Below are 115,343 nucleotides of genomic sequence, written 5' to 3'. Positions count from 1 at the left end.
GGCTCGCCGGCGTGTCGTGGACGACCGCACGGTTCCCGGCGCCCCTGGGGGGCGCTCTGGTCGGCCTCGGCTCAAGGGTGCCGCCTCAGCGCGCACAGGGCGTCGACCCGGTTGGTGGTGATGGAGTCGACGCCCAGGTCGATCAGGCGGCGCATGGAGCGGCGGGTGTCCGGGGTCCATGCGGAGAGGAGGTAGCCGTCGCGGTGGACGCGGTCGGCCAGGGCGTGGGTGATCAGACCGAAGCGGTAGTTGAGCCAGCGGGGGCGCACGGCTTCCAGGAGGGCGGGCCGGGGTGGCGCCGAGGTCTTCCAGGTGAGGGCGATCTCTGCGGTGGGGGCGGCGGCCCGGACGACCAACAGGGTGGCTGGGTCGGCGCTGTAGTAGACGCGCTCCTCGGCCTCGCACTCCCGTACGACGCCCAGCACCTGTCGCACCGCGCGTGGGTCGGCCGCGCCCGGCAGGTCGACCATCACCCGGCTGTCCTCGGTGGTGAGCAGCGCGTCGGCCAGCGTCGGCACCCCGTCGGCCGTGAGCCCGCGCAGCTCCGCGGCGGAGAGCGCGGACAGCGGCCGGTCCTGCTCCCAGAGCCGGTTCAGCGTCGAGTCGTGGAGCAGGACGGGCACGCCGTCACGGGTGGTCCGTACGTCGAACTCGACGGCGTCCGCGCCTAGTTGGAGCCCGGCCCGCAGGGAGTCGAGCGTGTTCTCACGATGGCGGTAGGGGGCGCCGCGATGGGCGACGGCTGTCACGGTGCGCATGGGTGAGGGTGGTCCCGATCGGGTCAGGGGGTCAGCCAGGCCGATGTGTAGGTGTCGATCTCGGCGCAGACGCTGGCCTTGCCGGGCTCGTCGAGGAAGGACGCGTCCACGGCGTTCTTCGCGAGGTCGGCGAGGCCCCGCTCGTCGAGATCGAGGAGGCGGGCGGCGACCGCGTACTCGGTGTTGAGGTCGGTGCCGAACATCGGCGGGTCGTCGGAGTTGATGGTCACGAGGACCCCGGCCCGCACGAACTCCTTGACGGGGTGCTCGTCGAGGGTGCGGACCGCGCGCGTCGCGATGTTCGAGGTCGGGCAGACCTCCAGGGCGATCCGCCGCTCGGCGAGATGAGCGAGGAGCTCGGGGTCGCGGGCCGCGCTGGTGCCGTGCCCGATGCGCTCGGCGCGCAGATCGTTCAGCGCGTCCCAGATCGTCTCGGGGCCGGTGGTCTCGCCGGCGTGCGGCACGGAGTGCAGCCCGGCCGCGATCGCCCGGTCGAAGTACGGCTTGAACTGCGGCCTCGGTACGCCGACCTCGGGCCCGCCGAGCCCGAACGACACCAGCCCCTCCGGCCGCAGCCGGTCGTCGGTGGCGAGCCGGACGGTCTCCTCGGCCGAGACCAGGCCTGCCTCGCCGGGGATGTCGAAGCACCACCGCAGAACCGTCCCGAACTCGGCCTCCGCCGCCTTCCGCGCGTCCTCGATCGCCTCCATGAAGGCCGACTCGTCGATACCGCGCCGGGTGGAGGAGTACGGCGTGATGGTCAGCTCGGCGTACCGCACCTGCTGCCGGGCGAGATCACGTGCCACCTCGAACGTCAGCAGCCGGACGTCCTCCGGCGTACGGATCAGATCGACGACGGACAGGTACACCTGGATGAAGTGGGCGAAGTCCGTGAACGTGAAGTAGTCCACCAGGGCCTCCGGGTCCCTGGGCACCTTGGAGTCGGGGTGGCGGGCGGCGAGCTCCGAGACGATACGGGGAGATGCGGAGCCGACGTGGTGCACATGCAGCTCGGCCTTGGGCAGGCCGGCGATGAAGGCGTGGAGACCGCGGGTGCCGGAGGCGTCGGGAGCGGGGGACGGGCCGGGTACGGCGGGGGTGACGGGCACGCCGTGCGTGGTGCGGTTGTCGGTCAAGGTTCCTCCCCGGAACGGCGTCCCTCCCGGACCGTGGTCTGCGTCGGGGGACGCGGGTGATCGGCTGATCGATGACTCGGGGATCATCGTAGGCGGCTGCCCGCTCGCCGAACCCCGGGCCTTAGCATGACGGAACGTACGTCTCGATCACGTGCGGCGGAAAACCGTCACAGAACGGCATGGAACGTCACAGGGGGACCCGCGCATGTCATCCGACGAGGCACCGACCCCGGAGCCACCGGCTCCGGAGTCACCGGCCAACTCTTCGCAGGCGGACCCGTGGACTGTCACGGAGCCGGGGGTGGGCGACGGTGCCGCCCCGTCGAGGGGCGCCGATGGTGTCGTGCGGCCCACCGTGGCAGACGGTGTCGCTCTCCCGGCTGCGGCGGACGGCGGCCCGCAGCCCGAGGACGCGGTTCCGGTCCCGAAGGTCACGCTGGACAAGAGGGGTGCTTCGGTGGGGGCGGGTGTCGGGTTCGCCGAGTCCGCATCCTCTGTCGGCCCTGCCTCGGACTCCGCCGCCCCGGACTCCGCCGCCTCGGCTTCCGCTGCCCTCCCGGCCCCGCGTGTTCCGTGGGCCGCCCCCGCTCCGGGTGATCCTTGCGCCGCCCCGGCCGGTACTCCGGCGCAGCCTCCCACCCCGCCCTCCGTGCACGACCAGGGGACGGTCGCGGCCATGCCGGGTGCGGAGGCGCGTGGCCCGATGCCGGTGGACGCGGGTGCGCCCACACCTCCCCGGGCCCCCGTGAGCCCGCAGCCCTGGGCAGGCCCCGGCGGCTTCCCGCCCCCGGGCGGCACCACGCTGTCGCCCACCCCGGCGGCCAACCCGTTCGCCCCGCCCGCGCCCGACGCCTCCTTCCCGCCGCCCGCGGCCGGCGTCCCTCTCACGGCCCCCGGGGCCGCTGTCCCGCCGCCGCCCATCAGTCCCGAGGGCCCCGGCCAAGTGCCCTACGGCTACCCGCAGTACCCCCAATACCCGCAGTACCCGCAGTACCCCCAATGCCCGGGGTATCCGGGCGCCCACGCCCAAGCCCACCCCGACGTCGGCCATCCCGTCGCGGGCCCCGGCTACGCCTGGCCCTTGATGGCGCCGCCGCCCAGCAACGGGATGGGGATCGCGGCGATGGTGCTCGGCATCTGCGCCGCCTCGCTGTTCTGTCTGTGGCCGCTCGCGATCCTGCTCGGCGTCATGGCCGTGATCTTCGGGTGCCTCGGCCGGGCCAATGCGCACCGGGGCGAGGCGACGAACCCGGGGCAGGCGCTGGCCGGGATCATCTGCGGAGTGGCCGGCATTCTGCTGGGCATCGGCTTCGTCGTCCTCTTCATCGTGGCGCCGGCCAGCGACATCCCCGACTCGGACCCCGATTCCTTCGACGACAGCTACTCCACGTCGCTGTCCCTGGTCCTGCCCAGCGGGGCCGGTGCCACAGGACCGACCGCCGCCGCGCCGGCGCCCGGCACCGGGGCCCTGGCCGTCGACCCGCGGTAGTCCGAGCGCGGCGATCTGACCCGAACCGCCGCGCCGCCCCGGGAGGGCGCGGGAAACGGCGCGACCGGCCACGACGAACCCGCGGTCGCCACGCCTACGCATCCACTCCGCTCAGCAGCCGCTCCCGCGCCGCCATCAGCGCGAAACCCAGCAGGTTGGGGCCCCGCCACCGAGCGGGGTCCATGGCGCGTTCGTCGTCCGCCGCCAGGCCGATGCCCCAGACGCGGTCCACGGGGCTGGCCTCGACGAGAACGCGGCCGGCCGTGCCCAGCAGGAACGCCCGCAGGTCGTCGTGGGCGGCGAACTTGTGGACGCTGCCCTCGACGACGATCGCGAAGCGCTCCCGCTGCCACACGGCGTCGTCGAAGCCGCGGACGAGCCGTCCGATCTTCTTGGCCTGGGCGGGGCTCGACGCCGCGACGGCCTTGCGCTCCGCCTCCGTGTCCCCGAAGAGCCGGGCCTTCGAGGCCATCATCCAGTGCTCGGCCGTCGCGTACTCCACGCCGTCCACCGTGAACGGCGACGGCCACCACTGGCTCAGACAGCTCGCGCCGGTCTGACCGTCGGGCCGTGGCCGGTGCCCCCAGAAGTGCAGGTACTTGACCCTCGCCCCCGAGCGGACCGCCTCCGTCAGCGTGTCCCAAGAATCGATCCTCGTCATGCCCAGGAGTCTGCCAGCCACCACTGACAGTCCGTCCTCGATTTTCCGTCACGACTGAACCCCTGGTCGACAGATTCCGTCGCGTAACCAAAAGGCAACAACGGAATCACTTGTTGATGACCAGCGCCTCTGTCAGGATCGGCACTCAAATCGAGCTGGAGCTACGCCACCGCCCCGGGGACGAGGGGCACCGGCGGAGGAGAGCGACATGCAGAACCCGGGCACGGCCACCCCGGAACGATTCCCCGCACAGGACCGCTTCGCGGGCGGCGCGCAGTACATCGCCGGCCGCCCGGCGAAGGGCACGTCGGGGCGCGCCCACGCGGTCGTCGACCCCGCGACCGGCGAGGAGGTGCTCAGGTACGAGCCGGCCGGAGCGGACGACGTGGACGCGGCCGTCGTCGCCGCCCGTGCGGCGTTCCCCGGATGGGCGGCCACCACCCCCGGCGAGCGTTCCGACGCCCTGCACCGCCTCGCCGCCGTGCTGGCCGAGCGGGCGGAGGAGTTCGCACGGGCCGAGTCCCTGCAGTGCGGAAAGCCGCTCAAGCTGACGCGCGAGTTCGACGTGCCGGGCACCATCGACAACACCGCGTTCTTCGCGGGCGCCGCCCGGCACCTCCACGGCCGGTCGGCGGGCGAGTACTCCGGCGACCACACCTCGTACGTACGCCGTGAGCCCATCGGGGTCGTCGGATCCATCGCGCCCTGGAACTACCCGCTCCAGATGGCCGCCTGGAAGATCCTCCCGGCGATCGCCGCGGGCAACACGATCGTCCTGAAGCCCGCCGAGCAGACCCCCCTCACCTCGCTGCTCTTCGCGCAGGCCGCCACCGACGCCGGAATCCCGGACGGGGTGATCAACATCGTCACCGGCACCGGCAAGGAGGCCGGTGAGCATCTCGTCGGGCATCCCAACGTGGCCATGACGTCCTTCACCGGCTCCACGGCCGTCGGCAGGCGCGTCGCCGAGATCGCCACCGCCACCGTCAAGCGCCTCCATCTGGAGCTGGGCGGCAAGGCCCCCTTCGTCGTCTTCGACGACGCCGACCTGGAAGCCGCCGTCCACGGCGCGGTCGCGGGCGCCCTCATCAACACCGGCCAGGACTGCACGGCCGCCACGCGCGCGTATGTGCAGCGGCCCCTCTACGAGGAGTTCGTCGCGCGGACGGCCGCCCTCATGGAGACCGTCCGGCTGGGGGACCCCTTCGCCCCGGGCACCGACCTCGGGCCGCTCATCTCGCACGTCCAGCGCGACCGGGTCGCCGCCTTCGTCGAGCGGGCACGCGCGTACGCGCGCGTGGTCACCGGCGGCGAGGCGCCCCAGGGGGAGCTGAGGAACGGCGCGTACTACCGGCCCACGCTCGTCGTGGACGCGGCCCAGGACAGCGAGATCGTCCAGTCCGAGATCTTCGGGCCGGTGCTCGTGGTCCTGCCCTTCGACGGCGACGACGAAGGCATCCGGCTCGCGAACGACACCCCCTACGGCCTCGCCGCCTCCGCCTGGAGCCGGGACGTGTACAGGGCGGGCCGCGCCACCCGGGAGATCAGGGCCGGGTGTGTGTGGGTCAACGACCACATCCCGATCACCAGCGAGATGCCGCACGGCGGCTACAAGGCATCCGGCTTCGGCAAGGACATGTCCATGTACTCGTTCGAGGAGTACACCCAGATCAAGCACGTCATGTTCGACAATACGGCGATCGCCAGGAAGGACTGGCACCGCACGATCTTCGGGGACCGCTAGCCAGACCCGGGGACCGGCCGCCCGACCCCCGGCCGGTCCCCGCACACCCTCCCGAAAGGGCACCCTCCGAAAGGGCATCACGCGCATGGAGCAGTACGAGCCCGACCGCCTGTCCCCGGCCCAGGTGGCCGCCGTGCGGCGCAGCCTCACCAACGGCAGGGCCGCCCTCCCCCGCCGTTCGCTGCTGCGCGCCGGAACGGGCGGCGCACTCGCCTTCGGCGGGCTCGGGGCGCTGAGCGCCTGCGGCATCCCCGCGGCGAAGAACACCTCGAGCGTCTCCTCCGAGGACCACTCGGCCAAGGAGAAGGAGATCAGCTTCTCCAACTGGACCGAGTACATGGACGTCGACGACAGCGGCAGGCGCCACCCCAGCCTGGAGGCGTTCATCAGCCGCACCGGCATCAAGGTCAAGTACACCGAGGACATCAACGACAACGTCGGGTTCTTCGGCAAGATCAAGCCACAGCTCGCCGCCGGTCAGGACACCGGGCGCGACCTGATCTGTGTCACCGACTGGCTCGCGGCCCGACTGATCCGCTTCGGATGGGTCCAGAAACTGGACGCGTCCAACCTGCCGCACGCCTTCACGAACCTCTCCCAGCAGTTCCGCGGCCCCGACTGGGACCCCGGGCGCGCGTACTCGTACCCGTGGACCGGCATCTCCACCGTCATCGCATACAACAGGAAGGCCCTCGACGGCGAGGAGGTCAGGTCCGTCTCCGACATGCTCGACAACCCGAAGCTGAAGGGCCGGATCGGCTTCCTGTCCGAGATGCGCGACAGCGTCGGAATGACCCTGCTGGACATGGGCAAGGACCCCGCGAGGTTCACCGACGACGACTACGACGCGGCGATCGCCCGCCTGCAGAAGGCCGTCGACAAGGGGCAGATCCGCCGCTTCACCGGCAACGAGTACACCTCGGACCTCAGCAAGGGCGACTTCGCGGCCTGTATCGCCTGGGCCGGCGACGTCGTCCAGCTCAAGGCCGACAGCCCGGACATCGACTTCGTCATCCCCGACAGCGGCTACATGACCTCGACCGACAACCTGCTGGTCCCCAACAAGGCCCGGCACAAGACCAACGCCGAACGGCTCATCGACTACTACTACGAGCCGGGGCCGGCCGCCGAACTCGCCGCGTACATCAACTACGTGTGCCCCGTCGACGGCGTGAAGGCGGAGCTGGCCAGGATCGACGCGGACGCGGCGAACAACCCGCTGATCATTCCGGACGCGGCCATGGCGGCCAAGTCCCGCGCCTTCCGCTCCCTCAGCAGTGAGGAAGAGACGGCGTACGAAGAGAAGTTCGCGAAGCTGACAGGGGCGTGACGAGGACGATGACCAGCAAGAAGACCACGGAGAGCGGCAGCGGGGACGTCCGCCTCTCCGGCATCGGCAAGACCTACGGCTCCTTCACCGCCGTGCACCCGCTCGACCTGACCGTGCCGGAAGGTTCCTTCTTCGCCCTCCTCGGCGCCTCCGGCTGCGGCAAGACCACCACCCTGCGCATGATCGCCGGCCTGGAGGAACCTTCCTGCGGAAGCGTCTCCCTCGGCGACCACGATGTGACGCACCTGCCCCCGTACAAGCGGCCGGTGAACACCGTCTTCCAGTCGTACGCTCTCTTCCCGCACCTCGACATCTTCGAGAACGTCGCCTTCGGACTGCGCCGGCGCGGCATCAAGAGCGTGAAGAAGCAGGTCGAGGAGATGCTGGAACTGGTCCAGCTCGGCGAGCAGGCGCGCAAGAAGCCGCACCAGCTCTCCGGCGGCCAGCAGCAGCGCGTCGCCGTCGCCCGCGCCCTCATCAACCACCCGAAGGTCCTCCTCCTCGACGAGCCCCTCGGCGCCCTCGACCTCAAGCTGCGCCGCCAGATGCAACTGGAGCTCAAGCGCATCCAGACCGAGGTCGGCATCACCTTCATCCATGTCACGCACGACCAGGAGGAGGCCATGACCATGGCCGACACGGTCGCCGTGATGAACGGCGGGCGTGTCGAGCAACTCGGCTCCCCGGCCGACCTGTACGAGAACCCGCGGACCACCTTCGTCGCCAACTTCCTCGGCACCTCCAACCTCATCGAGGCCGAGGTCGACTCCACCGGCGGCGACGAGATCGTGCTGACGGCGGGCGACGGCAAGCTTCTGCTCCCCGAGGCGCGATGTTCCGCGCCCACCCGCAACGGCGGCAAGGTCCTCGTCGGCGTACGCCCCGAGAAGATCACCCTCACTCACGCGGACGACGCCGGGGAGATCCCGGTCGGCCGCAACCGGATCACCGGGAAGATAGCCGCGACCAGCTTCATCGGTGTCTCCACGCAGTACGTCATCGACAGCTCCGTCTGCCCCGAGTTCGAGGTGTACGCGCAGAACATCGACCGCGACGTCCGGCTCGTGCCCGGCGCCGACGTCGTCCTGCACTGGAGCCCCGCGCACACGTTCGGCCTGGACGCCGCGCAGGACATCGACGCGGGTGTCGACGCGGGTGTCGACGAGGAGGCGGCCGCCTGATGCCGACCCTCACCGAAGCCGAGGCACCACCGCCCATCGCCCCCACCCCGGCCACGGCGGGGCCGCCCCGCCGACGGGGCCGCTGGACGCCGTACCTGCTGCTCGCACCCGGCCTGATCTGGCTGTTCGTCTTCTTCGCGCTGCCGATGGTCTACCAGGCCTCCACATCCGTGCAGACGGGCTCCCTGGAGGAGGGCTACCGGGTCACCTGGCACTTCGCGGCCTACTGGGACGCGTTGAGCGAGTACTACCCGCAGTTCCTGCGCTCGGTGCTCTACGCGGGCACGGCGACGATCCTGTGTCTGCTCCTCGGCTACCCGCTGGCGTACCTGATCGCCTTCCGGGCCGGCCGTTGGCGCAATCTGATCCTGATCCTGGTGATCGCCCCCTTCTTCACCAGCTTCCTGATCCGCACCCTCGCCTGGAAGACGATCCTGTCGGACGGCGGCCCGGTCGTCGGCGCCCTCGACGCGCTGCACGTCCTGGACGTCACCGGTTGGCTCGGCCTCACGGCCGGGGACCGGGTGCTGGCCACCCCGCTCGCGGTGGTCTGCGGCCTCACGTACAACTTCCTGCCGTTCATGATCCTGCCGCTCTACACCTCGCTGGAGCGCATCGACGGACGGCTCCACGAGGCGGCCGGCGACCTGTACGCCAAGCCGTTCACCACGTTCCGCAAGGTCACCTTCCCGCTCTCCACGCCGGGCGTCGTCTCCGGCACCCTGCTGACGTTCATACCGGCGAGCGGTGACTACGTGAACGCCGAACTCCTCGGCTCCACCAACACCCAGATGATCGGCAACGTCATCCAGAGCCAATTCCTGCGGATCCTCGACTATCCGACGGCGGCGGCCCTTTCGTTCATCCTCATGGCCGCGATCCTCCTCATGGTCACGGTCTACATCCGCAGATCCGGGACGGAGGACCTGGTCTAGATGGCCTTCGTGAACTGGCTCAAGCGTCGTCTCGTCGTCATCGCGGGACTGCTGACGCTCGGATATCTGCTCCTGCCGAACATCGTCGTCACGGTCTTCTCCTTCAATCAGCCGAAGGGCCGTTTCAACTACGAGTGGCAGGAATTCTCCACGGCGGCCTGGACCGATCCGTGCGGTGTCGCCGATCTGTGCGGCTCGCTCTCGCTCAGCCTCCAACTGGCCGCCTGGGCGACCCTCGGCGCGACCGCCCTCGGCACGCTGATCGCCTTCGCGCTGGTGCGGTACCGCTTCCGCGCGCGGGGCGCCGTCAACTCGCTGATCTTCCTTCCCATGGCCATGCCCGAGGTCGTGATGGCGGCCTCGCTGTTGACCCTCTTCCTCAATCTGGGTGCGCAGTTGGGATTCTGGACGATCCTCATCGCCCACATCATGTTCTGCCTCAGCTTCGTCGTGGTCGCCGTCAAGGCACGCGTGATGTCGATGGACCCCAGACTGGAGGAGGCCGCGCGTGATCTGTACGCCGGTCCCGTGCAGACCTTCGTCCGGGTCACCCTGCCCATCGCCGCCCCCGGTATCGCGGCGGGCGCGCTGCTCGCCTTCGCGCTCTCCTTCGACGATTTCATCATCACCAATTTCAACGCGGGCTCGACGGTCACCTTCCCCATGTTCGTCTGGGGCTCGGCACAGCGCGGTACGCCCGTCCAGATCAATGTCATCGGTACGGCCATGTTCCTGGTCGCCGTACTGATCGTGGTGGCCGGAATGGTCATCGCAAACCGCAGGAAGAAGCAGAAGGCATGAGCCGGGCATGAGCTGAAGGCGTGTCTGAGCCGATCCGACTCTGTAGGGAGTTGAAATCATGGCCCCAAGCGCCATGAACCGTTGGACAAAGTCACTCTCCGACGCACAGCCGGTCCCGTACTGGCTCGAAGACCCGGGCAAGCCCCATCCCGAGCCCGCGCTCACCGGCGCCGAGAGCTGCGACCTGCTGGTCGTCGGCGGCGGCTACAGCGGACTGTGGACCGCGCTGATCGCCAAGGAGCGCGACCCCGGCCGGGATGTCGTCCTGCTGGAAGGCCGTGAGGTGGGCTGGGCCGCCTCCGGTCGCAACGGCGGCTTCTGTGCCGCTTCCCTGACCCACGGCCTGGCCAACGGCCTCGCCCGCTGGCCGGGCGAGATCCACAAGCTGCAGGAGCTCGGCACGCGCAACCTCGACGAGATCGAGGCGGCGGTCGCCCGCCACAACCTCGACTGCGACTTCGAACGCACCGGCGAGATCGATGTCGCCACCGAGACGTACCAGGCGTGGGAACTGCGCGACTGGTACGACGAGATCGAGCGCAAGGGCCTCGCCGACGGCATCGAGCTCCTCGACGCCGACGCCGTCCGCGACCAGGTCGCCTCACCCACCTTCGAGGCCGGCCTGCACGACCGCAGGGGCGTCGCCATGCTCCACCCCGCCAAACTCGCCTGGGGCCTCAAGCGCGCCTGCCTGAACCTCGGCGTCCGTGTCCACGAGCACACCCCCGCGCTGAACCTGAAGCCGTACGGCGTCGGCATGGCCGTCCGCACCCCGTACGGCCAGGTCCGTACCCGCCAGGTGGCGCTCGGCACGAACATCTTCCCCAGCCTGGTCAGACGCGTCCGCGCGTACACCGTCCCCGTCTACGACTACGCCCTGATGACCGAGCCGCTGACCGCAGGGCAACTGGCGTCGATCGGCTGGAAGAACCGGCAGGGGCTCGGGGACTCGGCCAACCAGTTCCACTACTTCCGGCTCAGCGCCGACAACCGGATCCTGTGGGGCGGCTACGACGCGGTCTACCCGTACGGCGGCCGGGTGCGCGCCGAGTACGACGACCGCCCGGAGACGTACGCCAAGCTCGCCGGGCACTTCTTCACCTGCTTCCCGCAGCTGGAGGGTGTCCGCTTCACCCACGCCTGGGGCGGCGCCATCGACACCTGCTCCCGCTTCTCGGCGTTCTTCGGCACCGCCCACCAGGGCAAGGTGGCGTACGCCGCCGGCTACACGGGGCTCGGGGTGGGCGCGACCCGCTTCGGCGCGGACGTCATGCTCGACCTGCTCGCGGGGGAGCGTACGGAGCGCACCGAGCTGGAGATGGTCCGCAAGAAGCCGCTGCCGTTCCCGCCGGAGCCGTTCGCGTGGACCGGCATCGCCCTCACCAAGTGGTCCCTCGCTCGTGCCGACTCCCACGCCGGCCGCCGCAACCTGTGGCTGAAGGCCATGGACCGGCTGGGGTTGGGCTTCGACAGCTAACGGCGGCAGGGGGGCAGGCGTGAGGGCGAGAGGGCGTGAGGGCGTGAGGGCGTACCCATGATCACCGGGCGTGCGCCCTACCGGGTCGCGTTACCCCCTTCACCACCAAAAAGTTGTCGGAACCCGCGTAATGCCGGGCCCGAATCTCTGTCTGTGCTGCTGCGGACGCGAAAACGCCTCCGCGGGAGCTCTACAGAGAGGAAGGTCCCTGTCATGACTGGGGCCAAGACGGCGGCCGAATGGCTGGCATCCGTATCACCGGATCCCGAGGCCTGCCGCTGGGAGTGGGAGCGCAACCCCCTGGGGGTCGCCCTGCTTCCGGCGGGCAGGCTCTGGGACGTGCTGATCCTGCCGGGTGCACTCGGCTATCCCACGCTCGACGTCCTGACCCGCATCATCGACCAGCTCGGACCCGTGCTCGTCGACTTCGGCGACGACCGCATGGGCTTCTTCGTACCGCCGGGCACGGCGTCGCGCTGGCTCGGCACCGGGGTGCGCAGCGCCGGCCCCGGCACCTGGATCGTGGTGCCGTACCCGGGTCGGCAGACCGGCGGTGTCCGCTGGCTGGTCCCGCCGGACGGCAGCGGCACCCTCACCGACCCGGCCCTGCTCGAGCTGGCGATGCACGAGGCGGCGGCGAGCCTGGCCGGGGACGACGACCGGTAGCCGGGGGCTCAGCCGCCCGCGGGCCGACAGCCACCCGCGGGCCCACAGCCGCACGCCGTGACGGCGGCCGTCCCCCGGCCGCACACCGCGCTCTCGTCGGCCGCCCGTGCGACCGACGCGGACGGCACCCGCGGAGCACCACCGGACGCCGGCGGACGGCACGCGGGCGAGGGAACGGGAACGTCACCCGGCGGGACGGCGCGTCCGGAGCCACGGCCGGGAGAGCAGCAGCGCGCACACGCACCAGCTCGCCACCACGTCGAGCGGCCAGTGGTAGCCCTGGCGCACCAGGCCGAAGCCGACCCCGAGGTTCAGGACGACCGCGACGACGACGATCGCGCGGCGCGCGCGAGCGCCGCGCAGCCAGGGGAGCAGGACCAGGACGGCGCCCCCGTAGGCGATGGAGGCGGTCGCGGTATGACCGGACGGGAAGAAACCCGTGCCAGGACCCATGATCGAGGGGCCGGGCCGGTCGATGAGCTCCTTCAGCGGGAGGACCCAGAGCGGTACGGCGGCCATGAGGAGCGCCGCGGCGGCGGACGGCCGCCACCAGTGGTCCCCACCGGTGGCACGCGCGCGCCGCGCGACAAGGAGCAGCACGAGGGCGAGGACCGGCACGGCGACCGTGATGTTGCCGAGGTCGGCGAGGAACTGGGTCGAGGCGCCCCGGCTGACGAGGGAGCCGCTGAGGCGTTCGTCCGCACGGGCCAGTGGTCCGTGCGCGACGACCTGCCATGTGATCAGGGCGAAGACAAGGGCCGGGACGCCGAGAAGGAGGAGGGCGGCGGGCCGGCCCCAGGGGGTGGTCGGCCGCCCTCGAACAGGGGGGGTGGTTCGAGGACGGCCGGCCGGATCGGTGTGCCGCACGCCCCGGGGGGTTTGGGGCGGGCGGCCATCCGATCGGTGAGGAGATCCGGAGCCGGAAGCTCCGGGTGTGTGCGCGAGGGCACGACCAGGGCGAAGCTGGGGAGGCCCCGACCCGGTGTCGCCCACGGTTCCCCGTGGGCGGGGTGTATCTCTCATCTGCGTCTGAACCTACGGCAGGGAGTGCGGTGACGACAGACGAAATCGCGACCCGTCATGCACCTTGCACACCTTCTTCACGCCCTCCGGCGCTCGTCCACAGGGACCGGAATGCCCGGGTTCAGATGCGGGTGAACGCCTGCTCGATGATGTCGAGGCCCTCGTTCAGCAGGTCCTCGCCGATGACGAGCGGCGGCAGGAAGCGCAGCACGTTGCCGTAGGTGCCACAGGTCAGGACCAGCAGTCCCTCCTGGTGACAGGCCTTGGCCAGCGCGGCGGTCGCCTCCGGGTCCGGCTCCTTCGTCGTGCGGTCCTTGACCAGTTCGATGGCGATCATGGCGCCCCGGCCGCGGATGTCGCCGATGACGTCGAACTTCTCGGCCATGGCGGTGAGCCGGACCTTCATCGTCGCCTCGATCGACCTGGCGCGGGCGTTGAGGTCCAGCTCCTTCATCGTCTCGATCGAGCCGAGCGCGCCCGCGCAGGCGACGGGGTTGCCGCCGTAGGTACCGCCCAGGCCACCCGCGTGCGCCGCGTCCATGATCTCCGCGCGACCGGTGACGGCGGCGAGCGGCAGGCCGCCGGCGATGCCCTTCGCCGTCGTGATCAGATCCGGGACGATGCCCTCGTCCTCACACGCGAACCACTGGCCCGTGCGGCAGAAGCCCGACTGGATCTCGTCGGCGACGAAGACGATGCCGTGGTCGGAGGCGAACTTGGCGAGGGCGGGCAGGAAACCCTTGGCGGGCTCGATGAAGCCGCCCTCGCCGAGCACCGGCTCGATGATGATCGCGGCCACGTTCTCGGCGCCGACCTGCTTGGCGATCTGGTCGATCGCCTGCGCGGCCGCCTCGGGGCCGGCGTTCTCCGGGCCGGTCGGCCAGCGGTAGCCGTAGGCGACGGGCACGCGGTACACCTCGGGGGCGAACGGTCCGAAGCCGTGCTTGTACGGCATGTTCTTCGCGGTCAGCGCCATCGTGAGGTTGGTGCGCCCGTGGTAGCCGTGGTCGAAGACGACCACGGCCTGCCGCCTGGTGTACGAGCGGGCGATCTTCACGGCGTTCTCGACGGCCTCGGCGCCGCTGTTGAACAGCGCGGACTTCTTGGCGTGGTCGCCCGGGGTCAGTTCGGCGAGGGCCTCGGCGACCGCCACGTAGCCCTCGTACGGCGTGACCATGAAACAGGTGTGCGTGAAGTCCTGGAGCTGGGCGGTGGCCCGGCGGACGACGGCCTCGGCGCTCGCGCCGACGCTCGTCACGGCGATGCCGGAGCCGAAGTCGATCAGCCGGTTGCCGTCGACGTCCTCGATGATCCCGCCGGACGCGCGCGCGGTGAACACCGGCAGCACCGACCCGACCCCCGCCGCGACCGCGGCGGTACGACGGGCCTGCAGCTCCTGCGACTTCGGTCCGGGGATGGCGGTGACGACGCGGCGCTCCTGGGGAAGTGCGCTCATGTGGGGCTCCTGGGGGGCTTTGCGGACGCTTGCCTTCGTTTCTCGCAGGCTAGGGGGGCGACCGGGGGGTGGGCATGCTCCATGTGGGCGGTGTCGAGGGTTGGTCTTGTCCGTCGTGGACATGGAGGAACGGGGGGTACGGGGGTGCGCCCGCCCGCGTAATACGGTGAGCGCGGAGGTTCAACCGGCCGCGTAAACGGTGAACTCCCCATGCGAGAGCGTTAGATTGGCTCGCTGATGGTGGACGGAACGGCTGGTCAGGGGGCAAGCGCGATGAACAGCGACGGAACGCGGGACGCGCGGGGCACGCATGCGAATCCCGTGCCGCGTCCGGCGGGGTCGCCGGAGATGCCGACGGCACCTCCCGTGCCTCCCATGCCCACAGGGGCCCCGGGCGTGCCGCCCAGGCCGGACGGGAACGCGTTCCTGTCCTGGCTGCGGACACCGCGGCCCGACGCGGCGCCCGGCGTGTGGCGGTTCGGGCACCGGGCGAGGCCCGAGGAGGAGCCGGAGACCGTCCCCGGCCGGCAGTTGCTCGCTGGCGCCCTGATCGCCTTCCTCGTCGGCTGGCTGATCTGGTCCCTGCTCTGGAACGGCTACCTGGGCGGCTGGTGGCTCGTACCGCTCTACGCCATGATCCCGGATTCCTGGGCGCCGGCGCACTCGTACTCCGCCGTGGTCCTCAGCTATGTCTGGTACACGATCGTCGCACTTGCGATCATGGTCGGCGTCGGACGGCTCGGCCGCTGGGGTGAGGTCTGGCGCCGGTACGGGCTCCCGCGCTACCGGCAGCGGCAGGAGCGACAGGTCGTACCGCCGCCCCAGGAGGACCCCGCCGGATGGCCGCAACTGCGGGAGGGCGGAGCGGTGGACGCCGCCGAGCGGCTGGGCGCCGACGCTCGGGCCGGGCTCATGCGGGACGTGGATCACGCGCGGATCATGCGGGCGTGGCAGGGAGTGCGCGGCGGTCGGCACAGTCTGGCGACGTTCACCGGCGCGGTGCTGAAGGACGGCGCGGCCGCCTGTCTGCACCCGTCCGGGGCGCGGGACCTGCCCGCCCGGCTCGCCCGGCACGACATGGTCACCGGACAGGTCCGCCTGGGCGGCACGGTCGACGACCCGCGCAACCCGTACGCCTACCGGGGCACCGGCCTCGCCCTCGACCCCGAACTGCTCGGCACGTCCCTGCTGGCCGTGGGGCCCGCCGGGTCGGGGAAGACCGGGAGCGTCGTGTGGCCCGTCGCCGAGTCGCTGTGTCTGCACGCGCTGGCCGGGCAGGCCGCGGTGGTGGTCGTCGGCGCGGCGGGGGCGGGCCTCGGCCCGGCGGACGCCTACGACGTCGTCGTACGGATCGGGAACCCGGAGTCCGTGTACGACCTCGACCTCTACGGGGGCACCACGGACCCCGACGAGGCCGCGGCCGTCCTCGCGGAGGCGCTCGTCGGTGACCTCGCCGACCCGCACCCCGGCAGCGACAGCCGACGCTCCACCACGGTTCTCGCCCAACTGCTCGGACCGTTCCGGGCGGTGCACGGGCGGTTCCCGTCGGTGCCGCAGCTGCGCCAGCTGCTGGACGGCGCGCCCGGCCCGCTGGGCGAGCTGCGCAAGGGCCTCCAGGAGGCCGGGGAGGAGTCCCTGCTGCGGGAGCTGGACGCGCGCGAGCGGCAGCTCGGGCACCCCGGGGACGTCGGGAGCGTGCTGGCCGACCGGGTCGCCCTCCTCGACCGGCCCGCGTTCGCCGCATTCTTCGACACTTCCGGCCAGTCCCGGCCCTTCTCCCTCCGTGCCCTCGACCACCCCGTACGGGTCCGCATCGACCTCCCCGAACGCGGCCACGCCGACGCCTCGCGCATCCTGGCGCGGCTGGTGCTCGCGCAGTTCACGGCGAGCGTCTCCGTACGGGAGGACCGGTCGCTGTTCGCCTGCCTCGTGCTGGACGACGCCACGGGGGTCGTCACGCCGGAGGCCGTACGCGGCATCCAGCGGCTGCGGTCCACCAACGCGGGCGCGGTCCTCACCCTCCGCACCCTCGACGACGTGCCCCGGCCCCTGCGCGGGCCGCTCCTCGGCGCCACGGGCTGCCGGATGGCGCTGTCCGGGCTGACCCCGTGGGACGGGCAGGACTTCGCCGAGGTCTGGGGCAAGGAGTGGACCGAGGCACGGGACGTCACCGACCGGCAGATCATCGCCGACTCCCCGGCCGGCAAGGCCTGGCACGCCCTGCGGCGGGTGATCACCGGCCACGCGCCCACCGCGCGGGCGGTGACCGTGCGGCAGGTCGAGCGGGAGCGGTGGTCCGCGTCCGAACTGGCTCACGGTGTGCCTCCGGGGCACGCCGTGTTGTCGCTGACGAGCGTGCGGGGCGAGCACGCTCCGCCGTTGCTGGTGGATCTGCGCGGCTGAGGGGGCGTCGCGGTGGTCGGTGCAGGGCTGGGGGCTGGGGCGTCAGGGTGGTCGGCCGGGCGTTCGGTTTGAGTCATTGGTGTGCGGTGGGTGGGACTTGTGACCGTACGGTGAGGCAGAATCGACATAGGTCGTTCATACGTGGCGGCCAAGAGAAGAAGCTCTCCTCCAGCCCGCTGACTCCGCCACCGACCTGAAGGTCCCATGCCCCCGACCCTCGCCTCACTCGTCCATCACTCGGCGCTCAAGCTGACCGTCCGGGCGGGCGAGGACCGCCTGGACGTGCCGGTGCGCTGGGCGCACGCCAGCGAGCTCGCCGATCCCGTGCCCTACATGGAGGGCGGCGAACTGCTGCTGATCACCGCGCTGAAGCTGGACGTGGAGGATCCGCAGGCGATGCGACGCTATGTACGGAGGCTGGCCGGGGCCGGGGTCGCCGGACTCGGCTTCGCCGTCGGGGTGCACTACGACGAGGTCCCCGGTGCGCTCGTCGACGCGGCCGAGGAAGAGGGGCTGCCCCTCCTGGAGGTGCCCCGGCGCACGCCCTTCCTCGCCATCAGCAAGGCGGTGTCGGCCGCCATCGCCGCCGAGCAGTACCGGGCCGTGACGGCGGGTTTCGCCGCGCAGCGGGAACTGACCAAGCAGACGTTGTCCGACGGCCCCGAGGGGCTGCTCGCCTCGCTCGCCTCACAGGTCGACGGGTGGGCCGCCTTCTACGACGCCTCCGGGGCGGTCGTCGCGGTGGCGCCCGAGTGGGCGGAGCGGCGGGCCGGGCGGCTCACCGCCGACGTCGAACGGCTGCGGGACCGGCCGGCGCCGGCCAGTGTGGTCGTCGGCGGCGACGACCGCGTCGAGCTCCACTCCCTCGGCACCGGCCGCCGGGCCCGCGCCGCCCTCGCCGTCGGAACGGCGGCGGCCCCGGGCACCGCCGAGCGGTACGCCGTCCACTCCGCCATCGCCCTGCTGACCCTCACGACGGAACGGTCGCGCTCGCTGCACGCGGCCGAGCAGCGGATCGGCGCGGCGGTGCTGCGGATGCTGCTGGCCGGGGAGTGCGACCACGCGCGCGCCGTCGCCGGGGATCTGTACGGCGGACTGCTGGACGCCCCCTTCCGCTTGATCCTCGCGGAGTCGGCCTCGGCGTCGGCGGCCAGGGCCCGGATGGAGGGGGCTGCGGTTTCGGCGGGGGTCACGGGCGTGAGGGGGGCTGCGGATCCTGCGGGGGGCGCCGCTCCGACAGGGGAGACGGCTTCGACGGGGGCCGCGGCTTCCGGTGGGGCCGGGGGAGCGAGCGGGGGCGGAAGTGGGGGCGGGGGTGTGCCTGGGGCCGGGGCTCGGTCCGGTGCGGAGGCGCGGTCCAGGGCTGGGCAGGGTGTCGGGGCGGGGCTCGGGGCCGGGGCGAGTGTCGGGGTTGTGGAAGGGGTGATGGCTGCCGCCTTGGCCGCCGTCGGTGCCGAGGGGGATCTGCTCGGGCAGCTCGTCGAGGTGGTGGAGGCGGCTGCCGCGCGGGCCGGGGAGGCGGTGCTGGTCGTTCCGGACGGGGAGCGGCTGGTGGTGCTCGCCGTGGACGGGGGCGCGGTGGTGGCCGCGTGTGGGGAGTTCGCGGCTGCGTTGGAGGCGTCCCGGGCGTCCGGGCGGGACTCCGTGGCGGGCGGCCAGGTGTCCGCCGCCGCGTCCGGCGAGGAGGAGGAGCTCGTCGTGGGGCTGTCCGCGCCCGCAGGGCCCATCGCGGCCGCCGCGGCGTACAAGCAGGCCGAACAGGCGCTGTCCGTGGCCCGGAGGCGCGGGCGGTGCCTCGTCGAGCATGAGGAGCTGGCCGCGGGGTCCGTGCTGCCGCTGCTCGGTGACGACGCCGTACGTGCCTTCGCCGACAGTCTGCTCCGCCCTCTGCGTGAACACGACGCGACCGGGCGGGGGGATCTGGTCGCCTCCCTGCGGGCCTGGTTGTCGAGGCACGGGCAGTGGGACGCGGCGGCGGCGGATCTGGGGGTTCATCGGCATACCCTGCGGTACCGGATGCGGCGGGTGGAGGAGATCATCGGGCGCTCGCTGGACGATCCCGATGTGCGGATGGAGCTGTGGTTGGCGTTGAAGGCCACGGCTGCGGCGGGGGAGTAGGGCGGTTCTCGCCCCCGCCACCCCTACCGTCCCTCCCCCGCTCTCGGCTTCGCGTGAGCGGGAGGTGCCCCCATCCGGGGCTGCGCCCCTTCGACCCCTTGCCGAGCCGGTCTGGGGTGGGTTCTTCGGGTGCGGGTGGGTGGGGGCCGGTCGCGCAGTTCCCCGCGCCCCTGGCAAGCAGGGGCTGCGCCCCGTGCTTGCCGGCCCGCAGGGGTCGTGTCTTTCCAGGGGCGCGGGGACCTGCGCGACCAGCCCCCACCCACCCGCACCGAACCACACCCGCACCCGAACTCACCCCCCCACTCCGCCAATCCGCCAATCCGTAGCAACCCCTGGCAGTACTCATACGCGCCGGACAAACGACCGCCACCCGCCCCGGCTTTACCGTGGAGCCGAAAGACGACGTGTCACCCACCGAAGGGCCGGGATCGACCATGACCGCCACGCACGCTTTCTGGCTCGCCGGCCGCCAGGCCACCGATGAGATCACGTTCGATGTGACCTCGCCCTGGGACGGCCGGCTGGTCGGCCGGGTGAGCGTGCCGACGGACGAGCAGGTCGAAGAGGCCGTGGCCGCCGCGTACGCCGTTCGGGACGAGTTCGCAGCGACCCCGGCGCATGTGCGGGCCGCCGCGCTGGACCACGTGAGCAGGCGTCTCGTGGAGCGGACCGAGGAGATCGCGGGGCTGATCTCCGCCGAGAACGGCAAGCCGGTCAAGTGGGCGCGTGGCGAGGTCGGCCGTGCCGTCTCCGTGTTCCGGTTCGCGGCGGAGGAGGCCCGCCGGTTCAACGGCGGCGAGGCGCAACGGCTCGACACCGACCTGGGCGGCCAGGGGCGGCTCGCCCTCACCCGCCGCTTTCCCAAGGGCGTCGTCCTCGGCATCGCGCCCTTCAACTTCCCGCTCAACCTGTGCGCCCACAAGATCGCCCCAGCGATCGCGGCGGGCGTGCCGATCATCCTGAAGCCCGCCCCAGCCACCCCCCTCGCCGGTCTGATCATCGGTGAACTGCTCGCCGAGGCGGAGGCCGTGGCCGGGGCCGCTCTCCCCGCCGGCTCCTGGAGCATCCTCCCCGTCGCCAACGACCGCATGCCCGCCCTCGTCCAGGACGAGCGGCTGCCCGTGATCTCCTTCACCGGCTCCGAGAAGGTCGGCTACGCGATCATGGATTCGGTGCCGCGCAAGCACTGCACCCTGGAGCTCGGCGGCAACGGCGCGGCGGTCGTCCTGGCCGACTACGCGAGCGACGCCGACCTCGACCGGGCCGCGACCCGTATCGCGACCTTCTCCAACTACCAGGGCGGCCAGTCCTGCATCTCCGTGCAGCGGGTGATCGCGGACGCGTCCGTGTACGAGCGGCTGCTGCCGCGCATCGTCGCGGCCGTCGAGGCGCAGGTGACCGGTGACCCCTCCGACGGTGCCACCGATGTGGGGCCGCTGGTCAGCGAGGACGCCGCCAAGCGTGTGGAGGCGTGGGTCCAGGAGGCGGTCGACGCAGGGGCCACGCTCCTCACCGGCGGCAAGCGCGACGGCGCCTCGTACGCGCCGACCGTCCTCACCGATGTCCCCGCCGATGTGACGATCTCCTGCGAGGAGGTCTTCGGGCCCGTCCTCACCGTGACGAAGGTGTCGGGCGAGGCCGAGGCCTTCGCCGCCGTCAACGACTCCAAGTACGGCCTCCAGGCGGGCGTCTTCACCCACGACCTGCAGACCGCCTTCCGCGCCCACCGCGCGCTGGAGGTCGGCGGCGTGGTCATCGGGGACGTCCCGTCCTACCGCGCCGACCAGATGCCGTACGGCGGAGTGAAGCAGTCCGGCGTCGGGCGGGAGGGCGTGCGGTTCGCCATGGACGACTACACCTACGAGCGGGTGTTGGTCCTGACGGGGCTTCAGCTCTGAGCAGGTCCGGGTGATCCGAGACCCGTCGGGGACCGTGATCTCCCGCAAACCCCTAGCTTGTGACAATCATTTTCATGTAGTCTCGGGTCAGATCCCGGGATGAAGGGGCCCGGCACCGATGCCTTCCGGTGCCGGGCCCCTTCTGTGTGTCGGCTCGCTCCGGACCCTCAACCGGAGAAGCCGACGTGCGCCAGCCGCACTGGGCCGCGCAGCATGAGGTGGACGTCGTGCACGCCGGCGGCCGAGACGGCGGCGTGCAGGGTGGTGTACGTGTAGGGGTCGCCGGTGGGAGGGTCGAGTGTCAGCGTCGCCAGGACGGGCCCGCCGATGAGGGAGAACTCGATGCTCCCCGCACCCGCCGCCTCCACGCTCAGCCCGGTGGTGCCCGCGCCGAAGTCGCAGCGGTTGAAGATGAGTTCGCCCGAGGCGTCGCTGGTGCCGCCCGTCGGGGTCACCGCGTCGCCCGACATCTTCGTGCGGTCGACGATGTCCGTGCCCCGTTGCTCGTCGAAGTCCGCCGCGTCCAGACCGTGGAGGAGGAGCGGGCGCGGGGCGACCGGCTCGCCCGCGACCGTGCAGGTCGTACGGAGGCGGATGTCCTCGCAGGAGGCGCCGACCAGCACCTCGTAGTCGCCAGGCTCCCGATGCCAGGTGCCGTGCGCCACGTCCCAGAACTCCAGGGCGGAGAGCGGAACACGGAAGGCCAGCTCCGTCGAGGCACCGGGGGCGAGGGTGACGCGGCGGTGTCCGACCAGCTCGCGGCGCGGGCGCGGCACCGACGGGTCCTCGGCGCGGAGGTAGACCTGGGCGACCTCGTCGGCGGTCAGCGCGCCCGTGTTGGTGACGGTGAAGGAGACGGTCAGGTCGTCCTCACGCACATGGGTGACGAGGTTTCCGTACGCGAACTCCGTGTACGACAGGCCGTGCCCGAAGGGGAACAGCGGCGTGCCCTCGAAGTAGAGGTATGTCTGACGGGCTCCGATCACGTCGTAGTCGAGGAGGTCGGGGAGGTCGGCGTCGGTGGCGTACCAGGTCTGCGGGAGGCGGCCCGCCGGGGAGACATCGCCGGCGAGGACGCGGGCAAGGGCGGTGCCCGCGGCCTGGCCGCCGTGCGCGGTCCACAGGACGGCGGGCAGGCCGGCGGGGTCCACGGCGTACGGATAGGCCGAGACCAGGACCAGCGCGGTGTTCGGATTGGCGGCGCGGGCCGCGCGCAGCAGGCGCTCCTGGTGGGCGGGGAGGGCGAGCGTCGGGCGGTCCTCGGTCTCGCGGCCGTTGATGTGGGGGTCGTTGCCCGCGACCACGACGACCACGTCGGCCTCGGCGGCGACCCTGGTCACGGCCTCCTCGCCGGGCTGGGTCACCATGAGCTCGAAGACTTCCGGATTCTCGTCGGCAACCTTCACGCCGTCGGCGCCGACAGTGACGTACCGGCCCGTCCCTGTGTGCTTGAGGAGGTGACCGTTCCTGTGGGAACCGGAGGGCTCCAGGCGGAAGGTCTCCTGGACGATCCAGCCGCCGGGCTGGTCGGCCGAGGCGCGCAGGTAGCCGTCCTCGGCGACCGAGAGGTAACGGCCGTCCGGCGCGCGGAAGGTGAGCACGCCCTCGCCCCAGTCGACGAGGGACAGCTCGGTGCCGTCGGCGTCCGTGGTCAGCGGCGGCAGGTCCGTGCGGCCGGCGAGGAGCGCCGGGTCGAGGGCGCCCTCAGCGCCGCGCACCGCGTCATCGGCGTCGGGCGCCTCGGGGACGGACACGTACGCGCCGGTGGACAGCGCCTTGAGGCGTACGCGGTCCACGCCCTCCGCGAACGTCACCCGCTCGGCACCGAAGCGGTCGTACAGACCTTCGAGCGGGGTCGAGCGGTGGATGAGGGTGCCGCTGTACCAGTCGAGCTTGCACTCGTCGGCGAGCAGACCGACGACGGCGATCCGGGTGTCCTCGGCCAGTGGCAGCAGACCGCCCTCGTTCTTCAGCAGGACGATCGCCTGCTCGGCGGCCTCCCGGGCGAGGGCGCGGTGGGCCGGGGTGTCGAAGTCCTTGGTGTCCGCGTACGGGTCGGCCTGGGGGTCGAACTCGCCGAGGCGGAAGCGGACCGAGAGCTGACGGCGGACCGCCTCGTCGATGTCGTCGGCGGTCAGCAGGCCCTGCTCCAGGGCGTCCTTGACCCGTCCGATCATCGTCGAGCTCTCCGTGCCGTGGTCGGTGAAGCTGTCGACGCCGGCCCGCAGCGAGGCGGCGGTCGCCTCCTCGTGGGTGTCGAAGTAGTGCTCGGAGTCGACGAGGTTCGACGGCGCGCCCGCGTCCGAGCAGACCAGCAGATGCTCGTCGGTCCAGGTCCGCAGGTGCTCGGCCAGGTAGGGCGAGACGTGGTTGGGGCGGCCGTTGACCAGGTTGTACGCGGGCATCACACCGGCCACCGCGCCCGCCTCGACCGTCTCGCGGAAGGCGCGCAGATCGTACTCGTGCAGGACACGGGGGCGGACCGAGGAGGAGGTGACCGAGCGGTCGGTCTCGTTGTTGTGCGCCAGCCAGTGCTTGAGCACGGGGGCCGTGCGCCAGTAGGTGGGGTGGTCGCCGCGCAGGCCGCGGGTGTACGCGGTCGCGATCGCGGAGGTCAGCTTCGGGTCCTCGGAGTAGCCCTCCTCGTTGCGGCCCCACAGCGGGTGGCGCAGCAGGTTGACCGTGGGGGACCACACGTTGAGGCCGACGCGGTCGTCGCCGGCGCGCATGGCGCGCACCTCGGTGGACACCGCCTCGCCCACACGCCGGACGAGGTCGTCGTTCCAGGTCGCGCCGAGGCCCACGGCCTGCGGGAACACCGTCGCCGGGCCCATCCAGGCCACGCCGTGCAGGGCCTCCTGGCCGGTGCGGAAGGCGGCCACCCCGAGGCGGTCGACGGCGGGGGCGAACTGGTGCAGGAACGCGATTCTCTCGTCCAGGGTGAGCCGCCGGAGCAGGTCGTCGATGCGCTTCGCGAGCGGCAACCGCGGATCGCGGAAAGGCGGTGGGGGCGGCGTCTGTGCGGTCACGTGAGGATCCCTTTGCGATGGAGCGGTGAGGCGCTTTCGAAGCGCTTCGATGCTCATTCGACTAGGGGGCGGGTGTCAAGAGACCAAGACGCAACAGATCCGTTTCCTCACCGTCATACAGGCCCAGAAAGGAAGGGCCGGAAGGGGGCGATCCGGTCGTCGGCACCTCCGAGGAATCTGGCAGTCGACCCTTGTGCGCCCCTCGTCGTTCACTTAACCTCGCAGCAACATCGAAGCGCTTCGACTGCAGAGGGGACGCTTCGCGTGCTCGCACCCTCTGCCGTTCATCAGTTCCATCGCTTCAGCACAGCCAGTCCCACTCAAGACACCGCAGCCGACGGCCACCGCCGGGTGTCCTGGTGTGCGCCATGAAGGGTTGACGCAATGACGCCGAACTCCGCCACCTCCTCCGCGCCCAGCCGGAGAAGCTTCCTCGCCTCCACGGCGGTCGCCGCCGCCGCAGTGGCGGGGGGTGTACCGCTGCTGTCCGCCTGCGGCGGCTCGCAGGAGGGCCGCAAGGAGGGCACGACGTCGGGCAAGGACGCGCAGAAGATTCTTCCGACGTTCGTCGCTTCGTCCGTCGTGGCGCCCGACATCCCGGCGAAGAACGGCTCGGCGGCCGGCTTCAGCAAGGCGATCGCCACCGCCGACCTGAAGACCTCGGTCCCGAAGAAGCTCGGCAGCGGCGGCAAGCTGAAGATCATGTCCCCGTTCTGGGGGTCGCCGCCGAAGAACGACAACCCGTACTACAAGGCCATGAACGAGGCCATCGGCGTCGAGGTCACCTGGCAGAACCAGGACGGCAACACCTACGACGAGAAGCTGGGCGCGGTCCTCGCCTCCAGCGAGATCCCGGACGCCGTGGTGGTCCCGGGCTGGAACCTGGTGGGCAAGATACCCAGCGCCGTCAACGCCAAGTTCGCCGACCTCGGCCCGTATCTCTCCGGCGACAAGGTCAAGGACTACCCGAACCTCGCGGCCGTCCCAACCGACGCCTGGCAGCGCTCCATCTTCGGCGGCCAGCTCCGCGCGATCCCGATGCCCGCCTCGTACGTCCCGAACATCGCGTCCTTCTACCGCAAGGACATCTTCGAGAAGGAGGGGTACGACCTCCCGGGCTCCCCCGCCGAGTTCCTCGCCTGGGCGAAGGAGGCGACCAGCGCCAAGGCCAAGGTGTGGGCCTGCGACGACATGAAGTGGTCGGCCTGGAACTTCTTCAGCGTCTACAACGGCAGCGACAAGGCGCTGTGGTGGAACCTCGTCGACGGCAAGCTGGTCAACCGCATCGAGACCGAGGAGTACCTCGAAGCGCTGGAGTGGGTGCGCAAGCTGTACGCGGCAGGAGTGGTCCACCCCGACGCGAAGGCCGTCCAGGGCGACGCGGCGAACCGCTTCACCGCGGGCCAGAGCCTCGTCTTCAACGGCGACCTCGGCTACTGGTACGGCCTGACCGTGGAGCAGCGCACTCAGAAGACCGACTTCGAGATGGGCGCCTTCGACATCTTCGGCGCCGACGGCGGTGACCCCACCCTCTGGGCGGGCCAGCCCGCCAACATCTTCACCTTCATCAGCAAGAAGGCCTCCGCGCAGCAGATCAAGGACTTCCTCGCGATCGCCAACTTCTGCGCCGCGCCGTACGGCACGACGGAGCGTCAGCTCACGCAGTACGGCGTCGAGGGCACCGACTTCGAGCGCAAGGACGGGCTGCCGGTCAAGACCACCGTCGGTGTGAACGAGGTCAACGGTGCCTTCGACTACACCGGTGACCCCGCCGCGTTCGTCGCCAACCCCGACCAGCCCGAGATCACCAAGCTGATGGTCGAGTGGCAGCAGCGGATGGGCGCCTTCACCAAGAAGTCCTCCTTCTACGGTCTCACCATCACCGAGCCGAACCGCTGGTCCAACCTCGCCGACAACTTCGAGCAGCTGGAGGACGACGTCGTCCGCGGCCGGAAGAAGATCAGCGACGTCCAGCAGGCCGTGTCCGACTGGAAGAGCAAGGGCGGCGACGACCTGCGCGACTGGTACAAGAAGCTGCTCGACGACACCGGCTCGGCGAGCTGATCCGGGACCGAGGCAAGGAGAAGGCCGTGTCCCACAGCACGGTGCCTCGGAGCAGAGCCGAGGCGAAGACGGCGGGGGAGCAGGCGCAGGCGCCGGACAGCGCTTCCGGCTCCCGGAAGCAGAGGCGCCCTCGCCGCGGAGAACAGGGCTCGCCCGCAGCGGCGAAGGTGAGCGTGCGACTGCGTCTGCGGCGCGACCGCACGCTCCTCCTGATGACCCTGCCCGCGGTCCTGCTGATCCTGCTCTTCAACTACATACCGATCCTCGGCAACGTGGTCGCCTTCCAGGACTACGACCCCTACCTCAGCGACAACGGCTTCGTCGCCATGCTGGAGAGCCCCTGGGTCGGGCTGCAGCAGTTCGAACGGGTGCTCGCCGACTCTGCCTTCTGGCACGCGGTGCAGAACACGTTCGTGCTGTTCTTCCTGCAACTCGTGCTGTACTTCCCGATCCCGATCCTGCTGGCGTTGCTGATCAACAGCATCCTCCGGCCCCGGGTCCGGGCGATCGCCCAGGCGATCATGTACCTTCCGCACTTCTTCTCCTGGGTCCTCGTCGTCACCGTCTTCCAGCAGATCTTCGGCGGCGCCGGCATCATCGCCCAGACTCTCGCCGACCACGGGCACCAGAGCTTCGACCTGATGACGAATCCGGAGCTCTTCAAGTACCTGGTCACCATCGAGACCATCTGGAAGGACGCGGGCTGGGGCATCATCGTCTTTCTCGCCGCGCTCTCCTCCGTCTCGAACGACATGTACGAGGCCGCCGCCATGGACGGAGCCGGACGCTGGCGCCGCATGTGGCACGTCACCCTCCCCGCCCTGCGCCCGGTGATCGCCCTCCTCCTCGTCCTGCGTGTCGGCGACGCCCTCACCGTCGGCTTCGAGCAACTCCTGCTCCAACGCGACGCGGTGGGACCGGGCGCCGCCGAGGTCCTCGACACCTACGTCTGGTGGAACGGCATTCGCAACCAGGACTTCAGCTACGCCGCGGCCGCCGGTCTCATCAAGGGTGTGGTCGGACTGGGACTCGTGCTGACCGCGAACAAGGTCGCTCATCTCATGGGTGAGCAGGGGGTGTACAAGAAGTGACCACCGTCCTCGACAAGCCCGAACCGGATTCCACGTCCACGGCCGAGCGCGGGCCCAGCCCCTGGGCCGCCCCGCCCCGCCCGGCCTGGGAGGAGGAGCCGTCGAAGGCCGGCGTCGCCGGCAAGGGCCTCGTCCTCTCCCTGGCCTGCTTCGCGATCCTCTTCCCCCTGTGGATCGTCATCGTCACCAGCCTCTCGTCGAAGAAGACCATCGACGCCGAAGGCGGCCTGGTGGTGATCCCCAAGGACATCACCTTCGTCGCCTACCAGGAACTGCTCGGCGGCGGCCAGGTCCAGAAGGCCGCACTCGTCAGCGTCGGTGTCACCCTCGTCGGCACGCTGTTCAGCATGACCGTCTCGGTCCTGTGCGCCTACGGCCTCTCCCGCGTCGGCTCGCTCGCCCACCGCTGGATCCTGATGACCCTGCTCGCCACCATGTTCTTCGGCGCGGGCCTCATCCCGACCTATCTGCTGGTGCAGTCCCTGGGCCTGATGGACACCTATCTGGCGCTGATCCTGCCCAGCGCCGTGAGCGTCTTCAACATCCTGGTCCTGCGCTCCTTCTTCATGGGGATCTCGCCGGAACTCATCGACAGCGCCCGCATCGACGGCGCCGGTGACTGGCGCATCCTGTGGAAGATCGTGATGCCGCTGTCGAGGGCGGTCCTCGCCGTCATCGCCCTCTTCTACGCGGTCGGGTACTGGAGCGCCTGGTTCAACGCCTCCATCTACCTCACCGACCAGGACATGATGCCGCTGCAGAACGTCATGATCCAGCTCGTCCAGAAACAGGAACGCCCGGTCGGCCTCGCCGCACAGATCAACACCGGACAGCTCTCCCCGCTCGCCATCCAGATGGCGGTCATGGTCATGGCCCTGCTCCCGGTCGCCGTCCTCTCACCCTTCGTCCAGAAGCACTTCAAGAAGGGCATGCTCACCGGCGCGGTCAAGGGCTGACCGGGGCGCCCAAGGGCTCGGGGGTTCGGGTGCGTGCGCGACTGCGGGTGCTTCGTGGTCGCTCGCGCAGTTCCCCGTGCCCCTCAAGGGCCCCGGGCGCGACCCGTGCCGCCAAGGGCGCGGGGAACCGGGCGGCCGGCCACACCCCCCCGCCCATCCGCTGAACCCCCGAGCTCTTGGGTGACCCATCCGCTCCCTCCCCCGTACAAACGAGGTATGTCATGCGCACGCCCCAGCCGAGCCGCCGCGCCGTACTCGCCGGCACCGCAGCCGCCGCAGCGGCCACCGCCCTCCCCGCCCTGGGCACCCCGGCCCACGCGGCAGAACCCAGAGCCGCCGAGCCCGCCGCAGGCTACCGCTGGCGCGGCGCCGTCATGGGCGGCACCGGCTTCGTCACCGGCGTCCTCTTCCACCCCTCCGTACGAGGCCTCGCCTACGCCCGCACCGACATCGGCGGCGCCTACCGCTGGGACGACCGCAAGGCCCGCTGGACCCCGCTGACCGACCACCTCGGCTGGGACGACTGGAACCTCCTCGGCGTGGAGGCCATCGCCGTCGACCCCGCCCACCCGAACCGCCTCTATCTCGCCCTCGGCACCTACGCCCAGTCCTGGGCCGGGAACGGCGCGGTCCTCCGCTCGGACGACCGCGGCGCCACCTGGACCCGCAGCGACCTCACCGTGCAACTCGGCGCCAACGAGGACGGCCGGGGCGCGGGCGAGCGCCTCCTCGTCGACCCGCGCGACAGCGACACCCTGTGGCTGGGCACCAGACACGACGGGCTGCTCAAGTCGACCGACCGGGGCGCCACCTGGGCCCCGGCGACCGGTTTCCCGGCGACCCCCAGCAGCACCGGCCAGGGCGTCGTGCTCCTCGTCGCCGCCGGCCGCACCGTCTACGCCGGCTGGGGCGACGCCGACGGCACCTCCGCCGGCGCCAACCTCTACCGGACCTCCGACGGCACCACCTGGCAAGCCGTCCCCGGTCAGCCGACCGGCACCTCCGCCAAGGTCCCGATCCGCGCCGCGTACGCCAAGCACACCTGCGAGCTGTATGTGACGTACGCCGACGCGCCGGGCCCCAACGGCCAGTCCGACGGCAGTGTGCACAAGCTCCGCACCACCACCGGCAAATGGACCGACGTGACCCCGGTGAAGCCCGGCGGCACCACGGCCGACGGCTCGGCGGACACCTTCGGCTACGGCGGGGTCGCGGTCGACGCCCGCCGCCCGGGCACCCTGGTCGTGTCCACCAACAACCGCTGGGCCGACGTCGACACCGTCTACCGGTCCACCGACGGCGGCCGTAGCTGGACGTCCCTCAAGGACTCCGCCGTCTTCGACGTGTCCGAGACCCCTTACCTCAAGTGGGGTGCCGACGAGCCGAAGTTCGGCTGGTGGATCCAGTCGCTCGCGCTCGACCCGTACGACTCGAAGCACCTCGTGTACGGCACCGGCGCGACCCTCTACGGCACCCGGAACCTGAGGAACTGGGCGCCGCAGATCCGGGGCCTGGAGGAGGCGTCCGTACGCCAGCTGATCTCACCCCCGACCGGGCAGGCGCACCTGATCAGCGGCAGCGGGGACATCGGCACGATGTACCACGAGCGGCTCACGGCGTCCCCGTCGCGCGGCATGGCGTCGAACCCGGTGTTCGGCTCGGCGACGGGGCTCGCCCAGGCCTCGGCGAAGCCGTCCTACGTGGTCCGCACCGGCTGGGGCGACCACGGCAACGGCGCCTACTCGAACGACGGCGGCCGCACCTGGGCCCCCTTCAGGACCCAGCCCGCCATCGCCAAGGACGCACCGGGGCCCATCGCCGTCAACGCCGACGGCAGCGTGCTGCTGTGGACCTTCGTGCACTGGGACGGCACCAAGTACGCGGCCCACCGCTCCACCGACAACGGCGCCACCTGGACCGAGATCTCCTCCTTCCCGAAGGGCGCCACACCGGTCGCCGACCCCGCCGACCCGACGCTCTTCTACGCGTACGACACCGACACGGGAACGCTGTACGGCAGCACCGACAGCGGCCGCACGTTCACGGCGCGGGCGACGGGGCTGCCCTCCGGCGACACCCAGTTCGAGTTGGTCGCGGCCCCCGGGCGCGCCGGTGACCTCTGGCTGAGCGTGAAGTGGAACGGCCTGTACCGCTCCACCGACGGCGGCGCGACCTTCACCAAGGTCGACAGCTGCTGGGCCTCGTACACCCTCGGCTTCGGCAAGGCAGCGGCCGGCGCCGACTATCCGGCGGTCTACATGGTCGGCTCCACCGAGACGATCACCGCTGTATACCGCTCCGACGACGCGGCGAAGACCTGGCTGCGGATCAACGACGACAAGCACCAGTGGGGCTGGATCGGCGAGACGATCACCGGCGACCCCCGGATCCACGGTCGGGTCTACATCGCCACCAACGGGCGCGGCGTCCAGTACGGGGACCCGGTGTGATGCCGGAGCCCCAACGGCCGACCCTGGCCGACGCGACGCGCGGCCGCGTCCTCTTCGGCGGTGACTACAACCCCGAGCAGTGGCCGGAGGAGGTGTGGCAGGACGACGTACGCCTCATGAAGGCGGCCGGCGTCAACTCCGTCACCCTCGGTGTCTTCTCCTGGGCGAAGCTGGAACCCCGCCCGGGGGAGCGGGACTTCGGCTGGCTGGACCGGCTGATGGACCTGATGCACGCGAACGGCATCGGTGTCGTCCTGGCCACGCCCACCTCCTCGCCGCCACCGTGGATGGGCCGACTCCACCCCGAGACCCTCCCGCGCGACGAGAACGGGCAGATCGAGTGGTGGGGCTCCCGCCAGCACTTCGCGCACTCCAGCGCGACGTACCGCCGTTACGCCGCCGCCATCACCGAGGACCTGGCCGCCCGTTACGGCGGCCACCCGGCCCTCACGATGTGGCACATCAACAACGAGTACTGCACCTACGACTGGGGCGACGAGGCGGCGACCGCCTTCCGTGACTGGCTCCGGCGGAAGTACGGCACGCTCGACGCCGTCAACGACGCCTGGGGCACCGCCTTCTGGAGCCAGGGCTACGGCGACTGGGAGGAGATCCTGCCCCCGCGCCGCGCCCACTACATGAAGAACCCTAGCCACGTACTGGACTTCAAGCGGTTCACGTCCGACGCGCTTCTCGAGTGTTATGTCGCCGAGCGTGACATCGTCCGCCGCCACACCCCGCACATCCCGGTGACCACCAACTTCATGCCGATGTGGGTGGGCCAGGACGCGTGGCGGTGGGCCGAGGAGGAGGACGTCGTCTCGGTCGACATCTACCCCGACCCGCGCGACCCGCTCGGCGCCCAGCACGGTGCCCTCGTCCAGGACATGACCCGCTCCCAGGCGGGCGGCGGCCCCTGGATGCTCATGGAACAGGCCGCCGGCCCCGTCAACTGGCGGGGCGTCAACCACCCCAAGCCGCGGGGCCTCAACCGACTGTGGTCCCTCCAGGCCGTGGCCCGGGGAGCGGACGCCGTCTGTTACTTCCAGTGGCGGCAGTCCCGGCAGGGCGCGGAGAAGTTCCACTCGGGCATGGTCAGCCACGCGGGCGAGGAAGGGCGTACCTACCAGGAGATCACACAGCTCGGGGCCGAACTCGCCGCCCTCGGGGGCGAGGTGGCGGGAAAGCACATCGCCGCCGACGTGGCCGTACTGTTCGACTGGAACTCCTGGTGGGCCGGCGCCCAGGACGGCCGGCTGTCGTCCGAGGTCGACCTGCCCCAGGTCGTACGCTCCTGGCACCGTGCCCTGTGGGAGTCCCACCTCACCACCGCATTCGCCCACCCCGAGCACGACCTCTCCGCGTACAAGCTCGTCGTCGTACCGCAGCTCTACCTGCTCACCGACACCGCCGTCGAGAACCTCCTCACGTACGTCCGTGACGGCGGCACCCTCGTCAGCGGCTTCCTGACCGGTGTCGCCGACGAGGACGACCGCGTACGCCCCGGCGGCATGGACGCACGGCTCCGCGACCTCTTCGGCATCCGCACCCTGCACGAGTGGTGGCCGCTGGACGCCGGGGAGGAGATCGAGTGCGACGGCCCGAGCGGTGGCTTCCGGGGGACGCTGTGGTCCGAGGAGATCGAGGCCGCCGAGGACGCGGACGAGGTCGTTCCCTACCAGGGAGGTGAACTCGACGGCCTCCCGGCGCTGTTGCGCAAGGGCCGCGCGTGGTACGTGTCCACGCTGCCCGCACCCGACGAACTGCGGGGGCTGTTGACGCGGGTCGCCACCGACGCCGGGGTGAAGCCCGTGCTCGACGGACTGCCCGACGGGGTCGAGGCGGTACGGCGCGGCGAGGTGCTGTTCGTGCTCAACCACGGCCTCGGAGAGGTCACGGTCGAGGTGCCGGGCACCCATCGCGACCTGCTGAGCGGTGCGGAGGTCACCGACGCGGTGGTCCTCGGCCGGTACGGCGTGGCGGTGCTCAGCGCATGACCACCGATCCGAGCGACACGACCACCGATCCGAGCGACACGACCACGCCCACGATGACCGCCGTACCGCCCGGCCCTCGGCACGGCACCTGGGAGCCGGCCCCCGCCGCCCGCTGGGAGGACGCCTTCCTCAGCGGCAACGGGAGACACGGCGCCATGGTCTTCGGCGATCCGGGCGACGACCGTGTCATCGTCAACCACCACACCCTCGTACGCCCCAACGGCAGCGAGAGGGCGAGGCCGCCCCGCCTCGCCCATGAGCTCACCTCGCTCCAGGACCGGTTGCTCGCCGGGGAGCTGACCGCCGCCGAGGGGTTCACGGACGGGCGGGAGCTGCAGTGGGTGCAGCCCTTCCACCCCGCGTTCCAGGTGCGACTGCGGCGGGCGGACGGGGGTGACGGACGCGGCTACCGCCGTTCGGTCGACTTCACCACCGGTGTGGTCGAGGCGGTGTGCGAGGGGTGGCGCAGCCGGGTCTTCGTCTCCCGCGCGGACGATGTGATCGTCCAGTACGTCACGGGGGACCGGCTCACCCTGGACATCGACCTCGACCCGTGGCTGCCGAACGCGCCCGGGGACCTGGGGATCGGCCACGGCGCGGTGCTCAGCGCCGAGGGGGCGTCACTGAGCCTGCGCGTCCGCTACCCGGGAAGCGACCGCGCCTGCACCGGCACCGCCCTCGTCGTCGTCACGGGCGGCCGTACGACACTCACCCCGCCCGGCGTACGGGTGGAACGCGCCCGGTCCGTGCTGCTCCTCACCCGGGTGCGCCGGCACACCGGCGAGCTGGACGCGGTGGCCGAGCGACAGGGGCTGCGGGATGTGCTGCCGGGCGGTGCGGAGCCGTACGCCTGCCTCCGCGACCGGCATGTAGCGCTGCATCGGCCGGCGTATGAGCGGGTGTCGCTGGAGCTTGGTGGCGATGGTGGCGGTGGTGATGGTGGTGGCCGGGCCGACGAAAACGAAGGTTCGTTTTCCGCCCTGCCGCGCGTAGAAAACGAAGGTTCGTTCCAGGTCCCCCCGCACGCGCAAACCGAAAATTCGCTCTGCGCCACCCCACAAAACGAACGTTCCCTCCCCGGCTCGGAGCTGCTCCGCCGCCCCCACAGCCCCGCCCTCCTCGAACGACTCTTCGCCGCCGGCCGCTACCACCTCCTCTCCTCCAGCGGCCTGCTTCCACCCCGGCTCGTAGGCCTGTGGACCGGCGACTGGAACACGGCGTGGGCGGGGGCGTTCACCAACGACGCCAACCTCAACCTGCAGACCTCCTCGGCGGCCGCCGCGGCCCTCCCCGAGGTCACCGAGGCGCACGCCGCCCTGATCCACGGCCAGCTCGCCGACTGGCAGGACAACGCCCGAGCGATCTTCGGCGCGCGGGGCGTCGTCGCCCCGCCCCACTCCGACGGCGAGAGCGGCCTGACGTACCACTTCAGCCGGGAGTACCCGCTGCACCTGTGGACGGCGGGCGCCGACTGGCTGCTGAAACCGCTCGTCGACCATGACGAGACCCATGGCGGGCGGGACCCGCGCACGGCCTCGGCCCTCGCCGAAGTCGCCCTTTTCTACGAGGACTTCCTCACCCGCACCGACGCCGACGGACACCTCGTTGTCGTCCCCTCCTACTCGCCCGAGAACCGCCCCGCGAACGCGAGCTGGGGTGCTCTCAACGCGGCCATGGACCTGTCGGCGGCCCGGCACGCCCTGCTCACCGCCGCCGCGTACCACGCAGACCAGCCCGAGCGGGCGGACCGTTGGCGGGCGCTCGCCGACCGGCTCCCGCCCCATCGGGTGAACGCCGACGGCGCGCTCGCCGAGTGGGCCTGGCCAGGCCTCGACGACACCTACGACCACCGTCACCTGAGCCATCTCTACGGTGTCTGGCCCCTGGAGGAGATCAACCCGTACGACACACCCGCTCTCGCGGTCGCCGCCCACCGTGCCCTGGAACTCCGGGGCGCCGAGAACGACTCGGCCCACGGCCATCTGCACCACGCCCTCGTCGCGGCCCGGCTGCGCGACGGCGAACGGGTCGCGCACGCGCTCGGCCAGGTCCTCGGCGGCGACTTCTTCCACGCCTCCCTGATGAGCGCGCACTACCCGAAGCGCGACGTCTACAACGCGGACGCCGCGCACACCCTGCCGGCCGTGCTGATCGAGATGCTCGTGCAGTCGACACCGGACCGTCTGGTGCTGCTGCCCGCGCTCCCGGCGGCACTCCCGGCGGGCCGTCTGCGGGGCGTCCGCACCAGGTTCGGGGCCGAACTCGACCTCACCTGGAACCCGCACGAAGTGACCGCGGTGATCCGCCCCACCCGGACCTGCCGCGTGGAACTCCGGACTTCGCCCGGCGCCGAGTCGTTCCCCTCGCTCGACCTCGTCGCCGGAGAAGACCGCGTCCTCACCTTGAGGACGTGGTAATCCCCGCATTTCCCCCCACCCATGGAAGGAACACGACACCCATGGCAAGAAGCACCCGCACCCGTACCCGCACCCGCACCCTGGGCCGGATCGGCAAGGCCCTGCTGGCCCCGGCGCTCGCGCTCGGCGCCACCATCGGCCTCGCCGCCGCCCCCGCCTCGGCAGCCGTCTGGAACTCCTGCGACCAGTGGGGCAACACCAGCCTGAACGGCTACACCCTCTACAACAACATCTGGGGCGGCGGCGCCGGCAGCCAGTGCATCTGGGCCAACTCCGGCACCAACTGGGGGGTCTGGGCCAACCACCCCAACACCGGCGGCATCAAGTCGTACCCCAACTCCAAGAAGGTGATCAACAAGACGATCACCTCGATCGGCTCGCTCAACAGCAGCTACAACGTCACCGTCCCGTCCTCGGGCGCGTACAACTCCTCGTACGACATCTGGGACACGGACTACGACTACGAGACCATGCTCTGGGTCAACTACAACGGTGACGTCGGCGCGCTCGGCAGCTTCCAGCAGAGCGTGAGCCTCGGCGGTCACAACTGGAACGTCTACAAGGGCCGGGCCTACCGCTCCGACGGCACCTACTGGGACGTCTTCTCCTTCCTCCGCACCTCCGACTCCACCTCCGGCACGGTCCAGATCCTCCCCATCCTCAAGTGGATCAAGGACACCAAGCGCTGGATGGGCAACGAGACCATCGGCGACGTCCAGTTCGGCTTCGAGGTCACCTCGTCCTCCGGTGGCCTGAACTTCACCACCAACAACCTGACCGTCAGCAGCAGCTGACGCCCGACGGCGTCCGCGCCGCGGGTGAGCCCGAGCCGGTGCCGTGCCCCCATGCGGCACCGGCTCGGATCTCCCGCCGTCTCCCACTGTCTCCCGCCGGGGCGCTGCCTACTCGGGTTCCACTTGGTGGTCGGCCCAGACATAGCGCGCGGGCAGCAACTCGGTGATCGGCACGGCACGGACGCGATCGCCCTCGCCGACGATGACCTCGATGTCGGGGAAGTAGTCGAGCAGGACCTGACGGCACCGGCCGCACGGGGGAACCACCCCGCGTTCGCGATCACCCACGGCGACGATCGTGTCCAGCTCGTAGGCGCCCTGGGCCGCTGCCGCGCCGATGACGACCAGCTCGGCGCACGGACCTCCGGTGAAGTGGTAGGCGTTCACCGCCGTGACGATCCGGCCGTCCCGGGCGCGGGCCGCGGCCGCCATGGTGTGGTTGTCGCCGCGGCAACGCGTGCGGGCGACATGGGCCGCGGCCAGGACGAGTTCCTGGTCGACCTGCTGGATCTGCGTGGTCATCTTCCCTGCCTCCGTCGGTGCGGGCGACGCTGCCCGCCCGACCCGGCGCGCGCAAGCGAATATCGCCGGAGCACCAGGATCGAGGCACATCTGACGGAGTCCTACCGGCTCTCCGGCGTCAGGCGAACCAGCAGGACGCCCGGTGCGCGGGTGACGGACACGTGTAGTTCCCCGTCGGCCCGTCGCCAGACGGCGGCCGTGCCCGCGTCGGCGTACGCGGCGGACGGGTGGAGGATCTCCGTGCGGGCGTCCTGGTCGACCAAGTGCCCCATCGGCAACCGCACCTCGGGTTCGCCGCCGCGCCGCCACACCGACACGTACGCAGCCCCGCCCGGCACCCGCATCCCCAGTGCCAGCCACTCGTCCGTCCAGGAAGGCAGGCCCAGAGGCCAGAAGGGCACGGCCCGTGCGAGGTCTCCCCGGATGGACCTGTAGGTGACCAACGCGTCCCGGACGAGCCCGAGTTGCTGCTCGGACATGCGGTTCAGGTGGCCCGAGAGGTGGATGCGGCCGAGCAGGGCTGTGCCGAGGGTGAAGGTGATCAGGTCGTCGGGGTGGTCCGGTTGGGGGTAGGCCCAGACGGCGCCCTGTTCGGGCGGGACGGCGGTGGGCGCGGCGGCGGCGATCGGGGGGTAGCGCAGGGGGTCCTGCTGGTCGCTGGTGGACTGGAGCTGGGCGACGGCCAGGGTGGCGCCGTCCATGCGCATACCGCCGGAGGCGCAGTTCTCGACGACGAGCCCGGGGTACCTGTCCAGGACACCGGAGAGCCAGTCCAGGTAGGCGTGGGCGTGGCCGAGGAGGCCGGCGCCGGGGGAGAGGTCGCCGGGGGCGGTGGTGCCGGGGTCGACGACGATGTTGTAGTCGAGCTTGAGGTAGCCCACGCCCCACTCGCCGACGAGACGGTCCACCGTCTTGTCGAGGTGGGCGCGGGCGGCCGGGTGGCGCAGGTCGAGCTGGTGACGGCCCTGTTCGGTCAGCCGTACGCCGTCGCGCTGGAAGAAGGCCTCCGGCGGGAGTTCGGCCGCGACCGGGCTGCGTACGCCGACGACCTCCGGCTCCAGCCACAGGCCGGGCACCATGCCGCGTTCCCGGATGCGGTCCAGTACGGCCCGGATGCCGTCGTCGGCCCCTTCAGCCCTGTTGGCCCCCTCAGCGCTGTCGGCCCCTTCAGCGCTGCCGGCCCCTTCAGCGCTGTCGGTCCCTGCAGTCCCGTCGGCGCCGTCAGCGCTGCCGGCCCTTTGCCCCACGTCGCCGGGGAACCGGCGGGGTGAGGGCAGCCACTCGCCGACACTGTCCCACCAGCCGCCGTCCACCGAGTCGTCGTACCAGCCGGAGTCGATGCAGAAGTACTCCGCGCCCACGTCCGCCGCCGCGTCGATCAGCGGCAGCAGTTTCTCGGTCGTCGGGTCGCCCATCAGGGTGTTCATGTAGTCGTTGAAGACCACGGGCAGCCCCTCGTGGTCGGGGTGGGGCCGGCGGACGGCACGGCGGTAGGCGGTCAGGGCGCCCAGCGCATCGTCCAGCCCGGCCCCGAGCGCGAGGACCGCCGGCACGGTCGTGAACTCCTCGCCCGGTGCGAGCCGTACCCGCCACTGGTGCTCGGCGTCCGTCGGGCCGTTCAACGCCAGATGAGTGCCGTGCGCGTGTTCGCCCAGGGCCCAGCGCCAGCCCGCCGGCGACTCGACCTGCCACACCCAGGCCCGCCCGCCGTCCCGTTCGGTCAGTGCCCCCATCGGCAGATGCCCGTCGCTGGGCCAGCTGCCCCGCCCGGTGAGTGCGAGCGTGGCCCGGCTGTCGTGCTGATGGGCGTCCACGCTGATGTCGGCGACAGTGTCGCGCAGCGGCTCCGCGTACCAACGGCACTCGGCGAGCCAGTCGTTGCGGGCCCGGTGCACGTCGAGGGCGTCGGGGGAGGGGAGTCCACCGAGAAGGAGGCTGCTGACGGACTGGACGACGAGGGGTTCCGCGCCGTCGTTGCGCAGCCGCACGCGGGAGCGGAGGACGGCCGCTCCGCTGGGGGAGGACAGCTCGACGAGGGCCGTCAGCCCGAGCACCGGATCGTGGAGTTCGACGGTCAGCCGGCCCCGGTCGCCGTCCCCGCCGCTTCGATGACCGCGGTACGCGAGCCGCGAGCCGAGGGCTGTCCCCGTGAAGCGCGGTCCGGACCACCCGCTGCCGTGCCCGAAGGCGGTCAACTCCACGAGGGGGAGGGCCGCTTCGGGCGCGGCGGTGTCCCCGGAGGGACCGAGCCGGACCAGCCGCAGCGTGCCGTCCGCGGCGGTCGCGAACGCGGTCTCGATCGCCGGATGCCCCCACGTGAAGGCCGCCTCCGCCGAGCCGGTGTCGGCAGCGTCGTCCATCGGGTCACCGCCGCCGAAGCCGCTTCCGCCCGAGCCGCTTCGGCCGAAGCCCTTTTCCCTCAGGCCGCTTTCACCCAGGCCGCTTTCACCCAAGCTTCGTCCCGCGAGGCCGCTTCGCCCGAAGCCGCTTCCACCGAAGTCACTCGCACCCGAGTCCAAGGCCGCTTTCCCTCCTGAGCTGTCCCGTCCGTGCGCCGTCCGACACTCGGAGGCGTCCGTGTGGATCTCTCGTGTGTCTCTCACGTCCCGTTGCGTTCTCTCGTCATGTCTCTTGACGCCCCTCATGTGACCGGTCACAATTCTGGCATGAATGTGACCGGTCACACAAGGCGCCCGGCGAGCATCCGGGACGTCGCGACCGCCGCCGGAGTCTCGTACCAGACGGTATCCCGGGTGATCAACGGCCACCCCAGCGTCAAGCCGTCGACGCGGGAACGCGTCCTGGCCGCCATCGACGAGCTGGGGTTCCGCCGGAACAGCACCGCGCTCGCGCTGGCCAGCGGGCGCAGCCGGGCCGTGACCGTGCTGACCTCGAACACCACGCACTACGGCTACGCCTCGATCCTCCAGGGCATCGAGGAGGCGGCGCGCGCGGCGTCGTACGCGGTCGGGATCGGTGTCCTGGAGTCGGCCGACGAGGCCGCCGTCGCCGCCGAGGTGCGACGCGCGGCGGACGCGGCCGGTGGACTGATCGTGATCGCCTACGACCCGGCCGGTGTCGCCGCCCTCGGAGCGGTCCCCGCGGAACTCCCGGTCGTCGGTGTGGTCGAGACCCCCGCGGCACCACCCGGCGGCGACCGCCCCTGGGTGTGGACCGACGACCGCGAGGCCGCCTACGAGGCGACCCGCCACCTGCTCTCCCTCGGCCATGAGACCGTCCACTACGTCGCGATCCCGTCCAGTACCCGGCGCACCAGCGCCGCCCGTACCACCGGCTGGCGCCAGGCGCTCAGGGAGGCGGGCGCGCCCGAACCCCGCCCGCTGCAGGGAAGCTGGGGCCCGGCGGGCGGTCACAGGGCCGGGCGCGCACTGGCGAGGGACCCGGCCGTCACCGCGATCCTCTGCGGCAACGACGACCTCGCGCTCGGTGTGCTCCGCGCCCTGCACGAGGCCGGCAGGTCCGTCCCCGGCGAGGTGAGCGTGGCCGGTTTCGACGACGCCCCGCACTCCGCCTATCTGACCCCGTCCCTGACGACCGTACGCCTGGACTTCACCGGCCTCGGACGGGCCGCGTTCGCCCTGCTGCACGGGGTGGTCGAGGAGTCCGCGCAGATCGCCCCGCACCCCGTCTCCGTACCGGAACTGGTGGTGCGGGAGAGCGCGGGGCCACCGCCCGCTCCGCCGACCGGCCAACCCGCGACCGGCACACAGGCCTGAACTCTCGCTACGGACAGAGCTGTTCAGCATCCTGCCCTGCCCGGCACCCGTCCATCGAATTTGCGGATCGGGGCACGGCCTTTCGCCCTGCCGGCGAAACCCCGCCCCTGCCCTGCTCCGCAGGGTTTTCGTTTCCTCCCTCGACCAAAGCCGGGGGTATCCACGAAAGGACCCTGATGAAGACAAGAGCTCTCCCGACGCTGGCCCTCATATGCGCGCTCGGCCTGGCCGCCACCGCGTGCAGCGATCCCACGGCAGGGTCCTCCGGCGCGGACACCGACACGAAACGGACGGCCGTCGACCCCACCGCCCGCCTCGACGGTGTGAAACTGACGATGTGGACCGCGCAGAACACGGTCAACGCGCCCCAGCAGGTCATCGACGCCTTCGAGAAGGCGACCGGCGCCCGGGTGGAGACCCAGGCGGTCCCGGACCTCTACGAGCAGAACGTGCCGACCAAGCTGGCCTCCGGTGACCGCCCGGACCTGATGTTCTGGCAGCCGTCCATCTCCACTCTCCCGTTCATCCAGCCGCAGCAGAACCTCCTCACCCTCGACGGCGAGGAGTGGGTCTCCCGGCTCGGCGACACCGAGAAGTCGCTCGGTGTCATCGACGGCAAGCGGTACGCGGCGATCGTCACCAGCCCCGCCATGCTCGGCGTCTACTACAACAAGGACGTCTTCAAGCAGGCCGGCATCACCGAGAAGGACTTCCCGAAGTCCTACGACGAACTCCTCGCGCTCGGCCACAAGGTCGTCGACGAGACCGACGCGGCCGCCTTCTACGAGGCCGGCGGCGACAAGTGGCCCCTCCAGTGGCAGATGCAGGTCCAGCTCACCGACCTCGACAAGCAGTGGTGGGCCGACCTCAACGAGAACAAGGAGAAGTGGACCGACCCGGTCGTGGTCGGCGCGATCAAGAAGTACAAGGAGAAGCTGCTCGACGCCGGGCTCGCCCAGAAGAATCACCGGACCGGCACCTTCACCGGGCAGGCCGACGCGCTGTGGAAGGGCGAGGCCGGCATGGTCCTCAATGTCACCTCCTTCCAGAGCCAGTTGCAGGCCAAGTACTCCACCGAGCAGATCGACGAGCGCATCGGCTGGTTCCCGGTCGCCAACTCCGCCGCCACCGGCCTGTACTCGCCCGACCAGACCAACGGAGTGGTCGCTTTCCGGACCGGTGACGAGAAGCGGCAGAACGCGGCCCGGCAGTTCCTCGCCTTCTGGCTCGGCCCGGACTACGCCGACTACATCAAGACGATGAAGATCCCGTCCGTGCAGCCGTCCGTGCCCACCCCCGACGGGCTCCCGCAGACCTCGAAGGCGCAGGTCGCGGCCCTGTCCACCGCCATCGGCGTCTTCCAGGCCAAGGCGATCGTCGCCCCGGACACGCACCTCTACCTCGCCGACATGCTCTACGACAAGAAGAGCCCGCAACAGGTCGCCCAAGCCATCCAGGACCAGTTCGCGCAGGTGGCCAAGGCCCAGGGCGCGCCGGGTTTCTAGCCATGGCGGACACTGTCGTACGTACCGCGCGCAAGCAGGCACCCGCGCAGGGCGCGCCGAAGGGAGTGGGGCGGCTGCCCCGCGCCGCCGTGCACCACCCCTGGTGGTTCGCGCTCCCCGCGATCGTCGTCTTCGCGGGCTTCTTCCTGGTGCCCAACCTGCTGAACTTCTACTACCCGTTCACCGACTGGTCCTCGTACCACCCGGACATCGCCTTCACCGGCCTCGACAACTTCAGGACCATCGCCGCCGACGGCACCCTCGTCCGCGCCATCCGCACCACCCTGCTGTACGCCGTCCTCGCGGCGCTCTTCCAGAACGGTTTCGGACTGCTGCTCGCCCTGCTGCTGGAGGACGACACCCGCTTCAACCGGTTCTTCCGCGCCGTCTTCTTCCTGCCGGTCCTCATCTCGGCCCTCGCCACGGGCTATGTCTTCCAGGCCCTCCTCGACCAGGACGGCGCGGTCAACTCGGTGCTCGGCACGGACATCCCCTGGCTGGGCTCGACGACCTGGACGCTCGTCGTCGTCACCCTCATCCACGGCTGGAAGTGGATGGGCCTGTCGATGCTGATCTATCTGGCGGGCCTCAAGGGCATCCCCGGCGACATGCTCGAAGCCGCGCGGATGGACGGGGCCGGGCCCTGGCGGACCTTCTGGTCGGTGCGCTGGCCGATGCTCGCACCGGCCCTCACCTTCAATGTCACCACGGCCCTCATCGGCTCGATGAACACCTTCGACATCGTGCAGGCCACCACGGGCGGCGGGCCCGCCGCCTCCACCGAGGTCTTCAACATCTACATGTTCCGGATCTTCGGACAGGGCCTGTACGCGCAGGCCTCCGCGATGAGTCTCGTGCTCTTCCTGGTGGTGGTCGCCGTGGCTATCCCGCTCGTCATCGGGTTGCGACGAAGGGAGCAGCTGCTGTGAACCCGTCCGCGCTCTGGCGCTACGGCCGCCCCGGCCTGGTCCTGCTCCTCGCCGCCCTCGTCGTCGGCGTCCCGCTGTGGCTGGTCCTCGTCACCTCCGCCAAACCGCAGGCGGAGGCGATCAGGCCGAACCTGGACCTGCCGGAGCGCCTGCAGCCCGGCGCCAACTACGAGGACGCCGTCGCCCAGGGCGAGATGCTGCGCGGTCTGCTCAACTCCCTGCTCGTCGTGGTCCCCTCGGTGGTCCTCGTGCTGATCCTCGGCGCGGGCGCGGCCTGGGTCTTCGCGCGCCGCACGTCCAGGCTGGTCTCGGTGGCGTACGCGCTGTGCATCAGCGGACTGCTGCTGCCGCCCGCCGTCATCACCATCGTGATGGAGCTGCGGCAGCTGGGCCTCGCGGGCACCCGGCCCGGAATGATCGCGGTCTACACCGGGATGTACCTCTCCACCTCGATCTTCTTCATGACGGGCTTCATCCGCGCCATCCCCATGGAGCTGGAGGAGGCGGCCCGGATCGACGGGGCCAGGCCCTTCCGGATCTTCGCGCGGATCGTCCTGCCGCTCCTGAGGCCGGTCATCGCCACCGCCACGATCATGGTGATGCTCTACGCCTGGAGCGACATCTTCTACGCCTTCTTCGTCCTCGGCGGCGGCGACCGAGCCACCCTCCCCCTCAACCTCTACAAGGTCGCCAGCGCCCAGCTCTACCTCAACAACTGGCATCTCGTCTTCGCGTACGTCGTGGTGATGAGCCTGCCGATGGTCGCCGTCTTCCTCGTCGGCCAGCGAAAGATCGTGTCCGGAATCACCAGTGGAGCCGTCAAATGACCGGAGGTCCGACAGCGTGATCACCCCCACCCGCACGCGAGCCCGTGAAAGAACCCGCACCAGGTCTCGTACGAGAACCGCCTTGGTCATGGCACTACTAGGAGTCACCGCGATGGCAAGTACCCTCCCCGCCACCGGGGCGTCCGCGACGGCGGCCACCGCCGCCCCGCAACGCCTCACCGTCGACCTCTCCGCCTCCGAGGGGCCGGTGATGCTCGGCGCCAACGGCGCGCTCTACGGGCTCAGCGACGACGGGGTGCCCAGCGACGCAGCCCTCGCACCGCTGAAGATCACCAGCATCTCGCAGAAGCCGGAGGGCGGCGCCCAGCACCCCAACGGCGACGCGCTCACCGTCTCCAAGTCGTTCTTCCGCAACGGCGGAGGCGAGATCAACGTGATGATGCAGGACATCTACGCCAAGTGGCCCTACGAGGACCTCGGTATCGACGACTACCTCCCCAAGGTCGACGAGATCGTCAAGGAGGTCTCTGCCGACCCGAACAGCGACCGCTTCGTCTACATCCCGTTCAACGAGCCCGACCTGATGTGGTACAAGCTCGGCGTCTCCGACCAGGCGCAGTACGAGGTCAACCGCGACCGGTTCTTCAGGGACTGGAAGACGGTCTACGAACGCATCCGCGCCATCGACCCCGACGCACGGATCGCCGGCCCCAACGAAGCCGCCTACCACACCCGCCTGTTGAAGGACTTCCTCGCCTTCGCCAAGCGCGAGAACGTCCTGCCCCAGGTGATGACCTGGCACGAGCTGGGCTCCGGCTCCCTGAAGGACTTCCAGGCGCACTACGACGACTACCGCTCCCTGGAGCGGGAAGCGGGCGTAGCCCCACTGAAGATCAACATCGACGAGTACGCCAACCGCCGTGACCTCTCCGTCCCGGGCCAACTCGTCCAGTGGGTCTCGATGTTCGAGAGGAACAAGGTGTACGCCAACCAGGCGTACTGGGACGCCGCCGGCAACATGGACGGCAACGTGGTCCGCTCCAACATCCCCAACGGCGGCTGGTGGTTCTTCCGCTGGTACGCGGGCCTGACCGGGAACACCGTCAAGGTCACCCCGCCGCGGGCCAACACCATCGACACCCTCCAGGGCCTCGCCTCCCTCGACACCACCCGCCGCCAGGCCCAGGTCCTGCTGGGTGGCTCGGCCGGTGACGCCGACGTCGTCGTCGAGAACGTCTCCCGGTCCCTCTTCGGCCGCACGGTCACCGCGACCGTCGCCGAGGCCGCCTGGTCCGGCTACGAGGGACAGCACGCCGCCCCGCGTGTCCTCTCCCGCGCGAAGGTGAAGGTCGCCGACGACGGCACGGTGACCGTCCCCCTGCGCGGGCTGCACAAGATGTCCGCCTACCGGATCGTCCTCACCCCGGGCGGCTCCGGCACCCCGACCGCCCCGTCCGTCCCCTGGACCGCCTCCTACGAGGCCGAGGACGCCGCCATCACCGACGGCAAGGTCTACACCCAGGGCACCGTCAGCAACGCCAACGGCTACGCGGCCTCCGGCACCAAGGACGTCGGCTCCCTCAACCAGGCCGGCAGCAAGGTCGACTTCACCGTGTCGGTCCCGAAGGACGGCACGTACGACCTGGCGATCCTGTACGGCAACCAGTCGGGGGCCCCGGCCACCCAGAAGCTGTCGGTCGACGGCGGCGACCCGGTCACGGTCACCTATCCGTCCACCGAGAACTGGACCTACCGCGCCAAGAAGGACGTCCGGGTGGAGCTGTCGGCCGGCACCCACACCCTGACCCTCGCCAAGGGCGCCGCCGAGGTCACCCTCGACCGCGTCGACCTCACCGCCCGCACCGCCGAGCCCGCCGCCTCCTACGAGGCCACGCTCGCGGACATCAGCGGCAAGCCGTCGTACGACTACTCCTCGTCGGCCGGAGTCGGCACCGGCGCGCTGCTGCTGCGCTCCGGCGACAAAGCGGTCTTCGACGTGTACGCCCCGCGCGACGGCTACTACCGGGTGGTGCCGCGTGCGTCGGCGCCGGTGAAGCTCGCCCTGCACGGGCAGTCGGTGGCGGCGGTGCCCGACCGGCCGCTCAGGCTGTACCTCGTGGCGGGCAACAACCGCCTCACCGTGACCGCCAAGTACACCGCCGTCCGTTCCCTCGACGTCACCGGCGCCGGCTTGACCACCGGCACCCTCGCCCTCGACGGCGCCGACGCCACGCTCGCTGGCGGGGCCAAGCTCGTCGACTCGGCGTACGCCTCCGGGGGCTCGTACATCGGCTGGCTCGGCAACAGCGCGGACAGCACCGCCGAGTTCACGGTGAACGCGCCCACCGCCGGCCGCTACGTGCTGGTCGTCCACTACGCGCACAACGACCGCCGCGACAACGGTCACGCCTACAACACCGACATCATGTCCCGCACGGCGGACATCACGGTCGGGGCCGCCGCGCCGAAGAAGGTCACGTTCAAGAACACCTGGAGCTGGGACGACTACTGGACGGTGGGCGTCCCGGTCGACCTCGCGAAGGGCGCCAACAAGGTGACCTTCGGCAACGCGGGCGCCTGGGCGCCGAACATCGACCGGATCGAGCTGGGCCGGGTCGTGGGCTAGTCCCTGCGGACGTATGCCCACGGGCGCTCCTGTGGGCCCCCGGGCGTCGGCGACCGCCGTCGGCCGGGGGCCTTCGCGCGTCAGGCGGGGTCGACCTCGGCCCGCAGCGCGTTGTATTCCGTGAACACCGCCTCGACACCCTCGCGGCTCAGCCCGTAACGGGCCAGGTCGTAGCGGTGAGGGCGGGAGCCCTTGAGGCCGGTGGCGACCTGGGGCAGCCGCGCGGCGTCGGCGTCGGTCCAGCGGGCGCCGACGGCGTCGTACAGCTTCGGGGCGCCCGTGGCCGGATCGGAGCCGAGCCACGTGTACGGCACGTCCACCACGGCCTCGCGGGGTAGGCGAACGCGGGCGGCGAGGCCGCGCCGTACCGACCGGCTCAGAAGATCGAGCCAGGTGGCGCCGAGGTGGTGCGGGTCGACCGTGCGGCGGGAGAGGACCATGCCCACCTCGACCAGGCTGCAGAACGAGGCGACGGCGGTCACCGGATCGCGGTGCGTCCACACGAGCGTGGCGTCCGGGAACACGGAGAACAGGGCGTCGAGGTTGCCGGTGTGGAAGGGGGACTTCAGGATCCACCGACGGCGCGGGCGGCCGTACTGGAGCACCTGGAAGGCCTGTTTGAGGTGGCGGTAGTCGGGGACGAAGTCCCGCTCGAAGTGCCAGGCGTGATACTCCGGCAGGTGGGCCTGGGACAGCGGTACCAGGGCGTGCGGCAGGAGGAAGGTGTCCTCCTCGGGGCCCTCGGCGGTCATGGGGTGGATCTCACGGAAGCGCGGAGCGAGCCGATAGGTGCCGTCGAGCATCCGGCGCGCCGAGTTGATCGCCCTCTGCCGCTGCTCGGGCGACGGTTCGAGGCCGGGGGCGAGCAACTCCCACAGCCGCGGGCAGCGGTGGTCGTCCGAGAGGGACAGAACGCCGTGGGTGAGCGTGGTGGCCGTGCGCGGCAGACCCACCACGAACACCGGCCTCTCGATGGGCTCCTCCTCGATGGCCGGGTTCTCGGCGATCAGCCGCCGGATCCGTGCCCGGTTGGTGAGATGCCTGCGCACATGGGCCTGCGCGGACTGCCAGCCGACCGGGGACAGGTCCGTGTCGCCCGCCCAGTGGCGCAGCAGGAACCGGAAGCCTTCGGTGAACTCCTCGTCCCCCTCCGCTCGCCCGGCCTTGTCGGCGATCCGCTCGAAGACCCGGTCCGGGTCGCGACGGGAACGGAGCGTGGGCCGCAGTAAGAGGTTGGCCAGGGTGAGGGCGGACGGGGTGGAGGGCACAGGTGTGTCCTTTCCGAGAGGGGGGCGGACGATGGCGCGTCTGGTCGAACCGCCTGGGGTCCCAGCCTAAACGGGGAGTGCTCCCCGGAATTGGCCGCATCTCAATTCCGCGTGACCCGTTGACGCAGGTGGGGCGCCCCCTTTAGCTTCTGGCCGAACCTCCGAACCCTGTCCGGCATATCGGACGACAAGGTGCCTTCGGATCGATTGACGAAGGGACGACGACAGTGCTGCGTACCCGTGCGGGATCCCGCATGCGCAGGGGCAGATGGGCCGCCATGGTCATCGCCGTGCTCACCCTGCTGCTGGGCGCCACCTCCCAGCCCGCCGGCGCCGCGGACGGGCGGCCGTTCACCAACCCGGTCAAGTCGCAGAAGGCCGCCGACCCCTGGGTGGAGTACTACAACGGCAACTACTACATGATCACCACGTCCTGGTCGGACGTGCTGACCATGCGCAAGTCGCCCACCCTCGCCGGACTCGCGACCGCCCCCAGCGTGCAGGTGTGGAAGGACACCGACACCTCCCGCGGCTGCAACTTCTGGGCACCGGAGATCCACTTCTTCAACGGCAAGTGGTACCTCTACTACGTCGGTGGCGCCTGCGTCAGCGACTACCTCGGCACCCAGCGCTCCCACGTGCTGGAGAGCGAGGGCTCGGACCCCATGGGTCCGTACCACTACAAGAACAAGATCAAGCCCACCGACTCGGACCCCTGGCTGATCGACGCCAGCGTGCTGGAGGTCGGCAGCAGGCTGTACATGGTGGGCAGCGCCAACACCACCAACGGCACCCAGAACCTCGTCATCGCCCCGATGAGCAACCCGTACACCGTCAGCGGAACGCTGCGCACCATCTCGCAGCCCACCCTGAGCTGGGAGCGGTCGGGCGGCACGGTGAACGAGGGCCCGGAGGCGCTGCAGCGCAACGGCAAGACGTTCCTCGTCTACTCCGCCAGCGGATGCTGGACCCCGGACTACAAGCTGGGCCAGCTGGAGCTGACCGGCACCGACCCGCTGAGCGCCGCCGCGTGGACGAAGAAGCAGACGCCCGTCTTCCAGCGCAATGACGCGGCGGGTGTCTACGGCCCCGGCCACAACGGCTTCTTCACCTCGCCCGACGGCACCGAGAACTGGATCGTCTACCACGCCCGCAACGACACCTCGACGAACGGCTGCGACAACAACCGCACCGCCCGGGCGCAGAAGTTCACCTGGAACGCGGACGGCACGCCGAACTTCGGCACCCCGGTCGCGCTCGGCACCACCCTGGCGGGCCCCGACGGGGAGACGGCGGCCACCCCGACCGCGTACACCCTGGTGAACCGCAACAGCGGCAAGTGCCTGGACGTCGAGGGCGGCAACACCGCCGACGGCACGAACATCTTCCAGTGGACCTGCAACGGCAGTACCAACCAGAAGTGGCGGATCGAGGACCTGGGCAACGACACCAGCCGGCTGGTGAACGTCAGGACGGGCAAGGCCATGGACACCACGAACTGCGCGACGGCCGACGGCACGGACATCCGGCAGTGGTCCTGGCTGAACAACAACTGCCAGAAGTTCCGCCTCATTCACACCGCCACCGGTGACTACGTGCGGATCGTGAACGAGAACAGCGGCAAGGTCGCCGAGGTCGCCAACTGCGGCACCGCCGACGGCGCCGACGTCCGGCTGTGGAGCTGGCTGAACAACAACTGCCAGCAGTGGCAGCTCAGGCCCACCACCTGAGCGACCCCTTGCTGACGCGACGGTCCCGGTGCCCGGGCGGGCACCGGGACCGTCGCGTCACGCCCGCCCCGCCGGCGGGTGCGCCCCCTGCCCGTCCCCGTACCGTGCCCGCAGCTCCGACAGCACCCCGGTCGCCGCCGCGACGAGCGGCACCGCGAGCAGCATGCCGAGGATGCCGGCGATGGAGGCGCCCGCGGTGAGGGCCAGCAGAATGGCCGCCGGGTGCATCTGCACCGTCCGGCTGTGGATCATCGGCTGGAGCACGTTCCCTTCGAGGATCTGCACCGCGAAGACGACCCCGACCGCCCACAGGGCCGTCACCAGACCCCGGTCGGCGAACGCCACGAGGATCGCCACCGCACCCGACAGGAACGCGCCGAGATACGGGATGTACGCGCCGACGAACACCAGCGCGCCGAGACCGACGGCGCCCGGCACCTGCAGGATCAGCAGACCGATGGCGATACAGACACCGTCGATGAAGGCGATGAGTGTCGTCCCCCGCATATAGCCCTCGATCGCCCGGAACGCGCGCCGCGCCATCACCTCCAGGGTGTCACCGGAGCCACGCGGCGCGAGCGAGTGCAGGGACGCGACCGCCTTGTCGGAGTCCCGCAGGAAGAAGAACATCAGCAGCATCGCCAGGATGGCCATGCCGACGAACTGGCTGACCGCGCTGACCCCGGTCAGCACCCCGGAGGCCGCGGTGCCGCCGAACTTCGACAGCAGTTCCTTGGCGTTCTTCGCCAGGTCGTCCAGCGACGTCCCCGCCAGCCCGAACTCCTCACTCAGTGACTTGGCCGCGTCCCGGAGCGACGAGATGATCTGGTCACCGGTGTCGATCAGCGCGGCCACCACGATGTACGCGGCTCCGCCCATCACCACCACCACGGCCGCACACGTCAGCCCGGCGGCGAGGGACCGGTTGAGTCGCATCGCCACCAGCCGCCGGTAGAACGGGCCGAGCAGCGCCGTGCCGAGCAGCGCGATCAGCACCGGCGTGACCGTCGTCTGGAACGTCACACAGATCCACACGCCCACCGACACGACGCCGGTCACCAGCAGCGTGAGCGCGCTCCACACGGCGACGTGCCGCGCGGGCCCCGGCAGGAAACCCCGGGGGACGCCCCCGTCCGTCGGGACCACGGGGTTCGGCACGGCGAGGTACGCGCCGGTGGTGCGTATCGTCGTCCGCGTCCGGTGGACGGGTCCACGAACAGGCCTTTTCCCGCGGCCCGGCCGTCCCCCGCGTACGCCACGAGGGTCTCCCGTACGGCTGTTCATCCTCCGTCAACTCCACTCGCTCAGAGGTCGTGCGCACCCCTGAGGATCATGGGATGGCCGTGGCGCCATAGCGTAGACCCGCCCGCGCACGACGATCCGGCCGGTCCGCCCGGCGGAGCGCCACCTCCGCTCGGGCCGGTACGCGGAGGGGGAGGCGACCCCCTACTCGGCGATGGGCAGGGACGCACCGTCCCGCAGGAACACCGGGATCCGGTCCAACGGGGCGTCCACGGTCACCGATCGCCCACCCTCGTACGTCTCCCCGCTCCAGGCGTCCGTCCACCGCGCCCCCACCGGCAGGTAGGTCGTCCAGACGGTCACCCCCGCCTCCAACACCGGCGCGACCAGCACATCCCGCCCGAACAGATACGCGTCGTCCACCGACCAGGCCCGCTCGTCCTCGGGGAACTCCAGGAACAGCGGCCGCATCACCGGCAGCCCCTCCTCGTGGGCCTCCCGCATGACCCGCAGCACATATGGCTTCAACCGCTCCCGCAGCCGCAGATACCGCTCCAGGATTCCCCCGGCCTCCTCCCCGTACGACCAGACCTCGTTGGGCCCGCCGGTCATGTCCGGCCCCAGCGGCATGCCGGGTTCGCGGAAGCCGTGCAGCCGCATCAGCGGCGAGAACGCCCCGAACTGGAACCAGCGGACCATCACCTCGCGGTACGCCGGATCGTCGGGGTTGCCCCCGTGGAAACCGCCGATGTCCGTGTTCCACCACGGAATGCCGGACAACGCCGTGTTGAGCCCCGCCGCGATCTGCCGCCGCAGGGTCGGGAAGTCCGTTCCGATGTCACCGGACCACAGCGCGGCCCCCCACCGCTGACTGCCCGCCCACGCCGACCGGTTCAGGGAGACGATCTCCTCCTCACCGGTCGCCCGCAGCCCCTCGTAGAAGGTGCGCGCGCTCTCGGCCGGATAGATGTTGCCGACCTCCAGACCGGGCCCCGCCCAGTAGCGCAGGTTCTCCTGGAAGCCCGGCTTGAGCTCCGGCTCGCAGGCGTCCAGCCAGAACGCGTCGATGCCGTACCGGTCCAGGTAGTTCTCCTTCACCCGCGACCACACGAACTCCCGGGCCTCCGGGTTCGTCGCGTCGTAGAAGGCCACCTGGACCGTCGACGCGACCTCCTTGTCCGGCCAGTCGGCGTGCGCCATCGGGCCGTACTGCGTCCCGATGAAGTACCCGCGCTGTTCCATCACATGGTGGTTCTCGCTCAGCGGCGACACCGACGGCCACACGGACACCACCAGCTTGATGCCCAGTTCCTCCAACTCCCGGACCATGGCCGCCGGGTCGGGCCACTCCTTCAGGTCGAACTTCCACTCGCCCAGATGCGTCCAGTGGAAGAAGTCGCAGACGATGACGTCGATGGGCAGGCCCCGCCGCTTGTACTCCCGTGCCACGGCGAGGAGTTCGTCCTGCGTCCGGTAGCGCAGCTTGCACTGCCAGAACCCGGCCGCCCATTCGGGCAGCATCGGCGCACGGCCCGTCGCCGTGCTGTAGCGGCGCTGGGCGTCGGCCGGATCGCCCGCGGTGATCCAGTAGTCGATCTGCCGGGCCGAGTCCGCGACCCAGCGGGTACCGTTGCCGGCCAGCTCGACTCGGCCGATCGCCGGGTTGTTCCACAGCAGGGTGTAGCCCCGGCTGGAGGTCAGCACGGGGATGCCGACCTCGGCGTTGCGCTGGACCAGATCCAGCACCAGCCCCTTCTGGTCGAGCCGCCCGTGCTGGTGCTGTCCGAGGCCGTACAGCTTCTCGTCGTCGTACGCGGCGAACCGCTGCTCCAGGCGGTGGTAGCCGTTGCCGACGGCGGTGTAGAGGCGCGAGCCGGGCCACCAGAAGTGGGCGCGGGCCTCGGACAGCAGCTCGCTGCCGTCCACCGTGCGGCTGTAGCGGATCAGGCCCTCGGCGTCGACCTCGACCGTGAGCGCGCCGACGGTCAGCCGCCCCAGCCCGTCCTCGATCTTGACGCTGCTCTCGGTGGGCTCCGGCTCGTCGAGCAGGGCCCCCGGCAGTCCGTCCAGGACCGGTCCGCCGAGGCGGGCCCGGACCCGGACCGCGTCCGGGCCCCAGGGCTCGATCCGCAGGGTTTCCTGGCGTCCGCTCCACTCCAGTGCGCCGTCCCGCTCACGGAACGTGCCGACGGTGGGGGAGGACTGGGCGAGGCTGACCGCGCCGGTCGGGGTCTGGTTCTCGGCAGGTTGATTCACGAGACGGCTCCTGGGAGGGAGGAGTGGCGGCACGCCCGGCTCGGCTCCGGTGGGCCGGGCGGTGGCGGAGAGAGATGAGAGGGGAGAGGTGGGGAGGGGAGGGGAGGGGTGGGGAGGGGAGGGCATGGGGGACCCGTGCGGCCTCAGCCCGTGGTGGACAGCGGCCCCGTGCTCGCGCGGACCGTCAGCTCGGGGGCGAGGAGCACCACCTCGTCGGTGTCCCGCCCCTCCAGCTTGGCGACCAACTGCTCCACGGCCCGCCGGCCCATCTCCTGGGCCGGGATGGCGACCGAGGTCAGCCGCACCGAGGCCTGCACGGCGACCTGGTCCGGGCAGACCGCGATCACCGAGACGTCCTCCGGCACCGCGCGCCCCTGTTGCCGCAGCAGTGCGAGCAGCGGTTCCACCGCGGACTCGTTCTGCACGACGAACCCCGTGGTGCCCGGCCGTTCGTCGAAGACCCGGGCCAGGGTCGCGGCCATCGTGTCGTAGCCGCCCTCGCAGGGGCGGTGCAGCACACGCAGGCCCAGCTCCTTCGCCCGGCTCCGGAGTCCGTCGAGCGTGCGCTCGGCGAAACCGGTGTGCCGCTCGTACACCGCGGGTGCCTCGCCGATGACGGCGACGTCCCGGTGGCCGAGCATCGCCAGATGCTCCACACACAGCGCGCCCGTCGCCCGGAAGTCGAGGTCGACGCAGGTCAGGCCACTGGTGTCGGCCGGCAGGCCGATGAGCACAGACGGCTGATCGGTGGCACGCAACAGCGGCAGCCGCTCGTCGTCGAGCTCCACGTCCATCAGGATCATCGCGTCGGCGAGCCCGCTGCCCGTGACACGGCGCACCGCGTCGGGGCCCTCCTCGCCGGTGAGCAGCAGCACGTCGTAGCCGTACGTACGGGCCGTGGTGGCCACCGCTATGGCGATCTCCATCATCACCGGGACGTACATGTCGGTGCGGAGCGGGACCATCAGGGCGACGATGTTCGACCTGCTGCTCGCCAGGGCGCGGGCCCCCGCGTTCGGGTGGTAGCCGAGCTCCTGGATGCTCCGCTCGACCCGCTGCCGGGTACCGGCGGAGATCGACCGCTTGCCGCTGAGGACATAGCTCACCGTGCTCGCCGAGACTCCGGCGTGCTGGGCGACCTCGGCGAGGGTGACCATCCAGCTCTCCAAGCGTGTTTAAGCGCTTCGACTGCGCGTTGTTTCTGAACGGGGTGAGTGAGGGTGGCTCGACAGTAGCTCGGCGGTGGATGGGTGTCCATAGGCTGTCGAAGCGCTTCGATAATTCGCCGGGCGCAAAGAGGGGCGACAGAGGTGTTGTGCGGGGAGTGCGGGTGAGTGGGGGCTGGACGCTCAGCTCCCCGCGCCCCTTCCGGGCGCTCCTGCGCCCCAGTCTAGAACTCGACGGCGACTTCAGGGGGTGCGGTGGCGACCAGGTCGCGTACGTGTCCGCCCCCGGGTGCGTGGACTTCGACTCGGCGGCGTCAGCCTCGGCGGCGCGATGTGGGACATCCACACCGGTGACGTCGGCTGGTAGGTGTTCTCCTTCGTCCGCCGCACCGACACCATCAAGGCGCCCCTGAACCCTCGACGACTTCAACCAGGCCCTCGTCCGCCGCAAGCTGCCGGGCAACGACAGGTACGACGCCGGCATCGAGGCGGCACCGAGGTCTTCAAAGGCACGGGCCGCCTGGACGCCAAGGCGTACTCGGTGGACATCGGCTGAGCGGGGGACCGCGGCCGACCACCGGTCATCGGCTGAGCGGCGGACCGCGGCCGACCACCGGTCATCGGCTGAGCGGGGCACGCGTCGGCCGAACGGCACGCGAGGGGTGGCGGGGTCATCCCGGATCGGGTACCAACGATCGGGTAGCACCCATCGGTAACCATCCAGGGACAAGATCCCGATTCGCGGCGAGGTGAGCCTCATGTCCGCACCACCCCTCAAGAAGCCCGTCGTCACCGAGCGTGAGGCCCGTCAGGTGGCGGAGGCCGCCCGGGAGCAGGACTGGCGCAAGCCCAGCTTCGCCAAAGAACTGTTCCTCGGCCGGTTCCGCCTCGACCTCATCCACCCCCACCCGCTCCCCACGGACGAGGCCGTCCGGCGCGGCGAGCAGTTCCTGACCAAGCTCCGCGCCTTCTGCGAGACGAAGGTCGACGGCGCCCTCGTCGAGCGCGAGGCCCGCATCCCCGACGAGGTGATCAACGGCCTCAAGGAACTCGGCGCCTTCGGCATGAAGATCGACCCCAAGTACGGCGGCCTCGGTCTCACCCAGGTGTACTACAACAAGGCGCTGGCCCTGGTCGGCTCGGCCAGCCCCGCGATCGGCGTGCTGCTCTCCGCGCACCAGTCGATCGGCCTACCCCAGCCGCTGAAGTTGTTCGGCACCCCCGAACAGAAGCAGCGGTTCCTGCCGCGCTGCGCCCGCACCGACATCAGCGCCTTCCTCCTCACCGAGCCCGACGTGGGCTCGGACCCCGCCCGCCTCGCCACCTCCGCCGTACCCGACGGGGACGACTACATCCTCGACGGCGTGAAGCTGTGGACGACGAACGGCGTGGTCGCCGACCTCCTCGTCGTCATGGCGCGGGTGCCGAAGTCCGACGGGCACAAGGGCGGCATCACCGCCTTCGTCGTCGAGACCGACTCACCCGGCGTCACGGTGGAGAACCGCAACGCCTTCATGGGTCTGCGCGGCATCGAGAACGGCGTGACCCGCTTCCACCAGGTCCGGGTCCCCGCCGCGAACCGGATCGGACCAGAGGGCGCGGGTCTGAAGATCGCCCTCACCACCCTCAACACCGGCCGTCTCTCCCTGCCCGCGTCCTGTGTGGCCGCCGGCAAGTGGTGTCTGAAGATCGCCCGCGAATGGTCGGCGGCCCGCGAACAGTGGGGCAAGCCGGTCGCCCACCACGAGGCGGTCGGGCAGAAGATCTCCTTCATCGCGGCGACGACCTTCGCCCTGGAAGCCGTCCTGGACCTCTCCTCCCAGATGGCCGACGAGGACCGCAACGACATCCGCATCGAGGGCGCCCTCGCCAAGCTCTTCGCCTCCGAGATGGGCTGGAAGATCGCCGACGAACTCGTCCAGATCCGGGGCGGCCGGGGCTTCGAGACCGCCGACTCGCTCCGGGCACGCGGCGAACGGGCCGTCCCCGCCGAGCAGGTCCTGCGCGACCTGCGCATCAACCGGATCTTCGAGGGCTCCACGGAGATCATGCACCTGCTGATCGCCCGCGAGGCCGTCGACGCCCACCTCACCGTGGCCGGCGACCTCATCGACCCGGAGAAGTCCCTCTCCGACAAGGCCAGGGCGGGCGCCAACGCGGGCGTCTTCTACGCCAAGTGGCTGCCGAAACTGGTCGCGGGCACCGGCCAGCTCCCGCGCGCGTACGGCGATTTCCACCCCTCCGGTCACCCGGACCTCTCCACCCATCTGCGCTACGTCGAACGCAACGCCCGCAAGCTCGCCCGCTCCACCTTCTACGCCATGTCCCGCTGGCAGGGCCGTATGGAGACCAAACAGGGCTTCCTGGGCCGGATCGTCGACATCGGTGCCGAACTCTTCGCGATGAGCGCGGCCGTCGTCCGCGCGGAGCTGCTCCGCACGACCACCGACCACGGCCGCGAGGCCTACCAACTGGCCGACACCTTCTGCCGCCAGTCCCGCATCCGCGTCGAGGAACTCTTCGGCCGCCTGTGGACCAACACGGACGACGTCGACCGCAAGGTGGTCAAGGGCGTCCTGGGCGGCGCCTACGAATGGCTCGAACAGGGCGTCATCGACCCGTCGGGCGAGGGCCCGTGGATCGCGGACGCCGCACCGGGCCCGAGCGAGAAGGAGAACGTCCACCGCCCCATCCGCTGAGACCCCAGGGTGCCCCCTCACGAAGGGGGCACCCTGGACGCGGGAAGCCCAGGAACTCAGCCGGAGGATCTTGGCACGGCCACAGGACTCGGTCTCAGCCGGATCGACCAGGTCGAGCGGGGTGCCGAGGACATGAGCCTCGATGACCTGCTGTTGATCGCCCACGTCCTCGATGTGGAGCTCGCGGAACTGGTGGCCGACTGACCGGCGGCCCGCCCCGGCGACCACGGGTGCCGGCGGTTGTGACGACGCCCGACTGACCGGCAGCGCGCCCCGGCGACCACGGGTGCCGGCGACTGACCGGCACCCGCCCGAGCGACCACGGGTGCCGGCGGTTCTGACGACGGTCCGGCAGCCCGAAGGGGGCCGCGCGGTCCTGCCGGGCACCCGATGCGGCCACAATGGGGGGATGAGCGACAGTCCAGCCCCTCTCGCCGATCCGCATCTCGTCTTCGACCCCGTCGACGGCGTACGGGACGTAGTGATCCTCGGATCGACCGGATCGATCGGCACCCAGGCCATCGACCTCGTCCTGCGCAACCCGGACCGCTTCCGCGTCACCGGGCTCTCCGCCGCCGGAGGGAGGGTGGAACTGCTGGCCGAGCAGGCGCACCGGCTGTGCGTGCGGACCGTCGCCGTCGCCCGGCAGGACGTCGTACCGGCACTGCGCGAGGCCCTGGCCGGCGCGTACGGGGCAGGTCAGCCACTGCCCGAGATCCTCGCCGGCCCGGACGCGGCCACCGAGCTCGCCGCGTCCGCCTGCCACACCGTGCTCAACGGCATCACCGGCTCCATCGGTCTCGCCCCGACGCTCGCCGCCCTGGAGGCGGGCCGCACCCTCGCACTCGCCAACAAGGAGTCGCTCATCGTCGGCGGCCCGCTGGTCAAGGCCGTGGCCAAGCCCGGCCAGATCATCCCCGTCGACTCCGAGCACGCCGCCCTCTTCCAGGCCCTCGCCTCCGGCACCCGCGCCGATGTGCGCAAGCTCGTCGTCACCGCCTCCGGGGGCCCCTTCCGCGGCCGTACGAAGGCGGAGCTGGCGGACGTGACGCCCGCCGACGCCCTCGCGCACCCCACCTGGGCCATGGGCCCGGTCATCACGGTCAACTCCGCGACCCTCGTCAACAAGGGCCTGGAAGTCATCGAGGCGCACCTCCTCTACGACATTCCCTTCGATCGCATTGAGGTCGTCGTGCACCCCCAGTCGTATGTCCACTCGATGGTTGAGTTCACGGACGGATCGACGATGGCCCAGGCGACACCCCCCGACATGCGCGGCCCCATCGCCATCGGCCTCGGCTGGCCGCAGCGCGTCCCGGACGCCGCGCCCGCCTTCGACTGGACCAAGGCGTCCAGCTGGGAGTTCTACCCCCTCGACAACGAGGCGTTCCCGTCGGTAGGACTCGCCCGGCACGTGGGAGAGCTCGCGGGCACCGCCCCGGCGGTGTTCAATGCGGCCAACGAGGAGTGCGTCGACGCGTTCCTGTACGGCGGTCTCCGATTCGACGCGATCATGGAGACCGTCACCCAGGTCGTCGAGGAGCACGGCACCCCCGGAAAGGGAACGTCCCTGACCGTGGCGGACGTCCTCGAAGCGGAGACCTGGGCGCGCGCCCGGGCCCGTGAACTGACCATTTCGACCGACGAACCCACCGAGCGGACGACCGCGGAGGCCCGTGCATGACGACCCTGATGTTCATCCTCGGCATAGTCGTCTTCGTGATCGGCCTGGCGTTCTCGATCGCCTGGCACGAGCTGGGCCACTTCTCGACCGCCAAGCTCTTCGGCGTCCGTGTGCCCCAGTTCATGGTCGGCTTCGGCCCCACGCTCTGGTCGAAGAAGAAGGGCGAGACCGAGTACGGCGTCAAGGCGATCCCGCTCGGCGGCTACATCCGCATGATCGGGATGATCCCGCCCAACGAGGACGGCCGGATCGAGAGCCGTTCCACGTCTCCGTGGCGTGTGATGATCGAGGACGCCCGAGCGGCCTCCTTCGAGGAGCTCCAGCCCGGCGACGAGAAGCGCCTCTTCTACACGCGCAAGCCCTGGAAGCGCGTCATCGTGATGTTCGCCGGGCCCTTCATGAACCTGGTCCTGGCTGTCGTGATCTTCGTCGGCGTGATGATGACCTTCGGCGCCCAGACCCAGACCACCACGGTCAGCAAGGTCTCGGACTGCGTCATCGAGGCCGGCGAGAACCGCTCCAAGTGCGAGGCAGGCGACAAGGCCGCCCCCGCCAAGGCCGCCGGTCTGAAGCCCGGTGACAAGATCGTCGCGTTCAACGGCACACCCGTCGAGGACTGGTCCACCCTCCAGTCCGACATCCGCGCCAACCCCGGCAAGGAAGTCACCGTCACCGTCGAGCGCAAGGGCGAGAAGCTCGACCTCACCACCACCCTCGTCCGCAACCAGGTCAGCAGGACCGACGGCAACGGCGGCTACATCGAGGGTGAGTACGACTACGCCGGCTGGTTCGGCTTCACACCCGCCAGCGCCGTCGTCCCGCTCTCCTTCGGCGACTCCGTGGACCGCATGGGCGACATGATGGAGAACGGCGTCGAGTCCCTGCTCGCCCTCCCCAGCAAGGTCCCCGCCCTGTGGGACGCCACCTTCGGCGACGGCGAACGCGAGGCGGACTCGCCCATGGGCGTGGTCGGCGCGGCCCGCGTCGGCGGCGAGATCTTCACCATGGACATCCCCGCCAGCCAGCAGCTCGCCAGCTTCCTCATCCTGCTCGCCGGCTTCAACCTCTCCCTCTTCCTGTTCAACATGCTCCCGCTCCTCCCGCTCGACGGCGGGCACATCGCGGGCGCCCTGTGGGAGTCCGTGCGCCGCAACGCGGCCAAGGTGCTGCGCCGCCCCGACCCCGGCCCGTTCGACGTGGCGAAGCTGATGCCCGTCGCGTACGTGGTGGCCGGCATCTTCGTCTGCTTCACCCTCCTGGTACTCATCGCGGACCTGGTGAACCCGGTGCGCATCTCCTAGTCACCCGAAGTGCACGACGGCCGGGCCCACGCGCGGAGCGGGGCCCGGCCGCCGTCGCGACGGGTGGCTCTACGACGGTGATGTGCTCGGGCCTACGCCTGTGCCGTAATCTCAAAGCCTGGAGCCCGCCCGTACCGGGACCCGGTCCTGATCCACAACTTGGGGTTGCACAGCAGATGACTGCGATTTCTCTCGGCATGCCGTCCGTTCCGACCAAGCTCGCCGAGCGCCGGAAGAGCCGGCAGATCCAGGTCGGATCCGTGGCGGTCGGCGGAGACGCCCCGGTGTCGGTCCAGTCCATGACCACCACCCGTACGTCCGACATCGGCGCCACACTGCAGCAGATCGCCGAGCTGACGGCCTCCGGCTGCCAGATCGTCCGCGTCGCCTGCCCCACGCAGGACGACGCCGACGCCCTCCCGGTGATCGCCCGCAAGTCACAGATCCCGGTCATCGCCGACATCCACTTCCAGCCGAAGTACGTCTTCGCCGCGATCGAGGCCGGCTGCGCCGCCGTCCGCGTCAACCCCGGCAACATCAAGCAGTTCGACGACAAGGTCAAGGAGATCGCCAAGGCGGCGAGCGACCACGGCACCCCGATCCGCATCGGCGTCAACGCGGGCTCCCTCGACCGCCGCCTCCTGCAGAAGTACGGCAAGGCCACCCCGGAGGCCCTGGTCGAGTCCGCCCTCTGGGAGGCCTCTCTCTTCGAGGAGCACGGCTTCCGGGACATCAAGATCTCGGTCAAGCACAACGACCCGGTCGTCATGGTCAACGCCTACCGCCAGCTCGCCGCCCAGTGCGACTACCCCCTCCACCTGGGCGTCACCGAGGCCGGCCCCGCCTTCCAGGGCACCATCAAGTCGGCCGTCGCCTTCGGCGCGCTGCTGAGCGAGGGCATCGGCGACACCATCCGTGTCTCCCTCTCCGCCCCGCCGGTCGAGGAGATCAAGGTCGGCAACCAGATCCTGGAGTCGCTGAACCTGAAGCCGCGCCGCCTCGAAATCGTCTCCTGCCCCTCCTGCGGCCGCGCCCAGGTCGACGTCTACAAGCTCGCCGAGGAAGTCACCGCCGGCCTCACCGGCATGGAGGTCCCCCTCCGCGTCGCCGTCATGGGCTGCGTCGTCAACGGCCCCGGCGAGGCCCGCGAAGCCGACCTCGGCGTGGCCTCCGGCAACGGCAAGGGCCAGATCTTCGTCAAGGGCGAGGTCATCAAGACCGTCCCCGAGTCCAAGATCGTCGAGACCCTCATCGAGGAGGCGATGAAGATCGCCGCGCAGATGGAGGCCGACGGCATCGTCTCGGGCGAACCCACGGTGGCGGTAGCGGGCTGAGGACGCCGCAGGCGCCCCGAAAGGGGCGCGCAGCTGTATCGATATGCGGCTCCGCCGCGTGGGCGCGACAAGCCACGACGCACCCGCACCCGCCAAAGCGCAGTGGTCCCCGAGCGGCCGGGCGCCCCGGCCGCGGCGCAGCCGCAGGGAGCCCCGCCACAGCCCGGCAGGGTATCGTGCGGAAATCAGCGCAGACCCCAGGGTGAGGCCCCCGCACGTGTTGACCCAGACCACCACCAGGGTCCTCGAACCGAGTGACCTGGACGCCGCACTCGCCGTACTGGACCGAGACCCCGTCGCGAACGCCTTCGTGACGTCCCGCGTCCAGGTCGCCGGGCTGGACCCGTGGCGGCTGGGCGGCGAGATGTGGGGTTGGTACGAGGACGGCGCCCTGACCTCCCTCTGCTATGCCGGAGCGAACCTCGTCCCCATCTGCGCCACCCCCCGCGCCGTCCGCGCCTTCGCCGACCGCGCCCGCCGGGCCGGCCGCCGCTGCTCCTCGGTCGTCGGACCCGCCGAGGCCACCGCCCAGCTCTGGCGCCTGCTCGAACCCAGCTGGGGCCCGGCCCGCGAGGTCCGCGCCCACCAGCCCCTCATGGTCACCGACCGGCTGCCCGACCCCACCGAGGTCACCCCGGATCCGTACGTCCGCCGCATCCGCAAGGACGAGATGGACACGATCATGCCGGCCTGCGTCGCCATGTTCACCGAGGAGGTGGGCGTCTCCCCGATGGCCGGCGACGGCGGCCTCCTCTACCAGGCCCGCGTCGCCGAACTCGTGGGCTCCGGCCGCTCGTTCGCCCGCCTCGACGCCGACGGCCGCGTGGTCTTCAAGGCCGAGATCGGCGCCGCCACCCCCCAGGCCTGCCAGATCCAGGGCGTCTGGGTGGCCCCCGAATACCGAGGCCAGGGCCTCGCCGCCCCCGGCATGGCGGCGGTCCTGCGCTACGCCCTCGCCGACGTGGCCCCCTTGGCCAGCCTCTACGTCAACGACTTCAACACGGCGGCCAGGCGCACGTACCAGAGGGTGGGCTTCCAAGAGGTGGGCGCCTTCATGAGCGTGCTGTTCTGACCAACGGCTTCAACGGCTCGACTTCGGAGCACCGGGCGAGGAACGCGCCCCATAGGGGCACGGGGCTGTATCCGTACGCGGCCCCCGCCGCGTGCGCGCGACCAGTCACATCCAACCCGCACCCCGCAGACGCGAACCCCCCTGTAGCATCCGCAACATGGACCTCGTCATCGGCCCCTTGGACCTCTCCGCCCACGTAGACGAGGCCTTGGCGGTCCAAGCCGTAGCCTTCGGCCTCGGCCCCGACGAGGTGGCCGTCCGCCGCCAGATCGTCCTCCGCCACATGACCTACCCGGGAGCAAGGGCACTCGGCGCCACCGTCGCAGGCCGCCTCGTCGGTTTCGTCTACGGCATGCCCAACGACCGCGTCCACTGGTGGTCCACCGTCGTGGAGCCCTACCTCCGCGCACTCGGCCACGAACACTGGCTGGACGACTCCTTCGTCATCACCGAACTCCACGTCCACCCCCGCCACCAGAATCAGGGCGTCGGCCGCGCACTGATCACCACCATCACCGACAGCGCCGCCGAACCCCGGTCGATCCTCTCCGCCATCGACGTCGACAGCCCGGCCCGCGGCCTGTACCGCTCCCTCGGCTACACGGACCTGGCCCGCCAGGTCGTCTTCCCCAGCGCTCCGAAGCCGTACGCGGTGATGGGCGCCCACCTGCCCCTGCGCCGCAGGTGACCGCCGCACCGGCGGCCACCGCCACCGTCGGATTTCCACGGGCCCCCGCCCCCCGGCTAACCTCCTGCCATCACCCGATCCGCAGCAGGAGTACGAGAACCATGGCGAACGCACCGGTCCAGCGCATGTCCCAGTTGATGGCGAAGACGCTGCGCGACGACCCGGCGGACGCCGAGGTGCTCAGCCACAAGCTCCTCGTCCGCGCCGGCTACGTCCGCCGCACGGCGGCCGGCGTGTGGACCTGGCTGCCCCTCGGCAAGAAGGTCCTCGCCAACGTGGAGCGGATCGTCCGCGAGGAGATGGACGCGATCGGCGCCCAGGAGGTACTGCTCCCCGCGCTGCTGCCGAAGGAGCCCTACGAGGCGACCGGCCGCTGGGACGAGTACGGCCCCGAGCTGTTCCGCCTGAAGGACCGCAAGGGCGGCGACTACCTCCTCGGCCCCACCCACGAGGAGATCTTCACGCTGATCGTGAAGGACCAGGCGTCCTCCTACAAGGACCTGCCGGTCATCCTCTACCAGATCCAGACCAAGTTCCGTGACGAGGCCCGCCCCCGCGCCGGCATCCTGCGCGGCCGTGAGTTCCTGATGAAGGACTCGTACTCCTTCGACACCGAGGACGAGGGCCTCGCCCAGTCCTACGCCCTGCACCGCCAGGCGTACCAGAAGGTCTTCGAGCGCCTGGGCCTCGACTACCGCATCTGCGCGGCGACGGCCGGCGCGATGGGCGGCTCGAAGTCGGAGGAGTTCCTGGCCCCGGCAGACGCGGGCGAGGACACCTTCGCGGACTGCCCGGCCTGTGACTTCGCGGCCAACACCGAGGCGATCACCTACGAGTTGAAGCCGGTCGACGCGGGCGACGTGGCCGCCCTCGAAGAGATCCCGACGCCCGACACCCCGACCATCGAGACCCTCGCCGCCCACCTGGGCGTCCCGGCCTCCGCCACCCTGAAGAACCTCCTCGTGAAGGTCGACGGCGAGATCGTCGCCGTCGGCGTCCCCGGCGACCGCGAGGTCGACATGGGCAAGGTCGAGGCACACTTCGCCCCGGCGGTCGTCGAGATGGTCACCGAGGCGGACTTCGCGGGCCGCCCCGACCTGGTCCGCGGCTACGTCGGTCCGCAGGGCCTGGGCGAGAAAATCACCTACATCGCCGACCCGCGCGTGGCCCCCGGCACCGCCTGGATCACCGGCGCCAACAAGGACGCCACACACGCCAGGAACGTCGTCGCCGGCCGTGACTTCCAGGTCGGCGAGTACGTCGACGTCGTGGTCGTCCAGGAGGGCGACCCCTGCCCCAACTGCGGCACCGGCCTCAAGCTGGACCGCGCCATCGAGATCGGCCACATCTTCCAGCTCGGCCGCAAGTACGCCGACGCCCTCAAGCTCGACGTCCTCGGCCAGAACGGCAAGCCGGTCCGCGTCACCATGGGCTCGTACGGCATCGGCGTCTCCCGCGCGGTCGCCGCCCTCGCGGAGCAGTCCGCCGACGACAAGGGCCTGTGCTGGCCCGCCGAGGTCGCCCCGGCAGACGTCCATGTCGTCGCCGCCGGCAAGGCCCTCCAGATCGAACTGGCCCTCGACGTCTCCGAGAAGCTGCGCACGGCCGGCCTGCGCGTCCTGGTCGACGACCGCGCCGGTGTCTCCCCGGGCGTGAAGTTCACCGACTCCGAGCTGATCGGCGTACCGAAGATCCTGGTCGCGGGCCGCCGCTCCGCCGAGGGCGTCCTGGAGCTGAAGGACCGCCGCACCGGTGAGCGCGAGGAGCTGACGGTCGACGAGGCGATCGCCCGCCTGATCGCCTGATCACCGGCACCTCAGCTCTCTGCAGACCGTTCCCCGACCGTAGGGCGTGACAGAACGTCATGACGGGCGGGGACGGTCATGACGACCGGAGAACGGGGTGGCGCTCCGCCCCGCGCCGCGCCCTCGCGACGAACCGCCGAGGCACCCGGATCGGTGCCGCTCTTCGTCCGAACGGTCAGAGCCACCCGGCGAACTCGAGCAACAACTCCGCATCCCTCGGCCGCCCCACCCGCCGCGCGCGCACCCCCGACTCCACGGCACGGAACAACGTCCACCCCCGCAACCGCTCCTGATCCACGTCCAACGACTCGGCCAGTTTCCTCACCCGCCGCCGGGTGATCGCCGGCCCCGACGGCGACGCGATCAGGTCCTCCACCCGATCCCGCACCAGCCGGGCCAGATCGAACGCACACTCCCCGACCACCGGATCCGGTCCCACGGCCAGCCACGGCAACCGTTCCCCGGCCAGCACCTTGCTCTGCCGGTAGGTCCCGTGCAGCAAACGCTCCTCGGGCGCGTCGGTGAGCAGTTCCTCCCGTGCGGCGAGAGCGGCGTCGACCAGCACCCGCACCTCGCTGTCCCCGGCGGACCCGTCCCGCATCGACTCAGCCTGCCGCTCCGTCCGCTCCGCCACGGTCTCGAAGACATGAGCCTCGGGCGGCTCCACCCACAGCCGCCGCAATGTCGCCGCGGCCTCCAGCAGCGCCTTCGCCTCGGGCAGCGACCGCACCGACAGATCAGGATGCAACCGCTCCAGCAGCAACACGCCCTGACTGTCCCCGGGGTTGAGCAGCCGCACCGCGCCGCGTCCGTCCCAGTGCGCGAGTGCCGCCCGCTCGCTCTCCGGCCGGGCCCGCTCGGGCGCCAGCTTGAGCACGGCGGGGGTGTCGTCGATCAGCCGCACGAGAAGCACCAGACTGCTGCGGCCTCCGGGCGCCTGCACCCGCTCCACGCGCAACTCGCGTAGAGCGACGGCCTGTCGGACGCGATCGGGCAGCGTTTCCAGCCAATCGCCGATGCCGTCACCGCCGTCCGGCCGCCGTGTCTCGGCGAGCGCTCGCACCAGCCGCGGCGGCGGTTCGAAAGCCTCGAAAGCCATGCGAGCCATGTGCGAGTCGTTCCCTTCGAACCGTGATCAGGTGTGCGGTGTCGCCGACGGGCCGGCGGCGGCCGCCCGCTCGGCGAGACCAGGGAAGGCTACGCTTGTGCCGCGCCACCGCACCGCCCGCACCGCCGCTTCCCGCAGCGCCTCCGCCGCCGCACCGCGCCGGTCACCCCTGGATGCCCGTACGAGATCGGAGTACACCCCGGCCACCCGCTCCTCCAGCTCGGCGGCCAGTCGTACGGCGGAGTCCGAATCGCTCACCTGGAAGGGCAGCGCGTACCCGGCGGCCGCAGCGGCCGGTTCGCCGCCCAGATCCCGCACGGCACGGGCCAGTTGGTCCCGACGGGCCCGGTGCGCGTCGTACGCCTGCCGTGCCTCGCCCCGCCGTGCCTCGCCGATCTTGCCGCCGACGACCCCGTACCCGTACACGGCGGCGTGCTCGGCCCTCAGCGCCGCCTGCACCGCCTTCAGTTCCCCGCCGCTCACTTCGCACCCTCCGTCAGCATGTACGCGTGCCCGGCACCGGCCGCCGCCACCGAAGCCATCAACCGCGCCACCTCGCCGGGCACCTCAAGCAACGCCTTGGCCCGCTTGTCGGCGAGCTCCCGTTCGGCGGCGGCCAACTCGGCGAGGGCGGCCGCGGGGTCGTCGGGCACGGGGGAGGGGAAAGCCGAGGCACCTGACGCGGAAGGCGAACCGGTGGGTGAACCCGAAGGTGAACCCGCAGGTGAATCGGTAGGCGCAGCCGTGGGCGAACCGGAAGGCGACGTACTCGACTTGCCCGACCCCTCCCCGCCCCCGAACGCCCGGGCATGGCGTACGACCTCCGCCCGCAACGGCGCCAGCAACCCCGTCAGATCCGGGTGGACGGCGAGCACGGCGTCGTACCGCTCCACGAGCGCCGCACTGTCCCGGGCCACCCGCTCGCGCGCCTTCTCCGCCTTCGACGGGCCGCTCCCGGCGGTATCCGACCCCTCACCCCCGGACGAGCACCCCGCGAGCAGGCCCACACCGGCGGCCCCGACGAGCAAACTCCTTCTCCGCGGCCCCGACAGGGCACGCGCCGACAGGCTGAACGACACAGCAGACGTCCTAGGGGGGTCGTACGAACAAAGAAGCGGTGCGATCACGGTACCCGCGCATCTGTGTCAAGGCCGCCACCACCGCGCCCTCCCTCACCTCCGAGCTCCCTGACGCCCCCACTCACAGCACCCGCATGGACGGCAACACCCCAGCGGAGCGGCTACCCTTTGACCTGACACGCGCCCTACCCACAACAGCACACGCGGCCGAGGAGTCACCCGGATGAGCACCACCCAGAGCGAGAGGCTGCGAGAACTGCTGGAACCGCTCGTACGCTCCCAGGGCCTGGATCTCGAAGAGATCGCGGTGGACTCGGTCGGACGCAAGCGAGTGCTGCGCGTGGTCGTCGACTCGGACGAGGGCGCGGATCTGGACGCGGTCGCCGACGTCAGCCGCGCGCTCTCGGCCAAGCTCGACGAGACGGACGCGATGGGCCAGGCGGAGTACACCCTGGAGGTCGGCACCCCCGGCGCCGAGCGCCCCCTCACCGAGCACCGCCACTACCGCCGTGCCGTGGACCGTCTGGTGAAGTTCCAGCTCCGTGAGAACGGGGAACTGATCGCCAGAATCCTGACCGTGGACGACGACGGCCTCGACCTCGAGGTGCCCGGGGTGAAGGGCCGCAAGGCCACCACCCGCCGGCTCGCCTTCGACGAGATCGACAGGGCCCGCGTCCAGGTCGAGTTCAACCGCAAGGACAAGAAGGACATGAAGGAAGAGGAGGAGGCGTAGCCGTGGACATCGACATGAGTGCCCTCAGGGGCTTGGTGCGGGAGAAGGAGATCTCCTTCGACCTGCTCGTCGAGGCGATCGAGGCGGCCCTCCTCATCGCCTACCACCGCACCGAGGGAAGCCGCCGCCACGCGCGCGTGGAGCTCAACCGGGAGACCGGCCATGTGACCGTGTGGGCGAAGGAGGACCCCGAGGACCTGGAGGAGGGGCAGGAGGCGCGCGCGTTCGACGACACCCCGTCGGACTTCGGGCGCATCGCCGCCACCACCGCCAAGCAGGTGATCCTGCAGCGACTGCGGGACGCGGAGGACGACGCGACGCTCGGCGAGTACGCCGGCCGCGAGGGCGACATCGTCACCGGGGTGGTCCAGCAGGGCCGTGACCCGAAGAACGTGCTCGTCGACATCGGCAAGCTGGAGGCCATCCTGCCCGTGCAGGAGCAGGTCCCCGGCGAGACGTACCAGCACGGCATGCGGCTCCGGTCGTATGTCGTCCGGGTGGCGAAGGGCGTCCGAGGCCCGTCGGTCACCCTCTCGCGCACCCACCCCAACCTGGTGAAGAAGCTCTTCGCGCTGGAGGTGCCGGAGATCGCCGACGGATCCGTCGAGATCGCGGCCATCGCGCGTGAGGCGGGTCACCGTACGAAGATCGCCGTCCGCTCCACCCGTAGCGGCCTGAACGCCAAGGGTGCCTGCATCGGACCCATGGGCGGCCGGGTGCGCAATGTCATGGCCGAGCTGAACGGTGAGAAGATCGACATCGTCGACTGGTCGGACGACCCGGCCGAGATGGTGGCGAACGCGCTGTCACCGGCCCGGGTCTCCAAGGTCGATGTGGTGGACCTCGCGGCCCGCTCCGCGCGCGTGACGGTGCCTGACTACCAGCTCTCGCTGGCGATCGGCAAGGAGGGCCAGAACGCCCGCCTCGCCGCCCGTCTCACCGGCTGGCGGATCGACATCCGCCCGGACACCGAGCAGCCGTCCGAGTAACCACTCGATCGGACGTCCGAACCGGGCCGATCGGGTACTTCCCGGCGGCCGGGGAATAGATCCGAGCCGCAGGTCGCTTAGATCACGACAACAACCGTTCGATTTTTGCCCCGAAGGGGTGAGGTCGGTGCGGGGAGGTAGACTTAGCAGTGTCTGGCCGGACGCGTGCCCGCGCATGCCCTGAACGCACCTGTGTGGGGTGCAGGCAGCGAGCGGCCAAGACCGAACTGCTGCGCGTCGTGGCGATCGAGGACGAATGCGTCCCCGATCCTCGCGGTACGCTGCCCGGCCGGGGTGCGTACGTCCACCCCTCCCAGGTCTGTCTCGACTTGGGCGTACGCCGCCGGGCGTTCACGAGGGCGCTGCGTGCCCCGGGAGCGCTCGACACAAAGGCGTTGCGCCGGTACGTGGAGCAGACGACAGTTGCCGAGCAGGCAACACCGTAAGACGTGTCGTACGGAACCTCTGTACGGCCCTGGTACCCCGCGAGTTGGAAGTAGGTCGAGATTGCGATGAGCACTCGATGAGCACGCGATGAGTACGCCCATGAAGTAGCGACGGTCCGGACGCACCCGGACCTAAAAAGGAGCGAAGTGGCTAAGGTCCGGGTATACGAACTCGCCAAGGAGTTCGGGGTTGAGAGCAAGGTCGTCATGGCCAAGCTCCAAGAGCTCGGTGAATTCGTCCGTTCGGCGTCCTCGACGATCGAGGCGCCCGTTGTACGCAAACTGACTGACGCCCTCCAGCAGGGCAGCGGAGGCGGCAAGCCCGCCCCCCGCAAGGCCGCCCCGGCACGTCCGGCGGCCCCCTCTCCCGCGCAGGCCGCGCGTCCGGCCGCCCCGCGTCCGGGTCCGGCCGCGCCGAAGCCGCCGGCCGCCGAGCGGCCCGCCGCCCCGGCGCCGGGTCCGCGCCCGGTTCCGGGTCCCAAGCCGCCGACGCCGAAGCCCGCTCCGGCCTCCCCGGCCCCGAGCGTGCCCGAGTTCCAGGCGCCCCCGTCGGCTCCGGCCGCCCCGTCCCCGCGTCCGGGCGCACGTCCCGGCCCGGGTGGTCAGCGACCGGCCGGCGGCCACGGTGGCCAGCAGCGTCCGGGCGGTCCTGGTCAGGAGCGTGGCGGCCAGGCCCCGCGCCCCGGCGGCCAGCGTCCCGGCGGTGCCGGTGCGCCCAAGCCGGGCGGTGCCCGTCCGGCCGGCCCGCGTCCGGGTAACAACCCCTTCACCTCCGGTGGCTCCACCGGCATGGGTCGCCCGCAGGGCCCCCGTCCCGGCGGTGCGCCTCGACCTGGTGGACACGGCGGCCCTGGTGGCCCCGGTGGCGCCCAGGGCGGTCCGCGTCCCGCGGCTCCCGGCCAGGCGCCCCGTCCGCAGGGTGCCGGCGGCGGTCCTCGCCCGCAGGCTCCGGGCGGCGCCCGTCCGACCCCGGGCGGCATGCCCCGCCCGCAGGGTGGCGGTCCCCGTCCCGGCGGCGGCCCCGGCGGCCCCCGTCCCAACCCCGGCATGATGCCCCAGCGTCCCGCTGCCGGTCCCCGTCCGGGTGGCGGCGGTCCCGGCGGTCGCGGTCCCGGCGGCGGCGGTCGTCCCGGTGGCGGCGGTGGCGGCGGTCGTCCCGGTGGCGGCGGCTTCGCCGGTCGTCCCGGTGGCGGTGGCGGCGGTTTCGCCGGTCGTCCGGGTGCTCCCGGTGGTGGCGGCGGCTTCGCCGGTCGTCCCGGTGGTCCGGGTGCCGGCGGCGGTGGCCGTCCGGGCTTCGGTGGCCGTCCCGGTGGTCCGGGTGCCCGTGGTGGCACGCAGGGCGCCTTCGGCCGTCCCGGTGGTCCCGCGCGTCGTGGTCGCAAGTCGAAGCGGCAGAGGCGCCAGGAGTACGAGGCCATGCAGGCCCCGTCGGTCGGCGGTGTGATGCTGCCTCGCGGCAACGGCGAGTCCATTCGCCTGTCGCGCGGTGCGTCGCTCACCGACTTCGCCGAGAAGATCGGCGCCAACCCCGCCTCCCTCGTCGCGGTCATGATGAACCTCGGCGAGATGGTCACGGCCACGCAGTCCGTCTCCGACGCGACCCTCGAGGTCCTCGCCGGCGAGATGAACTACACGGTCCAGATCGTCAGCCCCGAGGAGGAGGACCGCGAGCTGCTCGAGTCCTTCGACCTGGAGTTCGGCGAGGACGAGGGCGACGAGGACGACCTGGTCGTCCGCCCGCCGGTCGTCACCGTCATGGGTCACGTCGACCACGGTAAGACCCGACTGCTCGACGCCATCCGCAAGACGAACGTCATCGCGGGCGAGGCCGGAGGCATCACCCAGCACATCGGTGCCTACCAGGTCTCCACCGAGGTCAACGAAGAAGAGCGCAAGATCACCTTCATCGACACCCCGGGTCACGAGGCGTTCACCGCCATGCGTGCCCGTGGTGCGAAGTCGACCGACATCGCGATCCTGGTCGTCGCGGCCAACGACGGCGTCATGCCGCAGACGGTCGAGGCGCTCAACCACGCGAAGGCGGCCGGTGTGCCGATCGTCGTCGCGGTCAACAAGATCGACGTCGAGGGCGCCGACCCGACCAAGGTGCGCGGTCAGCTGACCGAGTACGGCCTGGTGGCCGAGGAGTACGGCGGCGACACCATGTTCGTCGACATCTCCGCCAAGCAGGGTCTGCACATCGACTCCCTGCTCGAAGCGGTCATCCTGACCGCGGACGCCTCGCTCGACCTGCGGGCCAACCCGAACCAGGACGCGCAGGGTATTTCGATCGAGTCCCGCCTCGACCGCGGCCGCGGTGCCGTGGCGACGGTCCTCGTCCAGCGAGGCACGCTGCGGGTCGGCGACACGATGGTGGTCGGCGACGCGTACGGCCGCGTCCGTGCCATGCACGACGACAACGGCAACAACGTGCTCGAGGCAGGCCCGGCGACGCCGGTGCAGGTCCTGGGTCTGACCAACGTCCCGGGCGCGGGCGACAACTTCATCGTCGTGGACGAGGACCGTACGGCCCGTCAGATCGCCGAGAAGCGCGCCGCCCGTGAGCGCAACGCCGCGTTCGCCAAGCGCACGCGCCGCGTCTCGCTCGAGGACCTGGACAAGGTGCTCAAGGCCGGCGAGGTCCAGCAGCTCAACCTCATCATCAAGGGTGACGCTTCTGGTTCCGTCGAGGCTCTGGAGTCCTCCCTGCTCCAGCTGGACGTCGGTGAAGAGGTCGACATCCGCGTCCTGCACCGCGGCGTCGGTGCGGTCACGGAGTCCGACATCGACCTGGCGATGGGCTCCGACGCCATCGTGATCGGCTTCAACGTGCGCGCCGCCGGGCGTGCGCAGCAGATGGCCGAGCGCGAAGGTGTGGACGTCCGCTACTACTCGGTCATCTACCAGGCGATCGAGGAGATCGAGGCGGCCCTCAAGGGCATGCTCAAGCCGGAGTACGAAGAGGTCGAGCTCGGTACGGCGGAGATCCGCGAGGTCTTCAAGTCGTCCAAGCTGGGCAACATCGCGGGTGTTCTCATCCGCTCCGGCGAGGTCAAGCGGAACACCAAGGCCCGCCTCCTCCGCGACGGCAAGGTCATCGCGGAGAACCTCAACATCGAGGGTCTGCGTCGCTTCAAGGACGACGTCACCGAGATCCGCGAAGGCTTCGAGGGTGGTATCAACCTCGGAAACTTCAACGACATCAAGGTCGACGACGTCATCGCGACGTACGAGATGCGCGAGAAGCCGCGGGCGTAAGCCGGTGGTACACGCCGGCCGGGGGTGCCATTCGGTACCCCCGGCCGGTGTGGCCGTTCCTGGGGGCTTCGCCCCCAGACCCCCTTCGCGCAGTTCCCCGCGCCCCTTTTAGGGCGCGGGGAACTGCGCGAGAACCCCCACCGGGCCCGCACCCGACAACGCACCCGAGGGGGTCGAAGGGGCGCAGCCCCTGGGGATGGGACGGGTAGGGGCGGCGGGGGCGAAACAAATCCCGTCGAGCCGCCCGCCGGGTTCGTTGTACGGTTCTGATGTTCCCGCCCGGTCACACGAGGCGGGCCATCTATCCCGTACCGGCGGGTGAACCGGATACATACATGTATGTAGGGACTCTGTCCTTCGATCTCCTGCTCGGCGACGTACGGTCGCTGAAGGAGAAGCGCTCCGTCGTCCGCCCGATCGTCGCGGAACTCCAACGCAAGTTCGCGGTGAGCGCGGCGGAGGTCGACCACATGGATCTGCATCGCCGCGCCGGCATCGGTGTGGCGATGGTGTCCGGGGACACAGGACATCTGAGCGATGTGCTGGACCGGTGCGAGCGGCTGGTCGCCGGTCGCCCGGAAGTGGAACTGCTCTCGGTCAGACGCCGCCTGCACGGTGACGACGACTGACCCGCCGCAGGGACAATCAAAGAAGCAGCGGTAACGCAGAACGAGCTAGGAGACGGACCAGTGGCCGACAACGCGCGTGCCAAGAGGCTGGCGGACCTCATCCGAGAGGTGGTGGCCCAGAAGCTGCTGCGCGGGATCAAGGACCCGCGGCTCGGCTCACACGTCACCATCACGGACACCCGGGTGACCGGGGACCTGCGGGAGGCGACCGTCTTCTACACGGTGTACGGGGACGACGAGGAGCGGGCGGCCGCCGCCGCGGGACTGGAGAGCGCCAAGGGCATCCTCCGCTCCGAGGTCGGCCGTGCCGCGGGTGTGAAGTTCACGCCGACCCTCACCTTCGTGGCCGATGCCCTCCCCGACACCGCCCGCACCATCGAGGACCTCCTCGACAAGGCGCGGACCTCGGACGCCGCGGTGCGCGAGAGCGCCTCGGGTGCGAAGTACGCCGGTGATGCCGACCCGTACCGCAAGCCGGGCGAGGACGACGAGGACGACGCCACCGAATGACCCAGCAGCGCCAGAAGAACACCACGCCCGACGGCCTTGTCATCGTCGACAAGCCGTCGGGCTTCACTTCGCACGATGTCGTCGCCAAGATGCGCGGTATCGCCCGGACCCGGAGGGTCGGGCACGCGGGGACACTCGATCCCATGGCCACGGGCGTCCTCGTCCTCGGAGTCGAGAAGGCGACCAAGCTCCTCGGCCATCTCGCGCTCACCGAGAAGGAGTACCTGGGCACCATCCGGCTCGGGCAGACGACGATCACCGACGACGCCGAAGGCGAGATCACGGCGTCGGTCGACGCGTCGAAGGTCAGCCGCGACGCCGTCGACGACGGTGTCGCCAAGCTGACCGGCGAGATCATGCAGGTGCCGTCCAAGGTCAGCGCCATCAAGATCGACGGCGTGCGTTCGTACAAGCGGGCCCGGGACGGCGAGGACTTCGAGATTCCCGCCCGGCCCGTCACCATCTCCTCCTTCGCGGTGTACGACGTCCGGGACGCCGTGGCCGAGGACGGCACCCCGGTCCTCGACCTGGTGGTGTCGGTGGTGTGCTCCTCGGGGACGTACATCCGGGCGATCGCCCGCGATCTCGGCGCCGACCTGGGCGTCGGGGGCCACCTCACCGCCCTGCGCCGCACACGCGTGGGACCGTACAAGCTGGACTCCGCCCGGACCCTCGACCAACTCCAGGAGAACCTGACGGTGATGCCGGTCGCCGAGGCCGCCACGGCCGCGTTCCCCCGCTGGGACGTGGACGAGAAGCGGGCGCGGCTGCTGCTGAACGGGGTGCGGCTGGAGATGCCCGAGGAGTACGCCGGCCGGGGCGCCGTGGCCGTCTTCGACCCGGCCGGTCGCTTCCTGGCACTGGTGGAGAGCCAGAAGGGCAAGGCGAAGAGCCTGGCGGTCTTCGGCTGACGCTCACCCCTACCCGCCGCACAACCGGCTACCCCGAGCCTTCTGAGCCTCGCAAGCCTCCCGAGCCATGAGGCGCCCGACGGCTCAGCCCGGCGGAGCGTGGAGCGGCGGTCACGGGGTCGCTGTTCCCGCCGCTCCACGGTCCCCCCTCGGTTCCCCCACCCAGAGGTGTATCCATCTGCTCGGGGCTATTCACCCCTTCGAGCAGGCGCTCGGAGTGAACCGAGGGAGCGGAAGGGGGCGCGTTCGCCGAGCGATCTGTTCTGCTGATCTTCACGTGCCTACCGTCGGAACACAGGTACGACGGGAGGTACAGGACATGGCGGTACGGGGCCGTCGGGCAACCGATGACGGCCGTCGGCCGGCGCGGGACGAAGTCCTGGTGCGGGTCGGCGACCTGGCGGGACGACCACGCGGCACGGGCTTCGTCGCCGATCACCATGGCACGGTCGTCACCAGCCACGAGGCGGTGGACGGGCTGGCACGGTTCGTGGTGCACGCCACCGGGGACCGCGTGTGTGTGGTGACCTCCGAGGCGGTGACCCCGCTGCCCGCCTTCGACCTCGCGCTCATCCACACGGAGGGGCTGGACGTGGCTCCCCTGCCCCTCGCCCTGCGGGACGGGGTCGAGACGGGGGCGTACGTCCGCATCGCGGCCGGCGGCTGGCGCGAGGCCCGGGTACTGGGCACGGCGGACGTCACGTACACCGCGACCGACGGTTTCCATCTGCTGCGCGGCGCCCTGGAGTTGGCCATCGGAACGGCGGGCAGCGAGGCGCTGCGGTTGGGCGGGGGCGCGGCCGGGGGGCCCGTGCTCGACATGACCACCGGGGCCGTGGTGGGTGTCCTCGGTACGGCCCTGGAGGCACGGCACCGGTCCACCGGCTTCGCCGTACCCCTGCGCGGATGGCGGGACGAGCCGCACCTGGCCGAACTGCTCGCGCGCAACGCGGCGACCGTACCCGTGTACGGAACGGACCTCAATCTGGCGGGGGTGCTGGAGCTGACGGCGACCACCGTGGGGTCGGACGGGCCGGGGGCGAGCGCCGGGACAGTCGTGGGATCGGTCGGGACAGTCGCGGGATCGGTTGGAGCCGAGCCCGTCGAACGCGTCGACGTCGTCAGGGAGTTCACCGCCTTCGTCAACGGCCCCGCCACCGTCCTCGGCCTCGTGGGCCCACCTGGCAGTGGCCGTACGACGGAACTGGCGGCGCTGGCCACCCGCCGCGGCCGGGACCCCGAGCCCGCTCCCACTCTGTTGCTCCGCGGCGCCGACCTCGCGGCCGACGACCTCTCCGTGGCGGACGCGGCCCGCCGCGCGCTGGAGCGAGCGGGGCGGATCGTGGCGGCGTCGACGGCGCCGGCCGTAGCGGTCGCGCCGGGCACGCCAGGCACGCCGGGCGCCTGGCGCGGGCCGGCCGGCGCGCATGGGGTGCCCGGGGCCCAGGGGGATGTTGGTGCTACTGGTGCGGGGCGGTCGGCGGCGTCGACCATGGCGAGGGCTTGGGGCGGGTCGGCGGGTTCGGGTGGGGTGCCGGGGGCCGAGGGCGCTGCCGCCGCATGGCCGTCGGGCGCGTCCAACGCGTCCAACGCCTCCGCCTCGTCGGCCTGGTGGGCTGGCTCGGGCTTCTCGGCCACGTCGGCTGCTGCGGGAGCCGGAGACGGCTGGCATCTCTCGGGTGCTGTGGGTGCTGCGGGTGCTCAGGAAACCCAGGGATCTGCAGGTTTGTCGTCGTCCGCGACGAGGGCCGCGGGCGCTGCGGACGAGTGGCGGGCCGGGGTGAGGCAGCCGTCGGTAGCCGGGCGGTACGCAGGGGAGTTGGGGGACATCCGGCCGGAGCGGCTGGCCCGGCTCGCGGGGGCGGAGGGGCGGCCGCTGTTGCTGCTGCTCGACGGGCCCGAGGAGATGCCGCCTGCGCTCGCCCACCGGTTGGCCGACTGGACCGCCGGGACGGTCGAGTGGCTGCGGGAGAACGGGGCCCGGCTCGTGGTGGCGTCCCGTGCCGAGTACTGGGAGCGGGCCGGGGCGCAGTTCCCGGCGGAGCTGCTGCACGGGGACGCGCCCGGCGGGGAAGGGCAGTCGCTGCCTGCCTGTGTGCGGCTGGGTGAACTGACGGAGACCGAGGCTCGACGCGCCCGGATGCGGTACGGCATTCCCGAGGACGCCCTCTCCGCCGCCGATGCTCGCCATCCGCTCACCCTGCGGCTCCTGGCCGAGGTGCGGGCGGCGCTGCCGGAGCCCCCGGGCGGCCGGCCCGGTGAGGATGGCGCCTTCGCCGGGCCGCCCGGTCGGGGGACCGCCGGGGGCAGCCGGTCGGGAGCGGAGGGGGCGGAGCCGGAGAGGTCGGGCAGGGAGAGGTCGGGCACGGAGGGGTCGGGCACGGAGGGGTCGGGCAGGGAGAGGTCGGGCACGGAGGGGTCAGGATCGGAGGGGTCAGGATCGACTGGTCCGGAATTCCATGAGCTGGGGGCCGCCCGCGGGGGCGCCTACGAGCCCTCGGGCTGGGGCGCCGGCGAGACGGCATCCATGTCCGACGGCGCCTCCGGTGCGGCGGCACGTTCCCGGGGCGTGAGCGGACGCTCGTCCGGCCAGGCGGCGCCCTGTATCCGCACGGGTGGAGGCTCGTCCGGCCAGGCGGTGCCCTCCTCCGGCCCGTGCGCGGCCTTCTCCGGTCCGGAGACTGGCCCGCTCAGTCCCGCTGCTCCCGCCGCGCCCGCCCCATTCGCCGGTGCCCGCGGACCCTCCCGCAGTTTGGGAGCGCGCTCATCAGTAAGGGCGGCACCCCCTACTGGCACGAGCCCCTCCTCTCTCGGGGCCATGGGGGCCACCTTCGCACCGACGGGGCATTCCTCCGGGGCGACAGGGGCTACCGATGGCTCGACAGAGGCCTGCTCCGGCTCGACGAGGCCCTCACCCGGCGCGGAGTCCTCCTCCCGCGCGGAGCTCGCCCCCCGCGCGGAGCTCTCCCTCTGCGCGGAAGCGTCCGCCGTTGTCCCGCGGGCGCTCGATCGGGACGAGGTGCTCGCCGCCTACCTGGACCTGATGTGCCTGCGCGTCGCGGTACGGCTCGCCGCGGTGAACGGGATACGGGGCACGGCCGTACGGCGGCTCGCGGCGCAGGTCTCCGGGCAGGTGCATGAGGCGGCCCGGCGGTGCCTCGGGCCTGGGCAGGGGGAGCTGGACCGGGCCGCGTTCGAAGCGGTGTTCCCGTGGGGGCCGGTGCCGGGGCGGCGGCTCGGCGGCACCACCGGCTGGGCCTCGGCCGTCCTCACCGAGGGGTTGCTCGTCCCGGCAGGCGACGGCTACCGCTTCGCCCACGAGGAGTTGGCCGACTGGATCCAGGGCGCCCACCTGGACCTGGACGCCGCCCTGCACGCCCTGGTGCACCGGGGCTGGGTCGCACAGGACGAGGCGCGGCGGGGCTGGGGCACGATGCCGTCGGAGGCCCGCGTCCGCCGCCAGGCCCGCCGTGCCACCCGCGACCTCCCTGTGCCCCGCCACCGCATCGGCCCCGTCGTCCACGCTCTGCTTCTCCTCGGCCGGCAGCAGGGCCCCACCGAACTCGCCGGGCGCCTGGAGGAGTTGCTCGACGCCCTGGACGCACTGCTGCCGCCGGGCGCCCCGGCACCCGACGACCCGACCTGGTGGGCCACCCGCCTCCTCACCGAGGTGCTGCTACGGGTGCCCGACGCGACACCGTACAGCCGGGTGCTGCGGTTCCTCACCGAGCGGATCGGGGCCTGGCGGGACCAGGGGCGGGGGGTGCCCGCGGAATTCGGGCCGGACCTCTGGGCGGCACTGCCACTGCCCCCGGCGGAACGGTTCGACCTGCTGCGACGCCTCGTCGTCGCCGACCCGGCGACCGGTGAAGGGCCCCGCTACCTGGACGCGGTCTCCCGCCTCCTCGCCGCCGACCCCGCCGCCGTACAACCGCACCTCACCCGCTGGTTCCACGACGACACCCCGCTGGCCGCGACCCCCGACGCCATCGTGGCGACCGCCGCTCAGGCGCTGCTGCACACGCATCGGCGGTGCGCCCTGGACGACCTGACCGAGGCCCTGGTCGACTGCGCGCACCGGCGGGGTGACGAACTGCTCGCCGTACTGTCCGAGGAGGAGCCCGCGGCGATGTGCCGGGCCGTGGACCGATGGGCTCACGACGAGCGCCCGGCGCGGCGGGTCGCGGCGCTCGCGTACGGCCTGCGGACCGCGCCGCACGTGCGCACGGACGCCGACCGCGAACGCCTCCGCCACGCGGCCCTCGCCCTCCTGGGCCGCCCCGCCGACATCACCCTCCACAGCGGCGCCTTGGCCCTGCTCGTGCGGGACCCGAGCACCAGGCCCCGGTACCTGCCGGAGGCGCTCAGACGCTTCGCCGCCGGTGACCCCCACCTCCCCGCGAGCGCCCTGGCCACCGCCCTCGCCACCCACCCCGATCCCGTCCTCGAGGCCTTCCGCGCCCGGCTGCGGACCCCGGGCAGCGACCGCTGCAACCGCCCCGGTAAATCCGACCGTCCTGGTGGATCCGACCATTCCGGTGGATCCGACCGTCCCAGTGAGTTCGACCGTGCCGGTGGCTCCGACTGCTCAGACGGGGAGGTACTGCGCACGCTCGCCACGGTCACCACACCCGGCCTGGCGCGGCGCGTCACCACCCTCGTACGGGAGGTCGTCCGACTGCGCCCCGAGGTGGCAGGGCACGTGGCCGTCTACGTCGACCGGCGGCTGGAACAAGGCATGGGCACCCGAACCGTACTGTTTCCACTGGTCAGCGAGTTGATCACGGACGGCCCGGTCCAGGTACGGGCGGCTCTCGCGGCGGTCTTCGCCCAGCCCGGCACCTCCATCTCCGCACCGCTGCGCCGTGAACTGCTCGACCTGCTGATGGCGACCGAACGGGACCCGTCCGTCCTGGACACGCTGCTCCGGGCGGCCGCCGGGCGCGGCATCGAAGGCGGCAGGGAGGCGGGCGAGAGCAGCAGAGACACCGAGGGCACCGAGAACATGAAGGGCATGAGGGAAATGAAGGACATGCAGTATATGCAGTACATGGAGGACACCGGGGCGCTCGTTCACCGGGTCGGGATGCTCCTCGTTCGTACGCCCGAGGGGGCCACCCGTTTCGACTGGGCTCTGGTCGACCTGGCCCGCCATGTGCCCGGCTTCGCGGAGCTGGTGGCCGGGTGGTTCAGCGGGACACCCCAGGAATGGGCGGCCGTGGTCGGGCCGAGCACACGCCGGATGATCGAGAACCTGGCGGGGGTGTCGGGGGTGCGGGTGCCCGCGTGAGACGGGGACAGGTGGAGAAGAGGGGGGTGCTCCGGGTCACAGCCCGGATGCCGATGCGGGCGGAGGGCACCGGGCATGGCACCCTTAGACCTGCGTATGAGGCAACCACGGACACAGGTTCGACGAGGAGCGGTCACAGTGCAGCGCTGGCGTGGCTTGGAGGACATCCCCGAGGGCTGGGGGCGCAGCGTCGTCACCATCGGTTCCTACGACGGGGTGCACCGCGGGCACCAGCTCATCCTCCGGCACGCCGTGGAGCGCGCGCGTGAGCTGGGCGTTCCCACCGTCGCCGTCACCTTCGACCCGCACCCCAGCGAGGTCCTGCGCCCCGGCAGCCACCCCCCGCTGCTCGCCCCGCACCACCGCCGCGCCGAACTGATGGCCGAGCTGGGGGTGGACGCGGTCCTGATCCTGCCGTTCACCACCGAGTTCTCCCGGCTGTCCCCGGCCGACTTCGTCGTGAAGGTCCTGGTCGACAAGCTGCACGCCAAGGCGGTCGTCGAGGGCCCCAACTTCCGCTTCGGCCACAAGGCCGCCGGAGACGTCGCGTTCCTGGCCGAGCAGGGCAAGACGTACGACTTCGACGTCGAGGTCGTCGACCTGTTCGTCACCGGCGAGGCGGGCGGCGGTCAGCCCTTCTCCTCCACGCTGACCCGCCGACTGGTCGCGGAAGGCGACGTCGAGGGCGCCCACGAGATCCTCGGCCGCCCCCACCGCGTCGAAGGCGTCGTCGTCCGCGGCGCCCAGCGCGGCCGCGAACTGGGGTTCCCTACGGCCAACGTCGAGACCCTCCCGCACACCGCGATCCCCGCCGACGGCGTCTACGCCGGCTGGCTGCACGTCGACGGCGAGGCCATGCCCGCCGCGATCTCCGTCGGCACGAACCCCCAGTTCGACGGCACCGAGCGCACGGTCGAGGCATACGCCATCGACCGCGTCGGACTCGACCTCTACGGCCTCCATGTCGCCGTCGACTTCCTCGCCTTCGTGCGCGGCCAGGCGAAGTTCGACTCGCTGGAGGCGCTGCTCGTGGCGATGGGCGACGACGTGAAGAAGTGCCGTGAGCTGATCGCTGCGTTCGAGGCGGAGTAGCCCCCAGGTCCAGCCGGGTCGTCTCTGACCGGATGCGCTGAGGACACGCCGAGGACACGCCAAGGACACGCCGAGGGCCCGTACCGTTCGTGGATCCAGGAACGGTACGGGCCCTTTGCCGTGCGGGTTACTGCTGGGGCGGTGCCGGAGGATAGGGCTGGCCCTGGTTTTGGCCTTGGCCCTGGTCCTGCTGCGGAGGGTACGGCTGCCCTGGGGCCTGCTGTCCGGGGTAGCCGGGCTGACCGGGCTGGCCGTAGGGCTGCGGGGCCTGGCCGGGGCCCGGCTGCCCCGGGTAGGGCTGACCGGGGTACGGCTGCCCCTGCTGCTGCGGCGGATACGGCTGCTGACCGGGCGTCGGCTGACCGGGCATCGGGTGGCCCGGCATCTGCTGGCCGGGCATGGGCGGGGCGGCGACCGGTGGAGGGTTGCCGTCCGACGTCCACAGACCGTGCGACTGCTGATGGCGGGCGATGTCCTCGGCCACCATGGCCGCGAGCGTGAAGTACGACTCCCGCACCTTGGGCCGCATCATGTCGAGGTCCAACTCGGCACCGGCGGCCAGGTGTTCGTCGAAGGGCACGACGACGACACCTCGGCACCGTGTCTCGAAGTGGGAGACGATGTCCTCCACCTTGATCATCTTGCCGGTCTCGCGCACCCCGGAGATGACCGTGATGGAACGTGCCACCAGGTCCTGGTACCCGTGCGCGGAGAGCCAGTCCAGCGTCGTACTGGCGCTGCTCGCACCGTCCACCGACGGCGTCGAGATGATGATGAGCTGGTCGGCGAGGTCGAGCACCCCGCGCATCGCGCTGTACAGCAGACCCGTACCCGAGTCGGTCAGGATGATCGGATACTGCCGGCCGAGGATGTCGATCGCACGCCGGTAGTCCTCGTCGTTGAACGTCGTGGAGACGGCCGGGTCGACGTCGTTGGCGATGATCTCCAGACCCGAGGGAGCCTGCGAGGTGAACCGCCGGATATCCATGTACGAGTTGAGGTACGGGATCGCCTGGACCAGGTCACGGATGGTGGCGCCGGTCTCGCGGCGTACCCGGCGGCCGAGGGTTCCGGCGTCCGGGTTGGCGTCGATCGCGAGAATCTTGTCCTGCCGCTCGGTGGCGAGCGTCGAACCGAGGGCCGTGGTGGTCGTCGTCTTGCCCACGCCACCCTTGAGGCTGATGACCGCGATGCGGTAGCAGGACAGCACGGGCGTCCTGATCAGCTCCAGCTTCCGCTGCCGCTCGGCCTCCTCCTTCTTCCCACCGAGCTTGAACAGTCCACCGCCCGACGCCGGACGACTGCTCTTGGCCTTCTGCTTCTTGCTGTTCAGCAGCCGGTCCGACGACAGCTCCACGGCCGCCGTGTAACCGAGGGGCGCCACACCCGGGTTGGTGGGTTGCCGGTGATCGTGCTGCACGGGCTGCGGCCAGGCGGCGCCGGTGCGGGGGTCGACGGGGGCGGGGGGTTGGGCGTGACCGCCGGGATGACCGGGGTGGCCTGCTTGGCCGGGCTGACTCGTGTGGCCGGGCTGTCCGGGCTGGCTGGGCTGACCCGGGAACGGGGGTTGCGGTTGGCCGGGGGGCTGGGGGAAGCCGTAGCCGCTCTGGCCCTGGGCGTCAGGTGTGCCGGGAGCGCCGGCGGGCGGGAAGCCGTAGCCGGCCTGCGGGCCGGGGGCCTGAGGGGCTGCGGGGCCGGGAGCGGGCGCGCCCGGTGCGTTCGACGTGCCCGATTGGGCGGGGTGAACGGGGGCCTGGGGGAAGCCGTAGCCGCCTTGCTGGGGGACGGGTGCGTGCGGGGGTACGGGACCGCCCGGGGGCGGGAATCCATAACCCGGGGTGGGCTGGGCCGGGGGTGCGGTCGGGGCGGCACCGCCGGGGTGGCCCGGCGGCGTGGGCGGCTGCGGGAAGCCGTAACCGCCCTGCTGGGGGATGGGCGCCTGCGGGGGGACGGGGCCGGGCGGGAAGCCGTAGCCGGGAGCCTGCGGAGGCGTCGGGCCGGGGGCGGGAGCCGCCGCCGTACCGGAGGCCTCGGGAGCGCCGGGCGAGGGCGGGGCGCCGGGCGCTCCGGACGAGGCTTCGGCCGGGTTGCCCCACGCCGAGGGCGCGCCCTGGGGGGCCTGAGGGTGGAACGGCTGCTGAGGCGGCACGGGCGGCGCGCCCTGCGCCGCAGGCGCGGCAGGGGGCCACTGCCCCGCCGGGGCAGGAGCGCTGGGCTCAGCACGCTGGAAAGCGGGCGGCAATGGTGGAAGCTCCCCCTGGGCCGGCGGCGGCGTCCAGGCGGGAGGAGTCTGCGGCACGCCTGCGGGGGCGCCCTGAGCGCCCTGAGCGTGCTGAGGGGCGCCGGGCGGAGGCGCGGCACCCTGAGGCATGGAAGCCGTTGGAGCGGCGGCCTGGGGCTCGGCTGAGCTGGGAGCGGGAGCGGTCGGCTCGGTGACGTCGGGAGCGACGTCTTGAGGGACGGAGTGCTGAGGGACGGAGCCCTGAGGGGCGGCGTCATGAGGAGCTGCGTCCTGCGGAACGGAGCCCTGGTCAGGGGTGTCCTGCGGAGCGGTGCTCTGGCCAGGGGCCGCGCCCGTAACGGCACTCTGCGGACCGCCCTCTTGGCGAACGGCATCCGCCGTCTCGGCCCCGTCGGGGACGACATCCGACTCCTCGGCACCATCGGACTGCTCGCCCTCAGCAGCACCTGTGCCAGCACCAGCACCAGGACCGGCACCGATATGTCCACCAGCGGCCGGATCCGGGCCAGCCGAAGCGTCGCCGCTCGCCGCACTCTCGTCGCTCTCACCGTCACTGACCTGCACGTCCGGCTCCTCACCGGACGTGGCGGCACCAACGGTCTGCTCCTGCGCATTCGCGTCTGCCGCAGCAGCCGTACCAGCCACGCTCACTTCCTCAGCGCCGACGAGCCGGTCACCGGCGCCGGCACCGTCGCCCTCACCGCCCACGGATCCCGTGCCGGGGACATCGGCATCGGCACCCCCCTCCGCCTGCGGCGAGTGCGACTGGAAATCACCGGCGGTCACTTGACCATCCGAAGCAGCGTCGCCACCTTCACCGGCCCCAGCGCCCGCAGTGGAACTCGCACTCGCAGCCGCACCCGCATCGGCGGACCCGGCGGACCCGGCGGAGCCCGCCTGGGCCGCGGCCGCGTCCGCGATGTCACGCTTCAACGCTGCCGCCGAGATCCGCATGGTCGCGCCACTCTCGAGGTCCCCGTTGTCGACACCGGCCTCGGGCGCGGCGGCCACCGGAGGCCACGGAGGCGGCACAGTGCCGCCCGGACCGGCACCCGACGCGCCCGGGATGCCGACGGGAGGGCCGACCGGCGGCGCGGCCGGAGCCGTGGCGGAACCGACGACAGGAGGAACGCTCCCCGCGTCCGCCCCGGTGTCGGCACCCGGCCCCGCTTCCGAACCGCCTGCTGTCGACGAGGCGTTCTGCGTGTACCAGGCAGGTGGCGCGTAGTCGATGGTGAACTCGCCCGTCGCCTCGACGGCGGACTCCGCGTCGGACTGGTCATCGCCGGGTGTGGCCCAGCCCCCGCGGATCCCGTCCCGATCGCTGTTCACAATTCCTCCTGGTGTGGTCGAGCACCCTCAAAGCCGTGCCGGGGCCGACCGTTGCGGTCGTTCGAGTCGTGTCGTCGTGACGTCGTGATGTGCGCCCCCGGTCCCAGCCTAATCACCACAAGCGCAACGACGGCAGGCCCGTCCACCCCTCCGCGCCCGCCCGCTCCGTCACACCGGGCCCCGAGACGGCGCACGCATCCCCAACAAGTATGAACAAGAAGGGCATTGCGGCTGAACAACTCGAAAGGGAAAGAGGGAGGGGACCGAACCGGCAGCCCACGACAGTCAACGGGCCCAAGCGGGCACCGGGCCCTCAAACGGCCATCGGAGTCGAACGGCGACCGGAGCCGAACGGTCAACGGAATGGCACGCCGAGATCACCGCACCCGTCAGTCCATCCGTCTGGGCGTACCCAGCAAACCGGTCTCGGCGTCGGTCGGTTGCGTCATCACGTACTGCCGGTCGCGGTCGGCGCACCAGAGGGTGACACCGTCGGCGAGCGTAGGCAGCGAATCGACGTCCGCCCGGGGCAGGGCCATGGTGCGCCCCAACTCCGCCGCCTCGTCGGGTGAGACCCGTTGCACACCGACGAGGCGAGCCTGCCGGATGAGCCGGGGGGCGACCGGGCTGAGGTAGGGCAGCAGCGTCAGTACGGACTGCCAGGGCCCGGCGACGACCCGACCGCGTGGCGGACGCATACCGCAGTCACGCACCACGAGCACGGGACCTCCGGCCGACGCGCCCTGCGGCGGCACCCGCCCTACGTCGTACACGGCCAGACCGTTGTGTCCACCACCCATGGCGTGCACGAGCTGCATCCAGGACTGTGCCCGCCCGGTCTCCACCGCGACCCTCGCCCCGGTGGCCGCCGCGCGCAGGGCGAGGACCTGGGCGGTCCACAGCCCACCGATCAGGACGACGTCGTAGGGGGTGGGCCGGTTGATTCCGAGGACGGCGGGCCGGCTCTCGGCGTCGACGCCGATGACCACACCGTCGTCCCCGACGGGCAGCGCGAGCGAGTCGAACTGCTCGATCGACAGCGCGTGCCGCCCGTGCCGGGGCCCGATCAGCCCGAATCCGGAGCGCAGCCGCTCACGCACCCGCTCACCCACGGAAGGCTCCGGGGCGACGGAACCGGAGGCAGCGGCGCTGGAATCGGGCGCGTAGGGGTCCGTACCGGTCATGGTCATCAGCGGACACCTCCCAGGGGCAGTGTGGCGAGGACTCCTGGTAGTTGTTCACGGTCGAGCCGCGCGAGACCCGTCCCGGCCTGCCGGGCAGCGTGCTCGAGCGCCCGCCGGGCCGCGACGAGTTCGTCGTCGCCGCGCCCCGTCACCCGCACATGCCCGGTGACCGTCACCTCCTGCCGCACCCCGCGTGCCAAGGTCAGACTGAACGTGGTGGCGAGCGCGGGTATGGCCGTGAGCTGCCCCACGAGCTGCGGAAGCGAGGGATCCCGGCCGTTCAACTGTGGCCATTTGCGCACCCAGTAGGTGGTGTGGCGACGGTTGTCGCACCGCCAGTTGCGCCCGGTCTCCTCGGTCCGCCGCTGCGGAGTCTCCGTACGTCCCGCCTCGGCCGTCACCAGGGGATTGGCGCAGGCGGAGGTGGCGACGGCGGCGATCAGCTCCTGCTCGTCGAGTACGGTCGTCCGGAACCCGGACCCGGTCAGTCGGCTGGCCAGATGGTCCGCGACCCGCACCACGCACTTCTGCGCCCCCGTCAGGCCACCCCCGCGCGCTGCCACGGCCTCCGGGCACAACTCGGGATCGAGCTTCAGAGCGATCCAGGTGATCCGGATCGCCGGTGTGCCCGTCTGGGCCTGCAACGGCGCGTAGTTGCTGACGGCCACCGACTGTTGCGGCAACTGGATCGCGGGCGCCGGCTGGGTGTGCAGCACGATCTGCGCCCCCTCCAGCCGGATCCCGTCCACCTCCAGCGCGTTCCGCACCAGCCCCAGCGGCAGCGGTTGCCGGCTCCGGTCCGCACGCAGCGCCGTCGCGTCCGCCTCGACCTGCAACACGGTGCTGACGAACGTCCCGTCCCCGATGATCCCGACACTCCGCCGGTCCCGTCCGCCGTACGCGTAGGTGCGCAGTGTCGGATCGCACTCCACCGCGGGCGCGAGCCCGGGCTCGGTCCCGGGCGGTATCACCGTGTCGGCTGCCTTGCGCTGCCGCGCCTTCAACGCCCGTGCCGTGGCCAGCCATTCGGGCAGTGATCGCCCCCGGCGACGTACCACGGCGAGCAGCACGAGCAGGACCGCGACGACGGCCGCGGGCAGGAGCGCGAAGGGGTGCACGGCCCAGCCGACGAGCAACACCGCGACGGCCGCTTCGACGAGAAGAACCTGCTGCAACCGGAACGCCCCGAAGTGCCCTGACCCGGCTTTCAGATGCGGTGCGAACGGACCGGGAGCCGATGTCGTCGTCACCGTGGGCGAGGACGCGGGCGGGGTGGAAGGAGCGGAACGAGGGCCGGCCGCCTCTGTACGTGATCGTGATCGCGTCCGGCTTGCGGAAGCCATTGCTGCAAACCCCCCGTAGTCACCTGAAACGACCCACCTGACAGCGGCCTCAATGTGGAACGAACCCTACCCGCCCCACACGTGCGACGGCTCAACCGGCATAGTAGGGGCCGTCTGACAGCGGAGGGCGGGGGCATCGGCCCCCGGGCGCGGTACGGGGAGACACAGGCACTCATGGCATCACGGCGGGATGAACTCAACGCCTACACGTTCGCGAAGCGGCGCACTCTCGCGGCTTTTCTCCAGCCATCCCCCTGGGGTTCGGAGGAAGGGGCTCCCAAGCCGTTGCGGGCCGTCGTACCCAGCCTGATCGCCGGCGCCCTCGTCCTGGGTGTCTTCGGCGCCTGGGGCATGTTCCAGCCCACCGCGCCCAAGGACTGGAACCAGCCGGGCACGCGAGTCATCGTGGGCAAGCAGTCCACGACGCGCTATGTCGTCCTCAAGACGGACGGGACCACCCGCCTGCACCCCGTCCTCAACCTGGCCTCCGCCCGACTGCTCATGAACGGCGCTGACTACCAGGTCGTCCAGATCAGCGACAAGATCCTCGACTCGGGCAAGCCGCCCCGCGGCCCGATCCTCGGCATCCCCTACGCGCCGGACAGGCTGCCGACCGCCGACGAGGCGGGCAAGGCCAAGCGGTGGGCGGTCTGCGAGCAGCCCGGCGGCAAGGGCAGCACGGTCCAGGAGGCCACGTTCGTCCTAGCCGACCGGGACGTGAAGAAGACGGACGGCTCCGAACGCCTCTCCGGCGGTGAGGTGCTGTACGTCAAGACCCGTACCGGGGAACGCTATCTGGTGGACGCCGCTGGGAAGGCGTACCCCGTCGCCGGGGCGGCGACCGAAGCGGACGACCGGAAGCTGACGGACGCGCTCGTGGGCTCCAAGCAGCCGCAGCTCGTCACGAAGGAATGGATCGGCACCCTGCACAAGGGCGATCCGATCTCCTTCCCCGAACTCCCCTCCGGCGTCGGCTCTCCGGCCGGGGTCCAGGGCCAGCTCTCCGACGACGAGAACAAGGTCGGCATGGTGCTCGTGACGGAGACGGGCGAGGGCGAGAAGTACTACGTCGTGCTGCCGGGCCAGGTGAAGCCCATCAGCGAGTTCACCGCCTGGCTGCTGATCAACTCGCCCCGGACCGCCCTCCTCAACATGAACGGCGAGGCCGCCAGGGTGGGCCTCCAGGACTTCACAGCCGACAGCGCCCCCTTCGGCGGCCAGCCGGCCAACTGGCCGACGCGGCGCGCCTCGATGGTCAACTCCGCCTCCGCGGACTCCGGGCGCAACACCGTGTGCAGTGTCCTGCGGGATGTGGACGAAGGCAACGGCACGACCCTCCAGACCTGGGCGGGCACCGAATACCCCGCCGAAATCGCCGCGGGCGGCACGAGCACGTACGTCACCCCGGGAACGGGACTGCTCTACACACAGATCCAGGGCACCGACAGCGACTCGGGGTCACTCTTCCTCGTGACGGACACCGGCCTCAGGTACGCCGTCCAGGCGAACGGCGACAGCGACAGCGAGCGCTCCGGTGTGGGCACGGACAGCAAGCCGAAGACACCGGACGGAACGCCGGAGCCGAGCGAGGCCCAGGTGAAGCTGGGCTACGAGAACGTCCGACCGGCGAAGGTCCCGCTGGTCTGGTCGGAGTTCCTGGCCAAAGGCCCCCGCCTCGACACCAACAGCGCCCGCCAACCGCAGGGTTCGTGAAGACGAGCGCCTGCGCACCACCCCGCAGCGGCCCACACCACAGAAGGACGGGAGCGACGTACAGGTGTCGCCGAAGAAGACAACTCTGCCGGCCGCGGCCGTACTGCTGACCGTGCTGAGCACCGCTCCGCCCGGGGCCTGCCCGGAGGCGCCCGACGCGCACGTACGACTCGCCGGCAGTGGTGAGTGCACGTTCCCGGCCAAACAGATCAAAGGCACTCCTTGGGCGCTGCAACGCGTGCTCCTCGACGAGCTCTGGCAGGGCACCGAAAAAGGCAAGGGCATCCGCGTGGCGGTCATCGACACCGGAGTCGACGACAGCAACCCGCAGTTGAAGACGGCGGTCGACAGAGCGGCCGGGCGTGATTTCCTGGCCAAGGGCAAGGGCGCCGATCCCACGAACGACCGGGAGGGACACGGTACGAAGGTCGCGGGCATCATCGCGGCCCGGCCGCACGACGGCACCGGGTTCGTGGGCCTCGCCCCCAACGCCACGATCATCCCGATCCGCCAGAACGACGCCGAGAACAGCGGTGATTCGGACTCCATGGCGGAGGCGATCACCTACGCGGTCTCCCAGGACGCCGACGTCATCAACATCTCCCAGGACACGACGAAGCCCCTGTCCGGCACGTCCACGCTTGCCCAGGCGGTACGCGCCGCCATCGCCCAGGACGTCGTCGTGGTCGCCTCCGCGGGCAACGACGGCCTCGACGGCGCCTACAAGAACACCTACCCGGCGGCCTTCCCCGGCGTCCTCGCGGTCGCCTCCTCGGACCGCAACAACGAACGGGCCTCCTTCTCCCAGGCAGGTGAGTTCGTGGGCGTGGCGGCCCCCGGTGTCGACATCGTGTCCACGGTTCCGGGCGGTGGCCAGTGCACGGACAACGGCACCAGCTTCTCCGCCCCGTTCGTCGCCGGCGTCGCCGCACTCCTCAAGGAGAAGCACGAGGACTGGTCGACCGCCCAGATCGTGACCCAGATCGAGCAGACCGCCGAACGCGCCGTCAACGGCCACGACAACTTCGTCGGCTGGGGAGTCGTCGACCCGGTCCGCGCCGTCCAGGACTCCGACCTCACCGACCCGCCCTCGTCGCCGACTCCGGACCCCGGTGTGTCCAAGGCGCCGGCCCCCGACACCGCCCGCTTCTCCCTCGCCGAGACCCCGCACGAACGCGACGAGCGCTACGCCACCTACGCCTTTGGCCTCACCGCGGCCGTGGTCACGGTCATCGCAGGCACGGCGGTCGTGCTCCGCGATCTGCGTCGGCGCCGCAACGGAAAGGACGCCTGAGCATGACCTTCGGGCCACCTCCGTCCCCGTACACCGCGTCCGCCGACACGGCGCGGACGGCGCGCCGACGACGCATGAGGCTGCTGGGGTCCGTGGCGACCGCCGTGGTCGCCGCGCTGTGCGTCGGCGCGGCGCTCCTGGTGCACGCGAACGACGACGATGCCACCCCCGCGGACTCCGAGCCGACCGCCGCTTCCCAGCACCCGGACGACGTCCGGGAAACGGTCGAGAAGCCCCCTCGCACCACCAGCGGACGGATGGCGTTCCGTTTCTCCGTCGACGACATGAGCCCGGGCGAGCGATACGAGATGCCGGGGATGTGGGCCACGGACAAGATCCTTGCCAAGAGCATCAACCGCACTCTTCTGGGCTTCGAGATAGGCAAGGACGTGGTGGCGGGCGACGAGGTCTGGAGCGTCCGGCTGAACGGTCCGATCTGCGGTACGACGCCTCACGTGACCGCCGACGGCCGTACGGCGGTGCTGTACAGGGCGGACTCGGGGGAGAAGGCTCTCTGCGACCACGTGGCGTTCGTCGACCTCGATACGGGCCGGAAACTCTGGCAGAAGGCCCTCCCCTCGACGGGCACACCGCACTACGCGGAGATCATGCCCAGCGTCACCCTGACCCGCGGCACCGTGGCCGTGACGTGGAGCAAGGGGTCGAGCGCGTACGAGATGGCCACCGGCGAGGAACTCTGGAAGAAGCGCCGCACCGACGGCTGCCGGGACACGGGCAGCGCCGGTGGTAAGGGACTGCTGATCCGCGACACCTGCACCGCCGACAAGACGTTCGACGCGTCGTTCCGGATCCGGAAGGTGGACTCGCGTACCGGCGAGGTGGAGTGGACGTACAACGTCAGCAAGGGCGTCCGGAGCGTCTTCCTGATTTCCAGCGAACCGGTCGTCCTCGGCATCGCGGCGGGCGACGTGGACATCACCGACCTGATCACACTCGACGAGAACGGCGGGTACCGCGCCACGATCCGCCTCGGCAACGGCACCTATGTCGCCGACTGCGCCGATCAGACGAACTACGACACCAGCGACGACTGTCCCTCAGTGGTGGTCGGAGACGGTCAGGTCTTCCTGGAGAGCAGGGAAGACCCGGACCAGACCGCCGAGGCGAACTCCAACTGGATCATCGGGTTCGACGTCGTAACGGGGAAGACGACGAGGAAGTTCGAGTCGGGCCACAACCAACTCCTCCATCCCCTCCGCATGAGCGGCGACCAACTCCTTGCCTACCGGGAGAGCACCGACAACATCAGGCCTTACGGCCTTGTCGCCATCGACCCCCGAACCGGCAGGGAAACGCCCTACTTCTACTTCGGCCTCCCCATCGAGGCGACCATCCTGGCGACCCCGAAACTGGTCGACGTCCGCGTCCAGAACGGCCGCCTCTTCTTCGGCGCCCGGGCGGCGACGGGCCCGGGCGACGGTCAACAGAAGAGGTGGGAGTGGCTGGTTCTGGGCATCGCGAGCGTGCGACCCGGTACGTGAGGCGGGTGCCCGGGGCCCGAAGACACGGCCACCGACCCCAGGACCGCAGCTACGGCGCCATGATCACCGCGCCGCCATCACCACTCCACGTCGCTGCACTCACCCCACCCCACACTCACTGATGGGCTGTATTGCCCCCTCGATCGAGCCCGCCGTTGTGAGGCGCCGGCTCCAGATCGAACTCCCCGTCCCGCGCCCCAAGCACGAAGGCCCGCCACTCCGCCTCGGTGTACCTCAGCACGGTGCCAGGATCGAGCGACGACCTCATGGCCACGGCACCCTCGGGCAAGTATGCGATCTCCACCCGCTCCTCATGCTCCTCGGTACCCGGCGCGCTGTGCCACTCCACCCCCGAGATGTCGAGCGCGTACAGCTCGTCCTTCTCGCGCTCTTTGCGTTCCTTGAGTGCCTTCTCGACATCCTTGTCCAGCCCATCGGCCATGACGGCGCGGTCCCTTCCCGACGTACGAACGAGCTACGGACTCACAGTACTTGTGCGGTGACACATCCGTGACCGACAACAAGGACGCCGCCCAGTCACACTCCGCAACCCACACCTCACCCCCGTCCGCCCCCCTGCGTTCCTGGTGCGGCTCTTGTCCGGATACCTGCCCGACCTCTGAGTCACCCCTGAACTGCCCCGTTACAACTTTGCAGTTGGAAGCGTCAGGCCAAGTGACTAGAGTGATATGCGGTATCACGTGGGTGGTACGGCACGGGGGCGGTGTGGCACTGCGGCAGCGCGCGGCGCGGCGATCGCGGTGTTTCTTGCCCGCCTTGACCATCTGGGGTTGCGGCCTCGATGGACGGGTCGCGGCGGTCAAAGAACCGCCGCCACATCAAGAGGAGGGTGGAACCTGTGAGTGGGGCTGTGGACCAGAAACGCGAGAATGACCAACTCATCGCGCTGGCCAACAAGATCCAGAACTTCCACGTCGAGGTGAGCCGTCGAGTGACGTCGCTCAACACCGTGGTGGACATGATTCAGGGCGGCTGGCAGGGCGCGGCGAGCCAGGAGTACGACAGGGTGCAGCGAGAGGTGAACGTCCACCTCAAGAAGCTCCAGGACAACCTCGTCGACCTGGAAGACGTCATGCGTATGGCCGTCAACGGGTTCGATGAGCATGAGCAGGAGCGCATCGCGGAGATCCGGAAGGTGGACAACTCCTCGGAGTCCCAGGCCCAGGCCGACGCCGGCATGAGGGGCCAGACGTACACCACCGACCGCATCACCAGCCTCGCCTGAGCCACGGAGGAGACCCACGATGAGCACCGGTTACGACCGCACAGCGATCAGCTACGCCACGGTCACCCAGGCGGCGAGCGACGTCCGTAAAACCGCGACGGACCTCACGCAGGAACTCGAAGCCCTCATGCAAGAGGTGAAGCGCGTCGCCGAGACCTGGGAGGGCGAGGCGAAGACGGCGTACGGAGACATCCAGCGCAAGAACACCACCGAGATGCAGGCGATGACGGAAAAGCTCAACTTCATCGCCACCCTGCTGGACAGGTCGGTCGTCGGCTACCAGGGCACAGACCTGGACGGCGCGAAGCGCATCCGCATGCTGATGGGCTGAGAGGCGGGGGAGTCGGCGGGATACGCTGCCTCCCCCGTTGCGCTGACGAACGCCACTCGACATATTCCGGAAACTCAAGGGGAACCCCGGGAGACAAGGTCACAGTCGACGGTGCTGGTGCTGGTGCTGGTGCTGGTGCTGGTGCTGGTGCTGGTGCTGGCGCTGGTGCTGGCGCTGGCGCTGGCGCGGAAGATGGTGCCCTGGGCCACGGTCGGCTCCTTGGGAAGCGAGGAGCGGTGGGCGATAGATCACGCTTCATGCTGCCTGCGGCACGAGAAGTGCTCGGGCAGGCCTTCGGGTCCTGGAAGGCTTGCGGGCCGACCGCAGCAACCGGTCGACCGCGTACGCCGAGGCCGGACGGCTCGGCGCCCCGGACGCGGTCCACGTTGTGGACCGGTGGCTTATCTGGAAAAGCCTTGTCGAGGCCGTCGAGAAACCGGTTATTCAGCCCGCGCCCTGCTTTCGAGCCGGAGGAGACCAGCCCGGTCCGCAACGACCTACCCGTGAACGCCACGGAACTCGCGCCGCGTCCTCGGGGAGGAACCAGAATGCCCATGACATCCAAGCGAAAAGGGTGACGGCGGCTGCGCCTATGATCCCAACAGGCTGGGCGCTACCCGACGGATCATGTGAGGGGGCTGACAAGATACGAGTGGTCGTTTCTGCTGCCGCTTCTGTCACCTTCGGAGGATCAACTGCCGGTCACCCCGTGGGTGGGTGATGGTATGAGCAACAGGTGATCAGGTTGGTGGCCGCGCGAGTACCGTGAGGTGGCCTGCCCGGATGGACTTAGAGGTCGTGACACGATCTTGTTGAATGGCCCTGGTCGGCCGTGACCGGTGTGACGATTCGGCCGTTCGGGATGGTGTGACGCATTCCGCTGTCCAAGCACGACTACGGCGGGACGTTCGGCTACCAGCTGCTCGGCGGGATCATGCGGTACGGGAACTACGACGCGAAGTTCCTCAACCCGATCGCCGAACACGTGGCGCAACTGCACGCGAAGGACCCGGACATGTTCGCCGACACCAAGGCGGTGAACAGTGTGTTCAAGAACCCGTACAACCCCTCCGGCGTGAACGGGCCCGGCTACGACCCGGCCACCGCCATGCTGCAAGCGCTCGGCAACAGTCCGGACGCGGCGAAGAGGTTCTTCACTGACCCCCCGACCGCGTACAACGAGGACGGCACGGTCAACCACGGCGCCACGGCCGAGCTCGGGAAGGACAAGGACGGCCAGCCGTTCGACAACTACTTCGATTTCTTCGGCAACGAGAAGTGGGAGTCCTTCCCCGACGTCAACTCGTCCGACGAGAAGGAACACAAGGAATCGCTTGACCAGATGCCCGACGCCTTCGGCCGCGCCCTGGAGGCAGCGACCCTCGGCTACCCGGCCGGGCACCCGGACGCCGACGTGGTGCGGGACGCGGACAACGCCGCGGTCATGCAGAAGGTCATGGAGAAGTACGGCGCGGACCCGGGCCTGCTGAAGGAGCACCACGAGGCGTTGGCCGACAGCCTGGGCGTCATGGGCGGCGGCTACATCGACGACATCAACTGGGCGCTGGACAAGAACGACCCGGGCAGCGTGTTCGCCCCGGGCAAGAACCCGGAGGGGCACCTCGACTTCTCGGACACTGGGGACGGGAACGGGCGGAGTATTGTCCGGGGCTTCCTCAGCACCCTCGGTCAGCACCCGGATGCCTACGCGACGGTCTCGGCCGCGGAGCAGGTCTACACCCGCAGCGTGCTGGAAGCGGCAGTGGGCCCGGACGGAAAGATTGACGACGAGGTCGCTGCCGGGGCCAGGGCGACCGTGCGCGTGGGTGCCGAGGTGCAGGGCATGCTCGACCAGTCCCGGGCCGACCAGGTGGAGGCGACGAACCTCAAGACCCACGAGGACTACGAGAAGGCGGTCGCCAAGCGGGCGGGCTGGGTCCAGTTCGGGGCCGCGGCGGGCATCGCGGCGGGTGTCGCCTTCCTGCCCGCGATCGCGGCCGTGGGCACGGCCGCGGTGCTCATCCCGCTGGCGACGGATACCGCCGCTGGCGCCGCCTCACAGTTCATCGGTCAGATGGTTGGTGACATGTCCGATAAATCTGTGGATGAGCACAAGGAGAAGATGGAAGACCTCACTGACGACGAGAAGAAGGCGATCTACTCCGCCGGTGAGAGCATGGCCGAGGCCCCGATGGAGGATTTCCTGCTGCATCACGGTATCGACCCCGACAAGGATGTGTTCGCGCAGGACCTATCGAATCGATGGTGATCGGCTACGGGGTCGGCAACGACCGGGAGAACCAGCAGGGCAATGCCCCGGAGACCGGCTGAGGCCGGTGGACGGCCGAGGACACGTAAGGATTCGGACAGTGATCAGTCGTAGGTCGGTACGCGGGGGACTTCTCTCCGTGGCCGTGGCCGGCTCGTTGTTTCTCGGGGCCACGGGTTGTGGAGGGGATCGGGACGAGGACGGTCCGGACGACTACAAGGTCGTTGCGGGGACACAACTCTGCGGTGGCGATGCCATATCCGCCGACGCGTCCAAGGCGCTGAAGGTGATCACAGGAGCGTCGCGATTCGAGGCGTCGGCAGAGAGATACTCCATCGCGCAGGCCGCGACGGACCTTGTGGAGGCGTTCGCCCCCACCAGGACCGAGGACGCCTGCCGTGTCTTCACGCCCCGCGACACGCCGGATTTTGACCTCAGAATCACTTGGAGGTTGGCGGACAGCGGCCCGACGGACGAGCCGGCGGCCCCGAAGTTCACCGTGCTGAAGATGGGGGAGGAAGCCCTGGCAGCAGAGGACCAGGCGTACATCTATTTCGCCTGCCAGAGCGACAGGCTCTCCACCCCGACGACAGTGGCCCACATCGTCATCGGCGTGGAGCACAGGGATCCATTTCATGAACCCGAGGGTGACATCAAGGCGTTGAAGGACGCCTACGCGACCGTGGCCCACTCCGTCTCGCTGGCCATGGCCAAGGAACTGCGCTGCGAGAAGAACGGCGGGCTCCCCGCGAAGCCCGTGCTGGATCCCGCGTAGCCGCTGACGTATGCGAAACGACCGTGATCAAGGCGCCCTTCCTGTCCTTGCAATCGCCCTGGGTCCGCCACAAGCGCGAAATCCAGAGCGCCCGATCCCTGGTGTTCGTGGCGGCGACACGGGCGTGCGACAGCTGCGGACTGGCTGCTGGCGAACGAGGTCACCAAGGTAGGCATGGCTTTCGTGCTGCCGTGGTCAGGAAGGCTGGCCTGGCCTGCCCCCGCTCTCGGAGGGCGGGCCGGCGATGTTCCCCTGCGGTGGGCCGAAGGCGGGGTACGGGGGCTGGAGAGGTTGGTTGTACGTGGGTGGCAGTGGCTGAGCGGGCGGGACTGCGCCGGGCCCACGACGACCACGGGCAACGAAGAAGGCGATCGCCGCGCCGAGGACAGCCGCGGCGCCGACACCCATGGCGATCCAGAGAAGCATGTTGTCCTGATCCGATTCGGAAGTGGTGGGGGCGGACTCGCTGTTCTTGTCCTGCTTGTCGCCGGAAGCATCACCGCCGGCCTTCGAAGCCTCGGGAGAAGGCGACGGAGATGCTGACTTTTCGGCGGCGGCGAGGTCCGGCAGCGGCCACTCGTCGGCGGGCCCGGGGTCACCAGGGTTCTGCAGCGCGATGCGTGGACGGACAATGCCGTAACCGATGGCGTTGTTCCAGGTCCACTTCTTCTCGTTGCCCTTCATCGTGTTGATCAGGACCCGCAGAACTTGGTTGTTCGTCCAGGTCGGATGCTTCGACCAGATGAGTGCGGCGGAAGCGGACGCGATCGCTGCGGCGCCACTGGTTCCATCGGACATACAGATCTGGGTACCGCCTGCGCAGGCACTAAGCAGGTCTTCTCCAGGAGCGGCAACATCGATCTGGGGTCCCCACTGGGAGAAAGAGCTTCGTTCGATCTTCTCATTGATCGATGCCACAGCAACCACTCCGGGTATGGCTGCCGGATAACCGGGGAGATTGGCCCCATCGCCCTCGTTGCCGGCAGCAGCAAAAATCAACTTCCCCTTTTTGAGGGCATATTTGACGGCTGAGGAAAGTTCCGATGTATTTGCGTCGCCTTGGAAGCTTCCGCCGGATATGTTGATGACTTGGGCTTTGGAGTCTGCTGCGTATCGGATTGCTGTAGAAATTTGTGCGGCATACGTGGATCCGGATTTAGCATTTTCGAAACTGTCACCGTTGTTGAGCGCCATACGGATGGGTAGGATTTTGGCCCCTGGCGCAAGGCCATATGACCCATTCAAGCTTCCCCGCCCGCCCGTGGCGGCGATAAGTGCGGCAATGTTCGTACCATGGCCATCAATATCGGTATGTTCATCCCCTTTTAGGTCTGAATAGTCCTTGCCGTCCAGAACCTGACCTTTCAGGTCTGCCAGGGAATCGTCGACGCCGGTGTCGATGACGGCGACGGTGACACCACGGCCGGTGGTGACCTTCCACATCTCTTCGGCATGCATGGCGTCGAGGTGCCACTGTCGCTCGCGGATCGACTCAGCGTGAGCGGGCGATTCAGTGATGCCTACCAGCAGTAGGCTGAGGGCAGCCGACATTGCCGAGAAGGGCTGCAGTGTTCGCTTACCACTGGAGAGCATGTGCCTTCCTGGAAGTTGTTTGGCTTCAGTCGACGACAGGTGGAAGGGTGCGGCGATTGCCGCGATTCCAAGTCTCCTCGTCTTCGACGAGATAGTCGGGTCGTTCCCCCTGTGGCCGATCTCGACGGGTGTCTGAGGCAGGGGCGTGGTGAGAAGATGTTCCTGCGCGGCCGACCGTCGAACCGTGTGTCGGATCGGGGGCACCGGAGGGACGTACCAGACCGGCTCCACCGGGCGTGAACGGGCGGGTCCCGGAGCGACCGGGCTGAGCTGGACGACCGCCCATGACTCCGCCGCCTTCAGAGGCAAGACGCCGTCCTCCGGCTACGCCATTCTGGTGGACATTGGGGTTGCCAACCGGCATCCCAGGAGTCACACCGCGTCCCATCGGCGTACGGCCCTGTGTGCCGTCGCCGCCGATGACCGTTCCGCGCGGAAGGCCGCCCGTACGACCGGAAGTGGGTGGCACGGGACGGCCACCCACGATTCCGGTCTCGCGTGGCATGCGGGCCCCACCGCCGTTGGCAGGCCCCTGCCCAGGCAGAAGCGGAGGCCTCGTGGTCGAAGGAACACGCCCGGGATTGGACTGGCCCAATTGCTTTCCGCCGCCGTTGAAGGAGTGAGGAATAGGACCGGGCTGTGTTGCAGGCGGGGCCTCAGCGCGCTGGGCAGGGCCGTTGGAAGGCGGGGTAGGGAAACTGGGCGTTGATGAATCGGGAAGCGTGGACAAGCCGTCGATTCCCATGGAGACCGGTTCAGAGCGGTCGGCCGGTTCTTGAGCCTGCCCATGCGGAGCTACTTGGGTGGTGGCATGCGGACTGGTGACTCTTCCGGTCCCGGTTTGTGTGAACACGGCCGAGCTGCCGGACGCTCCTTGAGAGCCGACGGGGGATACGTACTCAGCTTGCCTCCACCGGTCGTCCAGTCGCTCTGCCGGCGGCACAAACGTAGGCGGCTCCACAGAATTAACCTGCGCAGCCGACTGCTGATAAGCCTGCGCCAGCTTCCGCATCTGCTGCACGGCCTCATACCGAGCCGCGTCGATCCGCCCCTGGGCCGCCGTCGCGTCGGTCTGGGCGGTCTGGGCCAGCTTTCGGGAGTCGGGGTCGTTGCGGGCGCCGGGCTCTTTCGTGGCCGCCAGGGACTTCTCCGCGGTGCGGAGGTCCGCCTGCGCGGCCGTGGTCTCGGAGGTGTCCGGCATGACCGCCTTCGCCTCCGCGATCGCCTGGGAGACGATGCCCATCCACCGGGACGCCACCTCGGCGTACTCGCCGAGGTGCAGCGTGGCGCTCGCCGTCTGCCCGCCCCACTCACGGAACGTGTCGCCGGCCTCGCCCTGCCATTCCAGACCCTTGACGTACGTCATGAGGTCGTCGCCGATCTTGGTGATCGTCGAGGCGGCCTTGGAGAGTTTCGCCGCGAGGTCGTAGGCGCCCTCGGCGTTGGCGGAGTCGAGCATGGCCGCGAGCTGCGCGTGGGTCATGGACTCGAAGTCCGTGTGCTGAGGCGTGGGTTGCTTCCGATTGGGCTGCTCGCTCATTACAGGCCCTTCTCCGACTCCGTGACCTCCGCGACCGGCTTGCCCTGCTGCTCGCCCTGCTGCTCGGCCTGCCGCTGCGCATACGGATCACGGTCGACGTCGTAGTACTTGTCGACCTCCGCGTTGACCTCCCGCATGCGCGCCCTGATGTCCTCGTCCAGGTTCTCGAAGCCCACCCGCGACGCGTGTACCGCCAGTCCCACCCCCTCGATCTGCGCGCTGAGCGCCTTCGAGAGGTTCTCCAACTCGTCGTGAACGATGGCGTACGACTCGTAGAGGAACTGTGCTTCCTTGAAGTCGACGGACCCCAGCTGGGCGCGGGAGAGGCGATCCTGGCCGACCTTGTCGGGGGAGGCCTCGGACTTGCCCAGCTCGATCAGCAGATCGTCGACACGCTTCTTGAAGTCCTTCATGGCATCGTGCTGGATGTCCAGCGCCATCTGGGGGTTCACGCCGTACAAGCTGTCGAAGGACTTGCCGGTGTCCGGCGTGCCCCCACCACCGCTGCCGCCCCCGCCCGAACTCACGTCAGCCGCCTCCCCGTTCTCCCCGTCCACACAAGTCAACCGAAGCCTTTTTCAACGCTGTTCGCCACTCTAATGGCGTTGCGGAAGCAAGCCCACCTGGATAAGAGGCGCTCCGCGCTTCCGTGACACGAATGTGCCCCGCCCCGGCGGCATGGGCCGCGCCCGGACATTGCCGAGGATGTCGCCCTCCATCGGGTCACCGGACAGGACGAGTCCCTGCGCGCCGAGCTCCTTCACCCGCTGCATGAAGGACTCGTACATGGAACGCGATGCCCCCGCCGCGTTGCGGGCGATGATGAACTTGACGCCCACGTCACGGGCGAAGGGCAGATGCTCGACGAGGGCCGACAGCGGGTTCCCGGAGTTCGTCGCGACCAGCTCGTAGTCGTCGACGATGATGAACAGCCGCGGGCCGCTCCACCAGCTGCGGTCGCGCAGCTGCTGCGGTGTGATGTCGGGCTTGGGCGCCCGCATCTCCATGAACTGCCGTACCGCGTCCATGTGGACGTCCATCGCGGATGCCATCGGCGCGTACTCCAGCAAATGCTCCTCGGAGACCGCCTCCAGCATCGTCCTGCGGTAGTCGCCGACGACGATCCGGGCCTCCGAGGGCGTGTATCGCTCGGCGATCTGCTTCGCGATCAGGCGCAGCAGGTTCGTCTTGCCGGACTCGCTCTCCCCGAAGACCAGGAAGAACGGGTCTGTCTCGAAGTCGATGAAGACCGGTTCGAGGTTGGCCTCGTCGATGCCGATCGCGATGCCGTGCTGCGGGAACTCGAAGCCCTTGGGCAGTTGGTCGGCCGCCAGCCTGCGGGGCAGGAGGCGGACCGTCGGGGCCGCCGGGCCCTGCCAGTTGCCCTTGACCGCCTGCACGAGCTGTGCCGTGGCCTCCGAAAGGCCGTCCGCGTCCGACGAGGAGTCAATGCGTGGCAGCGCCGTCATGAAGTGCAGCTTCTCCGGGACCTGGCCACGGCCCGGCACACCCGCCGGCACGTTCGCGGCGACCTTGCGGTCGAACTCGGAGTCCATGACGTCACCGAGACGTAGTTCCAGCCGACCCAGGATCTGGTCCTTCAGCGCGGACCGCACCTCCATGTAGCGCGAGGCGGAGAGGACGACATGGATGCCGTAGCCGAGGCCCCGGCTCGCTATGTCGTTGACGACACCCTCCAGGGCGTCGTAGTCGCCCTTGAAGTTGCCCCAGCCGTCGATGACCAGGAAGACGTCGCCCCAGGCTTCACCGGGCAGTTCACCGGCGGCGCGGCGCCGACGATACGTGCCGATCGAGTCGATGCCGTTCGCGCGGAAGAACTGCTCGCGGCGGTTGAGGATGCCAGCCACCTCAGCGACCGTACGCCGCACCCGTTCTGGGTCCAGCCGGGAGGCGACTCCGCCGACATGCGGCAGGTCCGCCAGCGACGACAGGCCGCCACCGCCGAAGTCCAGGCAGTAGAACTGCACCTCGTGCGGTGTGTGGGTCACGGCGAACGAACCGACCAGCGTCCGCAGCAGGGTGGACTTGCCGGACTGGGGGCCGCCGACCACCATCATGTGTCCCGCCGCGCCGGAGAAGTCCCGGTAGAGCACCTCACGCTTCTGCTCGAACGGTTTGTCGATCAGGCCGAGGGGGACCGTGAGCCCGCCCGGCCGCGTGTACTCGGCGGCCTGCAGACCGCGTTCGGCCGTCGAGGCGAGCGGCGGCAGCAGTTGATCCAGCGTCGGCGCCTGATCCAGCGGCGGCAACCACACCTGATGGGCGGGCACACCCTGTCCTTCCAGCCGCTGCACGATGACGTCGAGCACCGTGTCGGCCAGCGCGTCGTCGTCCTGGCGCGAAGGGGCCGGGGGTTGTGCCGGATCGGAAGACGCGTAGGTGACCGGTACCGGCGCCGCCGTGAACAGTGCGGGTCGCCGCTCGATCGGCATGCGGTCCCGGGAGACCTCGGGGCCGCCGGAGCGGTACGCGCCCGACACGTACGCAGCCTTGAAACGGGTCATCTCGTCCGTACCGAACTTCAGATACCCGGAACCGGGCACGGACGGCAGGTGGTAGGCGTCCGGAACCCCAAGCGCCGCACGCGACTCCGCGGCCGAGAATGTACGCAGGCCGATCCGGTACGACAGATAGGTGTCGAGCCCGCGCAGCCGGCCCTCCTCCAGACGCTGCGAGGCGAGCAGCAGATGGACACCCAGGGAGCGGCCGATGCGACCGATCTGGATGAACATGTCGATGAAGTCGGGCTTGGCCGTGAGGAGTTCGCTGAACTCGTCGATCACCAGGACGAGCGAGGCCAGCGGCTCCAGCGGCGCACCGGCGGCCCGCGCCTTCTCGTAGTCGTGGATGTTGGCGTAGTTGCCCGCCGAACGCAGCAGCTCCTGGCGGCGCTGGAGTTCGCCCCGGATCGCGTCGCCCATGCGGTCGACGAGAGTCAGATCGTCGGAGAGGTTGGTGATGACGGCGGCCACGTGCGGCATCTGGGACATGCCGGCGAAGGTGGCGCCACCCTTGAAGTCCGCGAGGACGAAGTTCAGGGTCTCGGAGGAGTGGGTGACCGCGAGGCCGAGCACCAGCGTGCGCAGCAGCTCCGACTTGCCGGACCCGGTCGCTCCGACACACAGACCGTGCGGGCCCATACCGTCCTGGGCAGCCTCCTTGAGGTCCAGCATCACGGGCCGGCCGTCCTCACCGACACCGATCGGCACCCGCAGGCGTTCCGGCGTCGACCGGGGCCGCCAGGTGCGGGTGACCTCCACGGAGGCCGCGTCGCCGAGGCCCAGCAGATCGGTGAAGTCCAGGTTGGCGAGAAGCGGTTCGTCGTCGTTGCCGCCGCCCATGCGAAGGGGGGCCAGTTGCCTGGCGAGCGCCTCCGCGGCGGGCAGGGACAACCCGTCGGGCGTGCCCTCGTAGGCGACCTCAGCACCCGAGTCCAACCACAGCCGGTCCGGTCGCACGACGATGGACAGGCCACCCCGGGGCTGGTCCAGCTCCCCCGAGACCACCTCGATGATCGTCACCCCCTGCAGACCCTCGGCGGCCGCGAAAGCGGAGGTCGGGGGGACGATTCCGCCGTCGAGGACGACGACGATGTGCGGCTGTTCAAGTACGGGTTGGCCGGCCCGGCTGAAACGAGGGCGGCCTTCGAGGCGGGCCGACAGCAACTGCTCCAGCTCACCCAGGTCGTCACCGAACAGCCTTCGGGTGCCGGCGCCGTCGAACTGCCCGGTGAGCTGACTGTGCGGCAGCCACTTGGTCCAGTCCCAGCGGCCGACCGCGTTCGGGGCGGCGACCACGGCCAGCAGCAGATCGTCGGGGGAATGGAGGGTGGTGAGCTGGGCGACCAGGGCACGCGCCGCGGCCTGTGCGCTCTCCGGGGTGCCGGACACCGTCACGTGGTAGAAGGCGCGCATCGACACCGCGACCGGCAGCCCGTCCAACTGACCGTGCACGGCGAGGAAGCGCTGCATGGCGCCGGCGCACAGGGGCTCGAGCTCGTCCACGGGAGCGGTCTCGGGAGCGACCAGGGGAGAGGCAAGCTGCTGAGGACCCAGACCGATCCGCGCCTGCCCGAAGTCAGCGTCCCCGACGCGTCGCTCCCACACCCGGCTGCCTTCGGCGACCACCGACCACAACTGCTCGGGAGAGGGGTGCAGATACAGTTGCGCGTCACGCTGCTTCAAGGCGGTCCTGCGGACCGTACGCCGGGTCTGCGCGAGGTATTTGAGGTAGTCGCGACGCACATCGGCCATTTGCCCCTGCGTACCACGACGGTGCCGCACGATCTGGGCGACCACCATCGCGGCCGTTGACACGAGCATCACCACACCCATGATCCGCATGAACGGATGGGCGTTCGGGGACGCGAAGTAGAACACCACCGACGAGCCCATGCCGAGGGTCGGCAGGATCTGCATCAGCATGCCCTCCTGCTGTCCTCGCGGAAGCTCCGGAGGAGACTCCAGGCGCAGCTCGTCGGAGGGCACTTCGGGCGGCAGGGAACGTGGTGGGCGCTTGATGACGATCTGGCTCACCGGTGCATCAATCCCCCTATACGGACGAGCAGTTTCGTACCGTCACCCCCGTGGTGACGGCCGCCATCCGCTAGCCGGGGATCCTACTTGTCACCGCTGACGGTCCCTGCCGGTAGGGTGACGCCCGCAGCGTACGCATCCGCGAAGCAGGGGGTCAGTAAAGGTGAGTACGACCGCGGCGACCGGGTTCTGCCGAGTCACCGTCGTGGCACCCGACAGCCGAATCGACGTCGCCCTCCCAGTGGACATCACCATCGCCGACGTCTATCCCGAGATATTGCGCCTGACGGGCCAGGCCCAGCCGGTCGGCACCCCCACCGGCTACCACCTGGTGCGCCGCGACGGCACCGCCCTCGACGGCGCCCGTTCACTCGCCGACGAACGGGTGCTCGACGGCGAGGTGCTGAGCCTTCGCCCCTTCGCCGAGTCGCTGCCACCGACCGTCCATGACGACGTCTCCGACGCGGTCGCCTCCGCGGTCGTTCGTGACCGTCATCTGTGGAGCGACGACCTGCTGCGCGTCGCCGGACTGGTCGGCGGAGCCCTGCTCCTGCTGCTCGCCGCCTTCGTGCTCTGGTACGCCGACCCCGTCCGCCACGACATGAGCGGTCTGCCCGGCATCGTCGCGGGTGGTCTGGGTGTCCTCCTGACCGCCTACGCGGCCGTGCGCGCCCGTGTGTACGGCGACCGCGTGGCCGCGGCGGCCATCGGACTCGCCGCCCTGCCCCTGCTCCTCCTCGCGGGCTTCGGGATCGTCGGCCCGGCGGACGGCCAAGGGCCGGGCATGCTGCAGTTCATGCTGGGCTGCGTGGTGGTGCTGATCGCCTCCGTCGCCCTCGTCGCGCTCGCCCCCAGCGGGGACGCGGCCTTCGTGGCCACGACCTTCGCGGCGGCGGTCGGCGCGGTCGCCACCTTCGTGGCGATCCTCGCCAACGCCTCCGCGACCGACATCGCCGCGGTGTGCGCCCCGGTCGCCCTGGGCCTGGTCGCCTTCCTCCCGGGCCTGTCGGCCCGCTTCGCCCGGCTGCCGATCGGTTACGCCTCGCCGCGCTCCGCCGCCTACGAGGACTTCGACCTGGACTCCTCCCAGGGCCCGGACACCGAGCCCCTCGACGCCGAGCGCATCGCCGCCCAGGCCCGGCGCGGGCACGAGATGCTGCTGGGCCTCGTCGGCGGCACGTCCGTGGTGGTGGTCGCCTCCACCGCCGTGCTCGGCTTCTCGGACGACCTGTGGGGCCGGCTCCTTGGTCTGGCCGCAGGCCTCGCCATGCTTATCCGCGCCCGCCTGTTCCGCTACACCTCGCAGGTGGCCTGCGCCCTCGTCGCCGGTATCGCGGCGATCGCCCTTCTCCTCTTCGGCCTCGCGCTCAACCCGCCGACCGAGGCCCTCACCGAGTTCGTGCTCCACGGCGACCGGGGAGCCCTGGACCTCCGCACCATCTGGCTCACGGCCGTCGTCGCCGCCGGAGCCGCCCTGATCACCGCGATCGGTCTGATCGTTCCCCAGAAGGGCCTGTCCCCCTTCTGGGGCCGCCTCCTCGACCTTGCCGAGGCGTTCGTGCTGCTCACCCTGATCCCGCTGTGCCTGGCGGTCCTGGGCGTCCTCACCAAGGTCCGGTCGCTGACCGGCTGAGGGCGTCCCCGACCACCCGGCCGAGCACGCCCCCCAGCCTGGTACGCTGTCTGACGGCCGTCTGTGTACGCACCCCCGGGCTCTCCCGAGAACCCCGGAGGCAGCGCCGACGGATCCCGTCCCCCGAGTCACAGAAGCTCCCCTGAGATGAAGACCAGGGGCACTCGGTGGCATCAATGAGACTCATGAGGAGTATCGCGTGTCGCTCGACGCCGCTACGAAGAAGCAGATCATCAGCGAGTTCGGTACCAAGGAGGGCGACACCGGCTCCCCCGAGGTCCAGGTCGCGATGCTCTCCCGCCGCATCTCCGACCTGACCGAGCACCTCAAGACCCACAAGCACGACCACCACTCCCGTCGTGGTCTGCTCATCCTGGTCGGTCAGCGTCGCCGTCTGCTGCAGTACCTCGCCAAGAAGGACATCCAGCGCTTCCGTACGCTGGTCGACCGCCTCGGCATCCGCCGCGGTGCGGCGGGCGCCAAGTAGGACGCCGTGCAGGGGAGCGGTTCCCGGGAACTGGGGACCGCTCCCTTTGCTGTACGCACCACCACGGTTCGCCGTGCACACGGCCACGGCGTGCCGTACGCACCACCGCCTCCCCCTCTCGAAGGGGGCGCGCGGCCCCACCGCACGCGGGATGTACGTGCGGAAACGTGCGGAGTGTCACCACCCCTTTGTAGTGTGGTAGCACGACGCGATACGTACGACACCGTGTGAGGCGCCCGGAACACGGGCAGCCGCACACACCGAACGAGGAGAAGCGCACCTCGCCGCCGCCGGTCCTCGGTAGTGGCCCCCGGGGGATTGCGACCCCGAGGGCTTCGATCGAAGACCGGCCCGCACCAGACGGCGCGCTTCTCCACCACCGTCCCCCTGCCACACGGGCGGGACCAGGGACGAAGACGAGGAGAATTCGCTAGTGGAGAACGAGACCCACTACGCCGAGGCCGTCATCGACAACGGCTCTTTCGGCACCCGCACCATCCGTTTCGAGACGGGCCGTCTGGCCAAGCAGGCCGCCGGCTCCGCCGTGGCGTACCTGGACGACGACACCATGGTGCTGTCGGCCACCACCGCCTCCAAGAACCCCAAGGACCAGCTCGACTTCTTCCCCCTCACGGTGGACGTCGAGGAGCGGATGTACGCCGCCGGCAAGATCCCCGGCAGCTTCTTCCGCCGTGAGGGCCGTCCCTCCGAGGACGCCATCCTCACCTGCCGACTGATCGACCGCCCGCTGCGCCCGTCCTTCAAGAAGGGCCTGCGCAACGAGATCCAGGTCGTCGCCACGATCATGGCGCTCAACCCCGACCACCTGTACGACGTCGTCGCGATCAACGCCGCGTCCGCGTCCACGCAGCTCGCCGGTCTGCCCTTCTCCGGCCCGATCGGCGGCGTCCGCGTCGCGCTGATCAACGGCCAGTGGGTGGCCTTCCCGACGCACTCCGAGCTGGAGGACGCCGTCTTCGACATGGTCGTCGCCGGCCGCGTCCTGGAGGACGGCGACGTCGCGATCATGATGGTCGAGGCCGAGGCCACCGAGAAGACCATCCAGCTGGTCAAGGGCGGCGCCGAGGCGCCGACCGAGGAGGTCGTCGCCGCCGGTCTGGACGCCGCGAAGCCCTTCATCAAGGTCCTCTGCAAGGCCCAGGCCGACCTGGCCTCCAAGGCCGCCAAGCCGACCGGTGAGTTCCCGATCTTCCTCGACTACCAGGACGACGTCCTGGAGGCCCTCACGGCCGCCGTCAAGGACGAGCTCGCCCAGGCGCTCACCATCGCCGGCAAGCAGGAGCGCGAGACCGAGCTGGACCGGGTCAAGGCGCTCGCCGCCGAGAAGCTGCTCCCGCAGTTCGAAGGCCGCGAGAAGGAGATCTCCGCCGCGTACCGCTCGCTGACCAAGACCCTGGTCCGTGAGCGTGTGATCAAGGAGAAGAAGCGCATCGACGGCCGCGGCGTGACGGACATCCGTACGCTCGCCGCCGAGGTCGAGGCCATCCCGCGCGTGCACGGCTCGGCCGTGTTCGAGCGTGGCGAGACCCAGATCCTGGGCGTCACCACCCTCAACATGCTCCGCATGGAGCAGCAGCTGGACACGCTGTCGCCGGTGACGCGCAAGCGCTACATGCACAACTACAACTTCCCGCCGTACTCCACCGGCGAGACCGGCCGCGTCGGCTCCCCGAAGCGCCGCGAGATCGGTCACGGCGCCCTCGCCGAGCGCGCCCTCGTGCCGGTCCTGCCGACGCGTGAGGAGTTCCCCTACGCGATCCGCCAGGTCTCCGAGGCGCTCAGCTCCAACGGCTCGACGTCCATGGGCTCGGTCTGCGCCTCCACCATGTCGCTGCTGAACGCCGGTGTGCCGCTGAAGGCCCCCGTCGCCGGTATCGCCATGGGTCTGATCTCCCAGGAGATCGACGGCGAGACCCACTACGTCACCCTCACCGACATCCTCGGTGCGGAGGACGCCTTCGGCGACATGGACTTCAAGGTCGCCGGCACCAAGGAGTTCGTGACGGCCCTCCAGCTCGACACCAAGCTGGACGGCATCCCGGCCTCCGTCCTGGCCGCCGCCCTCAAGCAGGCCCGTGACGCCCGCCTCCACATCCTCGACGTGATGATGGAAGCGATCGACACCCCGGACGAGATGTCCCCGAACGCCCCGCGGATCATCACCGTCAAGATCCCCGTGGACAAGATCGGCGAGGTCATCGGCCCCAAGGGCAAGATGATCAACCAGATCCAGGAGGACACCGGCGCCGAGATCACGATCGAGGACGACGGCACCATCTACATCGGTGCCGCCGACGGCCCGGCCGCCGAGGCCGCCCGCGCCACGATCAACGGCATCGCCAACCCGACCATGCCGGAGGTCGGCGAGCGCTACCTGGGCACGGTCGTCAAGACCACGACCTTCGGCGCGTTCGTGTCGCTGCTCCCGGGCAAGGACGGTCTGCTGCACATCTCGCAGATCCGCAAGCTCGCCGGCGGCAAGCGCGTGGAGAACGTCGAGGACGTCGTCGGCGTGGGTCAGAAGGTCCAGGTCGAGATCGCCGAGATCGACTCCCGCGGCAAGCTCTCCCTCATCCCCGTGATCGAGGGCGAAGAAGGCTCCGAGGACAAGAAGGACGACGCCGACCAGTGACGTCGCGTAGCTCCAAGGCGACGGCCCGCACCTCTTCGGAGGCGCGGGCCGTCGCCCGTACCCAAACCCTGATCAAGGGCATGAATGGCATCGGTACGGTCCGCAAGACCACCCTCCCGGGCGGCCTGCGCATCGTCACCGAGACCCTCCCGTCCGTGCGCTCCGCCACCTTCGGCATCTGGGCCCACGTCGGCTCCCGCGACGAGACGCCCGCCCTGAACGGCGCCACCCACTACCTGGAGCACCTGCTCTTCAAGGGCACCGCCCGCCGCAGCGCGCTCGACATATCGTCCGCGATCGACGCGGTCGGCGGCGAGATGAACGCCTTCACGGCGAAGGAGTACACGTGCTACTACGCGCGCGTGCTCGACACCGACCTGCCGCTCGCCATCGACACCGTGTGCGACATGCTCACCGGCTCGCTGATCCGCGAGGAGGACGTCGACGTCGAACGCGGCGCGATCCTCGAAGAGATCGCGATGACCGAGGACGACCCGGGCGACTGTGTGCACGACCTGTTCGCGCACACCATGTTCGGCGACACCCCCCTCGGCCGCCCGGTTCTCGGCACGGTCGACACGGTCAACGCCCTCACCGCCGACCGCATCCGCCGCTTCTACAAGAAGCACTACGACCCGACCCACCTCGTGGTCGCCTGCGCCGGCAACATCGACCACAACAAGGTCGTACGACTGGTCCGTGCGGCCTTCGAGAGCGCCGGCGCTCTCGACCGCGGCGACGCCACCCCGATCGCCCCGCGTGAGGGCCACCGCAGCCTCCGTACGGCCGGCCGCGTCGAGCTCATCGGCCGCAAGACCGAGCAGGCGCACGTAGTCCTCGGCATGCCCGGCCTCGCCCGCACCGACGAGCGCCGCTGGGCCCTCGGCGTCCTCAACACCGCGCTCGGCGGCGGCATGTCCTCCCGCCTCTTCCAGGAGGTCCGGGAGAAGCGCGGCCTCGCCTACAGCGTGTACTCGTACACCTCCGGCTTCGCCGACTGCGGCCTCTTCGGCGTCTACGCCGGCTGCCGCCCGTCCCAGGTGCACGACGTGCTCAAGATCTGCCGCGACGAACTGGACCAGGTCGCCGAGCACGGCTTGCCGGACGACGAGATCGAGCGGGCCATCGGCCAGCTCCGCGGCTCCACGGTCCTCGGCCTGGAGGACACCGGTGCGCTGATGAACCGCATCGGCAAGAGCGAGCTGTGCTGGGGCGAGCAGATGTCCGTCGACGAGATGCTGACCCGGATAGCCATGGTGACCCCGGACGAAATCCGTGCCGTGGCCCGCGAGATCCTGGGCCGACGCCCCTCCCTGTCGGTGATCGGCCCGCTCAAGGACAAACAGGCGTCCCGTCTGCACGAAGCCGTCGCCTGACACACCAAGTTAAGGAACCAAGCAATGAGCAAGCTGCGCGTGGCGGTCCTCGGTGCCCGGGGCCGCATCGGCTCCGAGGCCGTACGGGCCGTCGAGGCCGCCGAGGACATGGAACTGGTCGCCGCCCTGGGCCGCGGCGACAAGCTGGACACGCTGGCCGAGACCGGCGCCCAGGTCGCTGTGGAACTGACGATCCCCGCCTCGGTCATGGACAACCTCGACTACTGCGTCCGCCACGGCATCCACGCGGTCGTCGGAACCACGGGCTGGACCGACGACCGCCTCGCGCAGCTCAAGGGCTGGCTGGACGGCTCCCCGGAGACCGGCGTGCTCATCGCGCCCAACTTCTCCATCGGCGCCGTCCTGACCATGAAGTTCGCGCAGATCGCCGCGCCCTATTTCGAGTCCGTCGAGGTCGTCGAGCTGCACCACCCGAACAAGGTCGACGCCCCTAGCGGCACCGCCACCCGCACCGCCCAGCTCATCGCCGAGGCTCGCCGCGCGGCCGGTACCGCCCCGGCGCCGGACGCCACGGCCACGGCCCTGGACGGCGCGCGGGGCGCCGACGTCGATGGCGTGCCCGTCCACGCCGTACGCCTGCGCGGCCTCCTCGCCCACCAGGAGGTCCTGCTCGGTGGCGAGGGGGAGACCCTGACGGTCCGTCACGACTCCCTCCACCACAGCAGCTTCATGCCGGGCATCCTGCTCGGCGCCCGTCGCGTGGTGACGACCCCGGGCCTCACCTTCGGCCTCGAACACTTCCTCGACCTGGGCTGAACGGCCGGAACACCATGCGCGCGAAGATCACCTACGCCGTCACGGCAGCCGTCCTGGTCGTCTACTTCGTCCTGGTCGGCAGCCGCGGGGTCCTGCTCATAGAGGCCGGGACGCCGGTCACGATCGCCTTCGGCGTCGCTGTGCTCGTCCTGCCGGCGATCGGCGTCTGGTTCCTGTGGAAGAACACCCAGTTCGTCCGCAAGGCCAACCAGCTCGCCGCCGAGCTCGACGCCGAGGGTGGCCTCCCCGTCGACGAGCTGAAGCGCACCCCGAGCGGCCGGGTCGACCGCGACTCGGCCGACGAGGTCTTCGCTCGGCGCAAGGCGGAGACCGAGGACACCCCCGACGACTGGCGCTCCTGGTTCCGCCTCGCCATCGCCTACCACGACGCCCGCGACACCCCACGCGCCCGCAAGGCGATGCAGCGCGCGATCGCCCTCCACGACGGCAAACCGGCGCAGACCGCCTGATACACGTACCCCGCGCATGAGTGAGGGGCCGATCCGTCCATGCGGACCGGCCCCTCAGTCGTACGGGCGACTACGCGGCATGCCCGTACTCGGCCGCCCACGCCTCGATCGTGTCGGCCGCCCGGTCGAAGGCCTCCGTACGCGCCAGGAAGTCCGCGTTGTGCGTGGTCATCAGCGGCGTCACATACTCCTGCACCCGGTCCCTGCGGACGAGGAGCAGCGCCTGCCCCTGTACGGACCGCGGCAGCCCGAGCCACCGCACCGGCTGCTGCACGGTACGCACCGAGACGGTCGGCTCCCAGGAGGCGGTACGGGTCCTGAAGAAGCCCACCTGACGCACGCCCCGCGCACTCACCCAGATACCGACCCGCAGCAGCCGCAGGGCGCAGGCGATGACGGACAGCGCCACGCCGAAGAAGACCGCGCCCGCCTGCGGTGTCTCGGCAGCCGCGATGATGACCGCCGCGACCAGCACGTACGAGGCGAGCAGCAGCAGGAGCGCGGCCGCGCCGACCCGCCACGGGCCGGGCCGGTAGGGGCGGCGCCAGCGGTCGCGGTCGTCGAACGGCAACGCTTCGTCCGCCGCCTGGTCGAAGGCGCGGTCGGCGGTCAGGAAGGGCAGGGGCACGGCTGATCCTCACTCAATGCACGCACGAGTTTCGCTCGGTGAGGCTACCTAGCCGGATGCCCGGTCACCACCTTCGAAGGGCCGACGGGGGCACAAGAGGGTGCAACTCGGGCCATCCTGCCCCCTGTCCGTGTCGGGCCGTAAAGTGGGCGCCGCCCGAGAGCAGCAATGGGAAGGATTTTCCGAGCCGTGACCGACACCCCCTCCGACGACCTCAAACCCAGCTTGCGCAGCGATGTCACCGTCGAGCTGGTGAAGCACAGCGCGGCCGACTCGGACGTGCTGTGGGCCGCCCGTGTCTCCACCGCCGGCGAGCAGTCCCTGGACGAGCTGAAGAAGGACCCGGAGCGCTCCAAGGGCCTCATCAACTACCTCATGCGGGACCGGCACGGCAGCCCCTTCGAGCACAACTCGATGACCTTCTTCATCAGCGCCCCGATCTTCGTCTTCCGCGAGTTCATGCGCCACCGTGTCGGCTGGTCGTACAACGAGGAGTCCGGGAGGTACAGGGAGCTCCAGCCCGTCTTCTACGTCCCCGACGAGTCCCGCAAGCTCGTGCAGGAGGGCCGGCCCGGCAAATACGTCTTCGTCGAGGGCACCCAGGCCCAGCAGGAGCTGGTCGGCCGTGTCATGCAGGACACCTACGTACACGCGTATGAGGCGTACCAGGAGATGCTCGCCGCCGGTGTCGCCCGCGAGGTCGCCCGCGCGGTCCTCCCGGTCGGTCTCTTCTCCTCGATGTACGCCACCTGCAACGCCCGCTCGCTGATGCACTTCCTGGGTCTGCGCACCCAGCACGAGCTCGCCAAGGTGCCGTCCTTCCCGCAGCGGGAGATCGAGATGGTCGGCGAGCGGATGGAGGCGGAGTGGGCGAAGGTCATGCCGCTCACCCATGCCGCGTTCAATGCGAACGGCCGGGTGGCGCCGTAGCGCACCGCCGACTTTCGGCCAGGTACAGATGTACGGGTCAGCCGAGCGAAGTGTCCGTATTGCGGCATTTCGAGAAGTTCATCTAGCCTGATCAAACGGACCCGGCACTGCTTGAACCCCCGAGCAGGCAGTGCCGGGCTCCGCATTTGTCCTGACTTTTCCCGCCCCCCGAGGGCAGACCGTGCCTTGAGCAGCGAGTAGCGTGTTACCCATGGCTCCGACCTCGACTCCGCAGACCCCCTTCGGGCGGGTCCTCACCGCCATGGTCACGCCCTTCACGGCGGACGGCGCACTCGACCTCGACGGCGCGCAGCGGCTCGCCACCCATCTGGTGGACGCAGGCAACGACGGCCTGGTCATCAATGGCACCACCGGCGAGTCCCCCACCACCGGTGACGCGGAGAAATCGGACCTGGTACGAGCCGTCCTCGAGGCCGTCGGCGACCGCGCCCACGTCATCGCCGGCGTCGGCACCAACGACACCCACCACAGCATGGAGCTGGCCCGCGCCGCCGAGAAGGTCGGCGCCCACGGCCTCCTCGTCGTCACGCCGTACTACAACAAGCCCCCGCAGGAGGGCCTGTACCGCCACTTCAGGGCCATCGCCGACGCCACCGACCTGCCGGTGATGCTCTACGACATCCCCGGCCGCAGCGGTGTCCCGATCGACACGGAGACGATCGTCCGGCTCGCCGAGCACCCACGCATCGTGGCCAACAAGGACGCCAAGGGCGACCTCGGCCGCGCGAGCTGGGCCATCGCCCGCTCCGGCCTCGCCTGGTACTCCGGCGACGACATGCTGAACCTGCCGCTGCTCTCCGTGGGCGCGGTCGGCTTCGTCTCGGTCGTCGGCCACGTCGTCACCCCGGAGCTGCGCGCTCTCGTAGAGGCGTACGTCTCCGGTGAAGTCCAGAAGGCCACCGAGATCCACCAGAAGCTGCTCCCGGTCTTCACCGGCATGTTCCGCACCCAGGGCGTGATGACCACCAAGGCGGCGCTCGCCCTCCAGGGTCTGCCCGCCGGGCCGCTGCGCGCCCCCATGGTGGAGCTCTCGCCCGAGGAGACGGCCCAGCTCAAGATCGATCTTGGTGCCGGCGGGGTACAGCTCTGACACCGGACTTCGCACGACGCGGCAACCAGACTTCACAACTGAATAGGCAGGACGAAAGTGCCTGCGTCCACATCCACAACTGCTTTTGCACGAACGTCATGCGCGCCACGTGCCACAGGTACGTGGCGCGCATGGTGAGGAGAGTCTTTTGAGTCATCCGCATCCTGAACTCGGCCCGCCGCCGCCGCTGGCCGAAGGCGGCCTTCGGGTCACCCCACTTGGCGGCCTCGGTGAGATCGGCCGGAACATGACCGTCTTCGAGTACGGCGGCCGCCTGCTGATCGTCGACTGCGGCGTGCTTTTCCCCGAGGAGGAGCAGCCCGGAATCGACCTGATCCTGCCGGACTTCTCGTCCGTCAGGGACCGCCTCGACGACATCGAGGGCATCGTCCTCACGCACGGCCACGAGGATCACATCGGCGCGGTCCCGTACCTGTTGCGGGAGAAGCCCGACATCCCGCTGATCGGCTCCAAGCTGACCCTCGCCCTCATCGAGGCCAAGCTCCAGGAGCACCGCATCCGCCCGTACACCCTTGAGGTGGCCGAGGGGAACCGCGAGCGCATCGGCCCCTTCGACTGTGAGTTCGTCGCGGTAAACCACTCCATCCCCGACGCCCTCGCCGTGGCCATCCGCACGCCCGCGGGCATGGTGGTCCACACGGGCGACTTCAAGATGGACCAACTCCCGCTGGACAACCGCCTGACGGATCTGCACGCGTTCGCACGGCTGAGCGAGGAGGGAATCGACCTCCTGCTCTCCGACTCCACGAACGCCGAGGTCCCCGGGTTCGTTCCGCCGGAGCGCGACATCTCCAATGTCCTGCGCCAGGTCTTCGCGGGTGCCAGCAAGCGGATCATCGTGGCCAGTTTCGCCAGCCACATTCACCGCATCCAGCAGATCCTCGACGCAGCCCACGAGTACGGCCGCCGGGTCGCCTTCGTCGGCCGCTCGATGGTCCGGAACATGGGCATCGCCAGGGACCTGGGCTATCTGAAGGTCCCACCGGGCCTGGTCGTGGACGTCAAGACACTCGACGATCTGCCGCAGCACGAGATCGTCCTCGTCTGCACCGGATCACAGGGCGAACCGATGGCGGCCCTGTCCCGTATGGCCAACCGGGACCACCAGATCCGCATCGTCCAGGGCGACACGGTGATCCTGGCCTCGTCCCTGATCCCCGGCAACGAGAACGCGGTCTACCGCGTCATCAACGGCCTGACGCGTTGGGGCGCCAACGTCGTCCACAAGGGCAACGCCAAGGTCCATGTCTCCGGACACGCCTCGGCCGGCGAGCTGTTGTACTTCTACAACATCTGCCGCCCGAAGAACCTGATGCCGGTGCATGGTGAATGGCGCCACCTGCGCGCCAACGCCGAACTCGGCGCCATGACTGGCGTACCGCACGACCGCATCGTCATCGCCGAGGACGGCGTCGTCGTCGACCTCATCGAGGGCAAGGCCAAGATCGCAGGCAAGGTCCAGGCCGGCTATGTGTACGTCGACGGCCTCTCGGTCGGTGACGTCGGCGAGCCGGCCCTCAAGGACCGGAAGATCCTGGGCGACGAAGGCATCATCTCCGTCTTCGTCGTCGTGGACGCCTCCACCGGCAAGATCACTGGTGGCCCGCACATCCAGGCCCGCGGTTCCGGCATCGATGACTCCTCGTTCAGCGCGGTCGCCCCACGGATCACCGAGGTCCTGGAGCGCTCGGCACAGGACGGGGTCGTCGAGCCCCACCAGCTGCAGCAACTCATCCGCCGCACCCTGGGCAAGTGGGTCTCCGACACCTACCGGCGCAGGCCGATGATCCTCCCTGTGGTGGTTGAGGTCTGACCGACCGTCAGCGCCCGTTCCGGAGCGGGGCCCCTCGATTTGCATCGGGGCGCCCCGCTCCAGTACGTTTACGGCTCCGCCCAGGGGGGAACCCGGTGCAACTGATGCGCCAGGAGCCACCCGGACCGGGTGGAAATCCGACTCAGAACCTCTGATAAAGTCGGAACCGCCGGAAAGGGAAACGCGGAAGCGGGAACCTGGAAAGCACCGAGGAAATCGGATCGGAAAACGATCTGATAGAGTCGGAAACGCA

At 70.3% G+C, this 115,343-nt stretch carries 80 protein-coding genes and 2 pseudogenes; 57 read left to right on the top strand and 25 right to left on the bottom strand.

The genetic code is table 11. The features are described 5' to 3' along the window. Positions 1-71: 71 nt before the first annotated feature. Positions 72-758, bottom strand: coding sequence for a glycerophosphodiester phosphodiesterase family protein (locus ACFY9I_RS36205; RefSeq protein WP_391009792.1), 687 nt, complete (start codon positions 756-758; stop codon positions 72-74). Between the two features lie 23 nt (positions 759-781). Continuing rightward, a complete protein-coding gene (locus ACFY9I_RS36200) occupies positions 782-1,867 on the bottom strand; it encodes an adenosine deaminase (protein WP_391009845.1) in 1,086 nt (361 codons plus the stop codon). A gap of 676 nt (positions 1,868-2,543) precedes the next feature. On the opposite strand from ACFY9I_RS36200, the gene ACFY9I_RS36195 reads away from it, so the two are divergent. After that, positions 2,544-3,383: a DUF4190 domain-containing protein gene (locus tag ACFY9I_RS36195; protein ID WP_391009789.1), complete on the top strand. Its 840-nt coding sequence runs from the start codon at positions 2,544-2,546 to the stop codon at positions 3,381-3,383. 94 nt (positions 3,384-3,477) lie between these two features. On the opposite strand, the gene ACFY9I_RS36190 is transcribed toward ACFY9I_RS36195, so the two are convergent. After that, complete coding sequence (locus ACFY9I_RS36190) at positions 3,478-4,044, bottom strand: NADAR domain-containing protein (RefSeq protein ID WP_391009786.1); 567 nt, start codon at positions 4,042-4,044, stop codon at positions 3,478-3,480. Between the two features lie 208 nt (positions 4,045-4,252). Between ACFY9I_RS36190 and ACFY9I_RS36185 the strand changes: the two genes are divergently transcribed. The 7 genes from ACFY9I_RS36185 to ACFY9I_RS36155 all read left to right on the top strand — a co-directional run bounded on the left by ACFY9I_RS36185 (position 4,253) and on the right by ACFY9I_RS36155 (position 12,178). Next, positions 4,253-5,788: an aminobutyraldehyde dehydrogenase gene (locus tag ACFY9I_RS36185; protein WP_391009783.1), complete on the top strand. Its 1,536-nt coding sequence runs from the start codon at positions 4,253-4,255 to the stop codon at positions 5,786-5,788. Positions 5,789-5,873: 85 nt separating this feature from the next. Continuing rightward, complete coding sequence (locus tag ACFY9I_RS36180) at positions 5,874-7,118, top strand: extracellular solute-binding protein (RefSeq protein WP_391009780.1); 1,245 nt, start codon at positions 5,874-5,876, stop codon at positions 7,116-7,118. Positions 7,119-7,126: 8 nt separating this feature from the next. After that, positions 7,127-8,299, top strand: a complete 1,173-nt coding sequence (locus tag ACFY9I_RS36175; RefSeq protein WP_391009778.1) for a polyamine ABC transporter ATP-binding protein — start codon at positions 7,127-7,129, stop codon at positions 8,297-8,299. After that, a complete protein-coding gene (locus ACFY9I_RS36170) occupies positions 8,299-9,234 on the top strand; it encodes an ABC transporter permease subunit (RefSeq protein WP_391009776.1) in 936 nt (311 codons plus the stop codon). Before ACFY9I_RS36175 ends, ACFY9I_RS36170 begins: the two co-directional genes overlap by 1 nt. Next, complete coding sequence (locus ACFY9I_RS36165; RefSeq protein WP_391009773.1) at positions 9,235-10,035, top strand: ABC transporter permease subunit; 801 nt, start codon at positions 9,235-9,237, stop codon at positions 10,033-10,035. It begins immediately after the preceding gene. Positions 10,036-10,093: 58 nt separating this feature from the next. After that, a complete protein-coding gene (locus tag ACFY9I_RS36160) occupies positions 10,094-11,512 on the top strand; it encodes an FAD-dependent oxidoreductase (protein ID WP_391009770.1) in 1,419 nt (472 codons plus the stop codon). 213 nt (positions 11,513-11,725) lie between these two features. Further along, positions 11,726-12,178, top strand: a complete 453-nt coding sequence (locus ACFY9I_RS36155; RefSeq protein WP_391009767.1) for a hypothetical protein — start codon at positions 11,726-11,728, stop codon at positions 12,176-12,178. Between the two features lie 183 nt (positions 12,179-12,361). Here ACFY9I_RS36155 and ACFY9I_RS36150 read toward each other — a convergent pair whose 3' ends face one another. Both ACFY9I_RS36150 and gabT read right to left on the bottom strand, forming a co-directional pair. Then, positions 12,362-13,045: a phosphatase PAP2 family protein gene (locus ACFY9I_RS36150; protein ID WP_391009764.1), complete on the bottom strand. Its 684-nt coding sequence runs from the start codon at positions 13,043-13,045 to the stop codon at positions 12,362-12,364. Between the two features lie 277 nt (positions 13,046-13,322). Beyond that, complete coding sequence (gabT, locus tag ACFY9I_RS36145; RefSeq protein WP_391009761.1) at positions 13,323-14,657, bottom strand: 4-aminobutyrate--2-oxoglutarate transaminase; 1,335 nt, start codon at positions 14,655-14,657, stop codon at positions 13,323-13,325. 273 nt (positions 14,658-14,930) lie between these two features. On the opposite strand from gabT, the gene ACFY9I_RS36140 reads away from it, so the two are divergent. The 3 genes from ACFY9I_RS36140 to ACFY9I_RS36130 all read left to right on the top strand — a co-directional run bounded on the left by ACFY9I_RS36140 (position 14,931) and on the right by ACFY9I_RS36130 (position 21,076). Next, positions 14,931-17,060 (top strand): ATP-binding protein, encoded by a 2,130-nt coding sequence (locus ACFY9I_RS36140; protein WP_391009758.1) that lies wholly within the window; start codon positions 14,931-14,933, stop codon positions 17,058-17,060. A gap of 204 nt (positions 17,061-17,264) precedes the next feature. Then, a complete protein-coding gene (locus ACFY9I_RS36135; protein ID WP_391009755.1) occupies positions 17,265-19,178 on the top strand; it encodes a PucR family transcriptional regulator ligand-binding domain-containing protein in 1,914 nt (637 codons plus the stop codon). A 434-nt stretch (positions 19,179-19,612) separates the two neighbouring features. Further along, a complete protein-coding gene (locus ACFY9I_RS36130; RefSeq protein WP_391009752.1) occupies positions 19,613-21,076 on the top strand; it encodes an aldehyde dehydrogenase family protein in 1,464 nt (487 codons plus the stop codon). A gap of 167 nt (positions 21,077-21,243) precedes the next feature. Here ACFY9I_RS36130 and ACFY9I_RS36125 read toward each other — a convergent pair whose 3' ends face one another. After that, a complete protein-coding gene (locus tag ACFY9I_RS36125; protein ID WP_391009749.1) occupies positions 21,244-24,105 on the bottom strand; it encodes a glycoside hydrolase family 3 C-terminal domain-containing protein in 2,862 nt (953 codons plus the stop codon). 384 nt (positions 24,106-24,489) lie between these two features. Here ACFY9I_RS36125 and ACFY9I_RS36120 point away from each other — a divergent pair, with 384 nt between their 5' ends. The 7 genes from ACFY9I_RS36120 (at position 24,490) to ACFY9I_RS36090 (ending at position 35,874) form a co-directional block, all read left to right on the top strand. Continuing rightward, the gene (locus ACFY9I_RS36120; protein ID WP_391009746.1) at positions 24,490-26,169 is read left to right on the top strand and encodes an extracellular solute-binding protein; all 1,680 of its coding nucleotides are present in this window, start codon (positions 24,490-24,492) and stop codon (positions 26,167-26,169) included. Positions 26,170-26,195: 26 nt separating this feature from the next. Next, positions 26,196-27,260 carry an ABC transporter permease subunit gene (locus ACFY9I_RS36115; protein WP_391009743.1) on the top strand — a complete coding sequence of 355 codons (1,065 nt, stop codon included), beginning with the start codon at positions 26,196-26,198 and terminating at the stop codon, positions 27,258-27,260. Next, the gene (locus tag ACFY9I_RS36110) at positions 27,257-28,216 is read left to right on the top strand and encodes an ABC transporter permease subunit (RefSeq protein WP_391009740.1); all 960 of its coding nucleotides are present in this window, start codon (positions 27,257-27,259) and stop codon (positions 28,214-28,216) included. Before ACFY9I_RS36115 ends, ACFY9I_RS36110 begins: the two co-directional genes overlap by 4 nt. Before the next feature lie 221 nt (positions 28,217-28,437). After that, the gene (locus tag ACFY9I_RS36105; RefSeq protein ID WP_391009737.1) at positions 28,438-30,666 is read left to right on the top strand and encodes a 1,4-beta-glucanase; all 2,229 of its coding nucleotides are present in this window, start codon (positions 28,438-28,440) and stop codon (positions 30,664-30,666) included. Continuing rightward, the gene (locus ACFY9I_RS36100) at positions 30,666-32,663 is read left to right on the top strand and encodes a beta-galactosidase (protein WP_391009734.1); all 1,998 of its coding nucleotides are present in this window, start codon (positions 30,666-30,668) and stop codon (positions 32,661-32,663) included. Before ACFY9I_RS36105 ends, ACFY9I_RS36100 begins: the two co-directional genes overlap by 1 nt. 53 nt (positions 32,664-32,716) lie before the next feature. Continuing rightward, positions 32,717-35,080, top strand: coding sequence for a glycoside hydrolase N-terminal domain-containing protein (locus ACFY9I_RS36095; RefSeq protein ID WP_391009842.1), 2,364 nt, complete (start codon positions 32,717-32,719; stop codon positions 35,078-35,080). 41 nt (positions 35,081-35,121) lie between these two features. After that, positions 35,122-35,874 carry a hypothetical protein gene (locus ACFY9I_RS36090; protein ID WP_391009732.1) on the top strand — a complete coding sequence of 251 codons (753 nt, stop codon included), beginning with the start codon at positions 35,122-35,124 and terminating at the stop codon, positions 35,872-35,874. Positions 35,875-35,982: 108 nt separating this feature from the next. Here ACFY9I_RS36090 and ACFY9I_RS36085 read toward each other — a convergent pair whose 3' ends face one another. After that, entirely contained in the window at positions 35,983-36,396 is a 414-nt protein-coding gene (locus tag ACFY9I_RS36085; RefSeq protein WP_391009729.1) for a cytidine deaminase, read from the bottom strand. Positions 36,397-36,497: 101 nt separating this feature from the next. Beyond that, a complete protein-coding gene (locus ACFY9I_RS36080; protein ID WP_391009726.1) occupies positions 36,498-38,756 on the bottom strand; it encodes an alpha-galactosidase in 2,259 nt (752 codons plus the stop codon). Between the two features lie 306 nt (positions 38,757-39,062). On the opposite strand from ACFY9I_RS36080, the gene ACFY9I_RS36075 reads away from it, so the two are divergent. From ACFY9I_RS36075 to ACFY9I_RS36055, 5 genes are all read left to right on the top strand, one after another. Further along, positions 39,063-40,133: a substrate-binding domain-containing protein gene (locus ACFY9I_RS36075; RefSeq protein WP_391009723.1), complete on the top strand. Its 1,071-nt coding sequence runs from the start codon at positions 39,063-39,065 to the stop codon at positions 40,131-40,133. Positions 40,134-40,309: 176 nt separating this feature from the next. Then, the gene (locus tag ACFY9I_RS36070) at positions 40,310-41,638 is read left to right on the top strand and encodes an extracellular solute-binding protein (protein WP_391009720.1); all 1,329 of its coding nucleotides are present in this window, start codon (positions 40,310-40,312) and stop codon (positions 41,636-41,638) included. 2 nt (positions 41,639-41,640) lie between these two features. Continuing rightward, positions 41,641-42,567 (top strand): ABC transporter permease subunit, encoded by a 927-nt coding sequence (locus ACFY9I_RS36065; RefSeq protein WP_391009717.1) that lies wholly within the window; start codon positions 41,641-41,643, stop codon positions 42,565-42,567. Then, complete coding sequence (locus ACFY9I_RS36060) at positions 42,564-43,394, top strand: ABC transporter permease subunit (RefSeq protein WP_391009714.1); 831 nt, start codon at positions 42,564-42,566, stop codon at positions 43,392-43,394. Before ACFY9I_RS36065 ends, ACFY9I_RS36060 begins: the two co-directional genes overlap by 4 nt. Positions 43,395-43,506: 112 nt before the next feature. Then, positions 43,507-45,981, top strand: a complete 2,475-nt coding sequence (locus ACFY9I_RS36055; protein ID WP_391009711.1) for a CBM35 domain-containing protein — start codon at positions 43,507-43,509, stop codon at positions 45,979-45,981. Between the two features lie 80 nt (positions 45,982-46,061). Here ACFY9I_RS36055 and ACFY9I_RS36050 read toward each other — a convergent pair whose 3' ends face one another. Next, positions 46,062-47,249: a sulfotransferase gene (locus ACFY9I_RS36050; RefSeq protein ID WP_391009708.1), complete on the bottom strand. Its 1,188-nt coding sequence runs from the start codon at positions 47,247-47,249 to the stop codon at positions 46,062-46,064. A 254-nt stretch (positions 47,250-47,503) separates the two neighbouring features. On the opposite strand from ACFY9I_RS36050, the gene ACFY9I_RS36045 reads away from it, so the two are divergent. Next, positions 47,504-48,979 carry a family 43 glycosylhydrolase gene (locus ACFY9I_RS36045; protein WP_391009705.1) on the top strand — a complete coding sequence of 492 codons (1,476 nt, stop codon included), beginning with the start codon at positions 47,504-47,506 and terminating at the stop codon, positions 48,977-48,979. A 57-nt stretch (positions 48,980-49,036) separates the two neighbouring features. Here ACFY9I_RS36045 and ACFY9I_RS36040 read toward each other — a convergent pair whose 3' ends face one another. The 3 genes from ACFY9I_RS36040 to ACFY9I_RS36030 all read right to left on the bottom strand — a co-directional run bounded on the left by ACFY9I_RS36040 (position 49,037) and on the right by ACFY9I_RS36030 (position 53,634). Then, the gene (locus ACFY9I_RS36040) at positions 49,037-50,062 is read right to left on the bottom strand and encodes an AI-2E family transporter (protein WP_391009839.1); all 1,026 of its coding nucleotides are present in this window, start codon (positions 50,060-50,062) and stop codon (positions 49,037-49,039) included. A 363-nt stretch (positions 50,063-50,425) separates the two neighbouring features. Then, the gene (locus ACFY9I_RS36035) at positions 50,426-52,477 is read right to left on the bottom strand and encodes a TIM-barrel domain-containing protein (RefSeq protein ID WP_391009702.1); all 2,052 of its coding nucleotides are present in this window, start codon (positions 52,475-52,477) and stop codon (positions 50,426-50,428) included. 143 nt (positions 52,478-52,620) lie between these two features. After that, positions 52,621-53,634, bottom strand: a complete 1,014-nt coding sequence (locus ACFY9I_RS36030; protein ID WP_391009699.1) for a substrate-binding domain-containing protein — start codon at positions 53,632-53,634, stop codon at positions 52,621-52,623. Between the two features lie 767 nt (positions 53,635-54,401). On the opposite strand from ACFY9I_RS36030, the gene ACFY9I_RS36025 reads away from it, so the two are divergent. From ACFY9I_RS36025 to ACFY9I_RS35990, 8 genes are all read left to right on the top strand, one after another. Further along, positions 54,402-56,342, top strand: a complete 1,941-nt coding sequence (locus ACFY9I_RS36025; protein ID WP_391009696.1) for an acyl-CoA dehydrogenase family protein — start codon at positions 54,402-54,404, stop codon at positions 56,340-56,342. A 9-nt stretch (positions 56,343-56,351) separates the two neighbouring features. After that, a complete protein-coding gene (locus ACFY9I_RS36020) occupies positions 56,352-56,546 on the top strand; it encodes a helix-turn-helix domain-containing protein (protein WP_391009693.1) in 195 nt (64 codons plus the stop codon). Between the two features lie 205 nt (positions 56,547-56,751). Further along, positions 56,752-58,026: a 1-deoxy-D-xylulose-5-phosphate reductoisomerase gene (gene dxr / locus ACFY9I_RS36015; RefSeq protein ID WP_391009691.1), complete on the top strand. Its 1,275-nt coding sequence runs from the start codon at positions 56,752-56,754 to the stop codon at positions 58,024-58,026. After that, a complete protein-coding gene (locus ACFY9I_RS36010; protein ID WP_391009688.1) occupies positions 58,023-59,327 on the top strand; it encodes a site-2 protease family protein in 1,305 nt (434 codons plus the stop codon). Before dxr ends, ACFY9I_RS36010 begins: the two co-directional genes overlap by 4 nt. A gap of 176 nt (positions 59,328-59,503) precedes the next feature. Continuing rightward, complete coding sequence (gene ispG / locus ACFY9I_RS36005; protein WP_391009686.1) at positions 59,504-60,661, top strand: flavodoxin-dependent (E)-4-hydroxy-3-methylbut-2-enyl-diphosphate synthase; 1,158 nt, start codon at positions 59,504-59,506, stop codon at positions 60,659-60,661. Between the two features lie 217 nt (positions 60,662-60,878). Next, the gene (locus ACFY9I_RS36000; protein WP_391009684.1) at positions 60,879-61,733 is read left to right on the top strand and encodes a GNAT family N-acetyltransferase; all 855 of its coding nucleotides are present in this window, start codon (positions 60,879-60,881) and stop codon (positions 61,731-61,733) included. A gap of 157 nt (positions 61,734-61,890) precedes the next feature. Further along, entirely contained in the window at positions 61,891-62,421 is a 531-nt protein-coding gene (locus ACFY9I_RS35995; RefSeq protein WP_391009681.1) for a GNAT family N-acetyltransferase, read from the top strand. Between the two features lie 101 nt (positions 62,422-62,522). After that, positions 62,523-64,226, top strand: a complete 1,704-nt coding sequence (locus ACFY9I_RS35990; protein ID WP_391009678.1) for a proline--tRNA ligase — start codon at positions 62,523-62,525, stop codon at positions 64,224-64,226. A gap of 175 nt (positions 64,227-64,401) precedes the next feature. Here ACFY9I_RS35990 and ACFY9I_RS35985 read toward each other — a convergent pair whose 3' ends face one another. The 3 genes from ACFY9I_RS35985 to ACFY9I_RS35975 are packed head-to-tail and all read right to left on the bottom strand — an operon-like array spanning position 64,402 to position 66,413. Then, a complete protein-coding gene (locus ACFY9I_RS35985) occupies positions 64,402-65,334 on the bottom strand; it encodes an aminoglycoside phosphotransferase family protein (RefSeq protein WP_391009676.1) in 933 nt (310 codons plus the stop codon). Positions 65,335-65,361: 27 nt separating this feature from the next. Beyond that, on the bottom strand, positions 65,362-65,817 hold the full coding sequence (locus tag ACFY9I_RS35980) for a DUF4439 domain-containing protein (protein WP_391009674.1): 456 nt from the start codon (positions 65,815-65,817) through the stop codon (positions 65,362-65,364). Continuing rightward, on the bottom strand, positions 65,814-66,413 hold the full coding sequence (locus ACFY9I_RS35975) for a hypothetical protein (RefSeq protein ID WP_391009671.1): 600 nt from the start codon (positions 66,411-66,413) through the stop codon (positions 65,814-65,816). The genes ACFY9I_RS35980 and ACFY9I_RS35975 overlap by 4 nt, the downstream gene beginning before the upstream one ends. 223 nt (positions 66,414-66,636) lie before the next feature. Between ACFY9I_RS35975 and rimP the strand changes: the two genes are divergently transcribed. The 9 genes from rimP (at position 66,637) to ACFY9I_RS35930 (ending at position 80,271) form a co-directional block, all read left to right on the top strand. Beyond that, positions 66,637-67,146: a ribosome maturation factor RimP gene (gene rimP, locus ACFY9I_RS35970; protein ID WP_391009668.1), complete on the top strand. Its 510-nt coding sequence runs from the start codon at positions 66,637-66,639 to the stop codon at positions 67,144-67,146. Positions 67,147-67,148: 2 nt separating this feature from the next. Next, on the top strand, positions 67,149-68,135 hold the full coding sequence (gene nusA, locus ACFY9I_RS35965) for a transcription termination factor NusA (protein ID WP_391009665.1): 987 nt from the start codon (positions 67,149-67,151) through the stop codon (positions 68,133-68,135). A 149-nt stretch (positions 68,136-68,284) separates the two neighbouring features. Further along, on the top strand, positions 68,285-68,581 hold the full coding sequence (locus ACFY9I_RS35960) for a DUF448 domain-containing protein (RefSeq protein ID WP_391009663.1): 297 nt from the start codon (positions 68,285-68,287) through the stop codon (positions 68,579-68,581). A gap of 147 nt (positions 68,582-68,728) precedes the next feature. Further along, positions 68,729-71,839 carry a translation initiation factor IF-2 gene (gene infB / locus ACFY9I_RS35955; protein WP_391009661.1) on the top strand — a complete coding sequence of 1,037 codons (3,111 nt, stop codon included), beginning with the start codon at positions 68,729-68,731 and terminating at the stop codon, positions 71,837-71,839. A 335-nt stretch (positions 71,840-72,174) separates the two neighbouring features. Beyond that, positions 72,175-72,468: a DUF503 family protein gene (locus ACFY9I_RS35950; protein WP_391009658.1), complete on the top strand. Its 294-nt coding sequence runs from the start codon at positions 72,175-72,177 to the stop codon at positions 72,466-72,468. Positions 72,469-72,528: 60 nt separating this feature from the next. Beyond that, positions 72,529-72,978: a 30S ribosome-binding factor RbfA gene (rbfA, locus tag ACFY9I_RS35945; RefSeq protein ID WP_391009655.1), complete on the top strand. Its 450-nt coding sequence runs from the start codon at positions 72,529-72,531 to the stop codon at positions 72,976-72,978. Next, a complete protein-coding gene (truB, locus tag ACFY9I_RS35940; RefSeq protein WP_391009652.1) occupies positions 72,975-73,889 on the top strand; it encodes a tRNA pseudouridine(55) synthase TruB in 915 nt (304 codons plus the stop codon). Before rbfA ends, truB begins: the two co-directional genes overlap by 4 nt. Before the next feature lie 319 nt (positions 73,890-74,208). Then, on the top strand, positions 74,209-79,179 hold the full coding sequence (locus ACFY9I_RS35935; RefSeq protein WP_391009649.1) for a hypothetical protein: 4,971 nt from the start codon (positions 74,209-74,211) through the stop codon (positions 79,177-79,179). 138 nt (positions 79,180-79,317) lie between these two features. Further along, on the top strand, positions 79,318-80,271 hold the full coding sequence (locus ACFY9I_RS35930) for a bifunctional riboflavin kinase/FAD synthetase (protein WP_391009646.1): 954 nt from the start codon (positions 79,318-79,320) through the stop codon (positions 80,269-80,271). A 127-nt stretch (positions 80,272-80,398) separates the two neighbouring features. On the opposite strand, the gene ACFY9I_RS35925 is transcribed toward ACFY9I_RS35930, so the two are convergent. From ACFY9I_RS35925 to eccE, 4 genes and pseudogenes are all read right to left on the bottom strand, one after another. Next, positions 80,399-83,467: an AAA family ATPase gene (locus tag ACFY9I_RS35925; protein ID WP_391009836.1), complete on the bottom strand. Its 3,069-nt coding sequence runs from the start codon at positions 83,465-83,467 to the stop codon at positions 80,399-80,401. 246 nt (positions 83,468-83,713) lie between these two features. After that, positions 83,714-83,845 (bottom strand): annotated as a pseudogene (locus ACFY9I_RS35920) (SCO5717 family growth-regulating ATPase); the annotation flags it as partial. Between the two features lie 389 nt (positions 83,846-84,234). Further along, positions 84,235-85,029: a hypothetical protein gene (locus ACFY9I_RS35915; protein ID WP_391009833.1), complete on the bottom strand. Its 795-nt coding sequence runs from the start codon at positions 85,027-85,029 to the stop codon at positions 84,235-84,237. Positions 85,030-85,034: 5 nt separating this feature from the next. Beyond that, positions 85,035-86,372: a type VII secretion protein EccE gene (gene eccE / locus ACFY9I_RS35910; RefSeq protein WP_391009643.1), complete on the bottom strand. Its 1,338-nt coding sequence runs from the start codon at positions 86,370-86,372 to the stop codon at positions 85,035-85,037. Between the two features lie 174 nt (positions 86,373-86,546). Here eccE and eccB point away from each other — a divergent pair, with 174 nt between their 5' ends. The 3 genes from eccB to ACFY9I_RS35895 all read left to right on the top strand — a co-directional run bounded on the left by eccB (position 86,547) and on the right by ACFY9I_RS35895 (position 90,881). Continuing rightward, the gene (gene eccB / locus ACFY9I_RS35905; RefSeq protein ID WP_391009640.1) at positions 86,547-88,085 is read left to right on the top strand and encodes a type VII secretion protein EccB; all 1,539 of its coding nucleotides are present in this window, start codon (positions 86,547-86,549) and stop codon (positions 88,083-88,085) included. Positions 88,086-88,149: 64 nt separating this feature from the next. Further along, a complete protein-coding gene (mycP, locus tag ACFY9I_RS35900; protein WP_391009637.1) occupies positions 88,150-89,379 on the top strand; it encodes a type VII secretion-associated serine protease mycosin in 1,230 nt (409 codons plus the stop codon). 2 nt (positions 89,380-89,381) lie between these two features. Further along, positions 89,382-90,881 carry a PQQ-binding-like beta-propeller repeat protein gene (locus ACFY9I_RS35895; RefSeq protein WP_391009634.1) on the top strand — a complete coding sequence of 500 codons (1,500 nt, stop codon included), beginning with the start codon at positions 89,382-89,384 and terminating at the stop codon, positions 90,879-90,881. 115 nt (positions 90,882-90,996) lie between these two features. Here the strand turns inward: ACFY9I_RS35895 and ACFY9I_RS35890 are convergent, their stop codons facing one another. After that, a complete protein-coding gene (locus ACFY9I_RS35890; protein WP_391009632.1) occupies positions 90,997-91,323 on the bottom strand; it encodes a DUF397 domain-containing protein in 327 nt (108 codons plus the stop codon). 417 nt (positions 91,324-91,740) lie between these two features. Here ACFY9I_RS35890 and ACFY9I_RS35885 point away from each other — a divergent pair, with 417 nt between their 5' ends. The 4 genes and pseudogenes from ACFY9I_RS35885 to ACFY9I_RS35870 all read left to right on the top strand — a co-directional run bounded on the left by ACFY9I_RS35885 (position 91,741) and on the right by ACFY9I_RS35870 (position 95,502). Further along, positions 91,741-92,127, top strand: coding sequence for a WXG100 family type VII secretion target (locus ACFY9I_RS35885; RefSeq protein ID WP_391009629.1), 387 nt, complete (start codon positions 91,741-91,743; stop codon positions 92,125-92,127). 19 nt (positions 92,128-92,146) lie between these two features. Further along, entirely contained in the window at positions 92,147-92,458 is a 312-nt protein-coding gene (locus ACFY9I_RS35880) for a WXG100 family type VII secretion target (protein ID WP_391009627.1), read from the top strand. A gap of 871 nt (positions 92,459-93,329) precedes the next feature. Beyond that, positions 93,330-94,789 (top strand): annotated as a pseudogene (locus ACFY9I_RS35875) (hypothetical protein); the annotation flags it as partial. A 77-nt stretch (positions 94,790-94,866) separates the two neighbouring features. Then, positions 94,867-95,502, top strand: a complete 636-nt coding sequence (locus ACFY9I_RS35870) for a hypothetical protein (protein WP_391009625.1) — start codon at positions 94,867-94,869, stop codon at positions 95,500-95,502. A 195-nt stretch (positions 95,503-95,697) separates the two neighbouring features. On the opposite strand, the gene mycP (ACFY9I_RS35865) is transcribed toward ACFY9I_RS35870, so the two are convergent. From mycP (ACFY9I_RS35865) to eccCa, 4 genes are all read right to left on the bottom strand, one after another. Continuing rightward, entirely contained in the window at positions 95,698-97,095 is a 1,398-nt protein-coding gene (gene mycP / locus ACFY9I_RS35865; protein ID WP_391009622.1) for a type VII secretion-associated serine protease mycosin, read from the bottom strand. A 25-nt stretch (positions 97,096-97,120) separates the two neighbouring features. Beyond that, positions 97,121-98,635 (bottom strand): hypothetical protein, encoded by a 1,515-nt coding sequence (locus tag ACFY9I_RS35860; protein WP_391009619.1) that lies wholly within the window; start codon positions 98,633-98,635, stop codon positions 97,121-97,123. Continuing rightward, positions 98,635-99,162, bottom strand: coding sequence for a hypothetical protein (locus ACFY9I_RS35855; protein WP_391009616.1), 528 nt, complete (start codon positions 99,160-99,162; stop codon positions 98,635-98,637). Before ACFY9I_RS35855 ends, ACFY9I_RS35860 begins: the two co-directional genes overlap by 1 nt. A 69-nt stretch (positions 99,163-99,231) precedes the next feature. Further along, positions 99,232-103,191, bottom strand: a complete 3,960-nt coding sequence (gene eccCa / locus ACFY9I_RS35850; protein ID WP_391009613.1) for a type VII secretion protein EccCa — start codon at positions 103,189-103,191, stop codon at positions 99,232-99,234. A gap of 163 nt (positions 103,192-103,354) precedes the next feature. Between eccCa and eccD the strand changes: the two genes are divergently transcribed. From eccD to ACFY9I_RS35820, 6 genes are all read left to right on the top strand, one after another. Continuing rightward, on the top strand, positions 103,355-104,824 hold the full coding sequence (gene eccD / locus ACFY9I_RS35845) for a type VII secretion integral membrane protein EccD (RefSeq protein WP_391009610.1): 1,470 nt from the start codon (positions 103,355-103,357) through the stop codon (positions 104,822-104,824). Between the two features lie 199 nt (positions 104,825-105,023). After that, complete coding sequence (gene rpsO, locus ACFY9I_RS35840) at positions 105,024-105,311, top strand: 30S ribosomal protein S15 (RefSeq protein ID WP_033529274.1); 288 nt, start codon at positions 105,024-105,026, stop codon at positions 105,309-105,311. 433 nt (positions 105,312-105,744) lie between these two features. Continuing rightward, positions 105,745-107,964 (top strand): polyribonucleotide nucleotidyltransferase, encoded by a 2,220-nt coding sequence (locus ACFY9I_RS35835; protein ID WP_391009602.1) that lies wholly within the window; start codon positions 105,745-105,747, stop codon positions 107,962-107,964. Next, positions 107,961-109,340, top strand: a complete 1,380-nt coding sequence (locus ACFY9I_RS35830) for an insulinase family protein (RefSeq protein WP_391009599.1) — start codon at positions 107,961-107,963, stop codon at positions 109,338-109,340. Before ACFY9I_RS35835 ends, ACFY9I_RS35830 begins: the two co-directional genes overlap by 4 nt. A 24-nt stretch (positions 109,341-109,364) precedes the next feature. Next, the gene (gene dapB, locus ACFY9I_RS35825; RefSeq protein WP_391009596.1) at positions 109,365-110,117 is read left to right on the top strand and encodes a 4-hydroxy-tetrahydrodipicolinate reductase; all 753 of its coding nucleotides are present in this window, start codon (positions 109,365-109,367) and stop codon (positions 110,115-110,117) included. Positions 110,118-110,131: 14 nt separating this feature from the next. Further along, entirely contained in the window at positions 110,132-110,587 is a 456-nt protein-coding gene (locus ACFY9I_RS35820) for a hypothetical protein (RefSeq protein ID WP_391009595.1), read from the top strand. 70 nt (positions 110,588-110,657) lie between these two features. Here ACFY9I_RS35820 and ACFY9I_RS35815 read toward each other — a convergent pair whose 3' ends face one another. After that, positions 110,658-111,215 carry a hypothetical protein gene (locus ACFY9I_RS35815; protein ID WP_391009592.1) on the bottom strand — a complete coding sequence of 186 codons (558 nt, stop codon included), beginning with the start codon at positions 111,213-111,215 and terminating at the stop codon, positions 110,658-110,660. A 189-nt stretch (positions 111,216-111,404) separates the two neighbouring features. Between ACFY9I_RS35815 and thyX the strand changes: the two genes are divergently transcribed. The 3 genes from thyX (at position 111,405) to ACFY9I_RS35800 (ending at position 115,090) form a co-directional block, all read left to right on the top strand. Then, the gene (gene thyX / locus ACFY9I_RS35810) at positions 111,405-112,145 is read left to right on the top strand and encodes an FAD-dependent thymidylate synthase (protein WP_391009590.1); all 741 of its coding nucleotides are present in this window, start codon (positions 111,405-111,407) and stop codon (positions 112,143-112,145) included. 211 nt (positions 112,146-112,356) lie between these two features. Further along, positions 112,357-113,256 (top strand): 4-hydroxy-tetrahydrodipicolinate synthase, encoded by a 900-nt coding sequence (dapA, locus tag ACFY9I_RS35805; RefSeq protein ID WP_391009587.1) that lies wholly within the window; start codon positions 112,357-112,359, stop codon positions 113,254-113,256. A gap of 148 nt (positions 113,257-113,404) precedes the next feature. Continuing rightward, on the top strand, positions 113,405-115,090 hold the full coding sequence (locus ACFY9I_RS35800) for an RNase J family beta-CASP ribonuclease (RefSeq protein ID WP_391009584.1): 1,686 nt from the start codon (positions 113,405-113,407) through the stop codon (positions 115,088-115,090). Positions 115,091-115,343 lie beyond the last annotated feature (253 nt).

It is taken from the genome of Streptomyces sp. NPDC012510 (genome assembly GCF_042955065.1).
In the GTDB taxonomy this organism is placed as follows: Bacteria; Actinomycetota; Actinomycetes; order Streptomycetales; family Streptomycetaceae; genus Streptomyces.
The sequence above is the reverse complement of the archived record's forward strand: the minus strand, read 5'-3'. Positions and strand labels throughout refer to the sequence as shown.

What these genes read in the sequence shown, in the direction of transcription:
- ACFY9I_RS36205 (WP_391009792.1), bottom strand. Translation starts at nt 758, where the DNA reads ATGCGCACCGTGACAGCCGTCGCCCATCGCGGCGCCCCCTACCGCCAT.
- ACFY9I_RS36190 (WP_391009786.1), bottom strand. Translation starts at nt 4,044, where the DNA reads ATGACGAGGATCGATTCTTGGGACACGCTGACGGAGGCGGTCCGCTCG.
- ACFY9I_RS36185 (WP_391009783.1), top strand. Translation starts at nt 4,253, where the DNA reads ATGCAGAACCCGGGCACGGCCACCCCGGAACGATTCCCCGCACAGGAC.
- ACFY9I_RS36180 (WP_391009780.1), top strand. Translation starts at nt 5,874, where the DNA reads ATGGAGCAGTACGAGCCCGACCGCCTGTCCCCGGCCCAGGTGGCCGCC.
- ACFY9I_RS36175 (WP_391009778.1), top strand. Translation starts at nt 7,127, where the DNA reads ATGACCAGCAAGAAGACCACGGAGAGCGGCAGCGGGGACGTCCGCCTC.
- ACFY9I_RS36170 (WP_391009776.1), top strand. Translation starts at nt 8,299, where the DNA reads ATGCCGACCCTCACCGAAGCCGAGGCACCACCGCCCATCGCCCCCACC.
- ACFY9I_RS36165 (WP_391009773.1), top strand. Translation starts at nt 9,235, where the DNA reads ATGGCCTTCGTGAACTGGCTCAAGCGTCGTCTCGTCGTCATCGCGGGA.
- ACFY9I_RS36160 (WP_391009770.1), top strand. Translation starts at nt 10,094, where the DNA reads ATGGCCCCAAGCGCCATGAACCGTTGGACAAAGTCACTCTCCGACGCA.
- ACFY9I_RS36155 (WP_391009767.1), top strand. Translation starts at nt 11,726, where the DNA reads ATGACTGGGGCCAAGACGGCGGCCGAATGGCTGGCATCCGTATCACCG.
- gabT (WP_391009761.1), bottom strand. Translation starts at nt 14,657, where the DNA reads ATGAGCGCACTTCCCCAGGAGCGCCGCGTCGTCACCGCCATCCCCGGA.
- ACFY9I_RS36140 (WP_391009758.1), top strand. Translation starts at nt 14,931, where the DNA reads ATGAACAGCGACGGAACGCGGGACGCGCGGGGCACGCATGCGAATCCC.
- ACFY9I_RS36135 (WP_391009755.1), top strand. Translation starts at nt 17,265, where the DNA reads ATGCCCCCGACCCTCGCCTCACTCGTCCATCACTCGGCGCTCAAGCTG.
- ACFY9I_RS36130 (WP_391009752.1), top strand. Translation starts at nt 19,613, where the DNA reads ATGACCGCCACGCACGCTTTCTGGCTCGCCGGCCGCCAGGCCACCGAT.
- ACFY9I_RS36120 (WP_391009746.1), top strand. Translation starts at nt 24,490, where the DNA reads ATGACGCCGAACTCCGCCACCTCCTCCGCGCCCAGCCGGAGAAGCTTC.
- ACFY9I_RS36105 (WP_391009737.1), top strand. Translation starts at nt 28,438, where the DNA reads ATGCGCACGCCCCAGCCGAGCCGCCGCGCCGTACTCGCCGGCACCGCA.
- ACFY9I_RS36100 (WP_391009734.1), top strand. Translation starts at nt 30,666, where the DNA reads ATGCCGGAGCCCCAACGGCCGACCCTGGCCGACGCGACGCGCGGCCGC.
- ACFY9I_RS36095 (WP_391009842.1), top strand. Translation starts at nt 32,717, where the DNA reads ATGACCGCCGTACCGCCCGGCCCTCGGCACGGCACCTGGGAGCCGGCC.
- ACFY9I_RS36090 (WP_391009732.1), top strand. Translation starts at nt 35,122, where the DNA reads ATGGCAAGAAGCACCCGCACCCGTACCCGCACCCGCACCCTGGGCCGG.
- ACFY9I_RS36085 (WP_391009729.1), bottom strand. Translation starts at nt 36,396, where the DNA reads ATGACCACGCAGATCCAGCAGGTCGACCAGGAACTCGTCCTGGCCGCG.
- ACFY9I_RS36080 (WP_391009726.1), bottom strand. Translation starts at nt 38,756, where the DNA reads ATGGACGACGCTGCCGACACCGGCTCGGCGGAGGCGGCCTTCACGTGG.
- ACFY9I_RS36075 (WP_391009723.1), top strand. Translation starts at nt 39,063, where the DNA reads ATGAATGTGACCGGTCACACAAGGCGCCCGGCGAGCATCCGGGACGTC.
- ACFY9I_RS36070 (WP_391009720.1), top strand. Translation starts at nt 40,310, where the DNA reads ATGAAGACAAGAGCTCTCCCGACGCTGGCCCTCATATGCGCGCTCGGC.
- ACFY9I_RS36065 (WP_391009717.1), top strand. Translation starts at nt 41,641, where the DNA reads ATGGCGGACACTGTCGTACGTACCGCGCGCAAGCAGGCACCCGCGCAG.
- ACFY9I_RS36055 (WP_391009711.1), top strand. Translation starts at nt 43,507, where the DNA reads ATGGCAAGTACCCTCCCCGCCACCGGGGCGTCCGCGACGGCGGCCACC.
- ACFY9I_RS36045 (WP_391009705.1), top strand. Translation starts at nt 47,504, where the DNA reads ATGCGCAGGGGCAGATGGGCCGCCATGGTCATCGCCGTGCTCACCCTG.
- ACFY9I_RS36030 (WP_391009699.1), bottom strand. Translation starts at nt 53,634, where the DNA reads ATGGTCACCCTCGCCGAGGTCGCCCAGCACGCCGGAGTCTCGGCGAGC.
- ACFY9I_RS36025 (WP_391009696.1), top strand. Translation starts at nt 54,402, where the DNA reads ATGTCCGCACCACCCCTCAAGAAGCCCGTCGTCACCGAGCGTGAGGCC.
- dxr (WP_391009691.1), top strand. Translation starts at nt 56,752, where the DNA reads ATGAGCGACAGTCCAGCCCCTCTCGCCGATCCGCATCTCGTCTTCGAC.
- ACFY9I_RS36010 (WP_391009688.1), top strand. Translation starts at nt 58,023, where the DNA reads ATGACGACCCTGATGTTCATCCTCGGCATAGTCGTCTTCGTGATCGGC.
- ispG (WP_391009686.1), top strand. Translation starts at nt 59,504, where the DNA reads ATGACTGCGATTTCTCTCGGCATGCCGTCCGTTCCGACCAAGCTCGCC.
- ACFY9I_RS35995 (WP_391009681.1), top strand. Translation starts at nt 61,891, where the DNA reads ATGGACCTCGTCATCGGCCCCTTGGACCTCTCCGCCCACGTAGACGAG.
- ACFY9I_RS35990 (WP_391009678.1), top strand. Translation starts at nt 62,523, where the DNA reads ATGGCGAACGCACCGGTCCAGCGCATGTCCCAGTTGATGGCGAAGACG.
- ACFY9I_RS35985 (WP_391009676.1), bottom strand. Translation starts at nt 65,334, where the DNA reads ATGGCTCGCATGGCTTTCGAGGCTTTCGAACCGCCGCCGCGGCTGGTG.
- rimP (WP_391009668.1), top strand. Translation starts at nt 66,637, where the DNA reads ATGAGCACCACCCAGAGCGAGAGGCTGCGAGAACTGCTGGAACCGCTC.
- ACFY9I_RS35950 (WP_391009658.1), top strand. Translation starts at nt 72,175, where the DNA reads ATGTATGTAGGGACTCTGTCCTTCGATCTCCTGCTCGGCGACGTACGG.
- truB (WP_391009652.1), top strand. Translation starts at nt 72,975, where the DNA reads ATGACCCAGCAGCGCCAGAAGAACACCACGCCCGACGGCCTTGTCATC.
- ACFY9I_RS35935 (WP_391009649.1), top strand. Translation starts at nt 74,209, where the DNA reads ATGGCGGTACGGGGCCGTCGGGCAACCGATGACGGCCGTCGGCCGGCG.
- ACFY9I_RS35925 (WP_391009836.1), bottom strand. Translation starts at nt 83,467, where the DNA reads ATGCGGATCTCGGCGGCAGCGTTGAAGCGTGACATCGCGGACGCGGCC.
- ACFY9I_RS35915 (WP_391009833.1), bottom strand. Translation starts at nt 85,029, where the DNA reads ATGACCGGTACGGACCCCTACGCGCCCGATTCCAGCGCCGCTGCCTCC.
- eccE (WP_391009643.1), bottom strand. Translation starts at nt 86,372, where the DNA reads ATGGCTTCCGCAAGCCGGACGCGATCACGATCACGTACAGAGGCGGCC.
- eccB (WP_391009640.1), top strand. Translation starts at nt 86,547, where the DNA reads ATGGCATCACGGCGGGATGAACTCAACGCCTACACGTTCGCGAAGCGG.
- ACFY9I_RS35895 (WP_391009634.1), top strand. Translation starts at nt 89,382, where the DNA reads ATGACCTTCGGGCCACCTCCGTCCCCGTACACCGCGTCCGCCGACACG.
- ACFY9I_RS35890 (WP_391009632.1), bottom strand. Translation starts at nt 91,323, where the DNA reads ATGGCCGATGGGCTGGACAAGGATGTCGAGAAGGCACTCAAGGAACGC.
- ACFY9I_RS35880 (WP_391009627.1), top strand. Translation starts at nt 92,147, where the DNA reads ATGAGCACCGGTTACGACCGCACAGCGATCAGCTACGCCACGGTCACC.
- mycP (WP_391009622.1), bottom strand. Translation starts at nt 97,095, where the DNA reads ATGCTCTCCAGTGGTAAGCGAACACTGCAGCCCTTCTCGGCAATGTCG.
- ACFY9I_RS35860 (WP_391009619.1), bottom strand. Translation starts at nt 98,635, where the DNA reads ATGAGCGAGCAGCCCAATCGGAAGCAACCCACGCCTCAGCACACGGAC.
- dapB (WP_391009596.1), top strand. Translation starts at nt 109,365, where the DNA reads ATGAGCAAGCTGCGCGTGGCGGTCCTCGGTGCCCGGGGCCGCATCGGC.
- ACFY9I_RS35820 (WP_391009595.1), top strand. Translation starts at nt 110,132, where the DNA reads ATGCGCGCGAAGATCACCTACGCCGTCACGGCAGCCGTCCTGGTCGTC.
- dapA (WP_391009587.1), top strand. Translation starts at nt 112,357, where the DNA reads ATGGCTCCGACCTCGACTCCGCAGACCCCCTTCGGGCGGGTCCTCACC.